At 71.5% G+C, this 113046-nt stretch carries 100 protein-coding genes, 3 tRNA genes, 1 other RNA gene and 4 pseudogenes (1 of these 108 running past the window's edge); 38 read left to right on the top strand and 70 right to left on the bottom strand.

Annotated elements, in window-relative coordinates:
* The 7 genes from topA to bldG form a co-directional block, all read right to left on the bottom strand.
* A protein-coding gene (gene topA / locus ACZ6CL_RS07495; RefSeq protein ID WP_468932354.1) for a type I DNA topoisomerase crosses the window boundary here: on the bottom strand, window position 1 shows a 1-nt sliver of it. Its footprint begins 2930 nt before the window's first position; only 1 of the gene's 2931 nt is visible here; only part of the start codon is in view: it crosses the left edge, with 1 base visible at window position 1; its stop codon lies off the left edge, out of view.
* A gap of 209 nt (window positions 2-210) precedes the next feature.
* On the bottom strand, window positions 211-408 hold the full coding sequence (locus ACZ6CL_RS07490; RefSeq protein WP_385436268.1) for a hypothetical protein: 198 nt from the start codon (window positions 406-408) through the stop codon (window positions 211-213).
* 158 nt (window positions 409-566) lie between these two features.
* A complete protein-coding gene (locus ACZ6CL_RS07485) occupies window positions 567-2129 on the bottom strand; it encodes a DUF7059 domain-containing protein (RefSeq protein WP_468932350.1) in 1563 nt (520 codons plus the stop codon).
* 180 nt (window positions 2130-2309) lie between these two features.
* The gene (locus ACZ6CL_RS07480) at window positions 2310-2876 is read right to left on the bottom strand and encodes a small secreted protein (RefSeq protein WP_468932347.1); all 567 of its coding nucleotides are present in this window, start codon (window positions 2874-2876) and stop codon (window positions 2310-2312) included.
* Window positions 2877-3135: 259 nt separating this feature from the next.
* The gene (locus ACZ6CL_RS07475; RefSeq protein WP_468932344.1) at window positions 3136-5574 is read right to left on the bottom strand and encodes a sodium-translocating pyrophosphatase; all 2439 of its coding nucleotides are present in this window, start codon (window positions 5572-5574) and stop codon (window positions 3136-3138) included.
* Between the two features lie 411 nt (window positions 5575-5985).
* Window positions 5986-6426 carry an ATP-binding protein gene (locus ACZ6CL_RS07470; protein ID WP_468932342.1) on the bottom strand — a complete coding sequence of 147 codons (441 nt, stop codon included), beginning with the start codon at window positions 6424-6426 and terminating at the stop codon, window positions 5986-5988.
* Window positions 6427-6515: 89 nt separating this feature from the next.
* Complete coding sequence (gene bldG / locus ACZ6CL_RS07465; protein WP_009716787.1) at window positions 6516-6857, bottom strand: anti-sigma factor antagonist BldG; 342 nt, start codon at window positions 6855-6857, stop codon at window positions 6516-6518.
* Window positions 6858-6911: 54 nt separating this feature from the next.
* Between bldG and ACZ6CL_RS07460 the strand changes: the two genes are divergently transcribed.
* Window positions 6912-9368 (top strand): DEAD/DEAH box helicase, encoded by a 2457-nt coding sequence (locus tag ACZ6CL_RS07460; RefSeq protein ID WP_468932338.1) that lies wholly within the window; start codon window positions 6912-6914, stop codon window positions 9366-9368.
* Between the two features lie 75 nt (window positions 9369-9443).
* Here the strand turns inward: ACZ6CL_RS07460 and ACZ6CL_RS07455 are convergent.
* From ACZ6CL_RS07455 to ssd, 7 genes and pseudogenes are all read right to left on the bottom strand, one after another.
* Window positions 9444-9884, bottom strand: a pseudogene (locus ACZ6CL_RS07455) (Rv3654c family TadE-like protein); the annotation flags it as partial.
* A gap of 215 nt (window positions 9885-10099) precedes the next feature.
* Window positions 10100-10504, bottom strand: coding sequence for a TadE family type IV pilus minor pilin (locus ACZ6CL_RS07450; protein ID WP_468932335.1), 405 nt, complete (start codon window positions 10502-10504; stop codon window positions 10100-10102).
* Window positions 10505-10559: 55 nt separating this feature from the next.
* Entirely contained in the window at window positions 10560-10757 is a 198-nt protein-coding gene (locus ACZ6CL_RS07445) for a DUF4244 domain-containing protein (protein ID WP_468932332.1), read from the bottom strand.
* A gap of 78 nt (window positions 10758-10835) precedes the next feature.
* Window positions 10836-11675, bottom strand: coding sequence for a type II secretion system F family protein (locus ACZ6CL_RS07440; RefSeq protein ID WP_468932329.1), 840 nt, complete (start codon window positions 11673-11675; stop codon window positions 10836-10838).
* A complete protein-coding gene (locus tag ACZ6CL_RS07435) occupies window positions 11672-12592 on the bottom strand; it encodes a type II secretion system F family protein (RefSeq protein ID WP_468932326.1) in 921 nt (306 codons plus the stop codon). Before ACZ6CL_RS07435 ends, ACZ6CL_RS07440 begins: the two co-directional genes overlap by 4 nt.
* A complete protein-coding gene (locus ACZ6CL_RS07430) occupies window positions 12589-13755 on the bottom strand; it encodes a TadA family conjugal transfer-associated ATPase (RefSeq protein WP_468932323.1) in 1167 nt (388 codons plus the stop codon). The genes ACZ6CL_RS07435 and ACZ6CL_RS07430 overlap by 4 nt, the downstream gene beginning before the upstream one ends.
* Window positions 13752-14861: a septum site-determining protein Ssd gene (gene ssd, locus ACZ6CL_RS07425; RefSeq protein ID WP_468932320.1), complete on the bottom strand. Its 1110-nt coding sequence runs from the start codon at window positions 14859-14861 to the stop codon at window positions 13752-13754. The genes ACZ6CL_RS07430 and ssd overlap by 4 nt, the downstream gene beginning before the upstream one ends.
* 454 nt (window positions 14862-15315) lie before the next feature.
* Here ssd and ACZ6CL_RS07420 point away from each other — a divergent pair, with 454 nt between their 5' ends.
* A complete protein-coding gene (locus ACZ6CL_RS07420; protein WP_468932317.1) occupies window positions 15316-16206 on the top strand; it encodes an HAD family hydrolase in 891 nt (296 codons plus the stop codon).
* 281 nt (window positions 16207-16487) lie between these two features.
* Here ACZ6CL_RS07420 and ACZ6CL_RS07415 read toward each other — a convergent pair whose 3' ends face one another.
* Window positions 16488-17309, bottom strand: a complete 822-nt coding sequence (locus tag ACZ6CL_RS07415; RefSeq protein WP_468932314.1) for a Fic family protein — start codon at window positions 17307-17309, stop codon at window positions 16488-16490.
* A gap of 102 nt (window positions 17310-17411) precedes the next feature.
* On the opposite strand from ACZ6CL_RS07415, the gene ACZ6CL_RS07410 reads away from it, so the two are divergent.
* From ACZ6CL_RS07410 to ACZ6CL_RS07380, 7 genes and pseudogenes are all read left to right on the top strand, one after another.
* The gene (locus tag ACZ6CL_RS07410) at window positions 17412-18416 is read left to right on the top strand and encodes an ATP-binding protein (protein WP_468932311.1); all 1005 of its coding nucleotides are present in this window, start codon (window positions 17412-17414) and stop codon (window positions 18414-18416) included.
* 298 nt (window positions 18417-18714) lie between these two features.
* A pseudogene (locus tag ACZ6CL_RS07405) lies at window positions 18715-19602 on the top strand (carbonic anhydrase); the annotation flags it as partial.
* Window positions 19603-19731: 129 nt separating this feature from the next.
* Window positions 19732-21693 carry an acetate--CoA ligase gene (gene acs, locus ACZ6CL_RS07400; protein ID WP_468932309.1) on the top strand — a complete coding sequence of 654 codons (1962 nt, stop codon included), beginning with the start codon at window positions 19732-19734 and terminating at the stop codon, window positions 21691-21693.
* 230 nt (window positions 21694-21923) lie between these two features.
* Window positions 21924-23315, top strand: coding sequence for a Na+/H+ antiporter NhaA (gene nhaA, locus ACZ6CL_RS07395; protein ID WP_468932306.1), 1392 nt, complete (start codon window positions 21924-21926; stop codon window positions 23313-23315).
* Window positions 23316-23438: 123 nt separating this feature from the next.
* On the top strand, window positions 23439-23900 hold the full coding sequence (locus ACZ6CL_RS07390; RefSeq protein ID WP_468932303.1) for a phage holin family protein: 462 nt from the start codon (window positions 23439-23441) through the stop codon (window positions 23898-23900).
* The gene (locus ACZ6CL_RS07385; protein WP_468932301.1) at window positions 23897-24823 is read left to right on the top strand and encodes an alpha/beta fold hydrolase; all 927 of its coding nucleotides are present in this window, start codon (window positions 23897-23899) and stop codon (window positions 24821-24823) included. Before ACZ6CL_RS07390 ends, ACZ6CL_RS07385 begins: the two co-directional genes overlap by 4 nt.
* 135 nt (window positions 24824-24958) lie before the next feature.
* A complete protein-coding gene (locus ACZ6CL_RS07380) occupies window positions 24959-25165 on the top strand; it encodes a hypothetical protein (RefSeq protein ID WP_468932298.1) in 207 nt (68 codons plus the stop codon).
* 67 nt (window positions 25166-25232) lie between these two features.
* Here ACZ6CL_RS07380 and ACZ6CL_RS07375 read toward each other — a convergent pair whose 3' ends face one another.
* Genes ACZ6CL_RS07375 through nth form a run of 3 tightly spaced genes read right to left on the bottom strand, consistent with a single transcriptional unit; the run spans window position 25233 to window position 28087 of the window.
* Window positions 25233-26432, bottom strand: a complete 1200-nt coding sequence (locus ACZ6CL_RS07375; RefSeq protein WP_468932296.1) for a MarP family serine protease — start codon at window positions 26430-26432, stop codon at window positions 25233-25235.
* A gap of 12 nt (window positions 26433-26444) precedes the next feature.
* Complete coding sequence (locus ACZ6CL_RS07370; RefSeq protein ID WP_468932293.1) at window positions 26445-27131, bottom strand: NUDIX hydrolase; 687 nt, start codon at window positions 27129-27131, stop codon at window positions 26445-26447.
* Window positions 27128-28087, bottom strand: a complete 960-nt coding sequence (gene nth / locus ACZ6CL_RS07365; RefSeq protein ID WP_468932291.1) for an endonuclease III — start codon at window positions 28085-28087, stop codon at window positions 27128-27130. The genes ACZ6CL_RS07370 and nth overlap by 4 nt, the downstream gene beginning before the upstream one ends.
* Window positions 28088-28312: 225 nt before the next feature.
* Between nth and ACZ6CL_RS07360 the strand changes: the two genes are divergently transcribed.
* Complete coding sequence (locus tag ACZ6CL_RS07360) at window positions 28313-28987, top strand: Crp/Fnr family transcriptional regulator (protein ID WP_055546320.1); 675 nt, start codon at window positions 28313-28315, stop codon at window positions 28985-28987.
* Window positions 28988-29095: 108 nt separating this feature from the next.
* On the opposite strand, the gene ACZ6CL_RS07355 is transcribed toward ACZ6CL_RS07360, so the two are convergent.
* The 4 genes from ACZ6CL_RS07355 to ACZ6CL_RS07340 form a co-directional block, all read right to left on the bottom strand.
* Entirely contained in the window at window positions 29096-29926 is an 831-nt protein-coding gene (locus ACZ6CL_RS07355; RefSeq protein ID WP_468932287.1) for an MBL fold metallo-hydrolase, read from the bottom strand.
* Complete coding sequence (locus ACZ6CL_RS07350) at window positions 29923-30894, bottom strand: NUDIX hydrolase (RefSeq protein ID WP_468932284.1); 972 nt, start codon at window positions 30892-30894, stop codon at window positions 29923-29925. The genes ACZ6CL_RS07355 and ACZ6CL_RS07350 overlap by 4 nt, the downstream gene beginning before the upstream one ends.
* A 208-nt stretch (window positions 30895-31102) precedes the next feature.
* Window positions 31103-31567: a RidA family protein gene (locus ACZ6CL_RS07345; protein ID WP_468932281.1), complete on the bottom strand. Its 465-nt coding sequence runs from the start codon at window positions 31565-31567 to the stop codon at window positions 31103-31105.
* Window positions 31564-31722, bottom strand: a complete 159-nt coding sequence (locus tag ACZ6CL_RS07340) for a DUF4177 domain-containing protein (protein ID WP_355686832.1) — start codon at window positions 31720-31722, stop codon at window positions 31564-31566. Before ACZ6CL_RS07340 ends, ACZ6CL_RS07345 begins: the two co-directional genes overlap by 4 nt.
* Window positions 31723-31793: 71 nt before the next feature.
* On the opposite strand from ACZ6CL_RS07340, the gene bagA reads away from it, so the two are divergent.
* Together bagA and bagB are read left to right on the top strand one after the other, a co-directional pair.
* On the top strand, window positions 31794-32771 hold the full coding sequence (gene bagA / locus ACZ6CL_RS07335; protein ID WP_468932278.1) for an ATPase BagA: 978 nt from the start codon (window positions 31794-31796) through the stop codon (window positions 32769-32771).
* Between the two features lie 181 nt (window positions 32772-32952).
* A complete protein-coding gene (bagB, locus tag ACZ6CL_RS07330; protein WP_468932275.1) occupies window positions 32953-34296 on the top strand; it encodes an ATPase BagB in 1344 nt (447 codons plus the stop codon).
* A gap of 627 nt (window positions 34297-34923) precedes the next feature.
* Here bagB and ACZ6CL_RS07325 read toward each other — a convergent pair.
* Window positions 34924-35259 (bottom strand): WhiB family transcriptional regulator, encoded by a 336-nt coding sequence (locus tag ACZ6CL_RS07325; RefSeq protein WP_030829787.1) that lies wholly within the window; start codon window positions 35257-35259, stop codon window positions 34924-34926.
* Window positions 35260-35665: 406 nt separating this feature from the next.
* Here ACZ6CL_RS07325 and ACZ6CL_RS07320 point away from each other — a divergent pair, with 406 nt between their 5' ends.
* On the top strand, window positions 35666-37909 hold the full coding sequence (locus tag ACZ6CL_RS07320; protein ID WP_468932271.1) for a transglycosylase domain-containing protein: 2244 nt from the start codon (window positions 35666-35668) through the stop codon (window positions 37907-37909).
* A gap of 125 nt (window positions 37910-38034) precedes the next feature.
* Here ACZ6CL_RS07320 and ACZ6CL_RS07315 read toward each other — a convergent pair whose 3' ends face one another.
* The gene (locus tag ACZ6CL_RS07315) at window positions 38035-38505 is read right to left on the bottom strand and encodes a GatB/YqeY domain-containing protein (protein ID WP_385436226.1); all 471 of its coding nucleotides are present in this window, start codon (window positions 38503-38505) and stop codon (window positions 38035-38037) included.
* Between the two features lie 77 nt (window positions 38506-38582).
* Between ACZ6CL_RS07315 and ACZ6CL_RS07310 the strand changes: the two genes are divergently transcribed.
* The 3 genes from ACZ6CL_RS07310 (at window position 38583) to ACZ6CL_RS07300 (ending at window position 40329) form a co-directional block, all read left to right on the top strand.
* Window positions 38583-39512, top strand: coding sequence for a metallophosphoesterase (locus ACZ6CL_RS07310; protein WP_468932268.1), 930 nt, complete (start codon window positions 38583-38585; stop codon window positions 39510-39512).
* Window positions 39513-39598: 86 nt separating this feature from the next.
* Window positions 39599-39672 (top strand) — tRNA-Pro (locus tag ACZ6CL_RS07305).
* Between the two features lie 396 nt (window positions 39673-40068).
* Window positions 40069-40329 carry a hypothetical protein gene (locus ACZ6CL_RS07300; protein WP_468932265.1) on the top strand — a complete coding sequence of 87 codons (261 nt, stop codon included), beginning with the start codon at window positions 40069-40071 and terminating at the stop codon, window positions 40327-40329.
* Window positions 40330-40539: 210 nt separating this feature from the next.
* Here ACZ6CL_RS07300 and ACZ6CL_RS07295 read toward each other — a convergent pair.
* A tRNA-Trp gene (locus tag ACZ6CL_RS07295) sits at window positions 40540-40612 on the bottom strand.
* A gap of 177 nt (window positions 40613-40789) precedes the next feature.
* Between ACZ6CL_RS07295 and ACZ6CL_RS07290 the strand changes: the two genes are divergently transcribed.
* The 3 genes from ACZ6CL_RS07290 to ACZ6CL_RS07280 all read left to right on the top strand — a co-directional run bounded on the left by ACZ6CL_RS07290 (window position 40790) and on the right by ACZ6CL_RS07280 (window position 44521).
* Window positions 40790-42328 (top strand): UvrD-helicase domain-containing protein, encoded by a 1539-nt coding sequence (locus tag ACZ6CL_RS07290; RefSeq protein ID WP_468932263.1) that lies wholly within the window; start codon window positions 40790-40792, stop codon window positions 42326-42328.
* Between the two features lie 311 nt (window positions 42329-42639).
* On the top strand, window positions 42640-43701 hold the full coding sequence (locus ACZ6CL_RS07285; RefSeq protein WP_468932261.1) for a competence protein CoiA family protein: 1062 nt from the start codon (window positions 42640-42642) through the stop codon (window positions 43699-43701).
* A gap of 100 nt (window positions 43702-43801) precedes the next feature.
* Complete coding sequence (locus ACZ6CL_RS07280) at window positions 43802-44521, top strand: PrsW family glutamic-type intramembrane protease (RefSeq protein ID WP_468932259.1); 720 nt, start codon at window positions 43802-43804, stop codon at window positions 44519-44521.
* 12 nt (window positions 44522-44533) lie between these two features.
* Here the strand turns inward: ACZ6CL_RS07280 and ACZ6CL_RS07275 are convergent, their stop codons facing one another.
* Window positions 44534-45310, bottom strand: coding sequence for an aminotransferase class IV family protein (locus ACZ6CL_RS07275; protein WP_468932256.1), 777 nt, complete (start codon window positions 45308-45310; stop codon window positions 44534-44536).
* Between the two features lie 263 nt (window positions 45311-45573).
* Between ACZ6CL_RS07275 and ACZ6CL_RS07270 the strand changes: the two genes are divergently transcribed.
* Window positions 45574-46101 (top strand): MarR family winged helix-turn-helix transcriptional regulator, encoded by a 528-nt coding sequence (locus ACZ6CL_RS07270; RefSeq protein ID WP_468932253.1) that lies wholly within the window; start codon window positions 45574-45576, stop codon window positions 46099-46101.
* Between the two features lie 113 nt (window positions 46102-46214).
* Window positions 46215-48080, top strand: a complete 1866-nt coding sequence (locus tag ACZ6CL_RS07265; RefSeq protein ID WP_468932250.1) for a CASTOR/POLLUX-related putative ion channel — start codon at window positions 46215-46217, stop codon at window positions 48078-48080.
* 17 nt (window positions 48081-48097) lie between these two features.
* On the opposite strand, the gene ACZ6CL_RS07260 is transcribed toward ACZ6CL_RS07265, so the two are convergent.
* Genes ACZ6CL_RS07260 through ACZ6CL_RS07250 form a run of 3 tightly spaced genes read right to left on the bottom strand, consistent with a single transcriptional unit; the run spans window position 48098 to window position 51347 of the window.
* The gene (locus tag ACZ6CL_RS07260; RefSeq protein WP_468932248.1) at window positions 48098-49564 is read right to left on the bottom strand and encodes a membrane-associated oxidoreductase; all 1467 of its coding nucleotides are present in this window, start codon (window positions 49562-49564) and stop codon (window positions 48098-48100) included.
* A 33-nt stretch (window positions 49565-49597) separates the two neighbouring features.
* Entirely contained in the window at window positions 49598-50848 is a 1251-nt protein-coding gene (locus ACZ6CL_RS07255) for a cation:proton antiporter (protein WP_468932246.1), read from the bottom strand.
* Between the two features lie 7 nt (window positions 50849-50855).
* Entirely contained in the window at window positions 50856-51347 is a 492-nt protein-coding gene (locus ACZ6CL_RS07250) for a cation:proton antiporter regulatory subunit (RefSeq protein WP_450874630.1), read from the bottom strand.
* A 168-nt stretch (window positions 51348-51515) separates the two neighbouring features.
* Between ACZ6CL_RS07250 and ACZ6CL_RS07245 the strand changes: the two genes are divergently transcribed.
* Window positions 51516-51920 (top strand): hypothetical protein, encoded by a 405-nt coding sequence (locus tag ACZ6CL_RS07245; protein ID WP_468932242.1) that lies wholly within the window; start codon window positions 51516-51518, stop codon window positions 51918-51920.
* Between the two features lie 115 nt (window positions 51921-52035).
* Here the strand turns inward: ACZ6CL_RS07245 and ACZ6CL_RS07240 are convergent, their stop codons facing one another.
* Window positions 52036-52425, bottom strand: coding sequence for a VOC family protein (locus tag ACZ6CL_RS07240; RefSeq protein WP_468932240.1), 390 nt, complete (start codon window positions 52423-52425; stop codon window positions 52036-52038).
* Window positions 52426-52513: 88 nt separating this feature from the next.
* The gene (locus ACZ6CL_RS07235) at window positions 52514-53284 is read right to left on the bottom strand and encodes a VOC family protein (RefSeq protein ID WP_468933308.1); all 771 of its coding nucleotides are present in this window, start codon (window positions 53282-53284) and stop codon (window positions 52514-52516) included.
* Between the two features lie 344 nt (window positions 53285-53628).
* Here ACZ6CL_RS07235 and ACZ6CL_RS07230 point away from each other — a divergent pair, with 344 nt between their 5' ends.
* Entirely contained in the window at window positions 53629-54906 is a 1278-nt protein-coding gene (locus ACZ6CL_RS07230) for a cytochrome P450 (RefSeq protein WP_468932237.1), read from the top strand.
* 175 nt (window positions 54907-55081) lie between these two features.
* Here the strand turns inward: ACZ6CL_RS07230 and ACZ6CL_RS07225 are convergent, their stop codons facing one another.
* Entirely contained in the window at window positions 55082-55456 is a 375-nt protein-coding gene (locus ACZ6CL_RS07225) for a nuclear transport factor 2 family protein (protein ID WP_468933306.1), read from the bottom strand.
* A gap of 129 nt (window positions 55457-55585) precedes the next feature.
* Here ACZ6CL_RS07225 and ACZ6CL_RS07220 point away from each other — a divergent pair, with 129 nt between their 5' ends.
* Window positions 55586-57466 carry a S9 family peptidase gene (locus ACZ6CL_RS07220; protein WP_468933303.1) on the top strand — a complete coding sequence of 627 codons (1881 nt, stop codon included), beginning with the start codon at window positions 55586-55588 and terminating at the stop codon, window positions 57464-57466.
* A gap of 85 nt (window positions 57467-57551) precedes the next feature.
* Here the strand turns inward: ACZ6CL_RS07220 and ACZ6CL_RS07215 are convergent.
* The 10 genes and pseudogenes from ACZ6CL_RS07215 to ffs form a co-directional block, all read right to left on the bottom strand.
* Window positions 57552-58178 (bottom strand): annotated as a pseudogene (locus ACZ6CL_RS07215) (SURF1 family protein); the annotation flags it as partial.
* A 205-nt stretch (window positions 58179-58383) separates the two neighbouring features.
* Window positions 58384-59535 carry a hypothetical protein gene (locus ACZ6CL_RS07210; protein WP_468932234.1) on the bottom strand — a complete coding sequence of 384 codons (1152 nt, stop codon included), beginning with the start codon at window positions 59533-59535 and terminating at the stop codon, window positions 58384-58386.
* Entirely contained in the window at window positions 59532-60113 is a 582-nt protein-coding gene (locus ACZ6CL_RS07205; protein WP_184502881.1) for a SigE family RNA polymerase sigma factor, read from the bottom strand. The genes ACZ6CL_RS07210 and ACZ6CL_RS07205 overlap by 4 nt, the downstream gene beginning before the upstream one ends.
* A gap of 375 nt (window positions 60114-60488) precedes the next feature.
* Entirely contained in the window at window positions 60489-61565 is a 1077-nt protein-coding gene (locus ACZ6CL_RS07200) for an aspartate-semialdehyde dehydrogenase (RefSeq protein WP_468932232.1), read from the bottom strand.
* Window positions 61562-62842: an aspartate kinase gene (locus ACZ6CL_RS07195; RefSeq protein WP_358614645.1), complete on the bottom strand. Its 1281-nt coding sequence runs from the start codon at window positions 62840-62842 to the stop codon at window positions 61562-61564. Before ACZ6CL_RS07195 ends, ACZ6CL_RS07200 begins: the two co-directional genes overlap by 4 nt.
* Window positions 62843-63270: 428 nt before the next feature.
* Window positions 63271-63936: a DUF5063 domain-containing protein gene (locus ACZ6CL_RS07190; protein ID WP_468932228.1), complete on the bottom strand. Its 666-nt coding sequence runs from the start codon at window positions 63934-63936 to the stop codon at window positions 63271-63273.
* Window positions 63929-64528, bottom strand: a complete 600-nt coding sequence (gene recR, locus ACZ6CL_RS07185) for a recombination mediator RecR (protein ID WP_009716708.1) — start codon at window positions 64526-64528, stop codon at window positions 63929-63931. The genes ACZ6CL_RS07190 and recR overlap by 8 nt, the downstream gene beginning before the upstream one ends.
* 250 nt (window positions 64529-64778) lie before the next feature.
* Entirely contained in the window at window positions 64779-65114 is a 336-nt protein-coding gene (locus tag ACZ6CL_RS07180) for a YbaB/EbfC family nucleoid-associated protein (RefSeq protein ID WP_009716707.1), read from the bottom strand.
* A 121-nt stretch (window positions 65115-65235) separates the two neighbouring features.
* Window positions 65236-67755: a DNA polymerase III subunit gamma and tau gene (locus ACZ6CL_RS07175; RefSeq protein WP_468932223.1), complete on the bottom strand. Its 2520-nt coding sequence runs from the start codon at window positions 67753-67755 to the stop codon at window positions 65236-65238.
* Between the two features lie 73 nt (window positions 67756-67828).
* Window positions 67829-67923: signal recognition particle sRNA small type (ffs, locus tag ACZ6CL_RS07170), an RNA gene on the bottom strand.
* Between the two features lie 74 nt (window positions 67924-67997).
* Between ffs and ACZ6CL_RS07165 the strand changes: the two genes are divergently transcribed.
* A tRNA-Ser gene (locus tag ACZ6CL_RS07165) sits at window positions 67998-68085 on the top strand.
* A 280-nt stretch (window positions 68086-68365) separates the two neighbouring features.
* On the opposite strand, the gene ACZ6CL_RS07160 is transcribed toward ACZ6CL_RS07165, so the two are convergent.
* Window positions 68366-68782: a hypothetical protein gene (locus ACZ6CL_RS07160; RefSeq protein WP_468932221.1), complete on the bottom strand. Its 417-nt coding sequence runs from the start codon at window positions 68780-68782 to the stop codon at window positions 68366-68368.
* Window positions 68783-68934: 152 nt separating this feature from the next.
* Here ACZ6CL_RS07160 and ACZ6CL_RS07155 point away from each other — a divergent pair, with 152 nt between their 5' ends.
* From ACZ6CL_RS07155 to ACZ6CL_RS07140, 4 genes are all read left to right on the top strand, one after another.
* Complete coding sequence (locus ACZ6CL_RS07155) at window positions 68935-70191, top strand: helix-turn-helix domain-containing protein (protein WP_468932218.1); 1257 nt, start codon at window positions 68935-68937, stop codon at window positions 70189-70191.
* Window positions 70192-70208: 17 nt separating this feature from the next.
* The gene (locus tag ACZ6CL_RS07150; RefSeq protein WP_468932215.1) at window positions 70209-70685 is read left to right on the top strand and encodes a hypothetical protein; all 477 of its coding nucleotides are present in this window, start codon (window positions 70209-70211) and stop codon (window positions 70683-70685) included.
* A gap of 247 nt (window positions 70686-70932) precedes the next feature.
* On the top strand, window positions 70933-71100 hold the full coding sequence (locus ACZ6CL_RS07145; RefSeq protein WP_468932213.1) for a hypothetical protein: 168 nt from the start codon (window positions 70933-70935) through the stop codon (window positions 71098-71100).
* A 231-nt stretch (window positions 71101-71331) separates the two neighbouring features.
* Window positions 71332-72708 (top strand): sensor histidine kinase, encoded by a 1377-nt coding sequence (locus ACZ6CL_RS07140; protein ID WP_468932210.1) that lies wholly within the window; start codon window positions 71332-71334, stop codon window positions 72706-72708.
* A 156-nt stretch (window positions 72709-72864) separates the two neighbouring features.
* Here ACZ6CL_RS07140 and ACZ6CL_RS07135 read toward each other — a convergent pair whose 3' ends face one another.
* Complete coding sequence (locus ACZ6CL_RS07135) at window positions 72865-73509, bottom strand: response regulator (protein ID WP_468932206.1); 645 nt, start codon at window positions 73507-73509, stop codon at window positions 72865-72867.
* A 279-nt stretch (window positions 73510-73788) separates the two neighbouring features.
* On the opposite strand from ACZ6CL_RS07135, the gene ACZ6CL_RS07130 reads away from it, so the two are divergent.
* Window positions 73789-74547 (top strand): S1 family peptidase, encoded by a 759-nt coding sequence (locus ACZ6CL_RS07130; protein WP_468932203.1) that lies wholly within the window; start codon window positions 73789-73791, stop codon window positions 74545-74547.
* A 126-nt stretch (window positions 74548-74673) separates the two neighbouring features.
* A pseudogene (locus ACZ6CL_RS07125) lies at window positions 74674-75105 on the top strand (DUF234 domain-containing protein); the annotation flags it as partial.
* 70 nt (window positions 75106-75175) lie between these two features.
* On the opposite strand, the gene ACZ6CL_RS07120 reads toward ACZ6CL_RS07125, so the two are convergent.
* Window positions 75176-76636 (bottom strand): MFS transporter, encoded by a 1461-nt coding sequence (locus ACZ6CL_RS07120; RefSeq protein WP_468932200.1) that lies wholly within the window; start codon window positions 76634-76636, stop codon window positions 75176-75178.
* Window positions 76637-76704: 68 nt separating this feature from the next.
* Here ACZ6CL_RS07120 and ACZ6CL_RS07115 point away from each other — a divergent pair, with 68 nt between their 5' ends.
* Window positions 76705-77352 (top strand): TetR-like C-terminal domain-containing protein, encoded by a 648-nt coding sequence (locus tag ACZ6CL_RS07115; RefSeq protein WP_468932197.1) that lies wholly within the window; start codon window positions 76705-76707, stop codon window positions 77350-77352.
* 26 nt (window positions 77353-77378) lie between these two features.
* Here ACZ6CL_RS07115 and ACZ6CL_RS07110 read toward each other — a convergent pair whose 3' ends face one another.
* A complete protein-coding gene (locus tag ACZ6CL_RS07110; RefSeq protein WP_468932194.1) occupies window positions 77379-78473 on the bottom strand; it encodes a magnesium and cobalt transport protein CorA in 1095 nt (364 codons plus the stop codon).
* Between the two features lie 207 nt (window positions 78474-78680).
* On the opposite strand from ACZ6CL_RS07110, the gene ACZ6CL_RS07105 reads away from it, so the two are divergent.
* Window positions 78681-79295: a dihydrofolate reductase family protein gene (locus ACZ6CL_RS07105; protein WP_468932191.1), complete on the top strand. Its 615-nt coding sequence runs from the start codon at window positions 78681-78683 to the stop codon at window positions 79293-79295.
* A 318-nt stretch (window positions 79296-79613) separates the two neighbouring features.
* Here ACZ6CL_RS07105 and ACZ6CL_RS07100 read toward each other — a convergent pair whose 3' ends face one another.
* Both ACZ6CL_RS07100 and ACZ6CL_RS07095 read right to left on the bottom strand, forming a co-directional pair.
* A complete protein-coding gene (locus ACZ6CL_RS07100) occupies window positions 79614-80150 on the bottom strand; it encodes a hypothetical protein (protein ID WP_468932188.1) in 537 nt (178 codons plus the stop codon).
* A 196-nt stretch (window positions 80151-80346) separates the two neighbouring features.
* Window positions 80347-81606, bottom strand: a complete 1260-nt coding sequence (locus tag ACZ6CL_RS07095) for a cytochrome P450 (RefSeq protein ID WP_468932186.1) — start codon at window positions 81604-81606, stop codon at window positions 80347-80349.
* Between the two features lie 206 nt (window positions 81607-81812).
* Here ACZ6CL_RS07095 and ACZ6CL_RS07090 point away from each other — a divergent pair, with 206 nt between their 5' ends.
* Together ACZ6CL_RS07090 and ACZ6CL_RS07085 are read left to right on the top strand one after the other, a co-directional pair.
* Window positions 81813-83309, top strand: coding sequence for a subtype B tannase (locus ACZ6CL_RS07090; RefSeq protein WP_468933300.1), 1497 nt, complete (start codon window positions 81813-81815; stop codon window positions 83307-83309).
* A 309-nt stretch (window positions 83310-83618) separates the two neighbouring features.
* On the top strand, window positions 83619-83828 hold the full coding sequence (locus tag ACZ6CL_RS07085; RefSeq protein WP_468932183.1) for a hypothetical protein: 210 nt from the start codon (window positions 83619-83621) through the stop codon (window positions 83826-83828).
* A gap of 16 nt (window positions 83829-83844) precedes the next feature.
* Here the strand turns inward: ACZ6CL_RS07085 and ACZ6CL_RS07080 are convergent, their stop codons facing one another.
* The gene (locus ACZ6CL_RS07080; protein ID WP_468932181.1) at window positions 83845-84117 is read right to left on the bottom strand and encodes a YciI family protein; all 273 of its coding nucleotides are present in this window, start codon (window positions 84115-84117) and stop codon (window positions 83845-83847) included.
* A 23-nt stretch (window positions 84118-84140) separates the two neighbouring features.
* On the opposite strand from ACZ6CL_RS07080, the gene ACZ6CL_RS07075 reads away from it, so the two are divergent.
* Window positions 84141-84851, top strand: a complete 711-nt coding sequence (locus tag ACZ6CL_RS07075; protein WP_468932178.1) for a Crp/Fnr family transcriptional regulator — start codon at window positions 84141-84143, stop codon at window positions 84849-84851.
* A gap of 30 nt (window positions 84852-84881) precedes the next feature.
* On the opposite strand, the gene ACZ6CL_RS07070 is transcribed toward ACZ6CL_RS07075, so the two are convergent.
* The 11 genes from ACZ6CL_RS07070 to ACZ6CL_RS07020 form a co-directional block, all read right to left on the bottom strand.
* Window positions 84882-86132, bottom strand: a complete 1251-nt coding sequence (locus ACZ6CL_RS07070) for an NHL repeat-containing protein (RefSeq protein WP_468932175.1) — start codon at window positions 86130-86132, stop codon at window positions 84882-84884.
* 166 nt (window positions 86133-86298) lie between these two features.
* Entirely contained in the window at window positions 86299-88458 is a 2160-nt protein-coding gene (locus ACZ6CL_RS07065) for a protein kinase domain-containing protein (protein WP_468932172.1), read from the bottom strand.
* A 51-nt stretch (window positions 88459-88509) separates the two neighbouring features.
* Window positions 88510-90759: a protein kinase domain-containing protein gene (locus ACZ6CL_RS07060; RefSeq protein ID WP_468932170.1), complete on the bottom strand. Its 2250-nt coding sequence runs from the start codon at window positions 90757-90759 to the stop codon at window positions 88510-88512.
* Window positions 90759-91685, bottom strand: a complete 927-nt coding sequence (locus ACZ6CL_RS07055; RefSeq protein WP_468932167.1) for a protein kinase family protein — start codon at window positions 91683-91685, stop codon at window positions 90759-90761. Before ACZ6CL_RS07055 ends, ACZ6CL_RS07060 begins: the two co-directional genes overlap by 1 nt.
* 149 nt (window positions 91686-91834) lie before the next feature.
* Window positions 91835-92506, bottom strand: a complete 672-nt coding sequence (locus ACZ6CL_RS07050) for a 4-carboxy-4-hydroxy-2-oxoadipate aldolase/oxaloacetate decarboxylase (RefSeq protein WP_468932165.1) — start codon at window positions 92504-92506, stop codon at window positions 91835-91837.
* 18 nt (window positions 92507-92524) lie between these two features.
* Window positions 92525-93754 carry an aspartate transaminase gene (locus ACZ6CL_RS07045; protein ID WP_468932163.1) on the bottom strand — a complete coding sequence of 410 codons (1230 nt, stop codon included), beginning with the start codon at window positions 93752-93754 and terminating at the stop codon, window positions 92525-92527.
* Window position 93755: 1 nt separating this feature from the next.
* Window positions 93756-94499 (bottom strand): SDR family oxidoreductase, encoded by a 744-nt coding sequence (locus tag ACZ6CL_RS07040; protein ID WP_468932161.1) that lies wholly within the window; start codon window positions 94497-94499, stop codon window positions 93756-93758.
* Between the two features lie 51 nt (window positions 94500-94550).
* On the bottom strand, window positions 94551-95870 hold the full coding sequence (locus ACZ6CL_RS07035) for an MFS transporter (RefSeq protein WP_468932158.1): 1320 nt from the start codon (window positions 95868-95870) through the stop codon (window positions 94551-94553).
* Between the two features lie 97 nt (window positions 95871-95967).
* Window positions 95968-97029: a 5-oxoprolinase subunit C family protein gene (locus ACZ6CL_RS07030; protein WP_468932156.1), complete on the bottom strand. Its 1062-nt coding sequence runs from the start codon at window positions 97027-97029 to the stop codon at window positions 95968-95970.
* Entirely contained in the window at window positions 97022-97735 is a 714-nt protein-coding gene (locus ACZ6CL_RS07025; RefSeq protein WP_468932154.1) for a 5-oxoprolinase subunit B family protein, read from the bottom strand. Before ACZ6CL_RS07025 ends, ACZ6CL_RS07030 begins: the two co-directional genes overlap by 8 nt.
* A 1-nt stretch (window position 97736) precedes the next feature.
* Window positions 97737-98528 (bottom strand): LamB/YcsF family protein, encoded by a 792-nt coding sequence (locus ACZ6CL_RS07020; protein ID WP_468932152.1) that lies wholly within the window; start codon window positions 98526-98528, stop codon window positions 97737-97739.
* A gap of 244 nt (window positions 98529-98772) precedes the next feature.
* Here ACZ6CL_RS07020 and nac point away from each other — a divergent pair, with 244 nt between their 5' ends.
* Window positions 98773-99675, top strand: a complete 903-nt coding sequence (gene nac / locus ACZ6CL_RS07015) for a nitrogen assimilation transcriptional regulator NAC (RefSeq protein ID WP_468932150.1) — start codon at window positions 98773-98775, stop codon at window positions 99673-99675.
* 10 nt (window positions 99676-99685) lie between these two features.
* Here the strand turns inward: nac and ACZ6CL_RS07010 are convergent, their stop codons facing one another.
* Entirely contained in the window at window positions 99686-100828 is a 1143-nt protein-coding gene (locus tag ACZ6CL_RS07010; protein WP_468932147.1) for a PP2C family protein-serine/threonine phosphatase, read from the bottom strand.
* Window positions 100829-100929: 101 nt separating this feature from the next.
* Window positions 100930-101697: an IclR family transcriptional regulator gene (locus tag ACZ6CL_RS07005; RefSeq protein ID WP_468932144.1), complete on the bottom strand. Its 768-nt coding sequence runs from the start codon at window positions 101695-101697 to the stop codon at window positions 100930-100932.
* Between the two features lie 75 nt (window positions 101698-101772).
* Between ACZ6CL_RS07005 and ACZ6CL_RS07000 the strand changes: the two genes are divergently transcribed.
* On the top strand, window positions 101773-102351 hold the full coding sequence (locus ACZ6CL_RS07000; protein WP_468932142.1) for a hypothetical protein: 579 nt from the start codon (window positions 101773-101775) through the stop codon (window positions 102349-102351).
* 125 nt (window positions 102352-102476) lie between these two features.
* Here the strand turns inward: ACZ6CL_RS07000 and ACZ6CL_RS06995 are convergent, their stop codons facing one another.
* The 8 genes from ACZ6CL_RS06995 to ACZ6CL_RS06960 all read right to left on the bottom strand — a co-directional run bounded on the left by ACZ6CL_RS06995 (window position 102477) and on the right by ACZ6CL_RS06960 (window position 113031).
* Complete coding sequence (locus ACZ6CL_RS06995) at window positions 102477-102935, bottom strand: SRPBCC family protein (protein ID WP_468932140.1); 459 nt, start codon at window positions 102933-102935, stop codon at window positions 102477-102479.
* A 73-nt stretch (window positions 102936-103008) separates the two neighbouring features.
* A complete protein-coding gene (locus tag ACZ6CL_RS06990; protein WP_468932138.1) occupies window positions 103009-104253 on the bottom strand; it encodes an NAD(P)/FAD-dependent oxidoreductase in 1245 nt (414 codons plus the stop codon).
* A gap of 274 nt (window positions 104254-104527) precedes the next feature.
* Complete coding sequence (locus ACZ6CL_RS06985) at window positions 104528-105700, bottom strand: PucR family transcriptional regulator (protein ID WP_468932136.1); 1173 nt, start codon at window positions 105698-105700, stop codon at window positions 104528-104530.
* 102 nt (window positions 105701-105802) lie between these two features.
* Window positions 105803-107257 carry an amidase gene (locus ACZ6CL_RS06980; RefSeq protein ID WP_468932134.1) on the bottom strand — a complete coding sequence of 485 codons (1455 nt, stop codon included), beginning with the start codon at window positions 107255-107257 and terminating at the stop codon, window positions 105803-105805.
* A 150-nt stretch (window positions 107258-107407) separates the two neighbouring features.
* Window positions 107408-108922: a sodium:solute symporter family protein gene (locus ACZ6CL_RS06975; protein WP_468932131.1), complete on the bottom strand. Its 1515-nt coding sequence runs from the start codon at window positions 108920-108922 to the stop codon at window positions 107408-107410.
* Window positions 108919-109143, bottom strand: coding sequence for a hypothetical protein (locus tag ACZ6CL_RS06970; RefSeq protein ID WP_468932129.1), 225 nt, complete (start codon window positions 109141-109143; stop codon window positions 108919-108921). The genes ACZ6CL_RS06975 and ACZ6CL_RS06970 overlap by 4 nt, the downstream gene beginning before the upstream one ends.
* Window positions 109144-109281: 138 nt before the next feature.
* Window positions 109282-111528 (bottom strand): family 2 encapsulin nanocompartment cargo protein terpene cyclase, encoded by a 2247-nt coding sequence (locus ACZ6CL_RS06965; RefSeq protein WP_468932126.1) that lies wholly within the window; start codon window positions 111526-111528, stop codon window positions 109282-109284.
* A gap of 183 nt (window positions 111529-111711) precedes the next feature.
* Complete coding sequence (locus ACZ6CL_RS06960) at window positions 111712-113031, bottom strand: acyltransferase family protein (RefSeq protein ID WP_468932124.1); 1320 nt, start codon at window positions 113029-113031, stop codon at window positions 111712-111714.
* Between the last annotated feature and the right edge of the window lie 15 nt (window positions 113032-113046).

The following is a 113046-nucleotide window of genomic DNA, read 5'->3' as shown; positions in this document are numbered from 1 at the left end:
ACTTCGCTCTTCTCTCCGGTCGACGCTCGGTGAACGGGCGCTGCAGCGCGGGTAACGCGTACACGGCCCTCTACGGTGACGCTGCGGAGTGTGACGGTACATCCCGCCCCCGTGTCAAACGGAAAAAGCCCGCAACGCCACTCGAACGGTAACCCGACAAGCGTCCTGTCTGCCGCCCGGACCGGCACAAGCCTCACGGAAGGCGCCCTGTCAGGCGTAACCGAGGCACCAGATCCCGCCGCCCAGAGAGGCGGCGGCGAAGAGAAGAGAAAGGGTCGCGGAAGCGACGGGACTCACACCGTCGGCGACCGGCGCGCGCAGCCGCAGCCGCACCGCTGTCCACAGCAGCAGGGCCGCGCCGAACAACACGAATGCCGTTCCGGCGAAGATCGCAGGTCCGCTCTCCATGACCGGAGCGTGACACGCGCCGGAGGCGTACGCGCGAACCCCGGGTGAACGGCGCGCGACCGCCCTTTTCGGACGCGTTCACCACCCGGGAGGCGGCTTCCCGCCAGGCGGGGGCAAGGGGGCGCGCGTCCCGCGCCCCGGCGTACGCCCCGCGTGCGCTACGGGACCTCGTCGGACACCGGCTGCAGAAAGCCCTGTTCGACCAGGAGCCGGATGGACTCCGGGGTGCGGTCGCGCAGCACCACCGGGTCCTCCCCGAGCAGCTGGGCGATCGCGTCCAGGATCCGGCCCGCGCTCAGCGTGCCGTCGCACACGCCCGCGAACCCCGCGCTCACCGTGTCGACCTTGGTCGCGCGCCGCATGCCCCGGTTCTGCCGGAGCACCACATGCTCGGGGTCCTCCATGCCGGGCAGCCCGACCTGCTCCTGGACGACCTCGTCGGCGAGCCGGAAGCGGGCCGTCAGCAGCGCCGCGTCATCGTGCGCGCGCAGGAAGTCCTGCCGGTCGAAGTGGGCCGCCACGGCCTCCCCCAGCGGCTGCTCCACCGGATGCGGCCACTCCTCCACCGTCACCGACGGCCGGTCGGCGCCGGATTTGCGCAGCGTGATCCAGCCGAACCCGACGGCCGTGGTCCCGCTCGCCTCGAACTCGTCCAGCCAGGCGTCGTAGCGCGCCGCGTACGCCTCGGGCCCGGCGAGGTGCTCGCCCGCGTCCCGCAGCCACAGCTCGGCGTACTGCGCGACGTCCTGCACCTCGCGCTGCACGATCCAGGCGTCGCAGCCGGGCGGCACCCAGGAGGCCAGCCGCTCGCGCCAGTCCTCCCCCTGGACGTGCTGCCAGTTCGCGAGCAGCTGGCACCAGCCGCCGTCGCCGAGGTGCTCCGCCGACTGCTGGACGAGGGTGCGGCACAGATCGTCCCCGGCCATGCCGCCGTCCCGGTAGACCAGCCGGTCGCCCCCGGCCGAGCGGGGCGAGATCACGAACGGCGGGTTCGACACGATCAGGTCGTACGTCTCGCCGCCGACCGGCTCGAAGAGCGACCCCTCGCGCAGATCCGGCTCCGGCGCCCCGGACAGGGCGAGGGTGAGCCGGGCCATGTCCAAGGCGCGCGGATTGGGGTCGGTGGCGGTGACGCGGGCGGCGTGCCGGCTCGCGTGCAGCGCCTGGATGCCGGAGCCGGTGCCGAGGTCGAGGGCGCGCTTGACGGGCGTACGGATGGTGAGCCCGGCCAGCGTGGTGGACGCGCCGCCGACGCCGAGGACGAGCCGCGCGCGGTCCTCGGCCCCGCGGGCGCCGCCGGGTCCGCCGATGCCTCCGGCGCCGCCGACCGCGCAGCCGAGGTCGGAGACGATCCACCAGTCCTGGCCCTCGGGGCCGCCGTAGGGGCGCACATCCACGCTCGCGCGCACCTCGGAGCCGTCCGGCACGAGCCAGCCGTCGGTGAGGCAGTCGGGCACCGGCAGGGCCTCGGCCGCCCGTTCGTGGGGGACCGGGCGCTGCAGCAGAAAGAGCCGCACCAGGATCTCCAGCGGGCTGCCGCCCCGGGCGGCGCGCAGCGCGGGGACGGTCTCGCCGCGGGCCAGGGCGGCGTAGGCGGACGCGCCGAGCAGATCCAGCAGGCCGTCAGCGGTGAACGAGGCGGCCAGCAGCGCTTCGCGCAGGCGGCCGGTGCGCTCGGGGTCGGGGATCGGGAGGCGGGACGAGGGCTGGTGCGTACTCACGCCCCCATTGTCGGGGCAACCACCGGCCGTCGGCGACGACGGGCGGTGGCCTGTGGACAAGCCACCCTGTGGATAACTCGGCAACTCGACAACAGGGGCGTGCGGCCAAGCCTTCGCGCCCTCCGTGGGCTGGCCTACGCGGCTGGCCTACGTGGGGCTGGTGGCCTACGCGGGGCTGGCCTACGTGGGGCTCGTGGCGCCGGTCTTCGGCTTCTGGCAGCCGGGCTGCTTCGACATCGCGGTGCCGACCTTGCCCTCCTGGAGCTGCTGCAGGGCCTTGTCACCCGACTTGCTGAGCTTGTCGAGCTCGTCGGCGACGCCCTTGAGGCCTTCGGCGAACTTGGACTTGTCCGAGGTTTCGAGTTTGTCGACGGTCGTCTTCAGGTCGTTGTACGCCCCGGACGTGGCGTTCAGTTCCTTGACGGCCTGCTTCTGGGTCTGCTCGCCGTTGTCGACGGGCGGGGCGCCCGCCTTCTGCACCGCCTTGGCGAGCGCCGCGTAGGACTCGGAGATCTGCTGGAACGCCTTGGAGTCCGTCTGCTGGAGCTTCTTGGTGTCCTGCTCGTCGGACGCCGCCTGGATGGAGGCGTTGGCGCCCTGGATCTTCTTCAGCTGCGGCTGCACCTCGTCACAGACCGACTTGGCCCAGTCGTTGACCTTCTTGTCACCATCATCGCCGCCGCCGCAGCCGCTCAGCGCCAGTACGAGTGCCGCACCGCCGGACAGTGCCACAAGCTTCTTGTTCACCGGATTGGTCCCTTCCATGGCTCTCGGCCCCGGAACATACACGGCCAAGCCGCTCCGACCGTCTGCCGAGCATCCTGTATGGATACTTTTAAAGCCATTTGAACCAAGCTCGGTGTGCCATCCGCCTCATCGCGTTCTCCGCGGCAACCAGGAGAAAGACCGGCGGACGCCGGGCACGGCTGCGGGCGGTCGGCGTGCCCTCGCACGCCGACCGCCCGCATGCCGCGGGGGCTCATACGGCCCCGTGACCGCTCCCGGGTCAGGACACCACCGCCGCGTCGGCCGACTTCGCGACGCGTTCGGAGTTGCCTTCGTCACCCACGGCGATTCCGCGCCGCTTGGAGACGTAGACGGCGCCGACGATGATCGCGACGGCCAGCGCGGCGATCACCGCTCGGACCCCCGTGCTCGCGTTGTCGCCGTAACTGAACTTCACGACCGCCGGGGCGATCAGCAGCGCCACCAGGTTCATGACCTTCAGCAGCGGGTTGATCGCGGGGCCCGCGGTGTCCTTGAACGGGTCGCCGACCGTGTCGCCGATCACTGTCGCGGCGTGGGCCTCGCTGCCCTTGCCACCGTGGTGCCCGTCCTCCACCAGCTTCTTCGCGTTGTCCCAGGCGCCTCCGGAATTCGCGAGGAAGACCGCCATCAGGGTGCCGGTGCCGATCGCCCCGGCCAGGAACGAGCCGAGCGCGCCGACTCCGAAGGCGAAGCCGACCGCGATCGGCGCCAGGACCGCCAGCAGACCGGGGGTGGCCAGCTCGCGCAGCGCGTCCTTGGTGCAGATGTCGACGACGCGCCCGTACTCCGGCTTCTCGCTGTAATTCATGATCCCGGGCTTCTCCCGGAACTGCCGCCGCACCTCGAAGACCACCGCGCCGGCCGACCGCGACACCGCGTTGATCGCCAGCCCCGAGAAGAGGAAGACGACGGCGGCGCCGAGGACGAGACCGACCAGGTTGTTGGGCTGCGAGATGTCCAGGCTGAGGTTCATCTGCCCGGTCGCGGAGATGTGTACATCGGAGACGGCCTCCGCGATGGCGTCGCGGTACGAGCCGAAGAGCGCCGCCGCGGCGAGCACCGCCGTCGCGATGGCGATGCCCTTGGTGATCGCCTTGGTGGTGTTGCCGACCGCGTCGAGGTCGGTGAGCACCTGGGCACCCGCGCCCTCGACATCGCCGGACATCTCGGCGATGCCCTGCGCGTTGTCGGAGACCGGGCCGAAGGTGTCCATCGCGACGATGACGCCGACGGTGGTGAGCAGGCCGGTCCCGGCGAGCGCGACGGCGAACAGCGCCAGCATGATCGAAGTGCCGCCGAGCAGGAACGCGCCGTAGACGCTGAGCCCGATCAGCACCGCCGAGTAGACGGCGGACTCCAGCCCCACCGAGATACCGGAGAGCACCACGGTGGCCGGACCGGTCAGCGAGGTCTTGCCGATGTCCCGCACGGGACGCCGGGTGGTCTCGGTGAAGTAGCCCGTGAGCTGCTGGATGAGCGCGGCGAGCACGATGCCGATGGCGACGGCGACCAGCGCGAGCACGCGCGGATCACCGCTGTGGCCGAGGATCTCGCGGTTGGTGACACCGTCGAGGTCGGCGTAGCTGGACGGCAGATAGGCGAAGACCGCGGCCGCCACCAGCGCCATCGAGATCACCGCGGAGATGAAGAAGCCGCGGTTGATGGCCGTCATCCCGCTGCGGTCGGCGCGGCGCGGGGCCACGGCGAAGATCCCGATCATGGCCGTGATCACGCCGATGGCCGGGACGAGCAGGGGGAAGGCGAGGCCCGCGTCCCCGAAGGCCGCCTTGCCGAGGATCAGCGCGGCGACCAGGGTCACGGCGTACGACTCGAACAGGTCGGCGGCCATGCCCGCGCAGTCCCCGACGTTGTCGCCCACGTTGTCCGCGATGGTCGCGGCGTTGCGCGGGTCGTCCTCGGGGATTCCCTGCTCGACCTTGCCGACCAGGTCGGCACCGACGTCGGCGGCCTTGGTGAAGATGCCGCCGCCGACCCTCATGAACATCGCGATCAGCGCGGCACCGAGGCCGAAGCCCTCCAGCACCTTGGGCGCGTCGGCCGCGTACACGAGCACCACGCAGGAGGCGCCCAGCAGGCCGAGGCCCACGGTGAACATGCCGACCACACCGCCGGTGCGGAATGCGATCTTCATCGCCTTGTGCGAGACCGCGGTCAGATCCACTCCCGGCTTCCCGGGAGCGGACGCGGCGGAATCCCCGTTGACCGGGGTGGCGGGGGCCTCGGGGGTCGCCTCCCGGGCCGCGGCGGCGACGCGCACATTGCTGCGCACCGCGAGCCACATCCCGATATAGCCGGTGGCCGCCGAGAATCCCGCGCCGATCAGAAAGAACACCGACCGCCCGATGCGCTGCGACCAGTCATCCGCCGGCAACAACAGGAGCAGGAAGAACACGACCACGGCGAATCCGCCGAGGGTCCGCAGCTGCCGGGCCAGATAGGCATTCGCGCCTTCCTGAACTGCCTCGGCGATCTTCTTCATACTGTCCGTGCCCTCGCCGGCCGCGAGCACTTGTCGTACCAGCACCACGGCGACAGCGAGCGCCGCGATCGCGACCGCGGCGATCACCATCACGATCACACGGTTGCCGTCGGTCAGTTCTGCGGCGGCCAGGGTCGTGGTGAGATCCAGCTGATGAGGGGTGAGAGGCCCCGCCATTCGTCCTCCTTGACGTTTGGCACATGGGCGCGCAGCAGTTCTGCGACCGCAGAAGAGCCGCCACGCTCAGGCGTCCTGAGCTCAAGATGTGGACGGATTGTAAGTAGCGTCACACGATCAAAACAGGGCGCCGGAATGGGAATTCGCCTGCACCAGCGAAGATCAATAGGTTTGGGCCAGGGAATTCCACCGGAAGGACGAAGGTCAACAATTCCCTGACGGGCGTGGAATGATCTCCATAAACGATCTCAGTGCACTATGAAAAGTGCTGTTCAGAGCGGTTTTCCGGCCACTCGGAAGGATGAACGGAACGAGGGCGGGAGCGACGGCCCGCAACGACGACCGGGCCGGCCGTCACGAAGACGGCCGGCCCGGAGGTCACGGCAGATTGAGCGGAATGGCGGCGGATCGTTACGGCACGAGGGACTGGGGCGAGGCCGGCCAGCTCATGCGGATCACACCGCCGGTCTCGCTGGTCGTCACCTCGACGTCGTCGACGAGCCCGCTGATGACCGCGAGGCCCATCTCGTCCTCGCTCTCGGCCTCGGCCGCGCCGTCGTCGTCCACGTCCGGGTGGGAGCCGGGGGTGTGCCCCGCCGAGATCGGGGACTCATCGCCGACCTCGATGGAGAACTTCTTCTCCTCCTCGGTGAGCGCCACCCGCACCGGGGCGTCCACCCCGTTGCTCAGGTGCAGCCCCACCGCACGGGTGCAGGCCTCGCCGACCGCGAGCCGCACCTCGTCGAGCACGGCCTCGTCCACCCCCGCCCGGCGCGCCACGGCAGCCGCGACCAGCCGGGCGGTCCTGACGTGCTCGGGAAGCGCGCTGAAGCGGAGTTCGACGGTGGCCATGCCATCCCCCTCGGGCGTATGGGCGTGCAGATCAGGGGGCCGGGCGAAATCGCCCGGAACCCCCTTGGTTGTCTTCCCGCGGTGACTGGTCAGTCAGTCGCCGCGACAGCGTCCTCGACCGAGGTGTGAATCGGGAACACCTTGGTCAGGCCGGTGATACGGAAGATCTTGAGAATGCGCTCCTGGTTGCACACCAGACGCAGTGAGCCCTCATGGGCACGTACGCGCTTGAGCCCGCCGACGAGCACGCCGAGCCCGGTGGAGTCGAGAAAGTCGACGCCCTCCATGTCGACGACCAGGTGGTAGCTACCGTCGTTGACAAGCTCGACCAGCTGCTCGCGCAGCTTGGGCGCGGTATATACATCAATCTCGCCACCGACCTCGACGACCGTGCGGTCGCCAACGGTCCGAGTCGACAGGGACAGGTCCACGGATCCTCCAGCACCTTGCATCGAGCGGTCGCCCCCCATGGATCGGCAGCCGCGATGGCATTCAATCACTTACCAGCAGGCGTGCACGACGCCTTGAGCCCATTGTCCGTCAGACCAGTGACACACTCGGTGTCGATGGCCCACAACCAACTCCCGCGGCAGGCGGGCATACGCCCCTCGCCCCGGGCCGTTCTCGACCGGCTCGGCACCGGAGCGGGCCGAGGCGCGCGCATCACTCATACGGAGCACTTGCCCCCGCGTCTCGGCAGCCATGCCGACTGGCCGTCGCCGATCCGGCCGGAAGTGATCGACGCTGTCCGGGCCGCCGGAATCGAGCGTCCGTGGGCCCACCAGGCGCGCACGGCCGCCCACGCCCTGCGCGGGGAATCGGTGGTCGTTGCCACCGGCACCGCCTCCGGCAAGTCCCTGGCCTACCTCGCCCCCGTGCTCAGCACCCTGCTGGACGGCTCGGAGGAGCCCAGTGGGCGGGGCACGACCGCCCTCTACCTCTCGCCCACCAAGGCGCTCGCCGCCGACCAGCGCCGTGCGGTGGCCGACCTCACCGCCCCGCTGGGCACCGGGGTGCGGGCGGCGGTGTACGACGGCGACACGCCGGTGGAGGAGCGCGAGTGGGTCCGCCAGTACGCGAACTACGTGCTCACCAACCCCGACATGCTCCACCGGGGCATCCTGCCGGGCCACCCCAGATGGTCCTCCTTCCTGCGCGCGCTGCGCTATGTCGTCATCGACGAGTGCCACACCTACCGCGGCGTCTTCGGCTCCCATGTCGCCCAGGTGCTGCGCAGGCTCCGGCGGGTCTGCGCCCGCTACGGCTCCTCGCCCGTCTTCCTGCTCGCCTCCGCCACCTCCGCCGACCCGGCCGTGGCGGCGACCCGGCTGACCGGGGTGCCGGTCGCGGCGATCACCGAGGACTCCTCGCCCCGCGGCGAGGTGGTCTTCGCCCTGTGGGAGCCGCCGCTGACCGAGCTGCACGGCGAGCAGGGCGCCCCCGTCCGCCGCACGGCCACCGCCGAGTCGGCGGACCTGCTCACCGATCTGGCCGTCCAGGGCGTCCGCACCGTCACCTTCGTGCGCTCCCGGCGCGGCGCCGAGCTGATCGCCCTGATCGCCCAGGAGCGGCTGGCGGACGTCGACCGGTCCCTGCCCGACCGGGTGGCCGCCTACCGCGGTGGATATCTCCCCGAGGAGCGCCGCGCCCTGGAGCGGGCCCTGCACTCCGGTGACCTCCTCGGCCTCGCCGCCACCACCGCCCTCGAACTCGGCATGGACATCGCCGGTCTGGACGCCGTCGTCCTGGCCGGCTATCCCGGCACCCGCGCCTCCCTGTGGCAGCAGGCGGGGCGGGCCGGACGGACGGGCCAGGGAGCCCTCGCGATCCTGGTCGCCCGGGACGACCCGCTGGACACCTATCTCGTCCACCACCCGGACGCCCTCTTCCGGCAGCCCGTCGAGTCCACCGTCCTGGACCCCGACAACCCGTACGTGCTCGCGCCGCACCTGTGCGCGGCCGCCGCCGAGCTGCCGCTCACCGAGGCGGACCTGGACCTCTTCGGCCCGGCCACCGAGGAGCTGCTGCCGCAGCTGGAGCAGCGCAAGCTGCTGCGCCGCCGCGCGACCGCCTGGCACTGGACCCGCCGCGAGCGCGCCGCCGACCTCACCGACATCCGCGGGGAGGGCGGCAGCCCGGTCCAGGTCGTGGAGGCGGCGACCGGACGGCTGCTGGGCACCGTGGACGCCTCGGCCGCCCACACCGCCGTCCACGAGGGCGCCGTCCACCTCCACCAGGGCCGGAGCTATCTCGTCCGGCAGCTCGACCTGGAGGACTCGGTCGCGCTGGTGGAGGAGGCCAGTCCGCCGTACTCGACCACCGCCCGCGACACCACCGCGATCTCCATCCTGGAGACCACCACCGAGATCCCGTGGGGGGACGCGCGGCTGTGCTTCGGCTCCGTCGAGGTCACCAACCAGGTCGTCTCCTTCCTGCGCCGCAAGCTGATCACCGGTGAGGTGCTGGGCGAGACCAAGCTCGACCTCCCGCCCCGCACGCTGCGCACCCGGGCCGTGTGGTGGACGGTGACCGAGGACCAGCTGGAGGACGCCCGGGTCCACCCCCAGGCCCTCGGCGGCGCCCTGCACGCCGCCGAGCACGCCTCCATCGGCATGCTGCCGCTCTTCGCGACCTGCGACCGCTGGGACATCGGCGGGGTGTCGGTCCCCCTGCACCCCGACACGCTGCTGCCGACGGTCTTCGTGTACGACGGCCACCCCGGCGGGGCGGGCTTCGCGGAGCGCGCCTTCCACACGGCCGCCCGCTGGCTGACCGCCACCCGCGAGGCGATCGCGGCCTGCGAGTGCGAGGCGGGCTGCCCGTCCTGCATCCAGTCCCCGAAGTGCGGCAACGGGAACGATCCGCTCGACAAGAGGGCCGCCATCCGCCTGCTGACGACGCTCCTGGCCAAGGCCCCGGACCAGCCGCCCGAAACCGACTGACCGGGCCCCGCCACCCGCCACCGGGGCCAGCGCGGCCCGCTCGGCCGGATGCCCGCCGCGGCCGGACACGGGCGTGCCGGCGGGACCCGCCCGCGACCGGACCCGGAGGGCGAACGGCCCGGCCCGCACCTCCGCCGTGAGATCCGCGATCTCACCGCTCACGGCGCACCGCACCACATGCGCGCCCTGGGCGGATGCCACCCGCCGGGCGAGGCGGCACGCCGCACCGGGCCCCTCCAGGCCGTGGTCCGCCGCTGCGAGCGCCGCCAGGTCAGCGGCCCCACCGGCCCGGTGGCGCGCCACCATGACCTGCCCTGCCGTCAGCACGACCGCGAACACCGCGCACAGCGCCGTCGCGGCGAGCGCCGCCCACACCGTCGCCGACCCGCGATCGCCCGCCCCGCGCACCGATCGCCCCGCGGAACCTCCCCCGTACCGCGCGGGCTCCGCCTCACAGGGCCGTCTACCGCCCCGCCCACGGACCTCATCGCGCCGCCCCCTGCCCCGCACGCCCATCCCCACGGGACGGTCCTCCACCCGGCGCCGCGAACGCCTCAGAGGGCCATCTCCCGCCCCGCGCCGGTCGCCCCTCACCAGGACGTCCCCCGCCCCGCGCCGCGAACGCCTCGTGGGGCCCTGTGCCGCCCCGCGCCTCGAACGCCCCAGGAGGCCCCCCAGAGGGCCCACGGAACGCCTCACGGGGCCCTCAGCCGCCATGCACACGGATCGCCTCACCGGACCGCCCCCCGACCCGTGTCGGCCGCGCCTACCGAGTCCTCGGCGAGGGCGGCCGCTTCCGCGTGCAACCGGAGCGCCAGCGGGCCGGGGCCGACCGCATGGGTCCGGACCCGCACCCGCACCAGGTCTCCGTCCCGCCACAGCTCGACCCGCGCGCCGCGCGGCGCGGCCGCCCGGGCCGCGTCCATCGCGGCGTCCCGCGGCTCCGACCGGGCCGCCGCCCGGGCACCGGCCCGGGCGGCGTCCACGCAACTCAGCTGCGCGGACGCGGCCATCAGGCCCCAGATCAGCATCAGGCCGAACAGGACCAGCACCGGCAGCGTGACGGCCGTCTCCGCGGTAACGAAGCCCCGGTCAGACCCGGTGCGGACCGCTCGCGCACGGGCCGCTCCCGGCACGCTCCGCGCGCGAAACCCGGCCCGCCCGTCCGGCCGCCCCGTCGTGGACGATGCCTCAGAACGGCCCATCGAGAGCCCGTCCGATCACCGATTGCAGCGCACCGCTGACGGTGCCGCTCGTCACCACCTTGTACAGAACCGCCGCGAAGGCACACGCCGCCAGCGTCCCCATCGCGTACTCGACGGTGGCCATACCTGCCTCGGCCCGCATACGCGCCGCCGCCCGCCGCCGGGCCCACCACTGCTTCATCATTTCGGTCCCCCTCGTAGTCGTCAGATGTCGTGCGGAAAACAGGCACCTCGGGCCGCACCGGGCCAGAGGCGCCCGCGCTCAGGGGTGGCCCGCCAGACCGCCCGCCAGACCGGTCATCACCGGGACCACCCCGATCAGCAGATACGCGGGCAGGAAGCAGGCCCCGAGCGGGGCGGTGGCCAGCACGCTCGCCCGGTCGGCGCGTCGGCCCGCCTCCCTCCCCTGCTCGGCGCGGCAGTCGGCGGCGAGCCGGGATACCGGTTCCACGGCGGGGGCGCCGGTGGTCCCGGCGTGCTCCAGAGCGCGCGCCAGCCCGCCCGCGCCGGGCAACGCGCCAAGCCGCCCCCAGGCGTCGGCAGGCTCTCCTCCGAGCCGCAGCTCCGCAGCGGTCCGGACGAGCCGCTCGCCGACCGGGCCACCGAGCGATTTACCCACCGCGTCCGCCGCCGTGCGCGGGTCCGCCCCGGCGGCCAGACAGGCCGCCAGCAGGTCGGCGGCCAGCGGGATCTGCCGCACCGCTTCGGCCGCCCCGTCCCCGGCGCCGCCGGCCCGCCCGCCGGTCCGCCCGGCGGCGGCCTGCCGCCGCTGCCACCGCCGGACGCCATAGGCGGCCGCCAGCCCCAGCGCGCACCCCAGCGGCCCTCCCACGAGGACGACACCAGTCAGCAGGACGCCGAGCGAGGCCGCCCAGGCCAGCGCCGCGCCCTCGTCCGCCCGGGCGCGCCATCGCTCCCAGGCCCGGGCCCGCTTCCGGGCCGCACCGGAGTCCGCGTACGGTCCCCCGCCGGGCAGCAGTGCCGTCAGACGCCGCCCGGCGGCGCGCTCCCGCCGGGCCTCCACCACCGCCATCGCCACAAACGCGACGGCGGCCATGAGGGGCAGCACGATCCCCAGCCTGTGGACAAGCGCCGCGCTCATCGGACGGCTGCCTTTCCAGGAGCGAGCGCCGCCCGCATGGACCGTCTGAGCCAGGCGAAGCCCGCCCACTCCAGCAGACAGCCGACCGCGAGACAGCCCAGCCCGACCCGGGTGTGCAGGAGCTGATGCAGCGGCTCGGTGCCCAGCGTGGCCCCCATCAGCAGCCCGAAGACCGGCAGCACGGCCAGCACCACGATGGTGGCCTTGGGCCCCGCCAGCCTGGCGCGCAGAATCTCCCGCTGCTCGCGCTCGGCGCGCAGCGCCGACGCCACCCGGTCGAGCCCGGCGGCTAGCCCCGCGCCCTCGTCGACGGCCACCTGCCAGCAGGCCGCGACCCCGGTCAGCCCCTCCGCGCCCGGCTGCCGGGCCGCCCTGCGCAGCGCCTCGGGCACATCCCCGCCGAACCGGGCGGCGGCGGACACCAGCCCCCAGCGCTCCCCCAGGTCGCCCGAGGGCACGGACAGCAGCGCCTCGCCGGGCTGGCGCCCGGCCCGCAACTCGCCCGCCACGGTGCCGCACAGCTCGATCACCCCCGCGGCACGCCGGTCGTGTGCCCGGACGCGCTCCCGGGTCCGCAGCCACCGGCCGACGAGCGGCACGGCCGCCACCGCGACGAACAGCGGCAGGACCGACGCGCCGAGCACCGCGAGCAGACAGCCGAGCGGCAGGCACAGCAGCTCACGCCCCATCCGCCCGCCGTATCTGACCCGCCAGCGCTCCTTGAGCCAGGCGACCGTCTCGGACAGCCGCCGCACCGGGTCCGGCCCAGTGGGCACGACGGGCCCGCCGCCCGCGAACAGCAGTCTGGCCCGGCGCAGCTCCCGGTCCCGCCCGGAGAGCAGCCACGCGGCCACTCCCGCGCACAGCAGCGCCGCCCCGAGGGTCAACAGCCCGGGGTTGCCTCCGGTGCCGGTCATGACGCGCCTCCACCCCGGGTGCACAGCTCCTGGAGCCGCTGCCAGCCCGACGCCCGCTCGAAGCCCCGCGGGCTCCATACGGCGGCGGGCACGGTGGTGACGAAGCCCGCGCGGTCCCGGTCCAGCACATGCAGCTCGGCGATCCTGCGCCGCCCACCGCGGTCCCGCACCAGATGGACCACGACCGACAAGGCAGCCGCCAGCTGGCTGTGTAACGCGGCCCGGTCCAGGCCCGCGGTCGAGCCGAGCGCCTCCAGCCGGGCCGGTACGTCCCCCGCCGTATTGGCGTGGACCGTGCCGCAGCCGCCCTCATGTCCGGTGTTCAGGGCGCCCAGGAGATCGGTGACCTCGGGGCCCCGCACCTCACCGACCACGAGCCGGTCGGGCCGCATCCGCAGCGCCTGGCGCACCAGGTCCCGCAGGGTGACCTGGCCCCGGCCCTCCTGGTTGGCGGGGCGGCTCTCCAGCCGGACCACATGGGGGTGGTCGGGCCGCAGCTCCGCCGAGTCCTCGGCGAGGACGATCCGCTCCTCCCGGCCGACCAGCCCCAGCAAAGTGCTCAGCAACGTCGTCTTGCCGGACCCGGTGCCGCCGCTCACCACGAACGAGAGCCGGGCGTCCAGCATGGCCCGCAGCAGCTCCGCGCCGCCGGGCGGCACGGTCCCCGCGGCCACCAGCTCGGAGAGGGAGAACGCCCGGGGACGCACCACCCGCAGCGACAGGCAGGTGGATCCGACGGCCACCGGCGGGAGCACCGCGTGCAGCCGTGTCCCGCCCGGCAGCCGGGCGTCCACCCAGGGCCGGGCGTCGTCCAGCCGCCGTCCGGCCACCGCGGCGAGCCGCTGGGCGAGCCTGCGCACAGCGGCCGCGTCGGCGAAGGTGACGGCCGTCCGCTCGAGCCCCGCGCCGCGGTCCACCCACACCTCGTCGGGGGCGGTGACCAGCACGTCCGTGACATCGGGCGAGGCGAGGAGCGGCTCCAGGGGGCCGGTGCCGACCAGTTCGGAGCGCAGGGCGGTGACCACACCGAGCACTTCGGTGTCGCCCAGCAGCCGCCCCTCCTCGCGCAGGGCAGCCGCCACCTGGGCGGGAGTCGGCTCCGCACCGCTCTCCGCCAGCCGCAGCCGCACCGCGTCCAGCAGGTCCGGGGTTTCGACGCTCATGCGGTAACACCCCCTGCGCCGGGCAGGGCCCGGGCCCAGAACTCGGCACAGAACCTGCCGAGCGGACCGCGCGCGCTGCCGCCCGGAGGCTCGCCGCCGTCAAGTGCGTCCAGCAGCCCCGGCTCCGGCGGCAGTTGACCCGCCAGCGGCAGCCCGAGCAGCCGGGCGATCTCCTCGTCGTCCAGCTCGGGCCCGCACGGGCCGCGCACCACCGCGCGCAGATCGCTCAGCACCATGCCCACCATGGATGCCACCCGGTGGGCGGCCGCGACGGCGCGCAGCTCGGCCGGGACGACCAGCAGACCGAGGTCCACCTGCGCGAGGGCCTCGGCCGCCGACTCGTCCACCCGGCGCGGCAGGTCCACCACCACGACCCCGCCGCGCCGTCGGGCCGCGGCCAGCACCGCGCGCATCGCCGAGGGCGGGATGACCACCGAATCGCCCCTGTCCCAGCTCAGCACCCGCAGGGAATGCAGCTCGGGCAGCGACTCCTCCAGCGCGCTCCCGGCGACCCGGCCGCGCGATTCGGCGAACGCGGGCCATCGCAGCCCCTCCGACCCCTCGCCGCCGAGCAGCACATCGAGGCCGCCGCCCAGCGGATCGCCGTCGATGAGCATGGTGCGGCGGCCCGAGCGGGCCGCCGTGACCGCCAGGGCGCAGGCGAGGGTGGAGGCTCCGGCCCCACCGCGGCCTCCGATGACGCCGATGGTCAGGGCCTGCTGGCCAACTCCCTCCGCGACATCGGCGATCCGGTCCACAAGCCAGGTCTCGGCATCGGGCAGGAACGCCACGTTGTCGGCACCGAGATCCACGGCCCGGCGCCAGATGCCGTGGTCGTCGAGATCCCGCCCGATGAGCAGCACGCCCGCTCTGCGGACCCGGCCCCGGAGCCTGGCCGCCGCGTCGTCCCCGACGAGGATCAGCGGCGCGCCCTCCCAGCTGCCCCGGCGCGTGGGTGCGCCATGGGCCACTTCCACCTCTGCCCCGGCGGCCGCGCACAGCCTCAGCAGATCGTCGAGAAGCTCTTCGTCCTCGGTGATGATCAGCGGTCTGCCGCGCTGTCCTTCTGGCGGTGATGACCGTTCCGGTGTGATGGATGCAGTCACGATCCCCTCCCCATTTCGTTACGCGCTCTCACTCACGCGAACGGCGAGTGCAAACAACGCGGAGAATCACCGTGTCGCGATCCTGAAAATCTTGGGGATCTTGGTTCAAAACCGTGGACAACTCATCAGTTGTGAATATCCCAGTCACCTAAACCAGTGACTTCCGGAGCGCAGCCTAGCGATTACGCACGGTAACCGTTCAGGCTGTTGGGGAGCAGGAGTCACCCGGACCCGGATGAGGGGAGCAAGATCTCGTGGAAGTGCCGAAAAAGCGTCCGGACATGCGACGACCCCCGCCGGGGGGGAGAGCGGGGGTCGTCCCCACGGCCGACTCGGGGGGGGAGGAGTCGGGCCGGGTTAGCACGGTCGCGAACGATCCGTGACTTCCATGGTGTACCCGAGAGCCTTCTCAGGCAAACCCACGCGCCTCAGCTTACGCCGAATGGTGGGCCCTATGCTCAGCGTCGTGGAAAACCACTCCTTGCCCCGGACAGCCGCCTTCTTTGACCTGGACAAGACGGTCATTGCGAAGTCAAGCACGCTCACCTTCAGCAAGTCCTTCTACCGGGGTGGGCTGATCAACCGTCGGGCCGTACTGCGTACTGCTTATGCCCAGTTCGTCTTCCTCGCCGGCCGCGCCGATCACGACCAGATGGAGCGGTTGCGCAAGTACCTCTCGGCACTCTGCCGTGGCTGGAATGTGCAGCAGGTGAAGGAGATCGTCGCGGAGACTCTGCACGATCTGATCGACCCCATCATCTACGACGAGGCGGCTTCCCTCATCGAGGAACACCACACCGCCGGACGCGATGTGGTGATTGTCAGCACCTCGGGAGCGGAAGTCGTGGAGCCGATCGGCGAGCTGCTGGGCGCGGACCGGGTGGTGGCCACCCGTATGGTCGTCGAGGACGGGGTCTTCACCGGAGAAGTCGAGTACTACGCCTACGGCCCGACGAAGGCGGAGGCGATCGCCGAGCTGGCCGAGTCCGAGGGATACGACTTGTCGCGCTGCTACGCCTACAGCGACTCGGGGACCGACCTGCCGATGCTGGAGTCGGTCGGCCACCCGCACGCCGTGAATCCGGACCGGGCCCTGCGCCACGAAGCGGTCGCCCGCGGCTGGCCGGTCCTCTCCTTCGACCGCCCCGTGCGGCTGAAGCAGCGACTGCCCTCGCTGTCCATGCCGCCGCGTCCGGTGCTGGCCGCGGTCGCGGCGGTGGGCGCGGCCGCCGCCACCGCCGGGTTGGTGTGGTACGCCAGCCGGCGACGCACCCCTTACGCCCGCCTTTGGCCCCACCGCAAAGATCTGCGTGGAGGGGTTCCACTTGGCTCCGCGCAGGAGTAGAAAGGAATCGACGGCCCGCGAGACCAGGGGTATCCGGGAGGATCTCCCCAGACACACGAAGGCCCCACGGACCGAGCACGGATGCCGGGCACCCACGCGACGCCGACCCGTCGATTACGGGCCAGCCGCACCAGGTGACGGGCGAAGATCCCGGCCTGATGGGCGAATTCTGTGCACGCACTGGTAACCCGGCGGACGTGCCAGCGGCGGCACCCTCGTGGTGCCGCCGCAACTCTGTCCGGACCCGGAGCACTCCCGACCCGGAGCAGAGCCGGACGGCCTCAGGCAGCTCCCCGCTGCATCGCCTCGCACACGGCCGTGCTCTCCCGCACACCCAGCTCAACCGCCCGCCCGCAGTGCGCGATCCAGGCCGCCATGCCCTCGGGCGTCCCGGACACATAGCTCTCCAGCCCGGCCACACACGCGGCGGCGCCCTGCTCCGCGTGGCCCACCTCCGCCGGGCAGATGGATTTCGGGTCGAGCCCGCTGCCGACCAGCACGATCCGCTCGGCCGCGCGCGCCACCAGGCCGTTATAGGAGGAGAAGGGCCGCAGCGCGAGCAGTTCACCGTGCACCACCGCCGCCGTCACCAGCGCCGGGGCCTCGCTGCCCGCGAGCAGCAGCCGCGCCAGGCCGTCAAGCCGCGCCGCCACCTCGTCGGCATCCGGCGGCTCAGGCCCGACCAGCCGCTCCCGCACCGGTTCGCCCGCCAGCCGGGGCCGTCCGACCCTGTCGTCCTCGACCGCCCCTCCGGCCGCGACCAGATGCAGCCGGGCCAGCACCCGCAGCGGCGACTGCCGCCAGACGCTCAGCAACTGGCCGGCCTCGGCGGTCACCCGCAGCGCCGCGCCCACCGTGTGCGGCTCCCCCTCGCCCCCGAAATCGGTGCGGCGGCGGACCTCTTCGAGCGCCCAGTCGGCACCGGCCAGCGCCGCGGAGCCCCGCGCTCCGCGCAGCGCCGCCTCGGAGGTGACCTCATTGCTGCGACGGCGCATCACCCGGTGGCCGTAGACCCGGTCCACTGCCGTCCGTACGGCCTCCACGGACTCGGCCACACCGGGCAGCGCCGCCAGGGTGGCGAGCGGATCTGCTGACGTACTCATGAGTACGACCCTACGCACCCATGGCCCGGCGCCCCTCGTTGGAGTGGTTTTCTTCACGTAAATCCCTCATGGGAGAGGATCACTCACCTACGCTTCCTGAACATGAAGATCGCTTTCGTAGGCAAGGGCGGCAGCGGCAAGACGACGCTGTCGTCGCTGTTCATCCGCCATCTCGCCGCCACCCGCGTCCCGGTCGTCGCGGTCGACGCCGACATCAACCAGCACTTGGGCGCGGCGCTCGGACTCGACGAGGCGGAGGCCGCCGCGCTGCCCGCCATGGGCGCCCATCTCCCCCTGATCAAGGACTACTTGCGCGGGACGAACCCGCGGATCGCCTCTGCCGAGACCATGATCAAGACAACGCCGCCGGGCGAGGGGTCGCGGCTTCTGCGGATCAGCGAGGACAACCCCGTCTACGCGGCGTGCGCCCGGCCCGTCCCGCTCGGTGACGGGGAGGTGCGGCTGATGGCGACCGGGCCCTTCACCGAATCCGATCTGGGCGTCGCCTGCTACCACTCCAAGGTCGGCGCGGTCGAGCTGTGCCTCAACCATCTGGTCGACGGACGCGGGGAGTTCGTGGTCGTCGACATGACGGCGGGCAGCGACTCCTTCGCCTCCGGGCTCTTCACCCGCTTCGACATGACGTTCCTGGTCGCCGAGCCCACCCGCAAGGGCATCGCGGTCTACCGCCAGTACAAGGAGTACGCCCGCGACTTCGACGTGGCGCTGCGCGTGGTCGGCAACAAGGTGCAGGGCCCGGACGACCTCGCCTTTCTGCGCGCCGAGGTGGGCGACGACCTGCTGGTCACCATCGGCCACTCCGACTGGGTCCGGGCGATGGAGAAGGGCCGCGCACCGCGCTTCGCGGAGCTGGAGGAGCCCAACCGCGAGGCGCTGCGCACGCTGCACGACGCGGCGGACGCCTCCTACGAGCGGCGGGACTGGCAGCGCTACACCCGCCAGATGGTGCACTTCCACCTGAAGAACGCACAGAGCTGGGGGAACGCGAAGACGGGTGCCGACCTGGCGGCACAGGTCGATCCGGCCTTCGCACTCGACGATTCCGCCCTGACCGCGCGGGCGGCGGCCGCCCCCGCGCCCGCCTAGCCATCAGCCCCGGGGTGGTCATCTCCCCTGACTATTCACCCCATAGAAGGAACAACGACCCGCTCCCGCCCAAAAGGCTTCCCACTGACTTTACCCGGCATTACCATTCATTTACCAATGCTTGGGAGTCAGCACCGCAGTACGCCGTGACCCACGGCCGCGCCCCTGCCGCGACCGCGAAGCCCCGGAGGAGACGGGAATGTTGAAGCTCTTGGACCAGATCACGGTCGCCGCGATCGCGCTCGCCGGGATCGCGCTCGCTGCCCTCGTCTTGCTACGCCGCTTCCACCGGCCGCAGCGCTCGGCCGCCGAACCGGCCGCCCCACCCGCCTGCCGTCCGTGGACGCCCTGGCGCAACCACCATTGCACCCGCCCCGCCCCGGCGGCCGGGGACGGGCACGGACACGCACCAGGACACGGCCACGGAGGCGGCGCGGGGCAGCTGCTGGGCGGGGTGACCGCCTTCCAGCGCAACACCGCGCCGCTGGTGCGCGACGAGCTGGCGCGGCTCGCCCGGGAGGGACAGCGACCCACCCAGCTGTTCCTCACCTGCGCCGACTCCCGGCTGGTGACCAGCATGATCACCTCCAGCGGCCCCGGCGATCTGTTCACCGTTCGCAACGTGGGCAATTTGGTGCCGCCTCCCGGCACGGACGCCGCCTGTGACTCGGTGGGCGCGGCCATCGAGTACGCGGTGGAGGTGCTGAGGGTCAGCAGCATCACGGTATGCGGGCACTCCGGATGCGGGGCGATGCAGGCGCTGCTCGGCTCGGCGGCCGCGCCACCCGGGGCGCAGACGCCGCTGGCGCGCTGGCTGCGTCACGGCAGGCCCGGGCTGGCGCGGATGGAGCGGATCGGGCGGCTGGGGCGCGGCGAGGTCGCGCTGGCCGACCGCCCGGTGGCCGACGACGTGGAGCGGCTGGCGCTGATCAATGTGATGCAGCAACTGGAGCATCTGATGGCGCACGCCTGCGTCGCGCGACGGGTGGCGGAGGGAGGGCTGGTGCTGCACGGGATGTACTTCCATGTGGCGGAGGCTCAGGCGTACGTCCTGGAGCCCGGATCGGCCAGATTCCTGGCCATCCGGCCGGAGGACGGCACCCCTGTGGCCGTCTGCGCAGCGGGCCCGGCCGCCGCCCTGGAGCCCGGGAAAGGGGAGGCCGCGGAAGCGCTGGAGGCGATCTGAGCACGGGCCTGAGCGCAGTCCCGGTTACAGGTCTAAACCAATTTACGGTGACAGCGCCTTGTCAGGGCCTACCCGGGGCTGATGAGCTATGGCCGGGACACAACGGACACCCTGGGAATGGGAGATGTCGTGAGCAACGAAAGCCTGGCCAGCCTTCTTCGGGAGGAGCGCCGCTTCGCGCCGCCGGCCGACCTGGCCGCGAACGCCAATGTGACGGCTGAGGCGTACGAGCGTGCGAAGGCGGACCGCCTGGGCTTCTGGGCCGAGCAGGCCCGTCGGCTGACCTGGGCGACCGAGCCGACAGAGACGCTCGACTGGTCGAACCCGCCCTTCGCGAAGTGGTTCGCCGACGGCAAGCTCAACGTGGCGTACAACTGCGTCGACCGCCATGTGGAGAACGGGCTCGGTGACCGGGTCGCCCTCCACTTCGAGGGGGAGCCGGGCGACACCCGTTCCCTGACCTACGCCGAGCTGCAGCGGGAGGTCTCCCAGGCGGCGCACGCACTGACCGAGCTGGGGGTCCAGGCGGGCGACCGGGTCGCCATCTACCTGCCGATGATCACCGAGACGGTCGTCGCGATGCTGGCCTGCGCCCGCATCGGCGCCCCGCACTCCGTGGTCTTCGGCGGCTTCTCGGCCGACGCCCTCGCCACCCGTATCAACGACGCCGACGCCCGCGTGATCATCACCGCCGACGGCGGCTACCGCCGCGGCAAGCCGTCCGCGCTCAAGCCCGCCGTCGACGAGGCCCTGACCCGTCCCGGCACCGAGAGCGTGCGCAGCGTGCTGGTCGTCCGCCGCACCGGCCAGGACGTGGCCTGGACCGAGGGCCGCGACGTCTGGTGGCACGAGATCGTGGGCCGCCAGCCCGAGCAGCACACGCCCGAGGCGTTCGACGCCGAGCACCCGCTGTTCATCCTCTACACCTCCGGCACCACCGGGAAGCCCAAGGGCATCCTGCACACCACCGGCGGCTACCTCACCCAGGTGTCGTACACCCACCACGCCGTCTTCGACCTCAAGCCGGAGTCGGACGTGTTCTGGTGCACGGCCGACGTCGGCTGGGTCACCGGCCACTCGTACATCGTCTACGGGCCGCTCTCCAACGGAGCGACCGAAGTGCTCTACGAGGGCACGCCGGACACCCCGCACCAGGGCCGCTGGTGGGAGATCGTCCAGAAGTACGGGGTCACCATCCTGTACACCGCCCCGACCGCGATCCGCGCGTGCATGAAGTGGGGCGACGACATCCCGGCCAAGTTCGACCTGTCCTCGCTGCGCGTCCTCGGCTCGGTCGGTGAGCCGATCAACCCCGAGGCGTGGGTCTGGTACCGCAAGAACATCGGCGCGGACACGACGCCGATCGTCGACACCTGGTGGCAGACCGAGACCGGTGGCATCATGATCAGCCCGCTGCCGGGCGTCACCGCGACGAAGCCCGGTTCGGCCCAGGTGGCGCTTCCCGGCATCGCCGCCACCGTCGTCGATGACGAGGCGAACGAGGTGCCGAACGGTGCGGGCGGCTACCTGGTCCTCACCGAGCCGTGGCCGTCGATGCTCCGCACCATCTGGGGCGACGACCAGCGCTACCTCGACACCTACTGGTCCCGCTTCGAGGACCGCTACTTCGCGGGCGACGGCGCCAAGAAGGACGACGACGGCGACATCTGGCTGCTCGGCCGGGTCGACGACGTGATGCTGGTGTCCGGCCACAACATCTCGACGACCGAGGTCGAGTCGTCCCTCGTCTCGCACCCCAAGGTCGCCGAGGCTGCCGTCGTCGGGGCCACCGACCCGCAGACCACCCAGGCGATCTGCGCGTTCGTCATCCTGCGCGGCAGCGCGGCCGAGGAAGAGGGCCTGGTCGAGGAGTTGCGGGCGCATGTCGCCAAGCAGCTCGGCCCGATCGCCAAGCCCAAGCGGATCATGCCGGTGGCCGAGCTGCCCAAGACCCGGTCCGGCAAGATCATGCGCCGCCTGCTGCGCGATGTCGCCGAGAACCGCGCGCTGGGTGATGTCAGCACGCTCACCGACTCCTCCGTCATGCAGCTGATCCAGAGCAAGCTGCCGTCCGCGGCCAGCGAAGACTGATCACCGAAGACTGATCACCCAAGACTGACCAGCGGAGCCGAAGCAACGGCCCGAGCAGCGGTCTTATGACCGAGGGGCGCTCCCGCCACGCGGGGGCGCCCCCCGGCCGTTCCGGTTAAGGTGAGTACCTGCCGCGTTAAGAACGCGACAACAAGGGCGCGCCGGGAAGTCTGGTCGGCACACGGCACACGTGTGTCCGCACCCGCCCGACGACCCAGGAGGCCCCGCCCGTGGCCGCGCCCACCAGCCGCAAGTTCCTCGGCCGCCTCTCGCTCCCCGAGCGGACGTTCATCACCGACGCGCTGCGCACCGAGACCGTCGGGGGCATCATCCTTCTCGTCGCCGCGATCGCCGCGCTGATCCTGGCGAACACCCCGCTCAGCGGCGTCTACGGCGACATCAAGGACTTCTCCTTCGGCCCCCAGGCGCTGCATCTGCGTCTGTCCGTCGAGTCCTGGGCCACGGACGGCCTGCTCACCGTCTTCTTCTTCGTCGCCGGAATCGAGCTGAAGCGCGAGCTGGTCGCGGGCGAGCTGCGCGATCCGAAGGCCGCCGCGCTGCCCGTGGTCGCCGCGCTGTGCGGCATGGCCGCGCCCGCCCTCGTCTATGTCGTCGTCAACGCGACCGGCGGAGGCAGCCTGAAGGGCTGGGCCGTACCGACCGCCACCGATATCGCCTTCGCGCTCGCCGTCCTCGCCGTCATCGGCACCGCGCTGCCCGCCGCCCTGCGCGCGTTCCTGCTCACCCTCGCGGTCGTCGACGACCTCGGCGCGATCCTGATCATCGCGATCTTCTTCACCAAGGACATCAACTTCATCGCCCTCGGCCTGGCCGTCGCCGGGCTCGCCGTCTTCCGGCTACTGCACCACAAGGGCGTACACGGCGCGTACATCTACCTCCCGCTCGCCCTGGTGATCTGGGCGCTGATGCACGCGAGCGGGGTGCACGCCACCGTCGCGGGCGTCGCGATGGGGCTGATGATGCGCTGCACCGTCCGGGAGGGCGAGGACCGTTCCCCCGCCGAGCGCGTCGAGCACCGGATGCGCCCGCTGTCGGCCGGGCTCGCCGTGCCGGTGTTCGCCCTCTTCGCCGCCGGTGTCCCGATCTCCGGCGACGCCGTCGCGGACGTCTTCACCCGTCCCGAGACGCTCGGCGTCGTCCTCGGCCTGGTGGTGGGCAAGGCCGTGGGTGTCTTCGGCGGTTCGTGGTGCGCCGCCCGGTTCACCAGGGCCGAGCTGAACGAGGATCTGGCCTGGGCGGATGTGTTCGCCGTCGCGACCCTCGCCGGAATCGGCTTCACCGTTTCCCTCCTCATCGGCGAACTGGCCTTCCCCGGCGCCCCGGCGCTCGCCGAGGAGGTGAAGTCGGCGGTCCTCATCGGCTCGCTCTGCGCCGCGCTGCTCGCGGGCATCCTCCTCAAGCTGCGCAACAACCGCTACCAGCGGCTGTACAGGGACGAGGAGCGGGACGAGGACATGGACGGCATCCCCGACGTCTACGAACTCGACACCCCCGAATACCACCTCCGCATGGCCGCCATCCATGAGGCAAAGGCCGCGGAGCACCGGCGGCTTGCCGAAGTGGCCGCCGGGGAGCACTCCGGTGACGATGGTCCGGCATGATCTGAGACGCCATGATCTGAGAGGCTTGAAAGCCGCGGAACGGCGCAGAAGACCTGCACGCGCGAAAGACGCGGCACGCACCGAAGACGACCGGAAGACGTACAAGAGCAGAGGGAGATGGCGATGAGCGCAGCCGACGACGGCGGCAACCGCAGCCTCGGCCAGCTGGTGGCGACGGCGACCACCGAGCTGTCCGCGCTGGTGCACGACGAGATCGCGCTGGCCAAGGCCGAACTCCGGGTGGGCGCCAAGAAGGCGGCGGTCGGCAGCGGCGCCGGTGTGGCGGCCGGGGTGCTGATCCTGTTCTCGCTTCCGGTGCTGAGTTTCGCCCTCGCCTACGGAATGCGTTCCTGGACCGGCCTCGGCCTCGCCTGGTGCTTCCTGATCGTGGGCGGCATCTACTGGCTGATCGCCGGAATCCTGGGCCTGCTCGCGCTGATGAAGTTCAAGAAGGTCAAGGCGCCGAAGCGGTCCATGGCCTCGTCCAAGGAGACGGCGGCCGTCCTCGGGAACGTCAAGCCGCATCCGCGGGCAGCGGGGAACGGCGGCCGCTCCGTACGGGATGTGACACGCTCGTCGGCATGAGCGTCCCTGATATCTCCGCGTCGGTCGTTCGGCTGGACGGCCCCTGGACCCACCGGGACGTCGCGGCCAACGGCGCGCGCTTCCACATCGCCGAGCTGGGCGACGGCCCGCTGGTGCTGCTGCTCCACGGGTTTCCGCAGTTCTGGTGGACCTGGCGGCACCAGCTGACCGCGCTCGCCGACGCGGGCTACCGGGCGGTCGCGATGGACCTGCGCGGAGTGGGCGGCAGCGACCGTACGCCGCGGGGGTACGACCCGGCCAACCTCGCCCTCGACATCACCGGGGTGATCCGCTCACTCGGTGAGCCGGACGCCGCCCTGGTCGGCCATGACCTGGGCGGATACCTGGCGTGGACGGCCGCGGTGATGCGGCCGAAGCTGCTGCGGCGGCTCGCGGTGTCCTCCATGCCGCATCCGCGGCGCTGGCGCTCGGCGATGCTCGGGGACGTCAGGCAGAGCGCCGCAGGCTCCCACATCTGGGGCTTCCAGCGGCCGTGGCTGCCCGAGCGCCAGCTCGTCGCGGACGACGGGGCGGCCGTGGGGCGGCTCATCCGGGACTGGTCCGGGCCGCGACTGCCCGAGGACGAGACGGTGGACGTCTACCAGCGGGCGATGATCATCCCCTCGACGGCCCACTGCTCGATCGAGCCGTACCGCTGGATGGTGCGGTCACTGGGGCGGCCGGACGGTTTTCAGTTCAACCGCCGGATGAAGCGTCCGGTACGGGTGCCGACCCTGCATCTGCACGGGTCACTCGACCCGGTGATGCGCACCCGCAGCGCGGCGGGGTCGGGGCAGTACGTGGAGGCGCCGTACCGCTGGCGGCTCTTCGACGGTCTCGGCCACTTCCCGCACGAGGAGGACCCGAACGCCTTCTCCACGGAGCTGATCAACTGGCTCAAGGACCCGGAACCGGACCGCTGAGCCGACACCGCGGCGGCCCGCTCAGCCGGTCGCGTGCGAACAGATGTTTTTCGAACAGTCACGTGCCTTGCGCATAGGCCAATTGCCGCAGTCACCGGCGATTACCGACCTTGGGCCACGGGCAAAGTGCGGAGTATGGGCTGGACGCACGACTACCGTGACGCACCAAGCGGCCGCGGCCCCGAAGCCGCCGCTGCTGCCAATGCCGCACTGAGCGTTTCCGAGCGCGGCGGCTCCGGGCCTATCCAAGGCCAAGACCCCAATGTCGTCGGGATTCCCCGCATCATCCGGCGCCGGGCCCGCTGGGTCTCGGCGCGGCTGCGCCATCCACGCAGCCGGTAGGCGAGCACCTGCGCGCTTACCGGCATCGCGGAAGAACAAGGGGCGAAGAAAGAGGGCCGGAGGGCCGCTAGAGAGCGCATCCCTGGCTGTCCACCGGCTGGTCGGCCGTACGCCCCTGCTCGGCGTCCTTGCGCACCTCGTCCGCCGTCAGGGCGTAGCCCGTGTCCGCGTCGTCGAGCGACTTGGCGAAGACCACGCCGGACACCCGGCCCTCCGGGGTGAGCAGCGGGCCGCCGGAGTTGCCCTGGCGGACGGTCGCGTACAGCGAGTACACATCGCGCTGCACGGTGCCCCGGTGGTAGATGTCCGGGCCGTTGGCCGTGATGCGGCCGCGCACGCGGGCGGCGCGCACATCGAACGCGCCGTTCTCCGGGAACCCGGCCACGATCGCGTCGTCGCCGGTGCTCTCGTCGCCCTGCGTGAACTGGAGCGCGGGGGCCTGCAGCGAGGGCACGTCGAGGACCGCGATGTCGCGCTTCCAGTCGTAGAGCACGACCTTCGCGTCGTACAGCCGGCCCTCGCCGCCTATCTGCACGGTCGGGTCGTCGACCCCGCCGACCACATGGGCGTTGGTCATGACCCGGTTCTGTGCGTAGACGAAGCCGGTGCCCTCCAGGACCTTGCCGCAGCTCGGGGCGGTGCCGACGACCTTCACGATGCTCTTCTGGGCCTGGGTGGCCACCGGGGACTGCGCGAGCGCCGGGTCGGGCTGCGGCACCGAGGTGATCGGCTCGTTCGAGAACGGCGAGAAGACCTGCGGGAAGCCGCCCTGCGCGAGCACCGTGGAGAAGTCGGAGAACCAGGTGTTGGCCTGCTCCGGGACCACACGCGAGACCCCGAACATCACCTTGGACTCGCGGACCTCCTTGCTCACGGTGGGGAGCGAGGTCCCCGCCACGAGGGAGCCGAGCAGCCAGGCGACCAGCAGCATGGCCAGGACGTTCACCATCGCGCCGCCGGTCGCGTCCAGGGCGCGCGCTGGTGACCAGGTGATGTACCGGCGCAGCTTGTTTCCCAGGTGGGTGGTGGCCGCCTGACCGACCGAAGCGCACACGATCACCAGGACGATCGCCACGATGGCACCGAAGGTGCCGGGCGATGCCCGGTCGGTGGTGCCGTCCCAGATGACCGGCAGCAGATAGACCGCGACCAAGCCACCACCGATGAATCCGATCACCGACAGCACGCCGACGACGAAGCCCTGGCGATAGCCGATGATCGCGAACCATACGGCGGCGAGCAGCAGCAGGATGTCCAGCACATTCACCGGGACACCGTCTCACGCGCGCCAGTCGAGTGGGACGTGGTTCGCGCGGTCCCATGGTCGTTCCCAGCCCGAGTAGTGCAGTATGCGATCGATCACTCCGGCCGTGAAACCCCAGACCAGAGCCCCTCCGACCAGGAACGCGGGCCCCTGGTGACCACTGGGGTGGACCGTCGTCGCCCGATTCGCCGGATCCGTGAGATCCGCCACGGGAACCGTGAAGACCCGGGCCGTCTCGGCAGGGTCCACCGGCCCGACCGGGCTCGGCCGCCGCCACCAGCCCAGGACGGGCGTCACCACGAAGCCGCTCACCGGGATGTACAGGCGCGGCAGGACGGCGAAGACCTGGACGCCCGAGGGGTCGAGCCCCGTCTCCTCCTCGGCCTCGCGCAGCGCCGCACGCAGCGGACCCTCCCCGTCCGGATCGCCGTCCTCGGGGTCGAGCGCGCCGCCGGGGAAGGAGGGCTGGCCCGCGTGCGAGCGCAGCGACCCGGACCGCTCCATCAGCAGCAGCTCGGGGCCGCCGGGGCCCTCCCCGAAGAGCACCAGCACGGCGGAGGGGCGGCCTCCGCCCTGCGGCGGCGGCAGGAACCGGCTCAGCTGGTGCGGCTCGATCGTCTCGGCCGCCCGCGCCACGGGGAGCAGCCACTCGGGCAGCCCCTGGGAGCTGACCCCCACGCCTCCGCCGTACGTGCTCGTCATCCGGCCGCCCCCAGCGGGGCGGCCGGAGGCCCCGGGTAGTCGGCGGGCGGGCGCAGCCGCTGCCCCGGCTGGCCGCCCATCTCGTACTTCAGCAGCTTCTTCGCCTTGTCCGGGTCGGTCTCGCCCTCCCCGTACGCCGGGCAGAGCGGGGCTATCGGGCAGGCGCCGCAGGCGGGCTTGCGGGCGTGGCAGACGCGGCGGCCGTGGAAGATGATGCGGTGCGAGAGCATCGTCCACTCGCTCTTCGGGAAGAGCGCGGCGATCTCCGCCTCGACCTTCTCCGGATCCTCCTGCTCGGTCCACTTCCAGCGCCGCACCAGCCGCCCGAAGTGGGTGTCCACGGTGAGCCCCGGCACCCCGAACGCGTTACCGAGGACCACATTGGCCGTCTTGCGGCCGACGCCGGGCAGCGTGACCAGGTCTTTCAGACGGCCGGGCACCTCGCCGTCGAAGCGGTCGCGCAGCGCGGCGGAGAGGCCCAGCAGGGACTTGGCCTTGGCGCGGAAGAAGCCGGTGGGCCGGATCAGCTGCTCCAGCGCCTCGGGGTCGGCGGCCGCCATGTCCTCGGGGGTCGGATAGGCGGCGAAGAGCGCGGGGGTGGTCTGGTTGACCCGCAGGTCGGTGGTCTGGGCGGACAGGACCGTGGCGACCAGGAGCTGGAACGAGTTCTCGAAGTCCAGCTCGGGATGGGCATACGGGTAGACATCGGCCAGCTCGCGGTTGATGCGCCGGGCGCGGCGCACGAGCGCGAGCTGGGATTCCGGCCGGGAGGGCTTCGCGGGCTTCGCTGATTTAGCGGACTTCGCGGGCTTCACGGGCTTCGCGGGCTTCACGGGTTTCGCGGATCTGGCCGATGTGGCGGGAGTGGCCGAGTTGGCGACTTTGGGTGCCTTCGCCGCTTTCGTCGGCTCGACAGGCCCCTGTTCGCCCACAGCGGAATTACGAGATGTGGTCACCCGTTCAGCCCCCTTGCCCCGTGCTCTCACCGGCGTATTGGACACCCGGCCAGCCTAAGCCCAGCCACCGACATCCGGCCGGGCTACCGATCAGACCCCGCCCAATCGGACCCCTGCCGCACGGTCCGGCAGGCCAGTGCGTCAAACTTGTGATTGATCGCACTGTTTTACCGTCCGGCATCATGGGGACGACGGTCCCCTGTGCATGTCGACAAGGAGAGACTCGTGGACGACGTTCTGCGGCGCGCCCCGCTCTTCGCGGCGCTCGATGACGAGCAGGCCGCTGAGCTGCGCGCCTCCATGGGAGAGGCCACCCTCGCGCGGGGTGACGCCCTCTTCCACGAAGGGGACCCGGGCGACCGCCTGTACGTGGTCACCGAGGGCAAGGTGAAGCTCCACCGCACCTCTCCCGACGGCCGCGAGAACATGCTGGCCGTGCTCGGCCCAGGCGAGCTGATCGGCGAGCTGTCGCTCTTCGACCCCGGCCCGCGCACAGCCACCGCCACCGCACTCACCGAGGTCAAGCTGCTCGGCCTCGGCCACGGCGACCTCCAGCCGTGGCTCAATGCCCGCCCCGAGGTCGCCTCCGCGCTGCTGCGCGCCGTGGCCCGGCGCCTGCGCAAGACCAACGACCAGATGTCCGACCTCGTCTTCTCCGACGTGCCAGGCCGGGTCGCCCGCGCCCTGCTCGACCTGTCGCGCCGCTTCGGCGTGCAGTCCGAGGAGGGCATCCACGTCGTCCACGACCTGACCCAGGAGGAGCTGGCCCAGCTGGTCGGCGCCTCCCGCGAGACCGTCAACAAGGCGCTCGCCGACTTCGCGGGCCGCGGCTGGCTGCGGCTGGAGGCGCGCGCCGTGATCCTGCTGGACGTCGAGCGGCTGGCCAAGCGGTCCCGCTGACGCACAGCACGAGCAGCACGCACAGCGCGAGCAGCCCGTAAGACACCCGAAGGGCCCCTGCCGGAATCCCCGGCAGGGGCCCTTCGGGCGTTCTCGGATCAGCCGTGCTCAGATCAGCCCGTGCTCGCGCAGATAGTCCAGCTGGGCGCGCACCGACAGCTCGGCCGCGGGCCACAGCGACCGGTCCACGTCCGCGTACACCTGCGCCACGACCTCCGCTGGCGTCCGGTGACCGCTCTCGACCGCCGTCTCCACCTGCGCCAGGCGGTTGGCCCGGTGCGCCAGGTAGTACTCCACCGCGCCCCGGGCGTCGTTCAGCACCGGCCCGTGGCCCGGCAGCACCGTGTCGACGCCGTCGTCCACCGCGAGCGACCGCAGCCGCCGCAGCGAGTCCAGGTAGTCGCCGAGCCGCCCGTCCGGATGCGCGACGACCGTCGTACCGCGCCCGAGCACCGTGTCGCCCGTCAGGACGGCGGCGTCGGCCGGGAGGTGGAAGGACAGCGAGTCGGCGGTGTGGCCGGGCGTGGGCACCACCCGCAGCTCCAGCCCGCCGGTGGTTATGACGTCGCCCCGCTCCAGCCCCTCGTCGCCCAGCCGCAGCTCCGGGTCCAGCGCCCGGACCCGCGTCCGGGTCAGCTCGGCGAAGCGGGCCGCGCCCTCCGCGTGGTCCGGGTGGCCGTGGGTCAGCAGCGTCAGCCCGATCCGCTTCCCGGCCCGCTCGGCCGTCGCGATGACGTTCCTCAGATGGCCGTCGTCCAGCGGGCCGGGGTCGATGACCACGGCGAGGTCGGAGTCCGGCTCGGCGACGATCCAGGTGTTCGTGCCGTCCAGCGTCATGGGCGACGGATTCGGCGCGAGGACGCACACGGCGCGGTCGGTCGCCGGGCCGTCGATCGCGCCGCCGCGCGGCTGACCGGGCAGGGATGCCGCGTGCGTCATGACTCGGACTCCCCCGTAGTGCCCGGGATGTGCTTGGTGAACTCGTCGTGGCCCGGCCAGCTCAGCACCAGCTCGTCGCCATCCAGCCGGGCCTGGGCGAGCACCGGGGTGAGGTCCTGGTCCGGGGCGGCCACCAGCGCGTCGTGGACCGTTCCGTGCGGCCGCAGCTGCCGCAGCGTCGCGATGGTCGGGGGCATCATCAACAGCTCGCCCCGGTCGTAGCCGTCGGCCGCGTCCCCGGGGCGGATCCAGACGGTACGGTCCGCCTCCGTGGAGGCGTTGCGCGTACGCTGCCCCCGCGGCAGCGCAGCCACAAAGAACCAGGTGTCGTAGCGGCGCGGCTCGAACTCCGGGGTGATCCAGCGCGCCCAGCCGCCGAGCAGGTCCGAGCGGAGCACCAGGCCGCGCCGGTCGAGGAATTCGGCGAACGACAGGTCCCGGGCGACCAGCGACAGCCGGTCCGCCTCCCAGTCGTCGCCCGTGGTGTCCGCGACGACCGTGTGGGGGGTCGGGCCTGCGAGGAGCACGCCGGCCTCCTCGAAGGTCTCCCGGACCGCCGCGCACACGATGGCCTGCGCCTGCGTCGCGTCGCTTTCGTCGAGGCCCAGCCGCCGCGCCCACTGGGGGCGCGAGGGCCCGGCCCAGGCGACCATCCGCTCATCGCGCGGGTCCACCGAGCCACCCGGATAGGCGTACGCGCCTCCGGCGAAGGCCATGGAGGCGCGTCTGCGCAGCATGTACACGGCGAGCCCGGCGGCCTGGCCGCCCCACTCGCCGTCCGTCGCGCCCTGTTCCCCGTTCGCCCCGTGCTCCCCCTCCTGCCCGCCCGGCACGCCGTCCGGTCCGTCCCGGAGCAGCAGCACGGTGGCGGCCCGGCGCGGCGTCACCGGCGTCAGCTCACCGGCCGACAACAACCGGATGCGCTCTGGCCACTCGGGTGGATACCACTGGCCATTCGTAGTGGACATGGCCGGATGCTATGCGTTTGCGGGCGGATGTTCGAGGGGCCCTGGCCGGGGCCCGGACCGCGCAAGGCCCCATGACGGGCTGCACAAGGGCCGGACCGCGGCCGGGCCCTGACATCGGAACGGGCGGGCCCTGACGTCGGAACGGCCGGGCCCTGGCCCCGAAGCGGTCGGGCCCACCACGAAGCGGGCGGCCCCCACCACGGATGGGCTACTCCGCGACCTCGACCTGGATCTCCACCTCGACCGGCGCGTCCAGCGGCAGCACCGCCACGCCGACCGCGCTGCGCGCGTGCACGCCCGCGTCGCCCAGCGCCTCGCCCAGCAGTTCGCTGGCGCCGTTGACGACGCCCGGCTGCCCGGTGAAGTCCGGGGCCGAGGCGACGAAGCCGACGACCTTCACGACCCGCACGACCTTGTCCAGGTCGCCGACCACCGACTTCACGGCGGCCAGCGCGTTCAGCGCACAGGTGCGCGCCAGCTCCTTGGCCTCCTCCGGGGTCACCTCCGCGCCGACCTTGCCGGTCACGCCCAGCTTCCCGCCGACCAGCGGCAGCTGGCCCGCGGTGTAGACGTACGGCCCGGTACGGATCGCCGGGACGTAACTGGCGAGCGGCGCCGCGACCTCGGGCAGCGTCAGGCCGAGCCCGGCGAGCTTGTCCTCGACGGCGCTCACGCCTTCTCCCGCTTCAGGTAGGCCACCAGCTGCTCGGAGTTGTTCGGCCCCGGAACGACCTGGACCAGTTCCCAGCCGTCCTCGCCCCAGGTGTCCAGAATCTGCTTCGTGGCGTGTACGAGCAGCGGCACGGTCGCGTATTCCCACTTCGTCATGCAGCCGACTGTAATGCCTCACTCCTGGGGCCTGGTGCGTAGCCCGTGGGGGGACTGGTTAGGCTCCCAATGTGAGCAGGCTCCATGTCGTCAGTGGCAAGGGCGGAACCGGCAAGACCACGGTCGCCGCCGCACTCGCGCTGGCCCTCGCGGCCGATGGCAAGCGCACGCTGCTGGTCGAGGTCGAAGGCCGCCAGGGCATCGCACAGCTCTTCGAAACGGAACCGCTTCCCTATGAGGAACGCAAAATCGCGACCGCGCCGGGCGGCGGCGAAGTCCACGCCCTCGCGATCGATCCGGAGTTCGCGCTCCTGGACTATCTCCACATGTTCTACAAGCTGGGATCGGCGGGGCGCGCCCTGAAGAAGCTCGGCGCGATCGACTTCGCGACCACGATCGCGCCGGGGCTGCGGGACGTCCTGCTGACCGGGAAGGCGTGCGAGGCGGTGCGCCGCAAGGGCAAGGACGGCCGCTTCGTCTACGACTCCGTGATCATGGACGCCCCGCCGACCGGCCGGATCACCCGCTTCCTGAACGTCAACCACGAGGTGGCGGGGCTGGCCCGGACCGGCCCGATACACAACCAGGCCCAGGCCGTGATGCGCGTCCTGAAGTCGCCGCAGACGGCCGTCCACATGGTGACGCTGCTGGAGGAGATGCCGGTCCAGGAGACCGCGGACGGCATCACGGAGCTGCGCTCGGACGGCCTTCCGACGGGTGCGGTCATCGTCAACATGGTGCGGCCCGCGGTCCTCGACCACGAGGCCGTCGACGACGCCGCCAACGGCCGTCGCGCGGCCGTCGCCAAGGCGCTCTCGCAAGCCGGGCTGGGCGGCGCGCGCCGCGGCGGCCTCGCCGAGCGGCTGGTCGACCCGCTGCTGGAGCAGGCGCGCGAGCACGCGGAGCGCGTCGCCCTGGAGCGGGCGCAGCGGTCCGAGCTGGGCGGTCTTGACCTGCCGCTGCACGAGCTGGAGCTGCTGACGGACGGCGTCGACCTGGCCGGGCTGTACCGGCTGGCGGCGGATCTGCGCAAGCAGTGGCCGTCGTGAGCGGCACGGGCACGGCGCGCGTCCCCGTCCGCGCGCGCCGTACGGCCGTCCCCGGCGGCGCGCCCCGTACGGGCGGCACCCACAGCACGAGCCGTACGAACAGCACGAGCCGCACACGCCGCACGAACGACACAAGCAACCCAAGCGGCACAAGCGGCACACGCCGTACGCAGGAGGCGGCATGAGCATGGACGTGGCACCCCGGCTGGAGACCGACGCGCTGCTGGACGACCCGCAGACCCGCATCGTGGTGTGCTGCGGCTCCGGCGGCGTGGGCAAGACCACCACGGCCGCCGCGCTGGGCGTACGGGCCGCCGAGCGCGGCCGGAAGGTCGTCGTCCTCACGATCGACCCGGCCCGCCGGCTCGCGCAGTCCATGGGCATCGACGCGCTCGACAACGTCCCACGGCGGGTGGCGGGCGTCGGGGACGAGGCGGGCGGCGAACTGCACGCCATGATGCTGGACATGAAGCGGACCTTCGACGAGTTCGTCGAGGCGCACGCCGACCCCGAGCGCGCCCGCGCGATCCTGGCGAACCCCTTCTACCAGTCGCTGTCGGCCGGTTTCGCGGGCACGCAGGAGTACATGGCCATGGAGAAGCTCGGCCAGCTGCGGGCCCGCGAGGAGTGGGACCTCATCATCGTCGACACGCCGCCGAGCCGGTCGGCGCTGGACTTCCTGGATGCCCCGAAGCGGCTCGGTTCGTTCCTGGACGGGAAGTTCATCCGGGTGCTGATGGCCCCGGCGAAGGTCGGCGGCCGGGCCGGGATGAAGTTCCTCAACGTGGGCGTATCCATGATGACGGGCACGGTCAGCAAGGTCCTCGGCGGGCAGCTGATGCGCGATGTGCAAACGTTCGCGGCTGCGATGGACACCATGTTCGGCGGGTTCCGCACCCGCGCCGAGGCCACCTACCGGCTGCTGCAGGCGCCCGGTACGGCCTTCCTGGTGGTGGCCGCCCCGGAGCGGGACGCGCTGCGGGAGGCCGCCTACTTCGTCGAGCGGCTGGCCGCGGATCAGATGCCGCTGGCCGGTCTCGTACTCAACCGGGTGCACGGCAGCGGCGCCGAACAGCTGTCGGCGGAACGGGCCCTGGCTGCGGCGGAGACGCTGATCCTGAAGAGCGCCGCCGCTGCGGATCCGCCGGGAGAAGGAAGCGTTCCGGCCAACCCCGGCGAAGGCGCGGAAAATCTTGGTGCCGACGGATTTGTCGATCCCGACTCAGGGAATGCTCAAGCCCGGAACGCCTCAGCGGCGGACAATTCCTCGGCAGCGGACCCCGACGTCTCCCCCACGTCGGCGGAGCGGCTGGCCGCGGGACTGCTCCGGTTGCACGCGGAGCGTATGCAGGTGCTCGGACGCGAGCAGCGCACACACGACCGCTTCACGGCGTTGCACCCCGAAGTTCCCGTGGCCCAAGTGGCCGCGCTCCCTGGAGACGTACATGACCTGACAGGACTGCGGGCGATCGGCGACCGCCTCGCGGCGGCCCCGGCGGACCAGTCCGAGCGCACGGCAGGCTGACGCCCAGCCCTGGTGGCGGCCCGGGGACCGTGCGGTGGTGATGACGGCGACACGCGAGCCGTCAGGGCAGGCTGGCGCCTACCCAAGTGCCCGCCTACCCAAGTACCCCTGGGGCGCGTACACATGGGCGCCGCGTACCGCGATGTACGCGTACGCGCGTGCCCCAAGCCGCGGCGTACCCACCTCACAGGTGCGCGCCCGGCACGGCTACGCCGCGCGGCTGACACGGCCGTCATGCCGCGTACGCACACGCATGGCGCGCACGCCGCGCAAGCCCATGGCGGGCCGACGTCACGGCCGGGACGGGCCAGGACGGTACAGCGTCACAGCGCCCGCCGCGGATCCCCAATCGTCCGCACCGTCGCGCTCTGCCCTATCCGTCCATGCACGTCATCGTCCGTAGCGTGGCGGGCTGCCCCAAGGTCCGCAGGCCCCCAGCCCGTGAACCACCTCGCCCGGCCACGACCGGCCGCGACCACAGTCGCGGCCGTACTCGTGTCGTGCACCCTTCCTCGTCCCGTCGTAGATGAGAGAACAAGCCCGTGACGAGGGGTGGGTGATGATGAAGTTGTGATGCGATGCGGCCTCGTCGCGTACCGGCCTGTCGGCCGACCGCTATCCGACGCGCTATCCGACGGCAGCGAAGCGCTCGTACTCTTCGTCGTCGAAGGGCAGAATGCCCGCGCTGCGCTCGTACTCGGTGCGTGCCGTCTCCAGCAGCCTTCGCCAGGAGGTCACCGTCGGGCGGCGGCGCAGCAACGCCCGCCGCTCCCGCTCGGTCATCCCTCCCCACACACCGAACTCGACACGGTTGTCCAAGGCATCCGCAAGGCACTCGGTGCGCACCGGACATCCGGTGCAGACCGCTTTGGCCCTGTTCTGTGCCGCGCCCTGGACGAACAGTTCATCTGGATCAGTAGTGCGGCAGGCGGCCTGCGCACTCCAGTCGGTTACCCAGCCCATGCTGGCGCCGTCCTCTCCCGAATCGGAGCTCCCCCACGGCGACAAACGGCATATTCACCGTCGCCAGTTGAGGACGTTACGGAAGGCGAGCAAGCCGCAACACCCCCTGCAGGCCCAATCTTGGATGGCCCGAACGGACTATGGGTACGCGGCAGATCACCCAACGGAGTGACCTGACGACATTTGCGATTACTGGTGCAAACCAGGGCAGTTCACACAGCGAACACCGGGCAGCTCAGGACACGGGGGCACAATCCGGGCACGCCTCAACACTCACTCGAGTGGGGCTGGGGATGTGGTGCGATCTCGTGCGATGTGGCACAGCAGCACATGCGTGGCTGGCGTGAAACAGCGTATGCGAACACGCGGTCCCCTGTCCGGCGATTCGCCACGTAGGCTGCCTCTTATGGGTTACACGCGCTCGGGCGGAGGGCTGTCCACCGCTCAACAGGCCGCCAAGTTCCTCGGCGTCAGTGCGCTGGCCGGCGCCGTGATGGCCGGGCTCGCGCTGCCCGCTGTCGGGGCGTTCGGCCTCACCGCCAAGGAAACGGTCCAGGAATTCGACGATATTCCGGCCAATCTCAAGACGCCCCCGCTCAGCGAGCGGACCACCATCCTGGACGCGAAGGGCGGCGAGATCGCGAAGGTCTACTCGCGTGACCGCACCATCGTGAAGCTGGGCGACATCTCCCCGTACATGCGCAAGGCGATCGTCGCGATCGAGGACGCGCGCTTCTACCAGCACGGGGCGGTCGACCTCAAGGGCATCCTGCGCGCGGCCAACAGGAACGCGCAGAGCGGCGGTGTCTCACAGGGCGCTTCCACCCTCACCCAGCAGTACGTGAAGAACGTCTTCGTCGAGGAGGCGGGCAACAGCAAGGAGAAGTTCGCCGAGGCCACCCAGCAGTCCATAGGCCGCAAGATCAAGGAACTGAAGTACGCGATCCAGGTCGAGAAGGAACTGGGCAAGCGCCGGATCCTGGAGAACTACCTCAACATCACGTACTTCGGGCAGCAGGCCTACGGCATCGAGGCCGCCTCCCAGCGCTACTTCAGCACGTCCGCCAAGAACCTGAAGGTGGAGCAGGCCGCGCTGCTCGCCGGTCTCGTCCAGTCGCCGAGCCGCTACGACCCGGTCACCAACCCGGAGACCGCGAAGACCCGCCGCGACACCGTGCTGCAGCGCATGGCCGACATGAAGGACATCACCTCGGCCCAGGCCGCCGCGGCCAAGAAGAAGCCGCTCGGCCTCGACGTCAGCATGCCCCGCAGCGGCTGCATCACGGCCGTCAAGGGCGCCGGGTTCTACTGCGACTACGTCCGCCAGATCTTCCTCAACGACCCGGTCTTCGGGAAGACGTCGGCGGCGCGCGCCAAGCGCTGGAACCAGGGCGGCCTGACGATCCGTACGACACTGGACCCGCAGGCGCAGGAATCGGTCCAGAAGTCGATCAAGTCCCACGTCTACCAGTCCGACAAGGCGGCCACCGCCGTCTCGCTCGTCGAGCCGGGCACCGGCAAGGTCCTGGGCATGGGCCAGTCCAAACCGTACGGCTTCGGCAAGGACCAGACCCAGATCAACCTCTCCGTGGACCACAACATGGGTGGCTCGAACTACGGCTTCCAGGTGGGGTCCACGTTCAAGCCGATCACCGCCGCGGCCGCCCTGGAGCGGGGCACGAAGCCGTACAAGAGCTACTCCTCGCCGTACAAGATGGAGTACCCGAGCCCGGTCAGCACCTGCAAGGGCCCCTGGACCAACGGCGAGGGCGCGACCGTCGAGAACGAGAACGAGTCGGAGCGCGGCCCGTACGGGATGAAGGAGGCGACCGCGAAGTCGGTCAACACCTACTTCGTCCAGCTGATCAGCGACATCGGCGTCTGCCCGGTCACCGAGCTGGCCGACAAGATGGGCGTGGAGCGGGCCGACGGCAAGGAGCACCACCAGGTGCCCTCGCTCACCCTCGGCACCGAGGGCTTCTCCCCGCTGACCATGGCCAACGCGTACGCGACCTTCGCCAACCGCGGCGTCTACTGCTCCCCGGTCTTCATCGACTCGATCACCGGCCCCGGCGGCAAGAAGCTGAAGGTGCCGCAGTCGAAGTGCTCGCGCGCGATGTCCGAGAAGACCGCGGACACGATCAACACCCTGCTGCGCGGTGTGGTCGAGGACGGCACCGGCAAGCAGGCCGGTCTGCAGAGCCGCCCGAGCGCCGGTAAGACGGGTACGACGGACGAGCGGAAGGCCGCGTGGTTCGTCGGCTACACCCCGAACCTGGCGGGCGCGGTGTGGGTGGGCGGCGGCCCCGGCGCCAGCGGCCTCAAGATGGAGAACATCACCATCGGCGGTGTCCCCCACGCCAAGGTGTACGGCGGTGACACCCCCGGCCCCATCTGGAAGGCCGCGATGAGCGGGGCGCTGAACGGGAAGCCCGCGCCGAACTTCGTCAGCGTGCCGATCAAGGACCCCAACGCGCACCGGCCCAAGCCGGGCAAGAAGCCGGGCAACGACCGCGACAAGCCGGGCCGCGAGAAGCCGGGGAACGGCGGCGGGGACAACCCGTGGCCGGACATCTCCCTCCCGCCGGGCGTGATCGGCGGCAACGGGAACGGCGGCAATGGGAACGGCGGCTTCGAGTGGCCGCGGTAGCGGTGCCTGCGGAAGCGGTGCCTGCGGCTGGCTGAGCGGCTGGCCGAGCACGGGAGGGGCCCGGACGAGGGATGATCGTCCGGGCCCCTTTCCACGTATTCCCTACCCGCCCGCGAGCTGGGGCTTCACCCGCCCGCGAGCTGGCGCTTCACCGCGGCGGCGACCCGGCCGCCCTCGGCCCGGCCCGCGATCTTCGGGTTCACGATCTTCATCACCGCGCCCATCGCCCGCGGCCCCTCGGCGCCGCCCGCGACGGCCTCCCGCACCGCCTCCGCGACCAGCGCGTTCAGCTCGTCGTCCGTCAGCGGCTGCGGCAGATACCCGGCGAGCACCTCGCCCTCGGCCCGCTCCCGCTCCGCCTGCTCCGCCCGGCCGCCCTTGTCGAACGCCTCGGCCGCCTCGCGGCGCTTCTTCGCCTCGCGCGCGATGATCTTCTCCACGTCGGCGTCGGACAGCTCCCGGGCGCTCTCGCCCGCGACCTCTTCCTTCGAGATCGCGGTGATGGTGAGCCGGAGCGTGGACGAGCGCAGCTCATCGCGCGCCTTGATCGCTGCGGTGAGATCGTCGTGCAGCCTGGACTTGAGCGTGGTGGTCATGGCGTCGAGTCTGCCAGCACTGGCCGGGAATCACCCGAAGATTTCTCCCCCGGCGGCGTTCTGCGACCATGGAGACCATGCGCGCGCGATACGGAGTACCTCTGGGAATCACGGCGGTCGGCGCAGCCGGTCTCGCCTACGCCGTCGGCTTCGAAGTGCGGTCCTTCAGGCTCCGCCGCATCACCGTGCCCGTGCTGCCGCGCGGTATGCGGCCGCTGCGCGTCCTGCAGGTCTCCGACATCCACATGGTGAGCGGGCAGCGCAAGAAGCAGCGCTGGCTCCAGTCGCTCGCCGGTCTGCGCCCCGACTTCGTCGTGAACACCGGCGACAACCTCTCCGACCCGGAAGGTATCCCGGAGGTCCTCGACGCGCTCGGCCCGCTGATGGAGTTCCCCGGCGCGTACGTCTTCGGCTCCAACGACTACTACGGACCGAAGCTGCGCAACCCCGCCCGCTATCTGCTGGAACACGCCACCGGCCGCCACGGTCTGAACGGCAACGCCCCGGCCGTCGGCGTTGTCCACAACCCGTGGACGGAGCTGCGCGACGCCTTCGACGCGGCCGGCTGGGTCGGCCTGTCCAACACCCGCGGCCGGCTCAAGCTGGACGATGTGGAGATCGCCCTCACCGGCCTCGACGACCCCCACATCAAGCGCGACCGCTACGCCGAGGTCACCGGCGGCCCGGAAACCGGCGCGGACCTCTCCCTCGCCGTGGTCCACGCCCCGTACCTCCGCGTCCTCGACGCCTTCACGGCCGACCGCTACCCCCTGATCCTCGCGGGCCACACCCACGGCGGCCAGCTGTGCATCCCCTTCTACGGCGCCCTGGTCACCAACTGCGACCTGGACACCCGCCGGGTCAAGGGCCTCTCCACCCACGAGGCCGGGGGCCACTCCTCCTACCTCCACGTCTCCGCGGGCTGCGGCACCAACCGCTACACCCCCGTCCGCTTCGCCTGCCCCCCGGAAGCCACCCTCCTCACCCTCACCCCCCAGTCCCCCTGATCCCCCTCCGGGGCCCCGACCTGCGAGGCCCCCGGAACCGGATTTCGTGTCTGGCCACAGGTCCGCTAAAGTAGAGCTCGTTGCTTCGGGGTGTAGCGCAGCTTGGCAGCGCGCTTCGTTCGGGACGAAGAGGTCGTGGGTTCAAATCCCGCCACCCCGACTGAAGGAACACCAGGTCAGGGGCCTGATCCGCCAAAGCGGGTCGGGCCCCTGACGCGTTTCCGGGGCGTCTTGGGAGCCGATTGGGAGCCGACCCCGAAATCCGGCTCCCGGACCGCTCCCACTCCACTCCCGGGGAGGTGGGGCCGGGCCCATCAAGGGGAAACCGCTGAGCACACGCGCGAGTGAGGTGCGCCACTGCTCAGGTGGCCGTCGGCACTGACAGCCAGTGCATGAGCCTCCCGGACAGCCTCCCTCTCGACCAGGAGTTGGGCAGCTACGGTGGCCCGCGCACTCGGCCAACTGCCAACCGTTCCTTCGCACCACCGGAACCGCCAGTACGCAGCCGTCGACAACTCAGTTGCCGACGCATGCCGAGGGATTCAGCCTCGGCGAGATGGACGGCTTCAGCGGAGACCGCCCGTGGAGCAGCGTTTCCACCACGCTGGCACCGCTACTCGACCATCCGGACGACGACGCCCCCGACCTCACGCCCACTCAATGCGCGGCCATGCTGCCCCGGCTGGAAGCAATCATTGAGCAGCGGCAACACGATGCCAGCGATCCCGTTCTCCAACGGCACCTCGATGACGCCCGCCAGTTGGTCACCGTCATGAGGTTCTGCCTGAACAAGGATGTCGAGCTCATCTTCGGATGACCACCAGGCCGCAGCGCGTCCACGCCGTTCATCGCCGAGGCGGGCCCTCACACCCGCGATGGCGCAGGGAAGCCAGGCCCCGGCAAAGCAGGCGACGGGGCACAACTACGCCGACTGACACACCTCTCACCGTCGGAGAGCCATCTGCGGAGCCGTCCGACTGCAACGGCACGGCCTGTCCAAGCAGACCGCTGTCTGCGACGGCGCACGCAGAGGTGACAGGAGTCGAACCTGCGACATCCGGTTTTGGAGACCGGCGCTCTGACCTCTGAGCTACACCCCTTCGACGCCTCCCAGGCTGGCACGGCCGAGCACGTGATTCCACGGATTTTCACAGTGAGCGCTTCTGCTGCCGCCACCGACAGCAGGGGCCGCAGAGATGATCGATAGACGCACACCCTCTCCGTGTGTCACCGTTCGATCGCGCTATGAAGCCGCACCCACCCTTGTGAGGAGCACGATGTCCGCACCTACCGCCGAGCAGAGTACGGCCGTCGATACCTTCAAGCGCGGGGACCACATGGTCCTGCAGGCCGGAGCCGGGACCGGTAAGACGACGACGCTGGCAATGCTCGCAGCCAGCACGGCGAAGCCCGGCCGGTACATAGCGTTCAACAAGTCGATCGCGAACGACGCCGCCCACAAGTTTCCCGGCAATGTGCGGTGCAAGACCGCGCACTCGCTCGCCTTCGCAGCCGTGGGCCACAAGTACGGAGCCCGGATGAACGCGCCCCGGGTGCCTGGCTGGAAGACCGGCGCCTCCCTGGGCATCGGCATCAACATGCGGATCCGGATCGGCGAACGCAACGTCACCAACAAGGCCCTCTCCTACACCGTCCTGCGGACCGTCACCCGCTTCTGCCAGTCCGCCGACCGCACCATCAAGCGCCACCACGTGCCCCGCCTGCGAGGCGTCGAGGCCGAGGACCTGCACGCCCAGCTCGTGGACATCGTCCTGCCGTACGCCGCCAAGGCATGGGACGACCTCCAGAACCCGCAGGAAGGCGTTGTCCGCTTCGATCACGACCACTACCTGAAGATCTGGGCATTGACCGAGCCGAGGATCGAAGCGGATTTCCTGCTGCTGGACGAGGCCCAGGACACCAACCCGGTGATCGAGCAGGTCTTCAACGCCCAGCGGGACCACTCCCAGCTGGTGATGGTCGGCGACTCCGCCCAGGCCATCTACGGCTGGCGGGGAGCGCGAGACGTGATGAGCGACTTCGACGGCACCCAACTGGCCCTGTCCCAGTCGTTCCGCTTCGGTGCCGCCCTGGCCGAAGAAGCCAACCGGTGGCTGGGCATCGTCGACTCTCCGATCCGCCTGACCGGCACTCCGACCATCAACACCCGGCTCCAACGGCTGGAGGAGCCGGACGCGATCTTGTGCCGGTCCAATGTCGGCGCGATGCTCGAAGTCATGCGCCAGCTGGAAGCCGGCCGCCGCGTCGCACTGGTCGGCGGCGGCGACGCACTGCGAGCCCTGGCCCGGGCCGCCCGCGACCTGAAGGCCGGCAAACGCAGCGCCCACCCCGAACTCATCCTCTTCGAGAACTGGGGCGAGCTCCAGGAGTACGCCGAGTACGACCCGTCCGGACGTGACCTGCTGCCTCTGGTCGACCTGGTCGACGAGCACGGGGTGGACGTCATCCTGCAAGCGGTCGACCGGCTCGCAGCCGAGCAAGGGGCCGAGATCGTCGTCTCCACCGCCCACAAGTCCAAGGGGCGCGAATGGGCCTCGGTACGCATCGGCGAGGACTTCGAGGAACCCGTCGATCAGGAAGAGACCGACGAGAACGGCGATCCGTTGCCCGGCGACATCGACGACGCCGAGGCACGCCTCGCCTACGTCGCCGTCACCCGCGCCCGGCACAACCTCGACCTGGGCGGCCTGTCCTGGATCAACCAGCACCCGGACGGCAGCCCCGGCGGCAAACGCCCGCCCCAGGTCCCCGTAGCGCCCTCCGGATGGGACGCGCTGGGGCCTGCGCCGCACTGAACCTGACAGAGGTGGCCCGAGCAACGATGTCAGTGCCCTCTGCCACCGTGGAGGCTGGCACGAAGGATCTGCTCGGAGAGGGGTACCAGGTGCCGATGACGGCGATGCACCCAGAGCGTGGTCGGATCGATGCCACGGCCGAGGGCCTCGGCTGCGACTGGTCTTGGTCTGCCGTCCACCGCGTGCGGCCCCGAGCCCCGCTGACCTGCCCGGAATGCGGCCATGGGCTGCGGGCCAAAGTCTCCCGCCGCGGTCTGCGATTCTTCGCTCACGACCCTGGTTCGCCCACATGCTCCCTGACCGGGGAGACGATGGAGCACCGCCTACTCAAGCTGGAACTCGTCCTCGCCGCGAGAGAAGCAGGCTGGCACGCGGAGCTGGAGGTGCCCGCCGCCAGCGGGCGGTGGCGGGCCGATGTCCTGGCTACCTCGCCCGACGGCTCCCGACGGATGGCCTGGGAACCTCAGTTGTCCCCGATAACCACAGGCGACATCAGCCAACGCACCGAACGCTACGCCGCCGATGGCGTCGCGGTCTGCTGGGTGACTACCCACCGACGTCCCTGGCTCGGCGAGGTCCCTGCCGTCCGCGCCAAGCCGCCCAGCGAGCAGCCTGGGTCGCAGTGGCAGGTCGCCGAAGGGCTCGCCCGATTCACCGTCGAACCGTGCGAAGACGAACGTGTGTGCCCTGGCGACGGTCACGGTGCCTGGAGCGAAGTCCAAACACTTTTACGGGAGTTTGTGGCTTGGTCGCAGTCCCACCGGGTCATTCCGCACCGCCTGTCCCGCCCGGCGTACCTCGCGGGCAATCAGTGGGATCAGGTGTGGACGGCCCCGCAGTACGCTGCCGCGGCCGAAGAGTTCTCCCGTGCCGCAGAGCGTGACCGGTGGCTGAGCTCTCCCCGCGGCTCGGCCCGTGTCATGGCCCCACAGCAAGGAGACACCGAGAATTTCGCACGGCAGGCCGCTCGCCTGCTGACCGGCACCCAGCCCACTGCACGCCGCCGCCCACCCTCGCCTCGGACACCGAGCACAACGGACCGCCCCCGTATCCCGGCAAATCCAGCCCTGGAAATCGGACCTGATGCGAGTATTCCCGCACTGCACGCCGCCGTGAGCGCCTGGGTGCAGGCTGCGACCGGATCGACGCCCCAGATACGCCACAGCTCGCGTATTGCCAACGGGGCACCGATCTACCTCGACGACAAGCCCTACGGTGTTCTGCGGCCGGACCCCGAGCAGATGGATTGGCAGCAGTGGCGAGGCTTGAAGGATCTCGTGGTCTTCGCCGCGACCCGCGACGAGCGCAACCGCATCGCCGTCGCGGCCCCGAATGGCGTCCGCATTGTCGTCCTCGGACAGCCAGGTTCTTGAACGCCGCAGGGCCGACAAGCACGGCGCAAGAGCCCCTTGTACGCGGTCCAACAGGCCCTTAGGCTCGCGCCCTTGGGTTGACGGCTATGGGGGGCTGGGCGTGGCGGTATTGATGGTGGCCGCGACGGTGTACGGCGTGGTGCAGCTGCTGGTGTTGTCATCGCCGACGCGTTCGGTGCGGGTCTCCACCGTCCTGCTGGCGATCGCAGTGGGCGTCTACGGCTGCGGCATCGTGACCGTGCTGCTGGAGTACGCGTATACACGCGCCGTCTCCGACCAGCCTCATGGTGGGGCACTGCTCAACACCGTGAAGACGGCCAGTTACACCGTCGACCCGGCCATCGAAGAGCTGATCAAGATCACACCGCTGCTGCTGGCGGCGTGGAACGTCAAGATCCGCCGCCAGTGGGGCCTGACCGACTACGTGGTCATCGGCGCGGCGCTGGGTGCGGGATTCGGGCTGCTCGAAGCGGTGGCCAGGTTCGGGCTGGACGCGGCCCGGGCCGTCAGCCTCCCGACCGGTGGCTGGATGATCCCCGACAGCCTGCAAGCGCCTTGGATCCCCGGCGCCGGTCAGGTCTTCGCTGCCTGGTTCCCCGCCCCCTTCACCACCCTGGACTTCGGCGAGGCCCACCCGGCCGCTAACACCAGCCCCCACCTTGTCTACACCGCCGCCGCGGCCCTGGGGGTTGGCATCCTCATCCGCGAGGAACAGGTCATATCGGTGCGGATTGTAGCCGTCGACCTTGAGCGGGCTTGTGTTCTCCTGTCGGCTGAAGGCATCGCCGACGGCCTGTCCGCCCGGGAGGAGATGGGCTGAGAACGGGGCTGCCTACAGCGGTTCGCCGGGGATGGCCAGGTAGGTGTCTCGCAGGCTGGCGAGCAGGGGGTGTTCCGTGGCCATCGGTGTCTCGTCGATGGCGGCGAGGGCGCGCACGCCGATACTTGTGTTCGTGGCGAAGGCCGCGTGCAGGTGCTGGGTGTCGGCGGGCGTGACCGGGGCCGTGGTGTAGTCGGTGTGCTGCTGGAGCAGGGCCATGGTGACGCCGGGCAGGACGTCCGCCTCGGGCCAGATCACGCCCTCGTCGCCGATGAAGCCGACGTTCCACGTTCCGCCCTCGGAGATCCGGCCGTCCGGGCCGGTGAACAGGGCGTCGTCGTAGCCGTCGAGCTGTGCGGCGCGGCGGGAGTGGAGGGAGCCGAACAGCCCTGTGTGCTTGATGGCCGGGGCGTCGCGTTCGTAGCGGAGGGTTTTGACCCGCAGGGGAGGCAGCGGCAGGGCTGGGGCGGGGCGCGCGGTGACGAGGATGTTCGGCGTGTTCGCCTTCGCCGGGTGGCCCAGGTCGATGCCGGGGTCGAAGATCGTGACGCGGACGACGAACGCGCCGCCGCGCTCGCCCGCCGCCCGCCTGACGTAGCGCCGGACCACGCCGGGATCGAGGTCGGCGCCGAAGACCGCCTCGCAGTCCCGCGCCAAGCGCTCAAGGTGACGGCCGAGACCGCGTACGCGCTGGTCATCGACGCGCATGCTGGTGAAGTGCCCGTAATTGGTGAGCGCCAACGTCGCCACGGCATCAGGGTCGACAGGCTGTCCGTTCAGTTCCGCCATGCGTTCAGGATGGCAGCAGGATGGCAGGGAGACGTGCGGGAACGGGGTCGGCCAACGTCCGGCGGGTGCCGAGTGAGAAGGCGATCACCTGTCGGGAAGGACACGCCCGGACCGACCCAGGCGCGGGTCTCGAAAGGTAGTCGGGCCGACCCCGTACCGTTTCAGCTTGCTGCATAGTGATAGCTATTGCAAGACATTCGCAATAGAGGGGGCGGGGACGGCGGCGTGCGCCGGGGGTTGGGGTGGGGAGTAGAAAGGGCCTTATGCCGCGCCGTTACTTAGGCTCCCAGCCCGACACCGAGGCCTCCGAGCCCGACCTCTCCGAGTCCGACGCCGAGGCGATGGTCACCGCCGTGCTGACCGCGTCCCGGCTGCTCATCGCCGTCTCCGCCCGGTCCTTGGCCTCGGTGGAGGAATCCCTGACGCTGCCGCAGTTCCGGATGCTGGTCGTCCTGGACGCCGGAGGGCCGCTGAGCCTGTCCGGGCTGGCCGGGGAGCTGGGGGTCCAGCCGTCGACCGCCATGCGCATGATCGACCGCCTGGTCACGACGGGTGTGGTCGCGCGCGGCGTCTCCGCCGAGGACCGGCGCACCAGCATGATCTCGCTCACCCCGGACGGCCGCCGGGTCGTGGCCGAGGTCACCGATCGGCGCCGCCAGGAGATAGCGGGCATCGTCGATGTCATGCCCGCCGGACAGCGCCGTCATCTGATCGAGGCGCTGCAGGCGTTCGCCGAGGCGGGCGGCGAGCCGTCCGTCGAGGGCGGGCGGCAGGCGCACGCCGCCTGGTGACCTGTCTCCTCTGAACGGCATCCCGGCAGCGGGTCCGCGTGACCCTGCGAGAATGATCAACTGCTCTGGGAGACCGTAAGACCGGTGGGTGGCCGGGGGGATGAGGACGTGCGATGAGGCTGCGGGACCGGCTGCGGTATTGGTTCGACGGCACGATGGACCGCGGGACGCCCGCACTGATCGGCTGGCTCGGCCTCGCCTCGCTCGCGTTGATCGCTTTCGTCTCCACGCTCGTCGTCGCGTTCAGCCACGAGGACACCCGGAAGAGCGGCGGCTGGTCGGGCGTGGTGTGGATGAGTCTGCTGCGTACGCTCGATCCGGGCACCATGGGCGGGGACGAGGGCAGACCGCTGTTCCTGGTGCTGATGCTCACGGTCACGATCGGCGGCATCTTCATCGTCAGCGCGCTCATCGGTGTGCTCACCACGGGCCTGGAAAACCGGATCCAGATGCTCCGTAAGGGCCGGTCGCAGCTGGTCGAGCGCGGCCACACGATCGTGCTGGGCTGGTCGGACCAGGTCTTCACGGTGATCGCGGAGCTGGTGGAGGCCAACCAGAGCGCCCGGCGCTCCTGTGTGGTGATCCTCGCCGACCACGACAAGGTCGACATGGAGGACCAGATCCGCCACCGGATCCCGGCGACCGGCCGCACCCGGGTGGTCTGCCGCTCCGGAAGTCCGCTGGAGCGGGGCGATCTGGAGCTGGTGAGCCCCGACACCGCCAAGTCGATCATGGTGTTGCCGCCGGTCGGGGAGGACACCGACACGGACGTCATCAAGGTGCTTCTGCTGCTCAACAGCCGGAAGTGGAAGGGCGCGCGGCCAAACGTCGTGGCGGCCGTGGAGAGTTCGGACAACCTGCCCGCGGCCCGGCTCGCGGCCGGGTCGAGCGCCCTGATCGTCGACGCCGACGACATCGCCGTACGGCTCATCGCCCAGGCGCACCGGCAGTCGGGGCTGTCCAGCGTCTTCAACGAGCTGCTCAGCTTCGAAGGCAACGAGTTCTACTTCCACGACGAGCCCGCGCTGGCGGGTTCGACGTACGCGGACGCCCTGGACCACTACGGGCTGGGCATGGCCGCCGGGCTGCGCGGGAGCGACGGTGAGGTGCTGGTCAACCCGCCGCTGGACACGGTCATCCGGGCCGATGACCAGCTGCTGGTGATGGCCGAGGACGATCTGCTGATACGGCGCGCCGAGACCCGGCCCGAGATCGTCCCGTCGGCGATCACCACCGCGCCCGGACGGCCGCCGGTGCCGGACCGCACCCTGCTGATCGGCTGGAACTCCCGGGCGTCGAAGCTCATCACACTGCTGGACAGCTTCGTCGAACCCGGCTCGGCGGTGGACATCGCGGCACCGCGGCGGCCGCGCAAGGGGGTGCCGGAGGGGCTGAAGAACCTGACGGTCGGCCACCGGCGGTGCGAACCGACCCGCAGGTCGTCCCTGGAGGCCCTCGACCTCGGCAGCTACCAGCACATCGTGGTCCTGTCCGACGACACCATCGCCCCCAAGCGCGCCGATGACCGGACACTGGTGACGCTGCTGCACCTGCGCGACATCGAGGTGCGGCTCGGCGATCCGTACTCGATCGTCACGGAGATGAACGACGACAGCAACCGGGAGATCGCCCAGGTCACCAAGGCCGACGACTTCATCGTCAGCACCAAGGTCATCAGCCTGCTGCTGACCCAGCTGACCGAGAACCGCGACCTCTACACGGTGTTCATCGACCTCTTCGACCCGGACGGATCGGAGATCTACCTCAAACCGGCCGCCAACTACCTGGTGCCCGGGGCCGAGGCCAACTTCGCGACGGTCATCGAGGCGGCACGGCGGCGCGGCGAGACCGCCCTCGGCTACCGGCTGGCGCGCCACGCCGACGTGCCGCCCGCCTACGGGGTCTTCCTCAACCCCGACAAGGCCGCGCCGCTGGTCCTGGACGAGGGCGACGCGATCGTGGTGCTCGCCGAGGAGTAACGCTCCTGCGGGCCCGGTTACTGGCGGCTCAGGGAGCGGCTGACGCCCGCCGCCGTGGTGGTGGCCAGGATCCAGCCGGTCACGATCAGCAGGTACGAGAGCCACTGGTACCCGCCCCGCGGGGCGAAGGCGCCCTCCTGCCCGAAGCCGATGATGGGGAGGAGCAGGTCGAGGGTGTAGAAGACCGGGTTGAAGTCGGGGGCCTCGCCCGCTTTCAGGGGCCGCGGGTGGTGGAGGGCGAAGGCGAGGGTGCCGGTGAGGAGCAGGGCGCCGAGCCAGCCCGCGGCGCGCAGGGGGCGGAAGCCGTAGCCGACGGTGACGTCCTGGAGGTGGCCCCAGGCGCGGGCGTAGCGCGGGAGGGTGCGGCGGTGGCGGCGGAGCTTGGCGAGCTGGACGGTGCGGGCGGCGGCCTCGTCGCCCGCGGCGCGGTAAGCGGTGGTCAACTGCTCGTAGGAGGCAGGGAGGTAGCCTTCCGCCTCGCGTTCCAGGAGCGGTAGCCGCTCTTCGGCGGGGAGGTGCGGGGCGAGGCTGCGGTAGCCGAGGCCGTCGATCCTGACGCGGTCGGGCCAGACCTCGGGACGGATGTGCAGCAGGTCGATCTGGGAGCGGCGCAGGTTCACCTCGCCCTCGAGGGCGGCCTCGTGGAGCCGCAGCTCGCCGATGACACAGCTGCTGGCGCGCAGGGCCTGGCCGCCCGGGTGGGACAGCCGGGCGTAGGCGAGGTTGAGGTGGCGGGGCAACCGGGCCCCGCTGAGGTTGACGCGACCGCGGGCGCGCAGCCGCATGGCGTGCAGGTCGTTGCCGACGGACAGGTTCTCGGCGTGCAGGGCGGTGCCGCCGGGGGCGTGGAGCGCGCTGTCGTCGAGGTTGACCTGGCCGGCGACGGTGGCCTCGTTGAGCCGTATCCGGCCATGGGCGACGAGGCCCCTGGCCTGGACGTCGGCCCCGATGGCCGCGTGGTTGAGCTGGAGCAACGGCTGTTCGCAGCGGGTGTCCGGAGTGCCCAGACGTGCTCCGTCGAGGAAGAGCCCTCCGGTGATCTGCGCCCCCGCGAGCCGCACCGGGCCCGTCGTGCGGCACCTGCTCATCCGCAGGACGCCCTCGGTGTGCAGGGCCCCTGCCGTCAGCTCGGGAAGGGTGGAGTCGCTGAGCACCAGGACGCGCAGCCGTGCCCCGTACAGCTGCGGGGTGCGCTCGAAGTGGCAGGACCGCAGCCGTACGGCGTGCTCGACCACCCCGTACTTCAGGCGCAGCTCCCCGGTGATGCGCGCGCCGATCAGCTTCAGGCCCGCCACCTCGCCGTCGCGCGTGGGCCCGTCGAGCAACAGCGCGCGCAGCACATCGGCGCGTACGGTCCGCTCGGGCCCCCAGGAGCCGCCGTTTCCGGGATCGTCGTCGGCGCCCTCACGGAAATCGACGCCCTCATCGAGCGGGAAGGCCCGCCAGACGCGCCGCTCCGCCGGTGTCAGGTCCGTGATCTCCACCGGCGGGATCGTGTCGTGGCGGTGTTCGGGCTGTCAACCGCGTTGTGTTTCGCGGGGCTTGGACTCGGTGGCGGCGGTTTCGGATGCTGATTCGGTCGCGGTGTCGGCGGCGGGGGCCGCGGCGGGCTTGGGACGGATGAGGCGGCGCGCCAGGGGCTCGGTGTAGCGGGCGGTGAGCGGGCCGATGATGACCAGGATCAGGACGTACGCCGTGGCCATGGGGCCCAGCGACGGTTCGATGCCCGCGGTGACGGCGAGTCCGGCGATGACGATGGAGAACTCGCCGCGCGCCACCAGGGTGCCGCCCGCGCGCCAGCGGCCCTTGACGGAGATCCCGGCGCGCCGTGCGGCCCAGTAGCCGCTGGCGATCTTGGTGCAGGTGGTGACGATGGCCAGGGCCAGGGCGGGCAGCAGGACCGGCGGGATGCTGGCGGGGTCGGTGTGCAGGCCGAAGAAGACGAAGAAGACGGCGGCGAACAGGTCGCGCAGCGGGCTGAGCAGGTTGTGGGTGCCCTCGGCGACCGAGCCGGTGAGGGCGATGCCCACCAGGAAGGCGCCCACGGCGGCGGAGACCTGGAGCTGCTGGGCGATCCCGGCGACCAGCAGGGTCAGGCCCAGCACCACCAGCAGCAGCTTCTCGGGGTCGTCGCTGGAGACGAAGCGCGAGATGTGGCGGCCGAAGCGGACGGCGACGAAGAGGACGAGGCCCGCGACGCCGAGCGCGATGGCCAGGGTGACGCTGCCCGCGGCCAGCCCGACACCGGCCAGCAGGGCGGTGACGATCGGCAGGTAGACGGCCATCGCCAGGTCTTCGAGGACCAGGATGGACAGGATCACCGGCGTTTCGCGGTTGCCGAGCCGGCCGAGGTCGCGGAGGACCTTGGCGATGACGCCGGACGAGGAGATCCAGGTGACTCCGGCCAGCACGACGGCGGCCACCGGGCCCCAGCCCAGCAGCAGCGCCATGGCGGCGCCGGGCAGGGCGTTGAGCGTGGCGTCGACCAGCCCGGCCGGGTACTGGGTCTTGAGGTTGCTGACCAGATCGCTCGCGGTGTACTCGAGCCCGAGCATCAACAGCAGCAGGACGACGCCGATTTCGGCGCCGATCGCGACGAACTCCTCACTGGCCCCGAGCGGCAGCAGCCCGCCCTCGCCGAAGGCCAGCCCGGCGAGCAGATAGAGGGGGATGGGCGAGAACTGGAAGCGTCCGGCGAGTCGGCCGAGCAGCCCCAGCCCGAGGATGACCGCACCGAACTCGATCAGGAAGACGGCAGAAGAGTGCATCCGTCTGTCACTCCCGCCCCAATATCGCCGCGGCGGCTTCCACGCCCTCGCGCGTGCCGATCACGATCAGGATGTCGCCGCCCGCCAGCCGGAAGTCCGGGGCCGGGGAGGGGATCGCGTCCGCCCGGCGCAGCACGGCCACGATGGAGGTGCCGGTGTCGGTGCGGGTCCGCGTCTCGCCCAGCACCCGCCCGTTCCAGTACGAGTACGGGGACAGCTCGATCCGCTCGGCGACCAGACCCAGCTCGGTGGTGGACAGCAGCGTGGGGCTGTGGTGCGCGGGCATCAGCGCGCTGATGAGCGCCTCCGCCTCGCCCGGGGTGAGCCGGGTGGACAGCGCGCATTCGTCGGGATCCTCACGGCGGTACGCGCTCAGCGTCCGCCCGCCGTCGCGGTGCGCGACCACCGACAGGCGGCCCTTGTCCCGCGTCGTCAGGTCGTAACGGACTCCAATGCCCGGCAACGGCGTACTGCTCAACCGCGGAACACCCACAGCCATCCCCTCGTTCGTGCGCGCCTTCGCGCAGGTCGCGCAGGTCGAAGTGTCGTCCCGCCACCGTAACAAATGGTAAAGAGTAAGTAATGGGGGGAAGTGCTCTGGGGCCCGGTGGAACAATCCGCGTTCGGGTGTCCATACCCCCGGAGACGCGCGAGAAAGACGGTGATCATGATCGAGTGGCGGCAGCTCAGCGTCGGCATGAGGCCCGTTCCCGAGCCCGTCGCCACCCCGGTCATCTGGTCCGCGGCGTTCGCCGGGGCGCTCCTGCTGGTGGCCGTCCTCAACTCGCTGGGCGGGCACGGGCGGCCGACGCTCGCCCTGGTCGCGCTGTCGCTGTTCGCCGCGGTGCTCGGGCTGTGCGCGCGGTTCGTGGCGGCGCCGGGGACGGCCGTGCTGTGCTGGCTGTTCCTCAACGCCTTCGCCATCCCGCCCACCGGGGAGCTGACCTGGGCGGGCGGCCGCGACAGCACCTGGCTCGCGTGTCTGCTCGGCGCGACCGTCGTCGGTACGGCCTGCGCCCGCGTCGTCAACGCCCGGGCGGGCTACCGGCGGATCACGCCGCACGACCGCTGACGGACCGGGACCAACGGGCCGGAGCGCAGGGCCCCGGCCGCGCCGGGCCGTCCCTTAGGAGGGCTGTCCCTAGGAGGGCTGTCCCTAGGAGGGCTGTCCCTAGGAGGGCTGTCCCTTAGGAGGGCTCGTTGCCGTAAGGCTGGGTGATGATCTCCATGCCATGACCGGCCGGGTCCATGAAGTACAGCCCGCGGCCGCCGTAGTGGTGGTTGATCTCGCCCGGCTGCTTACCGTGCGGATCGGCGTAATACGTGATGCCCTGCTCCCGTATCCGCTGGAACGCCGCGTCGAATTCCTCGTCGGAGATGAGGAACGCGTAATGCTGCATGGTGATCGACTCGGCCGGGATACTGGCGAAGTCCAGGGTGACCCCATTGCTGGTGGACACCGGTATGAACGGTCCCATGGCGTCCCCCACCTCCAGGCCCAGTATGTTGGCCAGGAATTCGGCGGATTCCCGGTTGTCCCGGGAATGGACGATGGTGTGATTCAGCTCGACTGACACTGTGGAATGCCTCCCATTAAGGCAATCTCACGGGCACCTCCATGCCTCACCCAGCCGGTGACCGACACGCGATGCCGTATCTCCGATCCTAGGCGCCGTCCCGCTCACCCGTCGAGCCTCGCTGAACCGCCGCCACACTGAAGATTCCGCCCTCGGCGTCGCGGAGCGCCGCGATGCGGCCGTAGGGGGTGTCGACCGGCGGGGACACGACGCTTCCGCCCAGTTCCACGGTGCGTTCGGCGACCCGGTCGGCGTCCTCGACCCGGAAATAGGCATGCCAGCGGGGCCGCACATTCGGATCGGGGGCGGCCTCCAGGGCGCCGCCGCGCAGCCCGGCCACCGCCTTCCCGTCGATGTGCAGGACCACCCGGTCATGCTCGAAGCGGACGTCGCACCGCTCGCGCGACTGGGCGTCCCAGCCGAAGACCTGGCCGTAGAAGAGCGCCGCGTCGAACGCGTCACGCGTACGCAATTCCAGCCACACGGGAGCGCCCGGTCGGCGCTCACCCCACCAGGCGGAGGTGAGGTCCCCCTCCCAGATGCCGAAGACGGCACCCTCCGGATCGGACGCCCAGGCGACCCGGCCGTTGCCGAATTCCAGCGGCCCGACCGCGACGGTGCCGCCGCGCTCCCGGACGCGCCAGGCCACCTCGTCCGCGCTGTCCGCCGCGAAGTACGTCGTCCAGGTGACGGGCAGCGTGACATCCGCCGACGGGGCGGACGCGCCGATGCCGACCGTCGCTACGCCATCGTCGGTGCAGGCGATGGTGTAGCGGCCGTGCCCGTACCGCGTGGGCCGGAACGTCCAGCCGAAGAGATCTCCGTAGAAGGCGTGCGCGCGGTCCAGATCGGCTGCCATCAGGCTCACCCAGCACGGTGCTCCCTGGACAGCACGGAACCTCTCCCGCAAGCCGCTCACCTCACTCCGCTCCCTCTCCGCTCACTCTGCTCACTTCGCCGGGCGCAGCACGCGCACACCCTTCGCGCAGCCCTCACACAGCGCTCGCGCAGCCCTCATCGCCCGCGCGTCACGCCCGATATCTTCACTTTCCTCCGATCTCCCGGTCCGCGCCACCGCACTGATCGCGAAGCGGCGGGGAGGGCGGGCGCGGCAGGGTCGCGGCACGGCTGTGGTACATCACACCGGGACGCGTCTGCCAACGTGTGACGGACGACCCGCCGCGGCAGGGCAGTATTGCGCCCATGTCGAATCTCCGCTCGAACATCGTCACGTGGCTGGGCCGCAAGTACTTCACGAAGATTCAGAAGAACGGGTTCGATCTGTCCAAGATGTCGTTTCTTCCGGATGCCACGCTGGCACCGCTGAAGCGTGACGGACTCGACCCCGTGGCAGATCTCTCCACAACCCGGGCAAAGGAACCCATCAGCAAGATTTGGCTCCCTTTCGGGATCAATGGCTGGCTCGTCACCGGATATGACGAGACCAAGGCGGTACTGGGAAAGGCGAAGGGGTTCAGCTCCGACTTCACCAACCTCGCAGAGAAGAACATCGGCGTCGCCCACCAGCAGAATCCCGGCGGCCTGGGCTTCAGTGATCCACCGACACATACGAGACTGCGGCGGCTGCTGACGCCCGAATTCACCATGCGGCGGCTCAGCAGGCTCACCCCGCGCATCCACGCCATCGTGGAGGAGCGGCTGGACGAGATGGCCGCGGCCGAGGGCCCGGTCGACCTGGTGGAGATGTTCGCGCTCCCCATTCCGGCCCTCGTCATCTGTGAACTGCTCGGCGTTCCCTACGAGGACCGCGAGGACTTCCAGCGGCACAGCACGGCGCGATTCGATCTGGGCAGCGGGGCGAACGCGTCCCTCGGCGCCATGTCGGACTCGCTCGCGTATCTGCACGGAATCGTCCGCAAGCAGCGCGAATCACCGGGTGACGGGCTGCTCGGCATGCTGGTGAAGGAGCACGGCGACGAAATCGACGACCAAGAGCTGGCGGGGCTGGCCGACGGGGTGCTGACCGGCGGTCTGGAAACCACCGCGAGCATGCTGGCGCTCGGCACGCTCGTACTGCTCCAGGCCCCCGAACAGTTCGCGGCGATACGCGATCAGGAAGACGTCGTCGACCGTTTCGTGGACGAGCTGCTGCGTTATCTCTCCGTCGTCCAGGTGGCGTTCCCGCGCTTCGCGCGCGAGGACATGGAGATAGCGGGCACGAAGATATCCGCCGGGGATCTGGTGCTGTGCTCGCTGAGCGGCGCGAATCGCGACGAGAAGCTGGGCCCGGACATGGATCGGGTCGATCCGCACCGGCAGGCGTCCTCTCACCTGGCATTCGGCCACGGCATTCACCGCTGCATCGGGGCCGAACTCGCCAAGATGGAACTCCGCGCGGCCTACCCGGCGCTGATCCGGCGATTCCCGGAGATGCGGCTGGCCGTCGACGCCGACAAGCTCAAGTACCGGAAGCTGTCCATCGTCTACGGCGTCGACACGCTGCCGGTGAAGCTGCGCTAGACGAGCGCCGAGAGGGGTGGAGGGGGACGGGGAAGGGACGGGGAGAGAAGGGGGCGAGGGCGGGGTATCGCGGGGTGGGCACGGGGAATTGGGAGCCTGTCAGATGGGGATCTGACAGGTGGGGACCCTGGCAGGTGGGGACCTGGCAGGTGCGGATCTGGCGGGTGGGGATCCGTCAGAAGCGCTCGGTCAGTTGGTCACGCCCGGCCGGAGGCTCGTACGCGGCCGGCCGGAAATCGGTGATCGTCTGGATCCTGCCGTCCGGCGCGGAGGTGAAGAAGCTGATGCCCTGCGTCTCCTCCTCATCGTCGCTGAACCGGACCCAGGAGACCGCCTGGGTGGCGTCGGCGACCACGCGCTCGACCTCCAGGCTCCACTCGCCGAGCTGCTCGGCGTTGAAGCGGACCACGCCGTCCCGGCCGACCACCCGCTCCCGGGTCTGCGGAAGCTCGTAGCGAACGTCGTCGGCGAGGGTCGCGCCGAACGCCCTCCAGTCCCTGGCCTGGGCCGTTGCCCAATATGTCTCCACGGTCGCGGCTATGTCGCCCATCATCTCCCCCTCCGTTGCGGCCCCGTCTGTCCATGCCCGCCGCGAACGTTATCCACAGGCGCGAGGGGACGCCAGCGCGGATGTCGGGGTGCGGCGCAGAATGGGGTCATGACTGAGAGCACGGAGTCCATGCCGGACTGGGAAAAGCGGTTTCGGGCACCGCGAGTGGGGTTGCCGGAGTGGGCGGAGGACGCCCCCGACCGGTCGCTGTTCGTCTCGAACGCCACGGGCACGTATGAGCTGTACGCATGGGACCGGGCCACCGGCGCGCAGCGCCAGGTGACGGACCGGCCGAACGGGACGACGGACGGGGTGCTGACCCCGGACGGGCGGTGGATCTGGTGGTTCTCGGATACCGACGGCGATGAGTTCGGGGTGTGGCGGCGCCAGCCCTTCGAGGGCGGCGCGGTCCGCGAGGGCGGCGAGGCCGGGGGCGCGGAGGCGGACGAGCCCGCGGCGCCCGGTCTCGAACCCTCCTACCCGGCGGGTCTCGCGCTCGGCCGGGACGGCACGGCGGTCGTCGGCCGGTCCACGGACGAGGAGGGCTCGACGATCCATGTGGTGCCGCCGGAGGGCGAGCCCCGGGAGATCTACCGGCACCGGGAGTCGGCCGGGGTGGGCGACCTGTCGTACGACGGGACGCTGATCGCGGTCGAGCACACCGAGCACGGCGACGCCATGCACGCGGCGATCCGGGTCGTCCGGCTCGACGGGACGGCGGTCGCGGAGCTGGACGACACCAAGGGCGGCACCGAGGAGCTGGGCCTGTCCGTCATGGGCTTCGCGCCGGTCGCCGGGGACAGCCGGCTGCTGATCGGGCACCAGCGGCGGGGCCGGTGGGAGCCGATGGTGTGGGATCCGCTGACCGGGGTGGAGACGGCCCTGGCCATCGACCTGCCGGGCGATGTCGGCGCGGACTGGTTCCCGGACGGCTCGGCGCTGCTGGTCTCCCACGACCACCAGGCGCGCGGCGAGCTGTGGCGGTATGAGCTGGCCTCGGGTGAGCTGACCCGCGTCGAGACCCCGGCCGGGTCGATCGGGGGCGCCTCCGCGCGGCCGGACGGCGCGGTCGAGTTCCTGTGGTCCTCGGCCGAGCAGCCGCCGCAGGTGCGGTCGACGACCGGGCGGACCGTGCTCGACCCGCCGGGGTTCAAGGCCCCCGTATCGGTGCCGGTCACCGACGCCTGGGTGGACGGACCGGGCGGGCGGGTGCACGCGCTGGTGCAGAAGCCCGCGGGCGAGGGCCCCTTCCCCACCGTCTTCGACATCCACGGCGGACCGACCTGGCACGACAGCGACTCGTTCGCGGCAGGCACGGCGGCCTGGGTCGACCACGGTTTCGCCGTCGTCCGGGTCAACTACCGCGGCTCGACCGGGTACGGGCGGGCCTGGACGGACGCGCTCAAGCACCGGGTCGGGCTGATCGAGCTGGAGGACATCGCGGCGGTCCGGGAGTGGGCGGTGGCCTCAGGGCTGGCCGATCCCGGGCGGCTGGTGCTGTCGGGCGGCTCCTGGGGCGGCTATCTGACGCTCCTGGGCCTGGGCACTCAGCCCGAGGCCTGGGCGCTGGGCCTGGCGGCGGTCCCGGTCGCGGACTACGTGACGGCCTACCACGACGAGATGGAGGCCCTGAAGGCGATGGACCGCACGCTCCTCGGGGGTACCCCGGAGGAGGTGCCGGAGCGCTTCGAGGCGTCCTCCCCGCTGACCTACGTGGACGAAGTGCGGGCGCCGGTCTACATCTCGGCCGGGGTGAACGACCCGCGCTGTCCGATACGGCAGATCGACAACTACGTGGAGCGGCTGGTGCGCCGCGGCGCCCCGCACGAGGTCTACCGCTACGACGCGGGGCACGGCTCGCTCGTGGTCGAGGAGCGGATCAAGCAGTTGCGCTTGGAGATCGATTTCGCTCAGCGTCACCTGAGTCCGAGTCCGAACCCGAGCCTTCCGGGTCCGGGGAGCGGTCCGGCCGCGGACCGGACGAAGGCGCCGCAGGCCCGTCCGGAGTGAGGCCCAGCGCGAGGTCGCGGGCGGCCTCGACCTCGCGCCGGAAGAGCCGGAACCACATGAAGACCACGAAGCCCGCGAAGACGAACCACTCACCGGTGTAGCCGAGGTTCTGGAACGCCTTGAGGTCCAGCCCGGTGCCCTCCGCCACCACGGGGGGCACCGGCCGCAGGGCCCCGGGCGCCTGGGAGGAGGTGATCCACGCGTCGTACACCGTGTACGGCACCAGATTGACCAGCGAGGCGTCGCTGATCATGCCCAGCTGACCGCGCGGCAGAGCGCCGCTCGCGGACGACCCGCCGCTGCCCTCGTGCTCGGTCGCCTGGAGCGCTCCGGTGACCGTCACCCGGCCGGACGGCGGCGCGGGCACCTTGGCGGTGTCGGCCTTGGAGTCGGCGTCGCCGGGCAGCCAGCCGCGGACGACGGGCAGCGCCTTGCCCCCGTCGGTGCGCAGCAGCGTCAGCACATAGAAGCCGGTACGGCCGCCGAGCCGCCGGTCAGGGACGAGGAGTTGGTGTTCGGTGTCATACCGGCCGGAGGCGGTCGCCCGCCGCCCTGAGGTCTCCGTGGTGACCGGCAGCAGGTCGTGCAGCGGCTTCACCGCGGCCTTCTCGGCACCGGCCGCATCGTCCTGCTGCTGCTCGTGGGTGTCGATGCGCGTCTCGAAGCGGCCGAGCTGCCAGCTGCCCATGAAGAGGCAGAACGGGATCGCCACCACGGTGAACACGTTGATCACCCACCAGCGGGGTGTCAGCAGAAACCGATACACACCCCCACGGTACGGGCCCCGCGCCGGGCCCCCGGCGGCGGGCCCCGGCTTCACGCCGCCGGGAGGGCCGGGACCGCGGCGGGTAGAGGCCTCGGGTGAGAGCCCGGGTGAGGGCCCGGGTGAGGGCCCGGGAGGAAGCCCGGGACGACGCTCAGGAGGAGGCCAGCAGACCGGTGCCGTAGACCGTCCCCGCGCAGGCGCCGCTCAGGGTCACGCTGCCGACCGCGGGCTCGCCCGCCTCCGGCGTATAGCTGACCTGGACACTCGCGGCAGGCTGCTCGCCACCGCCGCCCGGGGCGCCGCTCGGCTCCCCCGAGCCGGGCTGGTCCGCAGGGCCGCCCGCGGCATCCGGGGAGGGGCTTTCGGTCGGCGTATCGCCGCCGGACGTGGGGCATCCGCTGGTGCCGCCGCCAGACGCCGGTATCCAGGCGAAGCGCACGTCGTACCCCTGGCCCGGCTGCAGGATCAGGGTGCCCGGACCGGTGGCCGGGTCGGGCAGCCCGCTGGCCGCGTCGCCCGCCGTGTGATCGACGAAGAAGACCTTCGCCGGGTCCGCCGCGCCCTGCGCGGTCACCCCGTAGGTGCCGCCGCCCTCGACCATGCAGGCCTGACCGGAGGTGTTCACGACGCGGAACGAGCCATAGATCCGGCCCTCGGCGTCCGGCGCTCCGGCCGACCCGCCGCTCCCGCCGAGCTGGGTGCGCGAGCAGGTGGGCGAGGTGGCGTTCAGCGTGCTGGTGGGGTCGGGGGCGGTGCCGCCCGAGTCGCCGCCCTGGTCGCCCTTGGACGGCTTGTCCTCGCCCTTCTTGCCGTCCTTGTCCTTGGGGTCGCGGTGCTCCGTCCGGGCCTTGTCGGAGGGCCCGTCGGGGTCCTTGCCGCCGCTGCCTTCGCCGCGCCCGCCGTCGTCGCCCCCCTGCGGGGTGCGGTGGCTGCTGGCCGCGTTGGCCGGGCGGCCGTTCGAGGCGTTGCTGGCGGACGTGACGTGCACCAGGGCGGGCAGTGCGGCGCCGCCGAGCACCACCGCCGCCACGGCCCCGACCAAGGCCTGGCGCCGCCGCACCCGGCGGGCCGGCACGGCGCGCCGCAGATGCTCCAGGGAGTGCGGGGTCGGCTCCAGGTCGTCCACCGCGTGGCGCAGCATCCGCCGTAGCGCCTGCTCGTCCATGCCACCCGCGCCGTCTGCGCCGGTGCTGTCCGAACCAGCGCCGTGAGTACCCGTGCCCTCAGGACCCGTGCCGCCGGGACCCGCGCCGTCCCTCCGGTCGGGGTCCTCCGGGCCCGGCGTGTCGTTCTCGTGGTTCATGCGGGAGCCTCCATGGCGACGCGGAGCGCCGCGATGCCGCGCGAGCCGTACGCCTTGACCGAGCCGAGCGATATGCCCAGCGTCTCAGCCACCTGGGCCTCGGTCATATCGGCGAAGTAGCGCAGCACAAGGACCTCGCGCTGGCGGCGCTGCAGCCCTTTCATCGCCTTGATCAATTGGTCGCGCTCCAGCTGGTCGTACGCGCCTTCCTCGGCACTGGCCATGTCGGGCATCGGCTTGGAGAGCAGCTTCAGCCCGAGGATGCGGCGACGCAGCGCGGAGCGGGAGAGGTTGACGACCGTCTGCCGCAGATAGGCGAGCGTTTTTTCGGGGTCGCGGACTCTTTTGCGCGCCGAGTGCACGCGGATGAACGCCTCCTGCACCACGTCCTCGCAGGACGCGGTGTCGTCGAGGAGGAGCGCGGCGAGACCGAGCAGCGACCGGTAGTGGGCGCGGTAGGTCTCGGTGAGGTGATCGACTGTGGTCCCCGCTGCCATCGCCATCGCGTCGTCAGCGTCCTCGCGCCCTGTCGCGAGGGGCGCAGGGCGGGCGGTCGACCATGGCGCGATCACCGGCATACCGCCTGATGTGCGCGGACGCGGGGGCCGCACTGCCGTGCCGCCGCGCCCTGGAACCGTTGCGATGCCGAATGCCTCTGCCACGTATGTTGGACACGCTGTCCCCCGTCAGGGTTGTACGCGCGAGGCACCGCTTTTGACGCTGCACCAGATCCCCCCATGCGCCCCAACTCTCCCCTATGCCCAGTTTTCACAGCGCCCACTGGTGGGCGACCAGAAAGACGCTCCCCGCTCGCTGCCGGTTGCAGCAAGCGGGGAGCGGTTCGTCTGACAGGCCACCTGGCCCGGATCAACTGGTCCAGGCCATTGCCCAGATCACAGGATATTCACATTGTCCGGGGTGTGCACCTCGTGCGGCGCACTCTCCGCGGGGCGCTACGCGGCGGTCAGTTCCGCCGCGACGACCTCCCCGATCTGCGCGGTGTTCAGCGCCGCGCCCTTGCGGAGGTTGTCGCCGCACACGAAGAGTTCGAGCGCCTTCGGGTCGTCCAGCGAGCGCCGCACCCGGCCGACCCACGTCGGGTCGGTGCCCACGACATCGGCAGGCGTCGGGAACTCGCCCTCCGCCGGGTTGTCGCACAGCACCACTCCCGGCGCACCGGCCAGGATCTCGTGCGCCGCCTCCACCGTGACCTCGTTCTCGAACCGCGCGTGCACGGCCAGCGAGTGGGTGGTGATCACGGGCACGCGCACACAGGTCGCGGTGACCCGCAGACCGGGCAGCCCCAGGATCTTGCGGGACTCGTTCCGGACCTTCAGCTCCTCCGAGGACCAGCCGTCCTCCTTGAGCGAGCCCGCGAACGGCACCACGTTGAGCGCCATCGGCGCCGGGAACGGCCCGGTCTCGCCGACCGCCCGCCGTACGTCGCCCGGGTGGGTACCCAGTTCCGTACCGGCCACCAGCGCGATCTGCTCGCGCAGGGCGTCGATGCCCTCCTTGCCCGCGCCGGAGACGGCCTGGTACGAGGAGACGATCAGCTCGCTTAGCCCGAACTCGGCGTGCAGCGCGCCCATCGCGACGATCATCGACAGGGTGGTGCAGTTCGGGTTGGCGATGATGCCGCGCGGCCGGACGCGCGCCGCGTGCGCGTTCACCTCGGGCACGACCAGCGGCACATCCGGATCCATCCGGAAGGCGCCGGAGTTGTCCACGACGACCGCGCCCTTGCTCACCGCGACCGGCGCCCACTGGGCCGAGACCTCGTCGGGGACGTCGAACATCGCGACGTCGACGCCGTCGAAGGCCTCCTCGCCCAGCGCGATCACCTCGACCTGCTCGCCCCGGACGGTCAGCTTCCGGCCGGCCGAGCGCGGCGAGGCGATCAGCCGGATCTCACCCCAGACGTCGGCCCGCTCGGACAGGATCGAGAGCATGACTGTGCCGACGGCACCGGTCGCACCGACGACGGCGAGCGTCGGCTTCCGGCCACCGGCGCCGCCGGCCCGGGTCATCGGCCGGTACCTCCGTACACGACGGCCTCGACGCTGTCGCTGTCCAGGCCGAACGCGCTGTGCACGGCGCGGACCGCGTCCTTCACGTCGTCGGCGCGGGTGACGACCGAGATGCGGATCTCGGAGGTCGAGATCAGCTCGATGTTGACCCCGGCGTTCGACAGCGCCTCGAAGAAGGTCGCGGTCACGCCCGGGTTGGTCCGCATCCCGGCGCCGATCAGCGAGATCTTGGCGATCTGGTCGTCGTAGCGCAGCGAGTCGAAGCCGATCTGCGGCTTCGCCTTGGTCAGCGCCTCCATCGCCCGGTGGCCGTCCGTCTTGGGCAGCGTGACCGAAATATCGGTCAGTCCGGTCGACGCGGCGGAGACGTTCTGCACCACCATGTCGATGTTGATCTCGGCGTCCGAGATCGTGCGGAAGATGGCCGCGGCCTCACCCGGCTTGTCCGGCACCCCGACGACCGTGACCTTGGCCTCGGACGTGTCGTGCGCGACCCCGGAGATGATCGCCTGCTCCATGCCTTCTTCTCCTTCTCCCGCTTCCTGCCGATTGCGCACCCAGGTGCCCTGATGGCCGGAGAACGACGACCGTACGTGGATGGGGATGTTGTAGCGGCGCGCGTACTCCACGCAGCGCAGATGCAGCACCTTGGAGCCGCTCGCGGCCAGCTCCAGCATGTCCTCGTACGGGATTTCGTTGATCTTGCGAGCCTTCGTCACCACGCGCGGATCGGAGGTGAACACTCCGTCCACGTCGGTGTAGATCTCGCACACCTCGGCGTCCAGAGCCGCCGCGAGGGCCACCGCCGTGGTGTCCGAGCCGCCCCGGCCGAGGGTGGTGATGTCCTTGCTCTCCTGGGACACGCCCTGGAAGCCCGCGACGATCGCGACCGCGCCCAGCTCGAGCGCGTCGCGGATGCGCCCCGGCGTGACATCGATGATCCGTGCTTTGTTGTGGACCGCGTCGGTGATGACTCCTGCCTGGCTGCCGGTGAACGACAGCGCCTCGTGACCGAGGTCTTTGATCGCCATGGCGAGCAATGCCATGGAGATTCGCTCTCCCGCGGTCAGCAGCATGTCGAACTCGCGCCCAGTAGGAATCGGGGATACCTGCTCGGCGAGATCGATCAGCTCGTCCGTCGTGTCGCCCATCGCGGAAACCACGACGACCACCTGGTGGCCGTTCTTCTTGGCTTCGACGATTCGCTTGGCGACCCGCTTGATGCCCTCGGCATCGGCAACGGAGGAGCCTCCGTACTTCTGCACGACAAGGCCCACGTGCGCTCCTCGCAGATCTCAATGTTGCGGTCGGCTCAGTCTAACGAGCGGCCGGAAAGTGCCCTCCCAATATCAGATAGCGAGACACACGCCTCACTACCCGACCAGGACGGACCAGACGGACCCGGGCGGACCAGGGGGATCATGCGGCACAACGTCCCCGTACCGCGGATACTCCTGGCATCCCGCACCACTCGTTCAGCGACGAACCCTGCCCGCTTCCGGGCGAAGCACACGGGAACGTAACCCAGCTCACAGGGCGCGCGGGGCCGCGGCGGCGCCCGCGCGGGGCTCCGTACTGCCCGAGGGCGCCCCACGGCCGCCCTCGCGCCGGAGCCCGCGCGGGGCGCTCAGTGGCGTTTCAGGAGGAGCCTCAGGGGAGTCTCAGGGGAGTCTCAGGGGCACCTCACGGACGCCTCACGGACGCCTCAGGGCCGCAGGGAGCGCAGCCCCAGCGGCTCCGCGATCTCCGCCGCCATGACCCGGCCGGCCTCCTCCGCCAGCGCCTCGTCCCCGCCCGCGCTACTGTCCGTGTCCAGTCCGTCCAGCTCGTCCAGCGGGCTGTCCAGCCGGACGTGCGCGACGAGCGACTGGAGCGCGCGCAGCGCGGCGGAAGCGGTCGTACCCCAGTTGGAGAGGTACGAGAACTGCCACCACCACAGCGCCTCGCTGATCCGGCCCTCGCGGTAGTGCGCCATGCCGTGCCGCAGATCCGTGATGATCAGGGCGAGGTCGTCGGAGATGCGGCAGGGGACGGGCTCACTGCGCGGTACGTACGGGTCGAACACCTCCGAGTAGATGTCCACCGGCTCCAGCAGCCGGGCGAACCGCTCCCGCAGCTCGTCCACGTCCGGCTCCGGACCGGCGTCCGGCTCGTACCGCTCGTCCGGTACGAAGTCCTCGTGCGCGCCGAGCCTGCCGCCGGCGAGGATCAGCTGGGAGAGCTCGAGCAGCAGGAACGGCACAGCGCTGTCCGGTTCGTCGCCCTTGGCGACCTCGGTGACCGCGACGATGAAACTCTCGATCTGATCGGCGATCTGGACCGCGAAGTCGTCCGGGTCCGGGTGTGCGTCGTGCAACGTTGCGTCAGACATCGAGAAGTCTTCTCCCTTCGAAGGCACGACCCAGCGTGACCTCGTCGGCATACTCCAGGTCTCCCCCGACGGGAAGACCGCTGGCCAAGCGCGTGACCTTCAGCCCCATGGGCTTGATCATGCGCGCGAGGTACGTGGCGGTGGCTTCACCCTCCAGATTCGGATCGGTGGCCAGGATCAGCTCGGTGACCGTTCCGTCCGCGAGCCGGGCCAGCAGCTCCCTGATCCGCAGATCGTCCGGGCCCACGCCCTCGATGGGGCTGATCGCCCCGCCGAGCACGTGATAGCGGCCGCGGAACTCGCGGGTCCGCTCGATCGCGACAACATCCTTCGGCTCCTCGACCACGCAGATGACCGCGGGGTCGCGGCGCGGATCCTGGCAGACCCGGCACTGCTCGGCCTCGGCGACGTTCCCGCACACCGCGCAGAACCGCACCTTCTCCTTGACCTCGGTCAGCGCGTGAGCGAGGCGTCGGACGTCGGTGGGCTCGGACTGGAGGATGTGGAAGGCGATCCGCTGCGCGCTCTTGGGACCGACGCCGGGCAGCCTGCCCAACTCGTCGATAAGGTCCTGGACCACGCCCTCGTACACGCCTGCATCCAATCTCGCGCCGCCGCGCGGTGGCTGTACCGCATATGAATATTCGGTTGCGCCGGTCGAAACGGGGCACAGCACCCGTCGAACCGTCGGTCGGCCCCGTTCGCACGGCCCCCGGAACGGACCGCAAAACGGGCCCTCGGCCTGGGACTTTCCGTCTCAGCCCCATCGGACTCAGGCTTTCCGCCCCAGCCCGTCGGACTCAGACTGTCAGTCCCAGACCCTCAGTCTCAGGCCTTTGGCCTCAGAAGGGCAGCCCCGGCATCCCGCCCAGTCCCTGCGCCAGCGGGCCGAGCTTCGTCTGCTGGAGCTCCTGCGCCACATGGTTCGCGTCGCGGACGGCCGCGACGACGAGGTCCGCGAGGGTCTCGGTGTCCTCCGGGTCCACCGCCTTCGGGTCGATCACCAGACCCTGCAGCTCACCGGCACCGGTCACGGTCGCCTTCACCAGCCCACCGCCCGAGGACCCCTCGACAGGCGTACGGGCCAGCTCCTCCTGGGCCGCGGCGAGGTCCTGCTGCATCTTCTGCGCCTGCTGCAGCAGCTGCTGCATGTCAGGCTGGCCACCACCGGGAATCACGAGTTCGCTCCTGGCTGTCGACTGCGGTTCTCTTCGATAGCCCGAGCCTACGTGCTCCTACGGCGCCTTGCCCTACGCCGTACGGAGGAGACGACCACGGCCCGCCCCTCCCCTACGGGGCCTACTCGTTCGCGATCTCCTCGATCACGGTGGCGCCCAGCTCGCGCACGATGAGGTCATGCCCGCTCAGCGCGGTCTCGTCGAGATCCGGGTCGTCCTCGGCGGGCATGTCCTCCTCCGGCGAGATGGGCGGAGGCTCGGGCTCCCGGTACTCCCGGTACGCGGACGCCTCGGCGGGCGGCCCCGCGTCGGCGGGCGCGGGAGCCGGGGCCGGGGCCGACGGTGCGGCGGAGGCGGACGGAGGCGCGGGCGCGGACTGGCGCGGCGGCGGGGCGGGCTGACCGCCGCCGCCTGCGCCGCCGCTTCCGCCTGCGCCGCCGCTTCCGCCTGCGCCACCTCCGCCGAAGAAGCTGGTGCCGCCGCTGCCACCTCCGGCTCCGGCTCCGCCTCCGCTTCCGCCGAAGCCGCCGGGGCCGCCCGACGCTCCCGGCCCGGGCCCGCCCGGACCGCCCTGCCCTCCAGAAGGATCGACGATCGCCTCGATGCGCCACTGCACGCCGATCGCGTCGTTGAGGGCCTGCCGCAGGATGTCCTCACTGCCGCCGTTGGCGAAGCTGTCACGGGCGCCCGCGTTGGGGAACCCGATCTGGAGGGTGGTGCCGTCGAAACCGGAGACCGTCGCGTTCTGGCTCAGCAGGATCCAGGTGAAGCGGCGCCGGTTCTTGACCGCCTCCAGGATGTCCGGCCACATCTGCCGCACCTGCTGGGCGCCCTGCGCCATGCCCGGCGTCGGCTGAGGCTGGCCGGGCCCACCGGCCGGACGCCCCTGCCCGGCCGCTGCCGGGCCGGCCCCGGTCCCTCCCGGGGCGGGCGCAGCGGCCCCCGACCCCGGCGCTGAAGCCGAGGGCCAGGCCCCCGGCCGCTGTCCCCCGCCCGCCGCGGGCGGACCGCCGGGCTGCTGCCCGCCGCCGCCCGCACCGGGCTGTGTGCTCGTAGGCCAGGCCCCGGGCCGCTGCCCGCCGCCCGGCGCCGCCGTCTGCCCGGCCGCGCCGCCGCCTCCGCCTCCGCCCGCCGCAGGCCAGGCGCCGGGCCGCCGCGCCCCACTGTCCGCGCCGCCGTCGTCACCAGCCGGACCGCCGCCCACCGCAGGCTCCGCGGCCGCGCCGGAAGCGTCGTACCCAGGCGCCGCGGCACCACCGCCGCCACCGGCGGGCGGCCCCTCGTCCGGCGCGCTGGGCTGCGCCCCGGGGGCACCCGCGTCCGGCCCACGACCGCCGGACATCGCCGCACGGGCGGCCGCCGGTCCGGAGGGCCCGGCCGGGACGTGGGCGTCGGGCCCCGGTACGTACCCCACTGCGGGCCCGGCCCCACCGCCGACGCCACCGCCACCGCCGCCAACCGCACCGCCCAGGCCGCCCGCCAGGGCACCCCGCTCCAGCCGCTCCAGCCGCGACTGGACGGACCGCTCGTCGTCGAAAGCGGCGGGCAGCAGCACCCGCGCGCAGATCAGCTCCAGCTGCAGCCGCGGCGAGGTCGCGCCGCGCATCTCCGTCAGCCCCGTGTTGACGAGATCGGCCGCCCGGCTCAGCTCGGCCCCGCCGAAGACCGACGCCTGCGCCTGCATCCGCTCGACCACGTCGGCCGGGGCGTCGATGAGCCCCTTGTCCGCCGCGTCCGGCACGGCGGCGAGGATCACGAGGTCACGCAGCCGCTCCAGCAGGTCGGCGACGAAGCGCCGGGGGTCGTTGCCGCCCTCGATCACCCGGTTCACGACCTCGAAGGCCGCCGCGCCGTCGGTCGCCGCGAACGCTTCCACGATCGCGTCGAGCAGCGAGCCGTCCGTATAACCGAGCAGCGAGGTGGCCATGGCGTACGTCACGCCGTCCTCGGTCGCGCCCGCGAGCAGCTGGTCCATGACCGACATCGAGTCCCGGACGGACCCGGCGCCCGCCCGCACCACCAGCGGCAGCACCCCGTCCTCGACCGGAATGTCCTCGCGCCCGCAGACCTCACCCAGATAGTCGCGGAGCGTCCCCGGGGGCACCAGCCGGAACGGATAGTGGTGCGTACGCGACCGGATGGTGCCGATGACCTTCTCCGGCTCGGTGGTCGCGAAGATGAACTTCAGATGCTCCGGCGGCTCTTCGACCACCTTCAGCAGGGCGTTGAACCCCGCCGAGGTGACCATGTGGGCCTCGTCGATGATGTAGATCTTGTAACGGCTCGACGCGGGCCCGAAGAAGGCCTTCTCCCTCAGCTCCCGCGCGTCGTCCACGCCACCGTGCGAGGCGGCGTCGATCTCGATGACATCGATCGACCCGGGCCCGTTCCGCGCGAGGTCCTGGCAGGACTGGCACTCCCCGCACGGCGCCGGGGTGGGGCCCTTCTCACAGTTCAGACAGCGGGCCAGGATGCGCGCACTGGTCGTCTTGCCACAGCCGCGCGGACCACTGAACAGATACGCGTGGTTGACCCGGTTGTTGCGCAGCGCCTGCTGCAGGGGATCGGTGACATGCTCCTGCCCGATGACCTCCGCGAAGGTCTCGGGGCGGTAGCGGCGGTACAGCGCGAGGGACGACACGCTTACGACGATATCGGGGCCCACCGACATCCGGACGCCGCCCGGGTCCCCGCCCCACAACGCCCCCACCAACGAAAGGGCCCCCCACGCACCCGCCAGAGCCCACTTACCCTTGCTGCCTTCCGGCCCTGGGGGAGTTCGGTGAGATAGCGCCACGTGAGGGGCTGGCCCCCACCCTAGCGGATAGAACGGGGTGGGAACGAGTTCGCGAGCACTCCCGATCGTCTTGTAGAGTCTCCAGCGGAGGATTCGCCTAGAGGCCTAGGGCGCACGCTTGGAAAGCGTGTTGGGGGCAACCCCTCACGAGTTCGAATCTCGTATCCTCCGCCATTGCCTTCACCGGGCAATACGTCGAAGGGCCCCACCGCTCGCGGTGGGGCCCTTCGGCGTTCGTGGTCTCACTTTTGGTCTCGGTCGGGACCTGCGGAGGCCGGCTGCGCGTCGCGGCGCATCATGGCCGTCCCCGCGAAGGGGTCGCGCTGTCGCGGGAAGGTGGGTGCGCAATCGGGGCAGGCGTAGACCGTGCCGCCGCCAGCGCTCGCGCCGTGCCCGATCGCCACCACGACCGGCTGCCTGGTGGTCGTTTGGCAGCGGGCACACACCTGGACGTTCATCGGGCCGTCACCCCCTCGGCAAACTCAGCGGCGATCGCCCGCACCAGGGCCTCGCGGAGCCGGGTCGCGTCGGTCAGGTACCGGTCCGGCCCCACCGGAATACGCCAGTGCAAGCGCGGACCATCCGTCCAGCCCGCAGGCGGTACGCCGACGTACGTAACCTCGGCGCCCTGCGCACTCAGGGCGTGGATCCCCTTCTGGAGACGTTGCCAGTCCTGGGCGTGACCGCTCGGGATGAGCCAGTACATCAGGCCGTAGTCGGCGATGACGGCGCCGGACGCGTCGGCGAGCAGCTGCAGCGCGCACTCGCCGATGTCCGCAGAGGCTCGTACCGCGTCCCAGTACAGCCCGACTTGAACCAGCTCTACGTCGTCGCCGTTCGGCGGCATCCATGACAAGGCTTTGGTGGTCATGCGTCCCCTTCCCCATTACGGGTAGTGAGGAGACAGAACCGTGCGTCATCCTGAACCGGCCAGCGCCGACCCGCACCGCGCATGGCCGCATGCGGCCGACGCATACAGATAACGGATGAACAGCGAGACCCAGGTACCAAACAGGGGTGGGCATGAACTGGTCTGCGCAGGCGATCCGCGACGCCTCCCACCAAGGTGACTACGGCCGGGTGGTGAACCTGGCTCGCCGTGCCACCGGCGTCTCCCAACGCCAGCTCGGTGATGCCTGTGGGGTCAGCCAGTCCGCCGTCTCACGCCTCGAAGGCCGCGGCACGGCCTCCTACGACATGACCATCCTGGCGAGAGCCGCCACGCATCTGCACATTCCCCCGCGTCTGGTCGGCCTCGCTGACCACGCGGCGGCGCATGCCGCCGAGAATGGACAGCACGACGTGCACCGGCGCAACTTCCTCGCGGGAACGGCAGCGATAGCCGCGACGCCCGCTCTCCCCACTCGTCGCCCTCGCCCCACAGACGCTGGGCAGGCCGCGACACTCCGCATGGCCACCACAGCCTTCCGCCGCTTGGACGCCACCACCCCCTCCCGCCATCTGTCCGAACCGGTCCTGGCGCACCTGCGGCTCACCCAGACCATCACGGCCGAGGCCGAAGCCCCGGAGCAGCGTGCACGCCTGGCGGCCGTGGGCAGCGAAGCGGCGTCGCTCGCGGGGTGGCTGGCCTGGGACATGAACGACATCGGTTCGGCCCGTACGTGGTACGGCGCGGCCATCAAGGCCGCGCGCACCTCCGGCGACCGACTGCTCCTCGCATACCAACTCGGCAGCCTGGCCGGGTTCGAGGCAGACGCCGGCAATGCCGCCGAGGCGCTGTCCCTCGTCCACCGAGCCCATCGACATCTGGGAGAGGACACACCGGCCATTGCCTCAGCGTGGCTCAGCATGGTGGAAGCCCAGGCGCACGCGGCATCTGGAAATGCGACCGCGGCGGACACCGCGCTGCTCCAAGCCGCCCGCAGCACGGACACCATCCAGGACGACCAACAGCCCCCGTGGCCTTGGGTGTTCACCTTCACCCACAGCAAGGTCGCAGCGGCCAGGCTGACCTGTGGCGCGCGCCTCGGCCTCCCCCAATGGGTGAACGCCTCCCAGGACGCAGCGGCTGCCGCGCTTACTTCGAGCCACGAAAAACAACGCGCACTGCTGACCCTCGACCTCGCCGCCGCACACCTCACAAGCGGTCGGCTGGACGGCGCGTTCGCCCTGGCCACCCGCGCGCTGGAGACCGGTCTGCGATACCGATCCGGCCGGATCATCGAACGCGCCCGTGGCCTCCGGCGGTCCTACGCCTCACCGACTCCCCCCAAGGTCGTCCGCGACTTCGACGACCGACTGCACGGCATCTACCTGTAATCGCGAAAGGACACTTCATGCGACTGGGCATCACCGGCCACCGAGGCCTGCCCCCGAAGACGGAGCACTTGGTCCGCCTGGCCCTTGAAGACGAGGTAGCCCGCCACGCGCCCGACGACCTGGCCGGGGTCTCGTGCATCGCCGATGGCCCGGACGCCTGGTTCGCCGAGCTGGTGCTGAAGGCCGGTGGCCGCCTTGAGGTCGTCGTACCTGCGGAGAAGTACCGCGAGGGCCTGCCGGAGGAGCACCACGAGACCTACGACCGCCTCCTCAAGCAGGCGACCGAAGTCCACCGCACGGGCCTGATCGACTCCAACTCGCAAGCCCACATGACCGGAAGCGAAATTCTGGTCGGCCTCGCGGACGAACTGATCGCCGTCTGGGACGGCCAACCGGCCCGCGGCTATGGCGGCACCGCCGATGTCGTGACCTACGCCGAACGCACCGGCGTCCCCACCCAGGTGATATGGCCGAAGGGCGCCACCCGCGACTGACCACACCGCACCCGAGCGTCCTTCCCGCGCACTTCCATCAGGCGCACGCAGAAAGGCCGATCACGGCCACTGTCAACCATCAGCTGGGACCGAAGTGTCAAGCATCTACCAGGACCGGACAGCCTCGCGCACGCGATCGCGTTTCTGTTACTCGGCACGTTTCCGGACTAACCGATTCCTGATGCGATTTTGGCGCCCATGGATGATCATCTGCCTACCTGAAGCTCGAACACGGAGGCATAGATTCATGAGGCCGACGCGTTCCGCTCTGCTCATCGTGGCCACCGCCCTGACCCCAGTCCTCCTCTTCACCGCCCCGGCGTTTGCCAGCGGATCGGCGGCCGATGACATGCGCGCCGTCTTGAAGACCGGCTACCGGCTGGCCCAAGCCGAGGACGACGAGGTGGCCGGTTAGGCAAAGCGGGGATGGGCCCTGCCCGACGTGTCCGGCGGCAATCCGGATCAACGGCCCGGATCAACGAGTCGGTGGCGACCGCCGGCGCGGCCGTCAGCCGCCGTCACGGTGCCGACGCCGGGGCCGACGCTCGGGCCACGTCGACGCTGCCCACCGCACGGCTGCCGAGCCATCGGCCACGCGAACAAGCCGCCCAAGCTGTCGCGGTTGGCCGCCTTCTATCCTCGCCAGGTGAGAACCACCATTCGCACCCGCCAGCTCGGGAACACGCTGCGCAGTTGGGCACTCCTGCCCTCAGGCGACGGGGACACAGCGCAGAGCTTGGCGAAGCGGCCCGTACCGCGCTCGCCCCTCCCGCCGGGGCGCGCCGCGGACCTGGTGCTGACGGTCGTCGCGTTGCTGCCCGCGGTGTGGACCAGTCTCCAGAACCCCTACCTGGGACCGGCCGCTCCCTGGGCGAATCTGCTGATCGCCGCGGTGAGCGCACTGCCACTGCTCGCACGGCGTCGAACCCCCGAACTGGTACTCGCCGTCGCACTGCTTGCCAAGGTCCTCCAGGTCTCGGCTTTCGCAACGCCCCTCGCCTACTACGCGGAGGGCGCCTATCGCGGCCCGCACAGCCGCCGGATCGCCTGGGCCTCGGCCGGTGTCGGGCTGGTGGCCCTCGCGCCCTGGAACGCGGCAGTATGGTCCAGCTTTCGGACCGTGGTGACCTGGTTCACGGTGAACTTCGTCTTCTCCTGCCTGGTGCCGCTGCTGCTGGGGCTCTACGTGGGCCAACGGCGCGTCGTCGTCGCCGGTCTCGTCGAACGGGCGGAGCGCGCCGAGCGGGAACAGCGGCTCGTCGCCGAGGCCGCGAGGGAAGAGGAACGGCGGCGCATCGCGGGCGAGATGCACGACGTGGTCTCCCACCAGGTGAGTCTGATCGTCGTACACGCCAACGCGCTCAGCGTTGCCACGCACGACCCGGAGGTGGCGGGCGAGACCGCGCAGATCATCCAGACGGCCGGTCGGCGCGCGCTCACCGAACTCCGCGAGATGCTGGGGCTCCTCAGAAACGGCCCGGCCGCCGGGGCCGGGGAGCCACCGACACCCGCGGGAAGCGGCGCTGCGAAGGGTGAGGCAGCGGTCGCGGCACACGATGGTGTCGCGTCGGCCGAGCGGCGGCCCGTCGCCGACGCGGCCGTCGACAGGATCGCCGAGCTGGCCGACGGCTCCCGGACCGCCGGGCTGCCCGTCACCATGCTCGTCGAGGGCGCGCCGCAGCCGCTGGCAGAGCCGGTCGAGCGTGCCGCACACCGGGTCGTGCAGGAGGCTCTGACCAACGTGCACAAGCACGCCCCAGGCGCCACGACGCGGATTCACCTCACCTTCGGCCCGCGAACCGTGCGGGTACGGATCGTCAACGGGCCGCCTGAGAGGCCCGCCGAGCCGGCTGCCAATGGCGAACCTCTGCTGCCCAGCGGGGGACACGGGCTGATCGGGCTGACGGAGCGGGTCCGCCTGGCCGGAGGCACCATCGGGTCCGGGCCCACCGGTGACGGCGGCTTCCGGATCGAGGCCGCGCTGCCCACCTCGGTGCCCGGAGCGCCCACAACCGGAGCTTGACCCTGCCGGGGATCGTGGCGTGCCGCCGTGCACCCGCCTCTCCTGTCCGCCACACGTCGTGTTCGACAGGCGCGGCCCCCGCAGCACTCGGTGATCGAGCCGACCTCGTGCGCCCGTGCTGAACCCGTTCGGCGACGTCGCCGATGAGTCAGGCGCTCAGGTCAGTCCCGCGTCGTGGGTGATGAGCGCGACCTGGGTGCGGTTGGCGGCGTCGAGCTTGGTCATGATCCGGCTGAGGTGGACCTTGACCGTGGACTGGCTCACGGACAAGTCGGTGGCGATCCGGGAGTTGCTGTGGCCCTGGGCGACTGCCACGGCGACCTCGCGCTCGCGGGCGGTCAGCTCCGCCATCCGCGACCGCGCTCGCGGGGCGACCGCGCCGGTGGCGAAGGCGGCCAGCAGCTTGGTGGTGATGCGCGGTGAGAGCATCGCCTCGCCGCGCGCGAGGACCCGTACCGCGTCGGCCAGTTCGCGCGGCGAGGTGTCTTTGAGCAGGAAGCCCGCCGCGCCGTGCTGGAGTGCGGCGTAGACGTACTCGTCGACGTCGAAGGTGGTGAGCGCCGCGACGGCGGGAGCATCGGGCAGCGCGGCGAGCTGCCGGGCGACCTCCAGGCCGCCGACGCGGGGCATCTGGATGTCCGTGAGCACCACGTCCGGGCGGTGCTTGGCCACCAGGTCCACTGCCACCGAGCCGTCATCGCCTTCGCCGACCACCTCGATGTCCGGCTCGGCGTGGAGGACCATCCGGATGCCCTTGCGCACCAACTCCTCGTCGTCGAGGAGGACTACCTTGACGGTCACTCACGCCACCACCTCGTCCGCGTCGGGCAACATCGCCTGCAACGGTATCCGCCGTCCCCGGTACGCCCGGTACGCCCGGCACGCAGCGGATCCGGGGCGGTGTCCTCGGCTGCGGTGTCGTCGGCGACTTCCCCGTCACCTCGCGGTCGTCCCGCAGCACGATCCAGCCGGAGTGCCGTACGACTTTCGGTCAAGCCCACCCGAGCGGAAAGGGTGACGCGCCGAGAGTGCCGACCGGGACAGCATGGACGCGCTGGTCAACGAGACACAGGAGGACAGATGACCAAACGCGGCAAGGCGGCACTGTGCGCGGTGGCGGGGGCGATCACGCTCACCATGGCAGTGACACCGTCGGCATCAGCGATCATCGGGGGACACGAAGCCACCTCGCCGTACCCGTTCATGGCGAGCGTGCAGAAGGACGGCCACCACTACTGCGGAGCCTCCCTGATCAAGCCGGACTGGATCGTGACCGCCGGGCACTGCACGGTGAACGTCAAGCCCCAGCAGCTTTCCGTCCAGGTCGGCGACCTCGATCGCACGAAGGGTGCCAAAGCGAAGGTCACCAAGGTCGTCGCGCACCCGAACTTCTCCTACGAGCCGTTCCGCGACGACGTGGCTGTCATGAAACTGGACCACCCCGTGGACGCGAAGCCCATCAAGCTGGCCGCGGAATCGGCGCCGACGGGTACCGGCACTCGGATCCTCGGCTGGGGAATGACCTGCGAGGACGGCAGCGAGTGCCCGGACCCCCCGATCCGTCTGCAGGAACTGGACACCAAGATCGTCCCGGACGACCGGTGCAGCGAGAACTACGACGCGGACAACGAGCTGTGCACCGACAGCCCCACCAAGAACGCGCAGGCGTGCATCCTCGACTCCGGCGGGCCGCAGATCAAGGGCCGTCCCGGGCGGTGGGAACTGATCGGGGCGACCAGCCGCGACGGCGACGCCGATCCCAAGTGTGCCACCGGCCCCGGCATCTACACGGACCTGACGGCCCACCGCGAATGGATCGAGCGGGCCACCGCGAAGTGACCGACGCCGCACAGGTCGATCAGACGCCACGGGCAAGTTGGTATCGATAGCGATCGCATCTCTCCCGAGACTATCGCCACCGGGAGGCTTGCCGTGCGTCGTTTCATCGGGCGGGACCGCGAGCTGAACGTGCTCCAGATCGAGCGGATGCGGGGAGATCTCACGCTGAGCCGGATCAAGGAGCAGTGGACGAGCTGGCGTGGCCGCGCGATCGAGCCCCTGGTCCGGGAATCCCTGGCCCGCCTCCTGCCGGACGGGACCCTGCCCGCCGCCCCGGCGATCGGCGGCTGCTGGACCCGCGGCAACGACATCGAAATCGACCTGGTGGGCGCCGACCGCCAGCCGGTGGCCAAACAGTTGCTTTTCCTCGGCTCGGTCAAGTGGCTGGAGAACTCCGCGTTCGACAGCCACGACCTGGCCGCACCGCAGAAGCGCCGGGCAGCGCTCACCGACGAGCCGGTACCGCTCGTGGCGGTCTCCCGCAACGGGGTCGGGTGTTCCGGCCTTCAGGCGGTGTACGGCCCTGAGGAACTGCTCGGCGCTTGGCGCAGAGTGTGAGCAGCGGTTCGGTCGTGGCATCGGGGCGGTGCGGCCAAACCTCACTCTCTTCCAGTTGACCTGCGTCAGGTCAGGCCCTGGGCCTGATGCGGTGGGCCGTCGCGGCGGCTGTGACGGCCAGGGCCAGGGTCAGGGCGAAGGTGGCCGTCAGGGCGGTGGCGGTGGGGGCCTCGTGGGCGTGGGCCAGGGCTATGGACGCGCCGCCGAGGCCGCTGAGGACGGCGGTGGCCAGGGTCTGGGCGAGTTGCATCGCCCCGCTCGCCTCGCCCTGCCGGTCGGCGGGCGCCTGCTCCATGGCGTCGGTGGTCGCCGCGTTGAACGCGATGCCCATGCCGACGCCGCCGACGGACCAGCCGGCCACGGCGACCAGGGCGGGGACCGAGGGGAGAAGGATCCCGGCGGCGATGATCGCGACGCCCGCGGCCAGGACCGCGCAGCCGATGGCGATCGGCAGCGCCCGGGAGCGCCCGCTCCAGCGGTCGTCCGCCCGGCCCTGCCAGGCCGCGCCGAGCACCCAGGCGATCGCCCCGGCGGACAGGCCGAGGCCCGCCTCCGTGGTGCTCAGGCCGCGCAGCTCGGTGAGGCCGAGCGGCAGGAACGCCTCGCTGCCGAAGTACGCGCCGCACAGCAGGAACCGGATCAGCACGCCGGTCGGTACGCCGCGCCCGCCGCGCAACGTACCCGTCGGCAGCACGGTGCGCAGGCCCAGCACCGCGGCCACGGTGCCGACCAGCGCGAGCGGCACCAGCAGGGCGAGGTTGGTGAACTGCAGGCCGCCGAGCAGGACCGCGGTGCCCGCGCTGACCAGGATTCCGCGGGCCACCGGGCCGCGCCACCAAGCTCCGTGAGCTGAGGGGGCGCCGGGCGGGTGCGGGTGTCCGCGGCGTGCCAGCGGGGGGACCGCCATGGCCCAGGCGAGTCCGATCAGTGGCAGGAGCAGGACGAACACGCCGCGCCAGTGAAGGTGTTCGGCGATCAGCCCGGCGACGGCCGGACCGGCGAGCGAGGGGACCGTCCAGGCGCCGGAGACCAGCGCGAACATCCGGGCCCTGAGGTGTTCCGCGTAGTGCAGCCCGATGACGGTGTACGCCAGGGCCATCACGGCTCCGACGCCGAGGCCCTGTACGAAGCGCCCGGCGAGGAAGACCGGCCAGTTCGGCGCGGCCCCGGCCAGGGCGCAGCCGACCGCGAAGACGGCCAGGCCGATGCCGAGCGGCCTGGCCGGGCCACGGCGGTCGGCGGAGCGGCCCGCGGCGACGGTGCCGATCAGGTTGGCGAGCATCAGCGCGGAGAAGCCCCAGCCGTAGGCGTTGAGGCCGCCCAGCTTGCCCGCGATCTCCGGGAGCACCGTGGCCACGCCCATCGACTCGAAGGCCACCAGGCCGACCGAGAGGACGATTCCCCAGGTCATGGCCGTGTACGGGGACTGGAAAACGCTCTGCGCCTGGGCCGGTCCCAGTGGCGCCGGTGGCTCCGGTGGTTCCGCGGCCGCGTTGACGGCTCCATCTTCGGCCAGTTCCCGCCGTGGCATGAGGACCTCCACTCATTTCATTACGATCCGGATCGGAACGAAAATACACGCTACCTATACTGGGCGCCATGGCAAACCCCGGCAGCACCTCCGCCCGCACCGAGCCCAGGGCGGCAGGGCGGCCGCGGGACGCGCGGCTCGACACCGCGATCCTGACCGCCACCCGGGAGGTGCTCGCGGAGGTCGGCTACCCCGGCCTCACCCTGGAGGGGGTAGCCGCCCGGGCCGGGACCACCAAACCGGCCATCCGGCGCCGCTGGGCGTCACGGCAACTGCTGGTCATCACGGCCCTGGGCGAGATCATGGGCACCGCCCCCACCCCCGACACGGGGTGCACCCACTGCGACCTGATCCTGGGCATCGAGACCATCGGCCAGGCCTTCGGGGGTGCCTTCGGCCGCCGGACGCTGCCCGCGCTGATCGCGGATCTGGCCGGTGACCCCGAGCTGGACCGGGTCTTCGCCGAGACGATCTTCCACCCCCGGCGGGCCACCACCAAGGCGGCGCTGCTCCGCGGCATCGAACGCGGTGACCTCCGCGCGGACGCCGACCTCGACCTGCTGCTCGACCTGCTGGCCGCCACCACGTACCACCGGGTGCTGTTCGGCCACATGCCGATCGACGACCGGTTGGCGCACGACGTGGTGATGACCGTCCTCGACGGCGCCGCGACGCCGCGCTGGCGCGAGCACTACCGGCAGCGCCACGACGGGTGACGGCAGGCGACGAGAGGTGACGACGGCTAGAGCCAGCCGTTGCGGCGGAAGCCCCGGTGGATGGCGAAACACACGGCGACGATCACGATCAGGACCAACGGGTAGCCGAAGCGCCACCGCAGCTCGGGCATGTGGTCGAAGTTCATCCCGTACACCCCGCACACCATGGTGGGCACGGCGATGATCGCCGCCCATGCGGTGATCTTGCGCATGTCCTCGTTCTGGGCGACGGTCACCTGGGCGAGATGGGCCTGGAGTATGGAGTTCAGCAGGTCGTCGAAGGCCGCGATCTGGTCGGTGACCCGGTCCAGGTGGTCGGCGACGTCCCGGAAGTACTTCTGGATGTCGACGTCGACCGCGGGGAGGCGCTGCGTGGAGAGCCGTTCCATCGGACGGTCCAAGGGCGCCACGGCGCGCTTCAGCTCCAGCAGCTCGCGCTTGAGCTGGTAGATCCGGCCCGGGTCGGCCCGGTACGCGGGCTCAGGGGCGAAGACATCGGTCTCGACCTGGTCGATGTCGTCCTGCACCGCGTCGGCGACCGCGAGGTAGTCCTCGACCACGTGGTCGGCGATGGCGTGCAGCACCGCGGACGGGCCCTTGGCCAGCTGGGCCGGGTCGGCCTCCAGCTCCTCGCGCAGCGGGCCGAGCGATCCGTGGCGGCCGTGCCGTACGGTGACGACGAAATCGGGCCCGGTGAAGATCATGACCTCGCCGGTGTCCACGACCTCACTCGTCGTGGTCAGCTCGTCGTGATCGACGTAGCGGACCGTCTTGAAGACGGTGAACAGCGTGTCGCCGTAGGTGTCCAGTTTCGGCCGCTGGTGCGCCTGGACGGTGTCCTCGACGGCCAGCGGGTGGAGGGCGAACAGCTCGGCGATCCCGGAGAACTCCCGCTCGGTGGGTTCGTGCAGCCCGATCCACACGAAGCCGCGCCCCGCGCGCCGCACCCGCTCGATCGCCTCGTCGGCCGGACAGTCGCCGGGCTGGCGCTTGCCGTCGACGTACGCCACGCAGTTGACGACCGACGTACCGAGCGGCGAGCGGGCGGGGTGGTTGAGATCGACGCGGCGGCGCCGACGGGCCAGGCGCGCCACTTTCCGGAGGTTGCCGACCATCGACATGCGTACTCCTTCGGCTGAGCTGCGGTCGGCCTCCTCCCTCGTCAAGCATCGTCAGGCCTCGTCAGGCCTCGTCAAGGGATCGCGCCGACCGCGCCCACAGCGTACGTGCCGCCTCCCGTTTCGCCATGGGCCCCTGCCGATGAGTTTGCGCGGGCTCCGCGGTCTGAGGGGAGGAAGGGTCATCCGTACCGCTCGTGGAGGGGCATCATGAGGAAGATCATCGCCAGCCTGTTCATCTCGCTCGACGGCGTCGTGGAAGCGCCCGATCAGTGGCACTTCCCGTACTTCAACGACGAAATGGGTGCCGCCGTCGACGCGACCTTCAGCGCGGCCGACACCCTCCTCCTGGGGCGCGAGACCTACGACAGCTTCGCCGGGGCCTGGCCGGAGCGGGAGGCGGCCGGGGGTGAGGACGCCGACTTCGCGAAGAAGCTCGGTGACGCCCGCAAGATCGTCGTGTCGCGTCAGGATCTGTCGTTCACCTGGCGGAACACGGAGCGGCTGGGGGGCGAGCTGGTCGACGCCGTCACCGCGCTGAAGAGCGAACCGGGCAAGGACATCGCGATGAGCGGCTCGGTCTCCGTCGTCCGGGAGCTGCTGGCGCACGGGCTACTGGACGAGTTGCACCTGCTGGTGCACCCGATCGCCGTCCGCAAGGGCATGCGGCTGTTCGACGAGAGCGAGACCACGATGCCGCTGAGGCTGCTCTCGTCCAAGACCTTCAGCACCGGGGTGCTGCACCTGGTCTACGCCCTGGCCGAGGCGGCCGGCGACGCGACGTACGACGACGCCAAGGCGCATCTGCCCCAGGGCGAGCGGTAGCAGCCGGGTTCCGGTCTCAAAGGGGGTGGATTCGGCCCCATACGTCCGTGGTCGGTGTCGGCCGTGCCCCTGCTTGGTGAGGCTTCATCCGAGACGGCATCGACCGGGCGAGGGGGACGGACCACATGGGCAAGCAGGTGAAGTGCGGATCGACCAAAACGGCGACCGGGAGGCCATGCCAGAATCCCGCGATGATCGGCTACTCCCGCTGTCAGAAGCACCGGGGCGAGTGGAGCAAGCCGCAGAAGAGGCGGGGCAAGGGGAAGCGCTGACCCATGCCGGTGGATCCTCCACCAGTCGGGTCGGCGCGACGTCGCATCACGCGGGGGCGGCCCACCTCGTGCAGGTGAAGGGCTCGTCCAGCCAGTAGGTGTCGTGCTGCTGGTCGTAGACGACGGGGTACGCGGTGTTCGGGTCGCAGAGTGCGTCGATCTGGGCCCGATCAGCGGAGCTGATGGTGAACCAGTACTTGTTGGTGTCCCAGGCGACCCGCTCGCATCGGTAGAAGAACCCCTTCACGCCGGGGCCGAACACATCACTGCGGAAGTTGGCGGCCAGCTTCTTGTTGAGGTTGATGTTCTCGCAGTCGGCCCTCATCCCCTCGACGTCGATGGTCCGCGCCGCCTCGGTCGTATATCCCTTGGCGGTGTGGGTGCCCCACGCCGTCCAGGTCCGCGCCGGCAAGGCGATCTGTTCGGCGACCTCGGCGAGCAAGGGGCTGCGCGGTGCGGGGTCCGCGGACCGCGGGGTGGCACGGACCTCCGCGACGCCCCCGTCGACGACCGCCATGCCCAGAGCCACCAGCAGCAGGAGGGAGGCCCGGGGTCCGTTCCGGGTCGCGGACGACGTGGTCATGGTGCGCTCGATTCCGGTTCGGCCCGGCGGACCGACTGGCGTCTGACGACCGGATCGCACGCTAACCGCTCGGGCGGGGGATCGATCGGATCGACAGGGCTGGCCGAAGCTCTTCCCCCACCACGGTCGACCGGACGGACGAACGGCGCGTGCCGTGGCTCGCGGTCATGGGCCATTCGCGGCTGAACGAGCCGGGTCACAGACGGACGGGCAGCCGCAGCAGGTGGAAGCCGTCGCCCGGCCAGTGGCCGAACTCCAGCTCGGCGCGGTCCACGGCGAGCCGCAGGTCGTCCCGGCGGACGAAGAGCCGGTCGAGGACGACGCTCGTGACGAGACGGCCGAGCGCCGCGCCGATGCAGTAGTGGGCCCCGTGCCCGAAGGCGAGGTGGCCGTCCCCGCGCCCGAACTCCCGCCCCACATCGAGCCGTTCGGCACCGTCGCCGAACTCCGCGGGGTCGTGGTCGGCGGCGAGCAGGGCGACCGTCACGGCTTCGCCCCCGCGCAGCGCGGTCCCGGCGAAGTCGAAGTCCTCGGTGGCGTAGACGGTGGCGCCGACGCGGACGATGGAGACGTACCGGAGGAGTTCGGGGACGGCACGCGGGAGCAACTCCGGGTCGGCGTGCAGCCTGGCCGCCTGTTCGGGGTGGTCGAGCAGGGCGAGGGTGGCGTGGGCCAGGAAGAGCGCGGGCGGGGTGATCCCGGTGTTGATGAGCAGGAAGACGATGCCGATCAGGTCGTCCTCGGTGAGCGGGTCCTCGTCGTCGCGGGCACCTTGGAGGAGGGCGGAGATCAGGTCCTCGGTGGGCTCGGCCCGGCGGCGGGCGATGAGTTCCTTGGTGTACTCGACAAGCGCGACGAGCGCCTCACCGGCCCGGCTGCCGTCGCCGAAGGCGAAGTCCCGCATCCAGGAGCACACCTGGTCGCGGTCGCCCGCGTCGACGCCGATCAGCTCGCAGATCACGTGGGTGGCCAGGGGGTAGGCGAAGGCGCCGAGGAGGTCCGTACCGCCGTGCTCCCCGGCCTCGGCGATCAGGCCGTCCGCGGTCCGCTCGACGAAGGCGCGCAGCGCCGCGATGCGGCGGGCGGTGAACGCGCGGGTCAGCGGGGCGCGGCGGCGGGCGTGCTCCTCGCCGTCGAAGAGGGCGAGGTGTCCGGCGAAGTACTTCACGTACTCGGCGGGGAGCCCGGCCGAGGCCGCCTCCATCAACTCGTCCTGCGCGTCGGCGGATTCGGCGCCGTTCGGAATGTGCGTGCGGTCCCGGACCAGCCTCGGCTCGGTGAGCGCGGCCTTGACGTCGGCGTACCGGGTGACGAGCCGTACGGGGGTCCTGAGGCCGGGGAGGACGACGTGCGGGAGTTCGTCGTGGGTACGGAGGTCGGCGTAGCCGCGTACGGGGTCCTCGACCTGCTCGGGGGTGAGGTGGACACCGCGCTTCGTTCCGTCTTGTGAGGTCATGCGCCAGAGACTGCGGGCGGTCGGCTTCAGCGCGGCTTCAGTCCGGTTGCGGCGCCTGAAACCGCGCGTCGAACCCGCTCTGCGCAGGCTGTGCGTTCACCATGAATGCCGCGAAAATTGTTGACGATATTGCGGACGATCCATACGTTCACACACCGACGGGGGCCACGGACGAGCGGCAGGAGAACTCAGTGAAGCGCAGGACCATGGTCGTGGGACTCGCCGCGGCCACCGCGGTGTCGACGGCGGGAGTCGGCCTCGCCGCCGCCCGCTCGCGGAAGCCCTCGGACGCGCTGGTCTTCGACAAGGACGCCTACACGGTCCTGACGACGACCATCGCCACGGCCGACGGCGACAAGAGCGTGACGTACCACTTCTACAAGGCCATCACCTATGTCGCGCGGCCGGTGGACGCGAAGTACCAGTGCCTGAACGTCAGCGTTCCCGTCGCCATCGACGGCAAGGCGGTCGACGCCACCCGCGCGCCGATCCTCTTCGCCAACTCGGTGGGCGGCTACATGCCGTCGTCCGTGGCGGACGCCACCGGGGTCGGCGGCTCTCCGATGACGCCGCCCGGCGGCGGGGGCGGTGGCGGTGGCCAGGCCGCCATGGTCAGCAACGCCAAGCTGGCCGTGGCCGCCGGCTACGTCGTCGTCGAGCCGGGCGCCCGCGGCCGGACCCTCGTCGACGCGGACGGTACGTACTACGGCACGGCGCCCACCGCCATCGTCGACCTGAAGGCCGCGGTGCGGTACGTACGCTTCAACAAGGGCCGCATCCCCGGGAACACCGACCGCATCGTCTCCTCCGGAACCAGCGCCGGAGGCGCCCTGTCCGCCCTGCTCGGCGCGTCCGGCGACAGCCCCCTGTACGAGGCCGACCTCAGGGAACTGGGCGCGGCCCCCGCGAGCGACGCCATCTTCGCGGGCGGCGCCTGGTGCCCCATCGCCGACCTCGAACACGCCGACATGGCGTACGAGTGGAACTGGGGCGGCAACACGCTGAGTTCCGGCGACACCGTCGACCAGGCCGTCTCCGGGGAGCTGCGCTCCGCGTTCGCCGAATACCAGGCCTCCCTGAAGCTGAGGGGCCCGCACGGCTCCAGCCCCATCACGGCCCGCAACTACGACGAACACCTCGTGCAGACCTACCTCGAACCGGCCGCCACCGCCTATCTCAAGGCCCTCCCGGCATCCGACCGTTCGAGCTATCTGGCCAAGAACCCCTGGCTCACCTGGTCCGGCGGCCGGGCCACCTTCGCGTGGGCCGACTTCCTCACCCACGTCGGGGCCCGGAAGAAGGACACGCCGGCGTTCGACCCCTTCGACCTCTCCTCGCCGGAGAACAACCTGTTCGGCACGGGAACCACCAAGGCCCGCCACTTCACCCTGTACAGCCTGCGCCACGCCACCGGCAACCCGAGCGCACGGCTCGACGGCGACCTGCCGCGCAAACTCGACCTGATGAACCCCATGTTCTTCATCCAGCACCGGAACCCCGGCCGGGCGAAGCACTGGTGGATCCGCGTCGGCACGAAGGACACCGACACCTCCCTCACCGTCGTCGGCAACCTCGCCGCCGGTCTGGAGAACCTGGGCGACGACGTCAACGCCCTCATGTACTGGGACGCCGGACATGGCGCCAACCAGGACGCGGCGGACTTCATGACGTGGATCGGCCGGGTGACGGGCCACGCCGGGTGACGGGCCACGCCGGGTGACGGGGCGCCAGAACCCACCTGACGGAGAGAGCCCCGTGGAGGTACGTTGCTCGCATGACCGACAACCGAAAGGGCAATGCCGCGTAGGCGCCCCTCAGCCCTGCGGGGCGACATCCCGGTACGGGTCCACCGCCGCCCGCGGCATCCACCGATCGACCGTCTCTCCGGCTCCTGTGCCGCCGCTCTGCGCCGTCTCGAACGAACGCGCTTCTGGCCTGAGGCGATCGGGGAAGCCTATGCGCACTGGAAGGCACTCGCGCACGGTCCTCTCCGACGGCTGACGGAGCCATCCGTGACGCCGCTGTGCAGCATCCCCGAATGCGGCTGCGACCCCGGATACTTCCGTGACCGCCTCGAAACGGTGATCCACGCTCTGCCCAGGAGAAGCGCGCGCGAGCTGCGCGTGCTGGTGTGGTCCCTCGACGCCAGGATCCTGGAACGGGCCAGGATCATCCGCGCCGACGCCCCGGACAGTCCATGGTGGCGCGACCTCGGCTGGTAGTCGGCACGCACCGTGGTCACCCGCCCCCTCGGGGACCGAACAGCGGGGTCCAGGGGCGGATGGCGGTGATGTCGACGCCGGGGGTGCGGAAGTACGGATCGGCGGCGAGGATACGGTCCAGTTCCTCCCGCTCGACGTCGAAGATCAGCAGCGCGCCCGTGTCGTCCGCCCAGGGGCCCGCGGCCACGAGACGGCGGTCCGCGTAGAGGTCGCCCAGGAGGGCGCGGTGGGCCGGGCGGGCGGCGAGGCGTTCGGGCGTCGGCGTGAAGGCCAGTTCCACGATCAGCATGCGGCGACGGTAGGCGGGTGAGGATGGGCGGGTCTGTATCGGCCGATACACCGGCGGCGGGCTGGCGGCTGCTGGGCGAGGTGCCGCTGCTGGCCGGGCTGCCGGAGGAACGGCTGCGCGCGCTGTGGGCCGCTTCGGCGCGGCGCACCTGCCCGGCCGGGCAGGTGCTGGCCGCCGCGGGCGAACCGGCCGGGTACCTCCCGTTGCTGCTGCGGGGGTCGGTGGCCGCCACCGGCACGACGGCCTCCGGGCGGGTCGTCCGGTTCGGCCAGTGGTCCGGTCCGTGCGCCCTCGACAAGATCGCGGTGATCGACGGCCGGGGGCACACCGCGACGTTCACCGCGCTCACCCCGTGCACCGTGCGCAGGCTGCGCCGGGACCGCTTTCTGGCGCTGGTCGAGGACGCCGCGCCGGACGCGGCCCCGGTACGCGCTCACGTCCTGCGCGTCCTGGCCGGGCAGGCCCGGCGGCAGCAGGAGCGGTTCATGGCCACCGCCACCGGGTCCGCCGAGGCGCGGCTGGCGGCCTGGCTGCTGGAGGAGGCCGCGACGGACGCCGGGGGGCGGGTCCCGCTGCCGGGTACCCAGCAGGACCTGGGGGACCTGCTGGGCGTCACCCGGGTCACGGTCAACCGCGCCCTCGCCCGGCTGCGCCGCGACGGCCTGATCGAGGTGGGGCCGCGGTCGGTGACGGTGCTCGCCCCGGAGCTGCTGGGGCGGCGCGCCGCGGGCTGATCCGCCGGGGGCGGGGCCTCAATCGTGTTTTCAGGTGCGGCGTGCCGCGCGTAGCTGGGCGGCGGTCGAGCTGGGACGGTACGGGGCGGTGCCCGCGTACGTGGCGCGGTAGCCGTGCTGGCGCAGGTCGTCGTAGCGGGCCCGCGAACCGGTGCGGAGAGTGGCGTCGCACCGTGCCCTGCCCCGGGTGTTCGTCACCGCGGCGCACAGCTTGCGGGCGCCGGTGGAGTCGGTGAACCGGACCGTCTGGCCGGGCAGCGCGGCGCCGTCGGCCGTGGTCAGGGTGGCGGACAGCCCCTTGACCCGCAGGGACGCGGGCGAGGTATGCCGTTCCACGGTGGCCGCGCTCGCCTTGAGGCGGGTGGGCGCGGGGTGGGACGGCGGGATGGCCAGTCCGACCGGGCTGCTCAGCCCGGCGATGGGCACGGTGGACTGCTCGCCGCCGTCCGCGGGGACCTCCACGACCCGGTCGTTGCCGAAGTCGGCGACGAACAGGTTGCCGTACGCGTCGACCGCGAGTCCCTGCGGGGTGTTGAGCCCGGTCGCGGGGACGGTCCGCTGCGGGCCGCCGTTCGCCGGGATCTTCACCACGCGGTCGTTGCCCGAGTCGGCCACGTAGAGGTTCCCGGCCCGGTCGAACGCGAGCCCGGTGGGCTCGGAGAGCCCCGCCGTGGGGACGGTGAACTGCGGCCCGCCGTTCGCGGGCGCCACCACGACGCGGTCGTTGACGAAGTCGGCGATGTAGAGGTTGCCGCGCGCGTCGAGCGCCAGGCCGTCCGGGTGGCGGAGGCCGGTGGTGGACACGGTGGTCTGTTCGCCGGTGTCCAGGGAGACCTCGACCACCCGGTCGTTGAAGCTGTCGGCGATGAACAGGTTCTCGTCGGCGTCATCGGCATCGTGGGCGTGCTCGCTCTCGACGGCGAGACCGATCGGGCGGGAGAGACCGGTGGCCGGGACCGTTTCCTGCCCGCTGCCGTCCGCGGGCACCGTCACCACCCGGTTGTTGCCGGTGTCGGAGATGTAGAGGTCGCCGTCGCCGTCGAGGGCGAGCCCGGTGGGGCGGGCGAGGCCGCTGGTGGGGACGGTGGACTGGCCGCTGCCGTCGGTGGCCACCTTCAGCACCGTGTTGTCGGCGTACTCGGAGACGTACAGCTGCGCGGGGGACGGGGCCGATGGCGCGGCGGTGGCCGCGGTGGCGAGGCCGGAGACGAGCCCGTACGCACACAGCGTCAGGATTCCCGCCAGCGCGGTCAGTCGGTGCCGTACGGAGAAGCGGCTCATTCCACACCCACCTGTGATTTCCGGACGATCGGCCCATTGCCGTGACCCCGACATTAGGAACCCAACGCCCGCCCCGGCCCGCACCACGCCACCGGGCCCCCGGAAACCACCCGGGCGGCAGGCACCGGAATGGCCGTATTCGATTTGCGGGGTCCGAGTGGCGGGGTCAGAACACCGGCATCGCCATGAAGCTGCCGCCTCGCAGCAGGAAGACGCGATTGCCCGCACCTGTCATCAAGCATTCGCCGGTTTGGCCTCGCCCACAGATCCAGACCCTTTCACCCGAATCCTTGTTCAGGACGGCGACGCCCTTCTCACCGATGACGTCCTGGCTGGCCCAGAGGGACGTGCCCTGCACCACCGGGGGGACGAGCTGCGGCCGAACGTCACCCTGCGTGTGCCGCGCCCAGTCGGTCTTTCCGTCCCGTTTGTCACGGCGGCTGATCTCGGTGCCGTCCTGCGCGTACAGGGCATCGCCGTCGATCACCGGAGGGCCCCAGCCACCCGAGCTCTTCGAGCGTTCGCTCTTCGCAGGCAGGGACCACACCTCCTTCCCGTCGCTGACCTTACGAGCCGTCAGGGTCGGCCCGCCCAGGTAGACGACCCCCTCGGAGACGGCGGGAGCGCTCGGGGCGATCACCGTGGTACGCCGGGACAGCTTCCAGGCCACTTTCCCAGTGCGGGTGTCGAGCGTGACCACCTTGCCGTTCTCCCCAGAGACCACCAGGCGTCCACTGCCAGTGGCGATCAGGGGCGGGGCGACGGGCGAGCACTCCACCGGCATGGGCACGGTCCAGCGGACGCTGCGATCCGCGATGTCCAGGGCACCCAGGCGGTCGACCCGCGTGCTTTTCTCCGTACTCGATGTCGTGAAGTAGACGGTCTCCGCATCCGCTCCGGTGATCATGATGGCATTGGCGGGCGCGGTCCATTTTTTCTCGCCGGTCGCGCTGTCGAGCGCGAGCAGCGTTCCCTCGGGGTCGTCCCAATCAGAACTGACCGTCACGACAAGCCCGTCCGACGGCGCGGCACAGCGGGCACGCGCGTCGCATTCCACCGTCCACTTGCGGCTGCCGTCAGCCACGTCGTATCCGCCCAGGCTGTTGGCCGTCACCTCCAACACCACACGATTGCCCGCGACCACGGGACGGAAGGTCGAGAGACGCGCCCCCTGCGGGCCCCACAGGCTGGGCGGCGCCGTGCCCTTCTGGTACTGCGAGGGCTTCAACCGCTTGGCGTCCCACGGCTTGCGCGCCACCACGGCCTCCTTCTCGTCCGCGATGGCGTTCCGGACGGCGTCGTCGTCCTTGGACAGCAGCCACCAGGCGGCGCCGCCGCCCGCCGCCAGCACGGCGCCGCCCGTCGCGAGCGCGGTGATGAGCCTGCGGCGGGAGGGCGCGGCCGGGTCGGCGGGGGTGGGTATCTCCGGGAAGGTGGTCAGCTGCTTGGCCGCCGCCTCGCGCCGCTTGATCTCCGCGGCCAGGGAACCCAGCTGCCACACCCGCTTGGCCTTGGCCTTGCTCCCCGGCGGCGAGGCGAACGCGGCCGCGATCTGCTGCGGCAGCGGACGCTGCGCCGGATCCTTGACGAGGCAGGGGCCGATGAGCCCGCGGATCGAGTCCGGCACCTCCGACAGGTCCGGCTGGCCGTGCACCACCGCGTACTGCACCGCCGCCACATGCCCGCCCTGGTACGCGCGCTCCCCGCTCGCCGCGTACGCCAGCACCGCGCCCAGCGAGAAGACGTCACCGGACGGGCCGACGCGCTGCCCCATCACCTGCTCCGGCGCGCCGTAGCCCGGCGTGACCGGGATCTGGCCGGTGGAGGTGAGGGTGAGGCCGTGTTCGGGGCGGGCGATGCCGAAGTCGATGATGCGCGGGCCCGAAGACGTCATCACGATGTTGGACGGCTTGAGGTCGCGGTGGACCAGCCCGGCGGCGTGGATGTCCTGGAGGGTACGGGCGAGTTCGTGGGCCAGTTCCGCCACGCCCTGCTCGTCGAAGGGCCCCTGCTCCTCGATGGTGTCGTCCAGCGTGGGCCCGGCCAGGAACTCGGTCGCGATCCACGGCCGACCGCCCTCGGTCCACGCCCCGAGGACACGGGCCACCCCGGTGCTGGTGACCGCCTGCGCGGCCTGGGCCTCGCGGACGAAGCGCTGGGACATGTGCGCGTCGTGCGCCATCTCCGGTCGGAGCACCTTGACCGCGGCCGACCGGCCGGAGCTGTCCCGCCCGAGGTACACCTTGCCCATGCCGCCCTCCCCCAGCACGCCGAGGAGACGGTAGGGGCCGAGGCGGAGGGGGTCGCCGGATCCGAGGAGGTTCATGAGACGGGTGTCTTCCTGCCGGTGATCCGGCTGCCGTTGACGGAAGTGGGCTTATTCGAAGCGGATGGCGCAGACGAATTCGCCGCTGGTCCACGCCAGGGTCCCGGCCCGTTCATGAGCCACGAAGCCGCTGTCGAAGTTTCCCGGGACGCGGAGGGTCCAGGCGACCTTGTGCGTCCGCAGATCGACGGCGCCGATCTTCGCGTTGCCGTCGAGGGCGACGTACGCGTACTTCCTGCCGATGACCGGCGTGATGTGGAGATTGGGCACCGCGTCCCCGAATCCCGTCTCCCACAGCGGCTTTCCGGTGTCCGCCGCCACGGCGACGAGCCCGCGGGTGCCCTCGGCGACGTACACCACGCCGTCCTTCACCGCCGGCCTGCCGTACGGCCGGTCGCCGTCCTCGACATCGCCCTTGTCGCGCCCCTTGCCGAACTCCCAGGCCTTGTCCCCGTCGGAGACGCGGAACGCCATGAGCAGATCGGTGCCGAAGTAGACACGCTCCTCGTCCGCGACCAACTGTCCCGGGCCGAGGTAAGAGTCGTCGCCCGGTTCCCTGCGGAATGTCCAGTACCAGAGCGACTCGCCGGTACGGGTGTGGCGGGCGGCAAGACCGTCCTTATAGGGGAGACCGTTGACTCGACGGCTCAGCACAAGCCGATCGCCAACGACATCGGCGACGGTGTCGGTGTCGTATGCCCGGGGGCTGTAGGAGCCCGAGAAGGGCTGACGCCATAGCTCCTTACCGGTGCCGAGACTGACGGCGATGGTGCGCCAGCCTTCGTCGTCCTCGGTACCGGTGTCGGCATCGGTATCGGCATCGGAAGAGCTCAGGAACTTTCTGGCGATGAGGTACATCACGCCGTCCGCGACGAGCAACGGATGCGCCTCCTTCGGGTAGGACACGTCGAATTCCCGGAACGGGCCCGCCACACGCCGTGGCTCGCCGTTTCCGGGATCGATGGAGTGGACCGAGAGCCCTCTCTGGGGCCCCTGCTCGGGTATGAAGGCGTAGGCCCGCTTCCCGTCCGAGACCACCCGCCACCGGCCCTTCCCCCCGTGGGGGAAAGCCTCCCACTCACGGGTCCAGCGCTCCTCGCCGCTCTTCGCGTCCAGCGCCACCAGTGCGTTCTCGCACAGCACCAGGACGAGATCACCGGCGGGTATCGGCAGGAAGGACTGGTCCGCCCGGTCGACCTTCGCCCACCACACCGCGCGCGAGGGCACATTGGGCGGGCGGGGTCCGGGTCCCTTGTCCCGGGTGGACCACGCCCACGCACCCGTCCCCGCGGCCGCCACCCCGAGGGTCGACCCGCCCGTGAGGGTCAGGAACTTCCGCCGGGACATACGGGCCTTCGGCGCCGCGCCCGGGAGCACCGTGCCGGGCGGGGCGGGCAGGCGCTCGGGCTGGATCCGCCATACGTCCGTGGCCCGCCGGGCGATCTCCGCGAGCGCGGTGTCGGGCAGCAGCTCCCGGAAGCCCTCCGGGTCGTCGGGGAGGCGGGCGTCCAGCTCGCGGGCCAGTTCGGCGGTGCCGGGGCGCTGCGCGGGGTCCTTGCTGAGGCAGCGGGTCAGCAGCGGCAGCAGGGCGGCGGGTACGCCGGTGAGGTCGGGCTCCGCGTAGCGCACCCGGTACAGCAGGTCGGCGGCCTGGCCGCCGCCGAAGGGGCCGTGTCCGGTGGCGGCGAACAGCAGCACCCCCGCCAGGGCGAACACATCGCCCGCCGCGGTGTGTTCCATCCCGGTCGCCTGCTCCGGCGACATGAAGGCCGGGGTGCCCGCGGTGGCCCCCACCCGGGTCAGCCGGTCGTCGCCGAGGGCCCGCGCGATGCCGAAGTCGATGACCTTGGGCCCGAGGTCGGTGAGCAGGATGTTGGACGGCTTGAGGTCCCGGTGGACGACGTCCGAGCCGTGCAACTGGCCGAGCGCGGCGCACAGGGCCGCGCCCAGCGCCCGTACGGTCCGCTCCGGAAGCGGACCGCACACCGCCACCGCCTCGTCGAGCGGCGGGCCGAGCACATACTCGGTGGCCAGCCAGGGGATGTCGGCGAACGGGTCGGCGTCCACGACCGCCGCGCCGTGCCGCCCTCCGATGACGCGGGCGGCGTCGATCTCCAGCCGGAAGCGGGTGCGGAACTCCGCCTCGGTGGCGATGCGTTCGTGCATGGTCTTGAGCGCGACCGTACGGCCCTTCGGCGAGCGACCGAGGTACACGTTGCCCATACCGCCGCCGGCGAGCCGGGAGATCAGCCGGAACGCGCCGAGCTGCTCGGGGTCGTCGTGGTTCAGGGGATGGGCCATCAGATCCGTCCCAGGGCCGTCGGCTCGTACGACGGGCCGCCCGGCGCCGCGCCGCCCGCCACGTCCGTCTCCGCGGCCAGCAGCTCGGCGGACTGCCGGACGAGCGCCCCGATGACCGCGCCGGGCAGCCAGCCGGGCCCGAGGGCCGCGACCGCCCCGCTTCCGCCCGGCGCCTCCTCCGTACGCGTCAGCTCCTCCAGCAGCCGGGCGGCTTGCGGGCGGGACGCCGGGTCGCGGGCCAGGCACCGCGCGATCGTCGTCCGCAGCGCCTCGGGCAGTTCGCGGCGTTCCGGGACGGTGTGCCCGGTCGCGGCGTACGCCAGGACCGAGCCCAGCGCGTAGATGTCGCCCGGCGGCAGCGTCTGCCCACCCGCGACCTGCTCCGGCGGGAGGCTGCCCGCGCCCGACCCCGGTGGCCCGGACCGGTGTGCGCCGAAGCACGTCAGCCGCGGTCCGTCGGTGGTGAGCAGCACCGCGCGGGGTGAGATGCCGCCGTGCGTCACGCCCCACGCGTGCGCGGCGGCCAGCGCCTCCGCGAGCGCGGCCCCCACGGCGCGGACGGTGCGATCCGGCAACGGACCGCCGTGCGCGGCGAGCGCGTCCGGGAGCGGCAGCGCGGGCAGGTACGGCGAGGCGTACCAGAGCGCCTCGCCCGTCCCGCCGAGGTCGGTCACCGGGGAGATCCAGTCCCCGGACAACCGCCGCCGCGCGGCCTCCGCCTCCACCGCGAACCGCGCCGCGTCGGCGCCGGGCAGCGGCGTGCTGATCACGACCGTGCGGTTCCCGCCCGGCAGCCGCCCGATGAAGCGCCGCTCCGGAACGCGGCCGCCGTCACCGACACCCTCCGTACCGAACTCCGTGTCGAACCGGGCCACCACGTCATACGGGCCGATCCGCCGCGGATCGTCCGGGCGCAGGTCTTCCATGGCGACGACTCCCCCACTCACGACACACAGGCCCGCCAACCCTACTCACGCCCCACGGACAGCCCCAGGGCCGCCCTCACGGGTTCGGCATCGGCCTGGCGCAGCTCATGTACAGGACGAAGACCGAGGTCGGGGAGTCGATGCCGGGGTCAGTCGATGACCAGGCCCTTGGCCTTCAGGACCGGTTCGAGGCCGCAGACCTCCATGACGCTCTTACCGGAGCGGTAGGCGGCGATGAAGGCGTCCTCGGCCTCGACGCGGGCCTGGCATTTGTCGATGACGTCCGCCAGGTCCTCGTGGCGGACGATCACGACGCCGTCGGCGTCGGCGCGGACCACGTCGCCGGGGCGGATGATCTCGCCGCCGATCAGGACGGGTTCGGCCATCGGGCCGACGGTTTCCTTGACCGTGCCCTTCATGCAGACGCTGTACGAGAAGACCGGGAAGCCGAGTTCGCGCAGCTCGCGGGTGTCGCGGACGCCGGTGTCGGTGACCAGGCCGCCCAGGCCCTTGGCGACGCAGGCGTTGGCCAGGACATCGCCGAAGGAGCCCGCCTCGGCGTAGGCGCCCGCGGAGACGGTGATGACGTCGCCGGGGCGGGCGTGGGCGATGGCGACCTGGAGCATGATGTTGTCGCGGGGCGCGCACACCACGGGGAAGGCCGGGCCGCACAGGGACATCGCGGGGTCGACCGGCTTGATGGTCGAGTCGAGGGCGCCGAGGCGGCCCTGCGCTTCGTGGATGGTGGCGGCGGAGTAGCGGCTCAGCTGCTTCACCAGGTCCGGATCGGGGCGGGTGAAGGCGGTGTTGACGCGGATCATGTGTCCCCTTCGGGAGAGTCAGGAGAGGTCGGCGCGGGCGCGGGCGATGGCCTCGCAGGCCGCGGTGAGGACGTCGTTCGAGGTGGCGAAGGAGATACGGAAGTAGCCCGGCGAGCCGTACGCGGCGCCGTGGATCACCGCGACGGACCGCGACTCCAGCAGATGGGCGGCGACGTCCTCGTCGGTGCGGACCTCCTGGCCGGAGGGGGTGCGGGTGCCGAGGAGGCCGGTGCAGTTGACGAAGGCGTAGAAGCCGCCGTCCGGCGGGGTGCAGGACAGTCCGGGGATGTCGTTGATCAGCTTGACGACGGTGTCCCGGCGGGCGCGGTAGACGGCGACGCTGTCGCGGACGAAGGACTGGTCGCCGCTGAGCGCGGCGGTGGCGGCGGCCTGGCTGATGGAGGAGGGGCAGGAGGAGATCTGGGACTGGAGGGTGTTGATCGCCCGGATCAGCTCGGCGTTGCCCGCGCCGTAGCCGATGCGCCAGCCGGTCATCGCGTACGTCTTGGAGACGCCGTTGGTGTAGAAGACCCGGTCGGCCAGGCGCGGTTCGACCGCGGCGAGGCTGTGGACCTGGCCCGGCTCGTAGAAGATCTCGTCGTAGATCTCGTCGGTGAGCACGTGGACGTGGGGGTGGGCGAGCAGCACCTCGGCGAGGGCGCGCAGCTCGTCCGCCGTGTAGACGGCGCCGGTCGGGTTGGACGGGGAGTTGAGGACGACCCAGCGGGTGCGGTCCGTGAGGGCGGAGGCCAGCCGGTCGGGGGTCAGCTTGAAGCCGTCGGCCTCCGGGCAGGGGACGACCACCGGGGTGCCGTCGTTGGCCAGCACCATGTCCGGGTACGACACCCAGTACGGCGCCGGGATGACGACCTCGTCGCCCGCGTCCAGGGTGGCCATCAGGGCGAGGAAGATGATCTGCTTCCCGCCGCCGCCCACCGCGATCCGGTCGCCGGGGTAGTCCAGACCGTGGCGTCGCAGGAGCCGGTCGGCGATGGCGGTCCGCAGCTGCGGGGTGCCGTTGACCGGGGTGTATTTGGTGGCGCCGTGCCGGATCGCCTCGATGGCGGCGTCCTTCACATGGTCCGGGGTGTCGAAATCGGGCTCGCCCACGGTGAGGTCGAGGATGTCCCGGCCCTGGGCCTTCAGTTCGCGGACCCGCTGGGCGGCCGCGGTGCTCGGGGAGGGTTTGATGCGGCCGACGCGCTGTGCGGTGCCGCGCTGCTCAGTGCCGCGCTGTGCGGTGCTCATCTCAGTCGGCCCTCCGCTCGAAGTTGAGCCCGCCCGGCACCTGGAAGGTGGGCAGGATCTCGATGTGGCCGATGTTGACGTGGCGCGGCGAGGAGACGGCGAATTCGATGGCGTCCGCGATGTCCTCCGGCTTGAGCGATTCGTAGCCGTCGTAGAACCGGCGCTGGGCCTCTTCCATGTCGCCGAGCAGCCGTCCGAAGATTTCCGTCTCGACCCGCCCGGGGCAGATTTCGGTGACCCGGATCCGGCGCCCGTAGCCGTCCACCCGCAGCTGGCGGGAGAGGGTGTGCACGGCCGATTTGGTGGCGTGGTAGATGGTGTTTCCGCCGAAGTTGTAGACACCGGCGATGGAGCTGATGTTGACGATATGACCGAGGTCGCGTTCCACCATTCCCGGCATGACCAGCCGCACCAGATGCAGCACCGCCTGAATGTTGACGGCGATCTGCTCGTCCACGGCGAACTCGTCGGCGGTGAGGATGTTTCCGGTGCGTGATACCCCGGCGTTGTTGACGAGGATGTCGACCCGGAGGTCCCGCAGTTCCGCGGTGAGCGCGGCGGTGTCGGTGATGTCGACGGCGTGCGGGACGCAGCCGGTGCGCCGGGCCAGGTCGTCGAGCCGGTCGGCGTTGCGGGCGACGGCGTGGACCTCCAGGCCCTGCTTGACCAGCCGCTCGACGACCACCGCGCCGATTCCGGTGGAGGCACCGGTCACCAGTGCGGTCTTGTAGTCGGAAAAGGGCATCGTGACTGCGCTCCTCTGTCGGAAACGGGAGTGGGGGTGAAGGCGGGGGAATTACGCGTCGCGCAGCGGCAGGTGGGCCCTGTCCCGTACCCGGGACACGGCGATGAGCGTGCCGAGCGCGGTGACGACCGCGTAGAAGGCGGGCATGTTGACGTTTCCGGTGAGGGAGATGAGATACGTCATCAGCAGGGGCGCGGTCCCGCCGAAGAGCGCCGAGGAGACGTTGTAGCCGAGGCCGTAGGCGGAATAGCGGACCCGGGTCGGGAAGAGTTCGACCAGCAGGATGTGGATGACGCCGGTGTGGCCCGCGAAGACGACGGCCATGACGCAGGCGCCGAGGATGGCCAGCGCCACATTGCCGGTGCCGATGAGCAGGTAACAGGGAATGCCCAGGGCGGCCATGGCGATCGCGGCCCCCGACAAGACCTTCTTCCGCCCTATGCGGTCGGACAGGGAGCCCATGTACGGAATGGCGAGGGAGATGGCCACCAGGCTGGCCGAGGTGACGAGCAGCCCCTGCACCTTGCTGAAGTGCAGCTCAGTGCTCATGAACGTGGGCATGTAGCCGAACAGCACGTAGTAGCCGGAGCCGTTCATCAGCGGGATGAACAGGGCGAGCAGCATCGCGCGACGGTGCTCGGAGGAGGCGAACGCCTCCTTGAGCGGGTTCTTCGACAGCCCGCCCGATTCCTTCAGCCGGTTGAAGTTCGGGGTGTCGCTGATGCGCTTGCGGATGTAGAGGCCCGCGAGCCCCAGCGGGACGGCGAGCAGGAACGGAATGCGCCAGCCCCACGACTCCATCGCGTCCGACCCGAGGCCGCTGGTCATGCCCGCGGCGACCAGCGTGCCGGTGAGCAGCGAGAGGAACGAGGCGATCTGGGCGTAGCTGGTGTACAGGCCGCGCTTGCCCTCGGGGGCGTGCTCGGCGAGGAAGCTCATCGCGCCCGACGCCTCACCGCCGACGGAGAAGCCCTGGAGCACCCGGAGCAGGATGAGGAGGGCGGGGGCCGCGATGCCGATACTCGCGTACGTCGGCAGCATGCCGATCGCCGCGGTCGCCACGCTGATCAGCATGATCACGAAGACGAGCATGCGCTGGCGCCCGATGCGGTCGCCGAGGTGACCGCAGATGATGCCGCCGAGCGGGCGGAAGAAGAACGAGACGGCGTAGCCGAGGAAGACGAGCTGCACCTGCACCGCGTTGGACGCGTCGGGGAAGAAGACGACACCCAGGGTGCCCGCCATGAAACCGAAGATGCCGTTGTCGTAAAGCTCGGCGAAGATCCCCACGCATCCGGCGAGGGTCACCTTCCGCGCGGTTCTCGGATCGACGACGTTGGGGGTTGGCTGAGCGGCGGCGACGGCGGTCATGATGTCTCTTTTCTGCAGGCGGGGTCAGCCAGGTGGGGACGGGTCACTCACAACGGGGGAAGGGGACGGGGAAGGGGACGGGAACGCGGAGGGGCAGTCAGACGGTGGACGGGACGGGCCGGGTGGCCGAGGGGACGGGGACGCGCAGCTCGTCGAAGACGGTGCGGACGCGGGCGGCCAGCGCCCGTACGGCATGGCGCTGGGTCCGGTGCGCGGCCACCGCCTCCTCCACCGTCCGGTGCCGGAACCGGACCGACTGGCCGGGCCGGGCCTGTCCGAGCGCGGACAGACCGGTCGCTGTGACCACGGCGAGCACCGGATATCCGGCGGTGACGCCGCGGCCCCGGTGCAGGACGAGCAGTTCGTCGCCCGCGGGCACCTCGACCGCGCCGACCGGCACACCGCGCGAGAGCACCTCACCGGTCGCCACCCGCCGCGGTACGTCGCCGCTCATCCGCAGACCGATGTGGTTGCTCCGCGGGGTCACGGTGAACGGCGAACGGAACAGCCGCTCGGCGGTGTCGCCGAACTCGGCGAGGTCCGGCCCGTCCGTCACGTCGACCGTCCACGTTTCACCATCGGGCCCGGGCTCGGCGAAGCGCGCCACCGGGGCGTGCACCCGGAACAGCGGAATGCCGAACACCGGGTGGTCGACCGGCGGGCAGGTGGCCCGCAGGGCCAGTTCGTCGCCGTCGCGCAGCGTGCGCCCGAAGCCGAGGATCGTGTCGGGGGCGCAGCTGCCCAGCAGGGACGGGGTGTCCACCGAGCCGAGGACGGCCAGGTAGACGCGCAGCCCGATCCGGATGCCGGAGACGGTGATGGTCTCACCGGCCCGTACCGGCAGCGGTTCCCACTGCGGCCTGGGCACACCGCCCACGGTGACGTCGGCGGGCGCGCCGGTGACGGCGATGAGGATGTCGGTGGACGGGGTGCAGCCGAAGTCCAGGGCGGTGATCTCCAGCAGCGGCGCGCCCTCGTCGTTTCCCGCCAGCACGTTGGCGACGCGGGCGGAGTGCTGGTCGAGCGCGCCGTTGACCGGCAGGCCGTAGCGGGAGTGCCCGAAGCGGCCGAGGTCCTGCACGGTCGTCAGGCCCGCCCGGTGCACGGTGAGGGCGCCGGTCGCGGCGAAGGCCTCGCGCGCGGTGAGGGTGTCAGTCATGGCAGGCCGCCAGGGGTGCGCCCGCGTGCTCGTCCCACTGCTCGGGGGCGATCGGTACGAACTGGAACGTGTCCCCGGGCCGGTACGGGGTCAGCGGCCGCGCGTCGAGGTCGAGCACCCGCAGCGGGGTGCGGCCCAGCAGCGGCCAGCCGCCGGGGGACGGCATCGGCGAGATGACGGCCTGCCGCCCGGCCACCGCGACCGAGCCGGGGACGACGCTGGTCCGCGGCGAGGCGAGCCGCGGCACCGGCCGGGGGAACGCCGGGCCGTCCATCATCGGGGCCGCGGCCGGGGCGCCGAAGCAGCGGACGGTGAGCGGAGCGCGCGAGTGCAGCGCCACCACCTCGGCCTCGGTCAGCCCGAGCTGACCTGCGACGACGGGCAGATCGGGGCCGTACTCGCCGCCGTACACGACCGGCACGACGAAGCGCCGCGGCGCGGGTCCCGGGCGCGGGCCGTCGGCGAGCCGTCCGCTCTCGTAGCGCAGCAGCCGCCGGAGCGTGGTGTGGTCCGTGGTGGCGCAGTCGAACTCGACGAGCAGCGTGTCGTACGTGGGCACGATGCCGTACACCCCGCCGGGGCCGGCGGCCTCGACCGCGTCGGCCAGGGCGTGGACGGTCTCCCAGGCCCGGTCGGGCGCGAGGCCGGTGGCCTTGACGACGACGGCCGAGTCGCCGCAGTCCGCGATGGTGACCTCGCCCGCCATGTCAGGCGCTCCCGTCGGTCTTGAGGTCCAGCACGTCGGTGAGCGGCGCGATCTTCACCCCGGCGGTGAGCAGTTCCTCGCGGACGCGGCGGGCGAGGGCGATGGCGCCGGGGGTGTCGCCGTGCAGCAGGACGGTGTCGCACGCGACCGGGAGGTCGCGGCCGCCGACGGTGCGGATCACGCCCTCGGTGACCATCCGGACGGTCCGCTCGGCGATCTCCCCCGCGTCGTGCAGTACCGCTCCGGGCTCGCTCCGGGGCACCAGGGTGCCGTCGTCGCGGTACGCCCGGTCGGCGATGCCGACGATGCCGACCCGCAGGCCCAGCGCGCGGGCGGCGTCGGCGAGTTCGCCGTCCTGGGCCAGGACGATCAGCGACCGGTCGTAGGACGCCACGGCCCCGGCCACCGCCTCCGCGTAGTCGGGGCGGGTCGCGACCAGGTTGCCGAGCCTGCCGTGCGGCGCGATGTGCCGTACCGGGGTGCCGTACGCGGTCGCGAAGGCGTGCAGGGCGCCCAGCTGGTACAGCGTGTCGGTGCGGACCTCGTCCGGGGTCAGATCCATCGCGCGGCGGCCGAATCCGACGAGATCGGGAAAGCTGTGATGCGCGCCCACTGAGACACCGATTTCGGCGCAGCGGCGGACGGTCGCGTCCATGATTCTCGGATCGCCCGCGTGGAATCCGCACGCGATATTGGCCGATGTCAGCACGTCCAGCAGCGCCTCGTCGTCGCCCATGGTGTAGGCACCGAACCCCTCGCCGAGGTCGGCCACGAGATCGACGGCATGCTGCATGACGTGCCTCCGGAAAAAGAAGAAAACGGCGTGGTCGCCAATTGGCGAGAAGGAGCTGCGTGAGAGGGATCTTCGCGAGGAGAGAAATTCGCGTTCCGGTGAACGTAATCCGCACGAGAGAAGGCGGCAAATATGCGTTGGGTGTGACGTAATCGCCGCTGGTTATGACCTGGCCCACACTCGCCGCCGTCGGACGGCGGTACGGCGCCTACCATGAGGGCCCCCCGAGGCTGGAGGACCGTGCATGGACACCAGGCGTCTGTACTCGTTCGTGAAGATCGTCGACGCCGGGAGCATCACGCGCGCGGCCGACATCCTGCACATCGCGCAGCCCGCCCTCAGCCAGCAGCTCTCCCTGCTGGAGTCCCACTTCAAGCAGCAGCTGCTGATCCGCAGCAAGCGCGGCGTCGCGCCGACCGAGGCGGGCCGGGCGCTGTACCGGCACGCCCAGCTCATCCTGCGCCAGGTCGAGCTGGCGCAGGCCGCGGTCGATGTGTCCGGGCGGGCGCCCGCGGGCAGCGTCTCGGTGGGCCTGGCCCCGTACAGCATGGGCGCGGCGCTCGCGCTGCCGCTGCTCACCAGCGTGCGCGAGCGCTATCCGGACATCGTGCTGCACATCAACGAGAACTTCGGCGGGGTGATCAGCGAGGCGATCATGACCGGGCGGATGGACATGGCGTTCATCTACGGGGCGGGGCCGCTGCGGGGCGTGCAGTTCGAGCCGCTGCGCACCGAGGACCTGTTCCTGATCGCGGCGCCGGGCCGGACGATGGAGCCGGGCGGGGGCGCGGACGTCCCGCTGGAGGAGCTGGCGGACGTGGAGCTGCTGCTGCCCAGCCGCATCCACACCATCCGCCAGGTCGTGGACGCCGCGTTCCAGCACGCCTCACTGCAGCCGCGGGTGGTCGGCGAGATCGAGTCCGTCCTGACGCTGGTCAGCGCGGTCGGCGCGGACATGGGGGCGACGGTGCTGCCGTGGTCGGCGGCGCGCGCGATCCTCGACGTACAGAAGCTGGTGGTGCGCCGGATCGTGAACCCGGCCATCCCGGTCAAGCTCAGCCTCTGTACGTCCGACAGCCAGCCGCTGTCGGAACCCGCCCACGCCGTGCACGATCTCTTCCATGAGCTGATCGCCGACTTCGGCTGAAGGATCGGCCTTATACGCCCGTCGTGTCGGCCACGCCCGTCGTGTCGGCCGTCGCCTCGACCGCCCGGCCGTCCACCCGGCCCGTGGCGGGCTTGCGCAGCAGCAACAGCGCCGCGTCGTCGTGCAGCCGCCCGCCCACGTGGGCCAGCAGTTCGTCGTGCAGCCCGGCCAGGGTCCGGGACGGCTCGTCGCAGACATGCCCGGGCACCCGCTCGACCAGCGGGAAGTACGCCCGGCTGCCGTCCCGCGCCTCGATGACCCCGTCGGTGTACAGCAGCATCTGGTCGCCGTCGGCGAAGGGCACCACCTGGAGGCTCGGCGCCTCGCCGCCCAGCGAGGCCAGGCCCAGCGGCGGCGCCGGGCGCACCGGCTCGACGGGCACGACCGCACCGGCCGGGCCGATCAGCAGCGGCGGCGCGTGGCCGCAGTTGACGATCTCCATGCGCCCGTCGGCGGGGTATCCGGCGACGACGGCGGTGACGAAGTCGTCGGCGGCGAGGTTACGGGCGAGGCTGCGCTCGATCCGGCCGACGACGTCCAGCAGGTCCGGTTCGTCGTACGCGGCCTCCCGGAACACGCCGAGCACCAGCGCGGCGGTGGACACGGCGGGCAGCCCCTTGCCGCGCACATCGCCGACGATCAGCCGGATCCCGTACGGGGTGGACACCAGCGCGTACAGGTCACCGCCCACCCGGGCCTCCGCCGCGGCGGCGCTGTAGCGGACCGCCACCTGGAACTGGCCGACCCGCGCGGGCACCGGCCGCAGCAGCGCGTTCTGCGCGGCCTCGGCGACCGAGCGGACCGCGGCCAGCACCCGTTCCCGGCGCCTGCGCAACACGCTGGCCAGGCAGCTGGCCAGGGTCACGGCCACGAGCGTCGACAGCACGACCGCCTGCCCGTGGACCGGCGCCGCCAGCCACGAGCCGAGCACTGCGCCCAGCGCGACGGCGAGGAAGCCGATCCGCAGCACCGCCCACGGGCGGCACGCGGCGGCGGCCAGCGCGGGACCGACGGCGAGCAGCGGCAGCCAGCTCGTTCCGTCTCCGGTGACGAAGGCGATGACGGCGACCACGCCCAGGATGAATACGGGGACTCCGGCCGCGAACGGCGCGGGGGGATAGGGCTGGTCCAGATGGGTGCGGGCCTGGATCATGTCCGGGTCGACTGCTCTCTCTCGCTCGCTGGGCTACACGGCGTGATGTCCGTTATCTCCAGAGAACCAGCGGTTCATGGCGAGCGACAAGGGCCGGAATTTCAGATAGTGAGCGAAAGGCCCCTGGTCACGCGGTCGGCCGTCGGCAGCAGCCGCTCCCGTATCTCCTCCAGCCGCGCGGCCCGGTCCGCCTGACCGGCCTGGATCGAAACCCCGAGCGAGCCGAGCTGATCCCCGCTGTAGACGGGCACCGCGAAGCAGACCGTCCCCAGCGCGTACTCCTCCAGGTCGGTGACCGGCGCGCCCGTGGCCAGGGTGTCCAGCCGCCGCAGCAGCTCGGCGGGGCGGGTGACGGTGCGGGGCGTGAGATCGGCGAGCGGATGCCGGGACAGATAGTCGTCGCGGGCCTCGTCGTCCAGTTCGCGCAGGACGCACTTGCCGAGCGCGGTGGCGTGCCCGGCTTCCTCGAACCCCACCCACAGATCCACCCGCGGCGCCCGCGGGCTGTCGACGATCTCCGCGACCCGGATCTCGCCGTCCTCGTAGAAGGTCAGGTACGCGGCCGCCGACAGCGCGTCCCGCAGCCCGGCCAGCGTCGGCCGCACCCGGTTGAGCAGCGCCTGCCCGCGGCTGCCGACCTGGAGCGTGTGCAGCTTGTCGCCGACGACGAAGCCGCCGTCGGGCAGCCGGTGCGCATAGCCGTCGTGGACGAGGGTCCGCAGCAGGTGGTACGTGGTGGCCAGCGGCAGCCCCGCCTCCCGTGCCAGCTGCTTCGCGGGCGCGCCGCCCTCGTGCGCGCCCACGGCCTCCATCAGGCGGAAGGCTCGCTGCACGGAGGTGATGAGCGTAGGGCCTCCTGGAGTACCCATATGACCAGCTTGCGCCTGGTACGGCGACCGGGCAAGGGCGTATCCGCCGCAGGGCCGGACTGCTAGGTTCACCGCATGCTGCGGCGATTATCGGGGGTTTTCATCGGCTCCGGCTTCGGAGTCGTCTTCGTCCTGGCCAACGCGCACGCCCCACTGGCCCCGGCGGCCGGGACGGCGCTGCGGGTGCTGGCCCTGGCCGCCTTTGCCGCGCTCGTGCTGACCGCGGTGCTGGCGGGGCGCCGGGAACGGGCGGGGAGCGGCCCGGCGCTCGTCCACCGTGCGGACCGGTTCGACCGCGGCTTCCGGATGGTGGTCGCGGGCGAGGCCGCCTTGCTGGTGATCGGCAACGTGACACTGCGCGTGTGCGGCGCGCCGACCCAGACGTACGTGGCCTGGATCGCCCTGGTGGTGGGAGTGCACTTCCTGGTGCTGGAGCGGGTGTGGAAGGAGCGCGCCATCGCCGTGCCGGGAGCGGCGCTGACCGTGCTGGGCGCGGCCGGGCTGGCCATGGCGGCGACCCCGGCGGTGGACTGGGTGCCGTTCGTCAGCGGTGTGCTCTCCGGTGTGGTCCTGCTGAGCGGCGGCGCGTACACCGTGACCCGGGTGTACCGGTCGACGGCGGAGCCGCTACCCCGCCGGGAACCGGCGGGGTAGCGGCGTACGCGCGTCCGCGGCCGGTCCGTGAGGGCGCCCGCCGCGGCGTACGCGTCCGGAGCGTGCGCGAGGGCGCCGGCCGACCCGGATAGTCGGCCGACGCCCTCGGACCGGGGCGAAGGCGGTCAGCCGGGGCTGATGCGACCCCGCCAGCCGCCCTCTTCCTGGCCCCGGTGCTCGATGAAGTCCTTGAACCGGTGCAGGTCGCCCTTGATCCGGCGATCGAGCGTCCCGGTCATGTCCGCGGCCTTCTCCGCCATTCCGGTCGGCTCGAAGACCATGGCCAGGTTGACCTCGGTGTGGGTGGAGTCAAGGGACCGGAAGGTCACCAGGCCCTGCTGCTGTACATCACCCGAGGTCGTCCGCCAGGCGATGCGCTCGTCGGGAAGCTGGTCGACGATCTCGGTGTCGAACTCGCGGTGCACACCGGCGATGGAAGTCGACCAGTGGTTGTGACGGTCGTCCACCTGGGTCACCTGGTCCACGCCTTCCATGAACCGCGGGAACTCGGTGAACTGCGTCCACTGGTTGTAAGCCGTGTGCAGCGGAACCTCAACCTCGACGGTCTCCCGCACGGTGCTCATCAGTGACTCCTTTCGACGCTGTCACCGCATCGGGTAACCGGGCCCGCGCCCCTAAAACGTCACCGGCGGAACGTCACCGGAGCGGATGCAGCGCGGCCAGTTCGGCGGGCGCGGTGCCGGTCGCGATGGCGTCGGCCAGCAGCCGCCCGGTGAGGGGGCCGAGGGCCACGCCCCACATGCCGTGGCCGCCGTTCACGTACACCCGCGGCGAGCCGGTCGGGCCGACCAGGGGCAGACCGTCGGCGGTGCAGGGGCGCGAGCCGACCCATTCGTCCCGGCGGGCGTCCCAGTCGACGTCCCGCAGCAGCGGGCGGGCCGCGCCGATGATCGCCTGTATGCGGCGCGGGTCGACCGGCCGCTCCGGGGGCGCCAGCTCCATCATCCCGGCGACCCGCACCCGGCCGTCGCCCAGCGGGGTGCAGACCACCTTCTGCCCGGCCAGATACGTCGGGCGCGCCGGTGCGCCCTCGGCGGGGACGCTGAAGCTGTAGCCGCGCCCGGACTGCACCGGCACCCGCACCCCGAACGGCCGGACCAGCCGGTTCAGCCAGGCCCCGGTCGCGACGACGGCGACGTCCGCGCGCAGGTCGCCCTGGGACGTGCCGACCGCGACGCCCGTGCCGAAGTCGCGGATCGACGTCACCTCGGCCCGCTCCACGATCTTCCCGCCGCGCTCCCGCACGGAGTCCGCCAGCGCGCGCACGAAGTTCCCGGGATTCAGCCGCCGCTGGCCGTGCAGCGCGAGGCCCGCGCCGACCGCCTCGCTGAGCACCGGCTCCAGGGACCGCGCCCGGTCGCCGTCGAGGACGTCGTACGGGATCTCGTACCCCGCCGCCCGGGCGTGCTCCAGCTCCTCGATCATCCCGGCGCGCTCGGCCGCCGTCCCGAAGGCGAGCAGCATCGGGTCCACGGGCACGGTCGGCTCCTCGACGCCACCCGCCGCCAGCTCGTCGTACGCCGCGAGCGCGTTCCGGTTCAGCGCGGCGAACGTGGTGGCCAGCACCCGCCAGCGGCGTGGGGTGCAGTGCCGCGTGAACGACAGCAGAAACCGCGCCAGCCGCGGATCCGCCCGCGGCGGGATGTAGACGGGCGAGGTCGGCGTGACCAGACTCCGCACCCCGTACCGCAGTGCGGCGGGCTCGGGCAGCGGCAACGCCAGCGCGGGCGTCAGCCACCCCGCGTTCCCCCACGAAGCCCCAGCCGCCGGCCGCCGCCGCTCGGCGACGGTGACCTCGACCCCACGCCCCTGCAACGCCCAGGCGGTAGCAAGCCCGACGATCCCGGCCCCGACGACGACGGCACTGCGCGGTGTGGACACGGTGGCGTTCCCCTTCCCCTGGCTTCCCCTGCGGTGTGCGTGCGTGCTGCGTACGCATCATGGGCGCGCGGTGTCGCCCACCGCACTGTCCGAGAGGCCGATGCCGCGAGCCCGGGTGTTGTAGCCCGGCACAAAGGGGGACCGGGGCTCCCGAGCCACTACCCGGGCCACCGGGGCGAAGGCCCGGAGCGCGCACCCGGTCCGCCGGGGGCAGGGCCTGGGTGCGGCGGGGCCGGGTGCGGACGTAGGCCCGTCAGCCGGGCCGGGCCGGGGGCTACGGCAGGCGCAGGGCTCGTAGGCGGAGGCGGAGTTGGATGTCGAACTTGGCGGCTGGGTCGGCCAGGTCCAGCCCGGCGATCTCGTGTGCGCGGCGCAGGCGGTACCGGAGGGTGTTGGGGTGGATGTGGAGCTGGCGGGCGGCCAGGCGGGCGTCCTCGCCGGACGCGAGGTAGCGGGCCAGGCTGTCGAGGAGGTCCGTGCCGCGCTCGCGGTCGTAACGCTCCAGGTCGGCGATCGCGCCCAGCGGGTCGTGTCCGGCCTCGTCGGCCAGGTCCACCGTCTGCATGAGCAGCGCGTCCAGGTGGACATCGCGGATGTGCGCGGCGCCGCCCGCGCCGGAGCCCAGCCGGGTGAGCAGCCGGACGACCAGGTCGGCGTCGGCTCGTGAGCGGTCCAGCAGGTCCGGGCCGGGGACGGTACGGCCCACCCCGGCCAGCAGCCCGGCCCGGCCCGGGAGTTCGCGGACCACGCGGGCCAGCCGCTGTTCGTCGCGCACCGGCAGCACCGCGTAGCCCGCGCCGTCGGCCTCCGCGTGGACCCCGCCGTCCGCGAGACCGGCGAGCCCGCCGAGCCCCGCGAGCGCCCGCCGCAGCGGCTCGCCCGACGGAGCCGGGGCCATCGGGCGCAGGGCGACGACGGCCAGCGGCCCGGTCGCCAACGGCAGTTCGGCGGCGGCCTCCGCCGCCTCCGGCCCGCCGCCCAGGAGGGTCCGTACCGCCGCGGTCCGCCGCGCCTCCTCCCCGCGCCGCCGCGCGATCTGCCGGGCCAGCACCGGCGCGGCCAGCGCGGCCGACTCCTCCAGCGCCGCCCGCTGCTCGCGGGAGGGCGCGGTGGGCACGATCGCCCAGATGGAACCCACCGACAGGTCGTCCACCCGGATCGGCATGATCGCCCTCGGCAGCAGCCCGGACGCGCGGAAGTCCGCGTACAGCGGGGCGGACGCGCCCGCCAGCCGCACGTCCAGCCGCTCGTGGCGCAGCAGCGGCCGGTACCGGTCGGGCACCCGGCGGCTGAGGATGGTCGCGACGCGGGCGTCGTCCGAGTACTCCTGGCCGGGCGAGTAGGTGATCAGCTCGGACGCGTCGTCCTCGATGGTGACCGGCGCGCCGACCAGCCCGGCGATGCTGTCGGCCAGGGCGAGGAGGCCGTCCGGGGAGTCGTCGTACATGGCTCCTCCGCTCATGAGCGCGCGCCGCCGGTTCCGGGGTCAGCTACCCGGGCCGGACCGCATCGATGCGCTTGGGCGGAGAGTATCCATCCGCGGTCACCCTCAGCCAGGGGTGTCTTGCCCCTTGAGCCGCGGGCGCCGCCGCCCGTACCCGGTGGCCTGCTCGAAGGCGTGGCCGATCTGCAGGACGGCGAAGTCCGCCCGGTGCGGTCCGACGATCTGCACCCCCACCGGCAGCCCGCCGGGGGTGAACCCGGCCGGAACGGACAGCGCGGGGCTGCCCGTCGCCGTGACCAGGTACGCGGAACGCATCCACTCCAGGTAGTCCCGCATCGCCACCCCCGCCACCTCGGCCGGGTACTCGACGCCGATGTCGAACGGCGGCACCTGGCTGACCGGGAGCAGCAGCACGTCGTAAGCCTCGAAGAAGGCGCGGACGCGGTGGAAGAGCGCGGTGTGCAGCACCTCGGCGCGGGCCACCTCAGGGCCGGTGAGGCGGCGCCCCGCCTCCGCGTTCTCCCGGATCGTCCGCTTCAGCTCCTCCGGGTGGCGGTCCATGAGCGGGCCGAACGCCACCTCGAACAGCGCGGCCCGCTGCGTGCGGAACACCTCCTCGCCCTCCGACAGGTCCGGGCACGCCCGCTCCACCCGGCACCCGAGGTCCTCGAAGACCCCCGCCGCGGCCTCCACGACCGCCGCCACCTCGGGCTCCACCGGCACCAGCCCGCCCAGATCCGGCGACCAGGCCACCCGCAGCCCGGCCAGGTCCCGGTCCAGCGGCCGGGCGAACCGTTCCCCCGGCTCCTCCAGCGCGATCGGCGACCGGGCGTCGGGGCCCGCCATCGCGGACAGCAGGAGGGCGGTGTCCGCGACCGTACGGGCCATCGGGCCCTTGACCGAGAGCGTGGTCCACGCGTTCGCCGCGGGCCAGGTCGGTACGCGGCCGGGGGACGGGCGCAGCCCGACCACGTTGTTGAACGAGGCCGGGTTGCGCAGCGATCCGCCCGTGTCGCTGCCGTCCGCGATCGGGATCATGCCGCTGGCCAGCGCGGCGGCCGCGCCCCCGCTGCTGCCGCCCGCGCTGCGGTCGGGGGCGTACGGGTTGTGGGTGGCGCCGAAGATCGGGTTGAACGTGTGCGACCCGGCGGCGAACTCGGGCACGTTGGTCTTGCCCAGGGTGATCGCCCCGGCGTCCCGGATCCGTTCGATGATCAGATCGTCCTGGTCCGGTATGCCGTCGGCGAGCGGCGAACCGTGGCTGGTGCGGATGCCCGCCGTGTTGTGGGTGTCCTTGTGCGCGATGGGCAGCCCGTGCAGCACCCCCACCCCGTCGGCTCCCTTGGCCCCTTCCGCCACGATCCGCTCGTCGGCCGCCGCGGCGGCGGCGAGGGCGCGGTCCGCGACGAGGGTGACGATCGCGTTGACGTCCGGGTTGACCCGCTCGATCCGGTCCAGATGCGCCCGCACCACCTCCCGCGCCGACAGCTCACGGCGCCGCAGGAGGGCGCTCAGCTCCAGGGCGGTCTTGTAGCAGAGGTCGTCGTCGTGATCCGTCACGGTTGCCCACTCTCGTAGCTCGTCGGATTGTCCCCACCCCGCCCCTTCCCGAACCCAGGGGCTCCGCCCCGGCCCCGGGACGTGGTGCACGCGCGGGCGGCGGGCGACCTTTCCGGCGGCAGGTGGACGTCATCGCGGCACGGCGGGCGGCTATCCGCGGGGGGAATCGTCGGCGGGCCGTGCGGCGGAGGCGGCGGCAGTGCGCGGGCCCGGGGCGGCGGAGGTCTGGTGGGCGTCGGAAGGCCCCTGGGGTCCAGGGGCGGGGCGGGGGAACAGCAGGTGCACCAGCGCCGCCACCGACAGGTTCACCGCCAGCCCCACCAGCCCGGCGTTCACGTGCCGCACGTCCACCTCGGCCAGCGTCAGCCACACCACCACGGCCTCGCCCGCCGCCAGCCCGGCCAGCGCGGCCCGGGCCGTGAGCAGGCGGCGGGCGCCGAGGACCGCGAGCAGGCCCGGGACCAGCTGGATGAAGCCGCTCACGGTGAGCAGCTGCAGGTCGGCCAGCAGCCCGGGCCGCAGGATGCCGAGGGTGAGGGCCAGGCCGATGGCCAGGACGACGACGCTGTGGTTGACCCGCATCCGGGCCGACTCCCGCCCCGGGGGCAGCAGGTTCTGGGCGACCAGGGTGGAGATGCCGATGCACATCGCCCCGGCCGGAACCATCGCCGAGGCCGCGGCGGCGACCACGACGAGCCCGGTGGCCCAGTCCGGCAGCGCGCCCTGGGCCAGGGTGAGCAGCACCCCGTCGCCGTCCCCGCCGACCCGCACCCGCGCGACCACACCGGTCAGCCCGACCATGATCGGGATCATCAGCGCGACCTGGTACAGCGGCATGAAGACGTTGTTCGTACGGATCGCCCGCGGCCCGGCCGCCGCCATCAGCGGCGGCCAGTGGTGCGGCGTCGCCATCAGCCCGCCCGCGATCGCCGAGACCAGCACGCTCGTCGTCCACCACACCTGGTCCTGCGCCCCGCCGTGCACGGTCAGCAGCTGCGGCTGCGCCTCGTGCACCCGCCGGAACACCTCGCCCACACCACCGCCGCCGACGTAGTGCAGCGGAATGACGACGGCGAGCACCGCGATGACGCCGACCGTCAGGACATCCTTGAAATAGGCGCTGTTCTTCAGCCCGCGGATGCCGGACCACAGCACGAAGGCCGCCGTCAGCACGGAGGCCAGCACCATGCTCAGCCGCCCCGACGCCGTACTGCCCGTCACCAGCCCGACGACCATGCCGAGCCCGGTGAGCTGGAGCTGGATGTAGGGGAGCAGGAACACCAGCCCGATGACGGCGACGACCTTGCCGAACAGCGGGCTGCCGTAGCGGTCGGTGAAGTAGTCGGCCTGGGTGAGGTAGCCGCGTTCCTTGCCCAGCCGCCACAGCCTCGGCTGCACGAAGTAGAGCAGCAGGAAGGCGAGCGCCAGATAGACGACGGCGTACGTGGCGGCGTTGCCGCCGGTGTACGCGACCCCCGCGACCCCGAGGAAGCTGAAGGTGGTGAACACCTCGCCCGCCTGCAGGAACCACATGGCGGCGGTGCCGAAGTTACGCCGCCCGACGGCCCATTCGGCGAGGTCGGCGGAGCGCCCGGTCCGGCCGAGGAAGCCGCACAGGGCGAGGGCGCACATGCCCAGCAGCGATACGGCGAGGACGACGCTCACGGTGCCTCACCCGCCGCCACCCGCTCACGGTGCCGGAACAGCCCCCACTCGACGGCGGCCAGCGCCGGGGTGAGCGAGAGCACCCAGCCCCCGACCCATACGTACAGCGAGGGCATCCCGAACCACAGCCGCTCGGCGTTGACGAACGGCAGCCACACCGACGCGAGCAGCGCCAGCGCCGGGACGACGGGCAGCAGGACGAGCAGATTGCGCCGCGACACGGTACCTCCAGGGCGCGAGGGGATTGCGCGGAATTCAACAGCCCCCTCCCCCCACCCGGCTTCGTTCCGGGCGGCCAACATGCGACGGCCCCGCCTTGTCCGCGGGGACAAGACGGGGCCGTACCCGAAGCCCCGTCGCTACCGGCCCGCGGCCACCGGAAGCCGCGCGGCCGACGTGCCGAGTCCCGTAGGACCGAGCAGCTGCGGCGGCAACCGCACCGCCCCCGCCTCGTACCGCAGCTCCTCCTCCCGGTACCGGGCCACCTCCCGGTGCCAGGTCATGATCCCGGTCAGCCAGTCCTGGAGGTCGCGCACATACGTCTCCAGGGCCGCCCGGTCCTCCGCCGACAGCTTGAAGTCCTCGTACAGGACCGGGAACTCGTGGGCCGCGACGTGCTGGAACTGCCGCATCCGCGAGTCCATCAGGTCATGGACGATGGCCACCCCGGTCGGATAGTCGCAGTCGAAGAAGTTCTGCACGACCAGGACCCCGTTGTGGACCTCGCCCTCGAACTCGATCTCCTTCTGGTACGAGAAGACGTCGTTGAGCAGCGTGGCGTAGTCCATGGCGGCGCTCTCCAGCGAACGGACCGGCCCGCTGTGGTAGATCTCGGGCGGGACGCGCTTCCCGTGGACCATCCGGCGCAGGCTCATGGTGAGGTGGGAGCCGAAGGTGTGGCGGCGCATCTCGATGTAGTCGACCGGGTCGGGGATCCGGTTCTGCGCCTGGTTCGCCAGCTCCCACAGCCAGCTGTCCAGCATGTCGTCCACGGTCGTGCGGAACTCGCGGCGCGCGCCCTCCTCCATCGGCCCCGCCGTACGCGACCACAGATCGGCGAGGGCACGCTCCAGCGCACTGGCCGGGGCGGGGACGGGGCCCGCGTCGACCGGCATGAAGGTCCGCAGCCGTTCGTTGCACAGCTTCGCGCCCGCGAGGTCCCGCTTCCGGCCGAAGACCTGCGGATAGTAGTCGTCCGCGTACGTCCCCCAGGCGAGCCAGCCCGACGTCAGGTCCAGATCATCGGGGGACGCGTCCGGGTGGATGCCCGCCGCGCACAGCGGAAGGTCGGCGGCGAGCAGCTTGCGCTCGTCCCAGACGTACGCGTCGGGGACGCCGGACCGCGGCCCGAGGAGGCCCATCCGGTGCGACCACGCGACCAGGTTCCGGCGCGCCCGGTCCAGATGCGGGCTGAGCCGGGCGGTGAACGGCAGGTCGAAGTCCGGCAGCCGGGACGGCCCGACCCGCGCGTACGGCACATGGCTGAAACCGCGCGCCCTGGCCCGCTCCGCCCGGCCGGTGGTGAGCCGTATGTCAGCAGCCGAAGTGCCCAGGCCGCTCACGCCGAGACCGCTCACGGAGAACGGCGACCAGGCGGCGGCCCCGCTCCCGGCCCCACCGCCGTTCATGTAGCGGCTGGACCGCAGGTGCCACTCGTGGCCGCCCGACTGCCAGTCCTGGAGCCCCCTGACGTACGTCATGACGTCCGCGCACGCCGCCGCGCCGAGGCCGTGCTCGGCGAAGAGCGGGGCCAGCTCGGTGAACGTGGTGTTCTCGAACTGCTGGAGCCGCGAGGTGAGCAGATCGTTGACCGCGTCGGCCGCCTGCTGGGTGGTGCAGCCGAGGAACGTCTCCAGGACCAGCACGCCGTTGCTCCGCTCGCCCTCCTCCTCGATCTCCCGCTGGTACGAGAACAGGTCATTGCGCAGATGCACCGCGTCCGCGAACGCGTCCCGCAGCACGCGCAGCGGCCGCGACTCCGCGATCGCCGCCGGGACCTCGGCCCCCACCGCGTGCTCCACGAGCCCCGCCGACCAGGGGGCGCCGCCGACCTTGCGGCGCATCTCGATGTACTCCACCGGATTGGGTGTCCGGCCCGCGTTGATGTTGGACAGCTCCCACAGCGACTCGTTGAGCAGGTTCTCCGTGGACTCCCGGAACCGGGCCCGCCAGTCCGGCGACATCGCGGGCACCGTCCGCACCCAGAGGTCCTTCAGGCCCGCCTCGACCGGATTGACCGGCTCCGGCATCCCGGCCGCCGGGTCCATCGGCATGAACAGCGGCAGCCGGTCCAGATACGCCTTCCCGCCCTCGCGGTCCTGCGAGCGCTTGAACCGCTCCAGGAAGTGGTCGTCGAAGAAGAACACCCACACGTACCAGTCCGTGATCAGCGCCAGCTCCGGGCCGGAACACTCGGGGTGGGTGTAGGCGCACAGCAGGGCGTAGTCGTGGGCGTCGAGGTCGTCCTGCTCCCAGATCCCGGAGCCTTCGAGCATGCCCATCTCGCGGGCCCACCGGGTGGAGTGCTCCCGCGCCTCCTGGACATGGGGGTTCAGCCGCGCCGGGTACGGCATGTAGAAGTCGGGGAGTTGAAAGGGCTGTGTCACTGGCGGGCCGGGACCTCTCCGTACGACGGTTGCCCGCGGCCCCCAACAGGCCCTCCGGGCTGGTCGGCTCGGCTCTACCCAGGGTCCTGACGGCCTATCCGACAGCCCGATAAGTCACATGAATGTGCGATCGTTTCCGGCCCCGCCGCGACGGTACGGCCACGGCGGGGCCGGTCAACGCGGCTAGCGCGGCGGTCTCGTGGTGGCCTGTGCCGGCACGGACGCCCGCGGCGCCGTCGCGGCGGCCCCGGAGACGAGGGCCCGCGGACTGGCCCCGGCGGCCCCGGGCCCAGCTCCGGCCCCGGCCCCGGCCTTCGCCGTGGCAGACCCGGACGCGGCCTTCGCCGTGGCGGTCCCGGGCCCGGCCTTCGCCGTGGCGGAACCAGGCGCGGGCGCGGACCCAGCCGCCGCCGACCGGAACGCCCACTCCATCCGCGGCTCCATCGCGAACCGGAGCATCCTCCGCACGAGCGGTGAGCACAGCGCCGTCACCACCACCGCGGCGATGACCGTGACCGCGATCGCGCCCGCCGGGGTGTGCAGCCAGGACGGTTCGTACCAGCCCGCGAAGTGGGAGCCCTTTATGAGCAGGCCGTGCAGCAGGTACCCGTAGAGCGTTCCGGCGCCGAGCGCGGTGAACCACATCGTCCGCCCGGGCACCCAGGCGAAGAAGCACGCGGTGAGCACCATGGAGCAGCCGAAGAGGGCGAACGTCATCACCATGCCGCTCCACCACGGCGCCCCCAGCTCCTGGGCGCTGTCCCGGTGGTAGAACCACCCGGCGTTCATGCGCGGCACCGCCCAGTAGGCGAAGACCAGCGCGGCGGCCATCACCGGCAGGGCCAGCAGCCGCACCTCGCGCCGCCGCACCATCCGGAAGTGCTCCGGCCGCATGTGCAGCCCCGCCACGAAGAAGGGCAGGAACTGCAGCACCCGCTGGAGGTCGAGATCGTCGCCGATGTCGGGCGAGCACGAGGCGAGCGCGGCGATCGCGAGCGCGAGCGGCACCGGATGGCGCGCGATCCGCCACACCGGGGTGGTGACCCGCCACACGAAGAGCGCGATCAGGAACCAGGTCAGGTACCAGGGGTCGAGCAGGCTCACCGGGTACGAGAGGTCGCCGCCCGCCCAGCCCTTGAGGAGGCTGTAGACGGTCTCGAAGATCACGTACGGGACGACGACCCCGGTGAGCAGGCGCTTCAGCCGGTCCGGCCGGAGGTCGAAGTTCCGCGAGAAGTAGCCGGAGACGAGGATGAACGCCGGCATGTGGAACGCGTAGACGAACATGTAGAGGGCGGACGCCGCCCTGCTGCCGTCCCGCAGCGGTTCCCAGGAGTGCCCCATCGCGACCAGCACGATGGCCAGGTACTTGGCATTGTCGAAGAACGCGTCGCGCTGCTTGGGAGCGGTGGGGGGTGGGGCAGCGGAGGGCGGGGGGACGGGGGCGGGCGGAGAGGCGGGGGCGGGGGCGCGCTGTGCGCGACGTAAGGACGAGATGTTCATCACATACGCCGCCCC

It is taken from the genome of Streptomyces sp. NPDC041200, from assembly GCF_055591805.1.
The sequence above is the reverse complement of the archived record's forward strand: the minus strand, read 5'-3'. Positions and strand labels throughout refer to the sequence as shown.

What these genes read in the sequence shown, in the direction of transcription:
- ACZ6CL_RS07490 (WP_385436268.1), bottom strand. Translation starts at nt 408, where the DNA reads ATGGAGAGCGGACCTGCGATCTTCGCCGGAACGGCATTCGTGTTGTTC.
- ACZ6CL_RS07475 (WP_468932344.1), bottom strand. Translation starts at nt 5,574, where the DNA reads ATGGCGGGGCCTCTCACCCCTCATCAGCTGGATCTCACCACGACCCTG.
- ACZ6CL_RS07470 (WP_468932342.1), bottom strand. Translation starts at nt 6,426, where the DNA reads ATGGCCACCGTCGAACTCCGCTTCAGCGCGCTTCCCGAGCACGTCAGG.
- ACZ6CL_RS07460 (WP_468932338.1), top strand. Translation starts at nt 6,912, where the DNA reads ATGGCATTCAATCACTTACCAGCAGGCGTGCACGACGCCTTGAGCCCA.
- ACZ6CL_RS07445 (WP_468932332.1), bottom strand. Translation starts at nt 10,757, where the DNA reads ATGATGAAGCAGTGGTGGGCCCGGCGGCGGGCGGCGGCGCGTATGCGG.
- ACZ6CL_RS07440 (WP_468932329.1), bottom strand. Translation starts at nt 11,675, where the DNA reads ATGAGCGCGGCGCTTGTCCACAGGCTGGGGATCGTGCTGCCCCTCATG.
- ACZ6CL_RS07435 (WP_468932326.1), bottom strand. Translation starts at nt 12,592, where the DNA reads ATGACCGGCACCGGAGGCAACCCCGGGCTGTTGACCCTCGGGGCGGCG.
- ACZ6CL_RS07430 (WP_468932323.1), bottom strand. Translation starts at nt 13,755, where the DNA reads ATGAGCGTCGAAACCCCGGACCTGCTGGACGCGGTGCGGCTGCGGCTG.
- ACZ6CL_RS07420 (WP_468932317.1), top strand. Translation starts at nt 15,316, where the DNA reads ATGCTCAGCGTCGTGGAAAACCACTCCTTGCCCCGGACAGCCGCCTTC.
- ACZ6CL_RS07415 (WP_468932314.1), bottom strand. Translation starts at nt 17,309, where the DNA reads ATGAGTACGTCAGCAGATCCGCTCGCCACCCTGGCGGCGCTGCCCGGT.
- ACZ6CL_RS07410 (WP_468932311.1), top strand. Translation starts at nt 17,412, where the DNA reads ATGAAGATCGCTTTCGTAGGCAAGGGCGGCAGCGGCAAGACGACGCTG.
- ACZ6CL_RS07390 (WP_468932303.1), top strand. Translation starts at nt 23,439, where the DNA reads ATGAGCGCAGCCGACGACGGCGGCAACCGCAGCCTCGGCCAGCTGGTG.
- ACZ6CL_RS07385 (WP_468932301.1), top strand. Translation starts at nt 23,897, where the DNA reads ATGAGCGTCCCTGATATCTCCGCGTCGGTCGTTCGGCTGGACGGCCCC.
- ACZ6CL_RS07380 (WP_468932298.1), top strand. Translation starts at nt 24,959, where the DNA reads ATGGGCTGGACGCACGACTACCGTGACGCACCAAGCGGCCGCGGCCCC.
- ACZ6CL_RS07370 (WP_468932293.1), bottom strand. Translation starts at nt 27,131, where the DNA reads ATGACGAGCACGTACGGCGGAGGCGTGGGGGTCAGCTCCCAGGGGCTG.
- ACZ6CL_RS07355 (WP_468932287.1), bottom strand. Translation starts at nt 29,926, where the DNA reads ATGACGCACGCGGCATCCCTGCCCGGTCAGCCGCGCGGCGGCGCGATC.
- ACZ6CL_RS07350 (WP_468932284.1), bottom strand. Translation starts at nt 30,894, where the DNA reads ATGTCCACTACGAATGGCCAGTGGTATCCACCCGAGTGGCCAGAGCGC.
- ACZ6CL_RS07340 (WP_355686832.1), bottom strand. Translation starts at nt 31,722, where the DNA reads ATGACGAAGTGGGAATACGCGACCGTGCCGCTGCTCGTACACGCCACG.
- bagB (WP_468932275.1), top strand. Translation starts at nt 32,953, where the DNA reads ATGAGCATGGACGTGGCACCCCGGCTGGAGACCGACGCGCTGCTGGAC.
- ACZ6CL_RS07325 (WP_030829787.1), bottom strand. Translation starts at nt 35,259, where the DNA reads ATGGGCTGGGTAACCGACTGGAGTGCGCAGGCCGCCTGCCGCACTACT.
- ACZ6CL_RS07320 (WP_468932271.1), top strand. Translation starts at nt 35,666, where the DNA reads ATGGGTTACACGCGCTCGGGCGGAGGGCTGTCCACCGCTCAACAGGCC.
- ACZ6CL_RS07315 (WP_385436226.1), bottom strand. Translation starts at nt 38,505, where the DNA reads ATGACCACCACGCTCAAGTCCAGGCTGCACGACGATCTCACCGCAGCG.
- ACZ6CL_RS07310 (WP_468932268.1), top strand. Translation starts at nt 38,583, where the DNA reads ATGCGCGCGCGATACGGAGTACCTCTGGGAATCACGGCGGTCGGCGCA.
- ACZ6CL_RS07300 (WP_468932265.1), top strand. Translation starts at nt 40,069, where the DNA reads ATGGACGGCTTCAGCGGAGACCGCCCGTGGAGCAGCGTTTCCACCACG.
- ACZ6CL_RS07290 (WP_468932263.1), top strand. Translation starts at nt 40,790, where the DNA reads ATGTCCGCACCTACCGCCGAGCAGAGTACGGCCGTCGATACCTTCAAG.
- ACZ6CL_RS07285 (WP_468932261.1), top strand. Translation starts at nt 42,640, where the DNA reads ATGGAGCACCGCCTACTCAAGCTGGAACTCGTCCTCGCCGCGAGAGAA.
- ACZ6CL_RS07275 (WP_468932256.1), bottom strand. Translation starts at nt 45,310, where the DNA reads ATGGCGGAACTGAACGGACAGCCTGTCGACCCTGATGCCGTGGCGACG.
- ACZ6CL_RS07270 (WP_468932253.1), top strand. Translation starts at nt 45,574, where the DNA reads ATGCCGCGCCGTTACTTAGGCTCCCAGCCCGACACCGAGGCCTCCGAG.
- ACZ6CL_RS07265 (WP_468932250.1), top strand. Translation starts at nt 46,215, where the DNA reads ATGAGGCTGCGGGACCGGCTGCGGTATTGGTTCGACGGCACGATGGAC.
- ACZ6CL_RS07255 (WP_468932246.1), bottom strand. Translation starts at nt 50,848, where the DNA reads ATGCACTCTTCTGCCGTCTTCCTGATCGAGTTCGGTGCGGTCATCCTC.
- ACZ6CL_RS07250 (WP_450874630.1), bottom strand. Translation starts at nt 51,347, where the DNA reads ATGGCTGTGGGTGTTCCGCGGTTGAGCAGTACGCCGTTGCCGGGCATT.
- ACZ6CL_RS07245 (WP_468932242.1), top strand. Translation starts at nt 51,516, where the DNA reads ATGATCGAGTGGCGGCAGCTCAGCGTCGGCATGAGGCCCGTTCCCGAG.
- ACZ6CL_RS07235 (WP_468933308.1), bottom strand. Translation starts at nt 53,284, where the DNA reads ATGGCAGCCGATCTGGACCGCGCGCACGCCTTCTACGGAGATCTCTTC.
- ACZ6CL_RS07230 (WP_468932237.1), top strand. Translation starts at nt 53,629, where the DNA reads ATGTCGAATCTCCGCTCGAACATCGTCACGTGGCTGGGCCGCAAGTAC.
- ACZ6CL_RS07225 (WP_468933306.1), bottom strand. Translation starts at nt 55,456, where the DNA reads ATGGGCGACATAGCCGCGACCGTGGAGACATATTGGGCAACGGCCCAG.
- ACZ6CL_RS07220 (WP_468933303.1), top strand. Translation starts at nt 55,586, where the DNA reads ATGCCGGACTGGGAAAAGCGGTTTCGGGCACCGCGAGTGGGGTTGCCG.
- ACZ6CL_RS07210 (WP_468932234.1), bottom strand. Translation starts at nt 59,535, where the DNA reads ATGAACCACGAGAACGACACGCCGGGCCCGGAGGACCCCGACCGGAGG.
- ACZ6CL_RS07205 (WP_184502881.1), bottom strand. Translation starts at nt 60,113, where the DNA reads ATGCCGGTGATCGCGCCATGGTCGACCGCCCGCCCTGCGCCCCTCGCG.
- ACZ6CL_RS07200 (WP_468932232.1), bottom strand. Translation starts at nt 61,565, where the DNA reads ATGACCCGGGCCGGCGGCGCCGGTGGCCGGAAGCCGACGCTCGCCGTC.
- ACZ6CL_RS07190 (WP_468932228.1), bottom strand. Translation starts at nt 63,936, where the DNA reads ATGTCTGACGCAACGTTGCACGACGCACACCCGGACCCGGACGACTTC.
- ACZ6CL_RS07160 (WP_468932221.1), bottom strand. Translation starts at nt 68,782, where the DNA reads ATGACCACCAAAGCCTTGTCATGGATGCCGCCGAACGGCGACGACGTA.
- ACZ6CL_RS07155 (WP_468932218.1), top strand. Translation starts at nt 68,935, where the DNA reads ATGAACTGGTCTGCGCAGGCGATCCGCGACGCCTCCCACCAAGGTGAC.
- ACZ6CL_RS07150 (WP_468932215.1), top strand. Translation starts at nt 70,209, where the DNA reads ATGCGACTGGGCATCACCGGCCACCGAGGCCTGCCCCCGAAGACGGAG.
- ACZ6CL_RS07145 (WP_468932213.1), top strand. Translation starts at nt 70,933, where the DNA reads ATGAGGCCGACGCGTTCCGCTCTGCTCATCGTGGCCACCGCCCTGACC.
- ACZ6CL_RS07130 (WP_468932203.1), top strand. Translation starts at nt 73,789, where the DNA reads ATGACCAAACGCGGCAAGGCGGCACTGTGCGCGGTGGCGGGGGCGATC.
- ACZ6CL_RS07120 (WP_468932200.1), bottom strand. Translation starts at nt 76,636, where the DNA reads ATGCCACGGCGGGAACTGGCCGAAGATGGAGCCGTCAACGCGGCCGCG.
- ACZ6CL_RS07115 (WP_468932197.1), top strand. Translation starts at nt 76,705, where the DNA reads ATGGCAAACCCCGGCAGCACCTCCGCCCGCACCGAGCCCAGGGCGGCA.
- ACZ6CL_RS07110 (WP_468932194.1), bottom strand. Translation starts at nt 78,473, where the DNA reads ATGTCGATGGTCGGCAACCTCCGGAAAGTGGCGCGCCTGGCCCGTCGG.
- ACZ6CL_RS07105 (WP_468932191.1), top strand. Translation starts at nt 78,681, where the DNA reads ATGAGGAAGATCATCGCCAGCCTGTTCATCTCGCTCGACGGCGTCGTG.
- ACZ6CL_RS07100 (WP_468932188.1), bottom strand. Translation starts at nt 80,150, where the DNA reads ATGACCACGTCGTCCGCGACCCGGAACGGACCCCGGGCCTCCCTCCTG.
- ACZ6CL_RS07095 (WP_468932186.1), bottom strand. Translation starts at nt 81,606, where the DNA reads ATGACCTCACAAGACGGAACGAAGCGCGGTGTCCACCTCACCCCCGAG.
- ACZ6CL_RS07090 (WP_468933300.1), top strand. Translation starts at nt 81,813, where the DNA reads ATGGTCGTGGGACTCGCCGCGGCCACCGCGGTGTCGACGGCGGGAGTC.
- ACZ6CL_RS07080 (WP_468932181.1), bottom strand. Translation starts at nt 84,117, where the DNA reads ATGCTGATCGTGGAACTGGCCTTCACGCCGACGCCCGAACGCCTCGCC.
- ACZ6CL_RS07075 (WP_468932178.1), top strand. Translation starts at nt 84,141, where the DNA reads ATGGGCGGGTCTGTATCGGCCGATACACCGGCGGCGGGCTGGCGGCTG.
- ACZ6CL_RS07070 (WP_468932175.1), bottom strand. Translation starts at nt 86,132, where the DNA reads ATGAGCCGCTTCTCCGTACGGCACCGACTGACCGCGCTGGCGGGAATC.
- ACZ6CL_RS07065 (WP_468932172.1), bottom strand. Translation starts at nt 88,458, where the DNA reads ATGAACCTCCTCGGATCCGGCGACCCCCTCCGCCTCGGCCCCTACCGT.
- ACZ6CL_RS07060 (WP_468932170.1), bottom strand. Translation starts at nt 90,759, where the DNA reads ATGGCCCATCCCCTGAACCACGACGACCCCGAGCAGCTCGGCGCGTTC.
- ACZ6CL_RS07055 (WP_468932167.1), bottom strand. Translation starts at nt 91,685, where the DNA reads ATGGAAGACCTGCGCCCGGACGATCCGCGGCGGATCGGCCCGTATGAC.
- ACZ6CL_RS07050 (WP_468932165.1), bottom strand. Translation starts at nt 92,506, where the DNA reads ATGATCCGCGTCAACACCGCCTTCACCCGCCCCGATCCGGACCTGGTG.
- ACZ6CL_RS07045 (WP_468932163.1), bottom strand. Translation starts at nt 93,754, where the DNA reads ATGAGCACCGCACAGCGCGGCACTGAGCAGCGCGGCACCGCACAGCGC.
- ACZ6CL_RS07040 (WP_468932161.1), bottom strand. Translation starts at nt 94,499, where the DNA reads ATGCCCTTTTCCGACTACAAGACCGCACTGGTGACCGGTGCCTCCACC.
- ACZ6CL_RS07035 (WP_468932158.1), bottom strand. Translation starts at nt 95,870, where the DNA reads ATGACCGCCGTCGCCGCCGCTCAGCCAACCCCCAACGTCGTCGATCCG.
- ACZ6CL_RS07030 (WP_468932156.1), bottom strand. Translation starts at nt 97,029, where the DNA reads ATGACTGACACCCTCACCGCGCGCGAGGCCTTCGCCGCGACCGGCGCC.
- ACZ6CL_RS07025 (WP_468932154.1), bottom strand. Translation starts at nt 97,735, where the DNA reads ATGGCGGGCGAGGTCACCATCGCGGACTGCGGCGACTCGGCCGTCGTC.
- ACZ6CL_RS07020 (WP_468932152.1), bottom strand. Translation starts at nt 98,528, where the DNA reads ATGCAGCATGCCGTCGATCTCGTGGCCGACCTCGGCGAGGGGTTCGGT.
- nac (WP_468932150.1), top strand. Translation starts at nt 98,773, where the DNA reads ATGGACACCAGGCGTCTGTACTCGTTCGTGAAGATCGTCGACGCCGGG.
- ACZ6CL_RS07010 (WP_468932147.1), bottom strand. Translation starts at nt 100,828, where the DNA reads ATGATCCAGGCCCGCACCCATCTGGACCAGCCCTATCCCCCCGCGCCG.
- ACZ6CL_RS07005 (WP_468932144.1), bottom strand. Translation starts at nt 101,697, where the DNA reads ATGGGTACTCCAGGAGGCCCTACGCTCATCACCTCCGTGCAGCGAGCC.
- ACZ6CL_RS07000 (WP_468932142.1), top strand. Translation starts at nt 101,773, where the DNA reads ATGCTGCGGCGATTATCGGGGGTTTTCATCGGCTCCGGCTTCGGAGTC.
- ACZ6CL_RS06995 (WP_468932140.1), bottom strand. Translation starts at nt 102,935, where the DNA reads ATGAGCACCGTGCGGGAGACCGTCGAGGTTGAGGTTCCGCTGCACACG.
- ACZ6CL_RS06985 (WP_468932136.1), bottom strand. Translation starts at nt 105,700, where the DNA reads ATGTACGACGACTCCCCGGACGGCCTCCTCGCCCTGGCCGACAGCATC.
- ACZ6CL_RS06960 (WP_468932124.1), bottom strand. Translation starts at nt 113,031, where the DNA reads ATGAACATCTCGTCCTTACGTCGCGCACAGCGCGCCCCCGCCCCCGCC.